This window comes from Sporocytophaga myxococcoides DSM 11118 (genome assembly GCF_000426725.1).
In the GTDB taxonomy this organism is placed as follows: Bacteria; Bacteroidota; Bacteroidia; order Cytophagales; family Cytophagaceae; genus Sporocytophaga; species Sporocytophaga myxococcoides.
Map to the genome: position 1 here is coordinate 173,015 of NZ_AUFX01000010.1, position 115,343 is coordinate 288,357.

The window sequence follows — 115,343 nt, forward strand, 5'->3', positions numbered from 1 at the left end:
CCTGCAAACCTGTATGTTTGGAAATAATATGTTTATATTTTTCTTCATTATGAGTGAGAAAATGTTCAATCTTCTTTCTCAGAATACTGTCATTAATTGTTTTTACATATGAATTGGCATCTCTGTAATATTCCTGAGACTTACTATCATATTCATCAAAACGATTTATATAAATCTGATGCCCTTCATTGAACTCATTCCTGCTATCCTCTAGTTTTCTTAATTCAGGATTCTTTTCCATCAATTCCTGATATAACTCACTAACAAGATTTGTTCCCTTTCTTGATTTAAAACTACTAACATCCAATTCATCTGAATTCTGTAGTGCTTTAGGCGTATCTTTCTTTGCCTCAAACTTATCTTCTCTGTTTTCTTCACATGAGAAAAATAGTACTACTAAAAAAATAAAACAATACTTCGATTTTAACATAAAAGACTTTTAAAATTTCAACAAAAATGATATTCTAAAAATTATATATATAATTCTTACCAGCTAATCAAAGGCCAGATAATACCTTTAAGAAACCAGACATGAAATAATACAGGGAATGGTAATATTAGTCCTGCAAACACCCAACTTCTGGCTACAATCTTATTCTTTAATATGCCACTATACTCCAGCTTCCTTTCAATTATGATAAGGATCCCTTGAATAAAAAAATATAACAAGGGCAGCCCATATCCTGCCTTTACAGGAACGCTTATTGCAACCTCATGCAACAGACCGGAAAAAACAAAAGCTGTTACTGTGGCTGCTTTCTCACCTATTTTTGGCTTAAGCGGACGATACAATGCTATCGCTGTCATTTCTGAGAAAGCGAGATTCCAACGCTTTCCCCAAAACTCAGCAAGGCTTACAGACCGCATGGGCTCTTTGAATAGAGCCCTTGTAGCAGCACCTTTTGACCTCCAAAATCCTGCGCTTATATTCAATATTCCGAAATGAAGAATAAGACTTAATCCAATAAGTGCAAGAGCCGTAGAAAATATCTGAAAGAATGTTTCTGTTAAATTTGTATATATATAACCAGATAAAATAATTAAGCAAGATCCGGCGGTTATTCTCTTTACACCAAATTTAACCAGTTCATCCACTCCTTGCAGAGGCTTCGCACCAAGGGTCTCAAAAAGGTTTGGTCTCATACCAAACCAACCTGCAACAAAAGATATCCATTGAATAAAAGTAAGTTTGCTTTCTCTTCCTTTATAATATTCAACTGAAACAACAGTCTTCATTCCAAATAAAGTAACAAGAATGATACATAACATCCTTAATACTGGAGGAAATGATTCAGTTAACCTCTCAGTCAAAAACATTCCTACTGCAAGTAGAAACCATGCTACACAAACAGATAGTTTATAATTGGAGGATTTAGAAACAACATACCCTAACAAGACTGTAATGACAAGTATTGCCGCAACTGATAGTAAGTCATTAAGATAGACTGAGGGGATCATATTAATGACTAAGAAATATTTGAATAAAAAACCCAAAGATAACTGATTGCAAAGAAGACAAACATTGCTACGAGCCCAACTTCTCCCCAAAAGTAAATCCAGCCTTTAGGAGCTGAAGTTCTGTCAAAATAAAAGAACTGAATCATTATTCTTGCAGCCCAGTAGAGTCCGATAAACAAGCTAACAACGGCAGCCAAAAGAGATTGATCTGTAAGAGCTTCAGGAGCAAGAAGAGACAATAACCCGAAAGATAGATTAGTCATCATAATATAACCTGCATAGGTCCAGAACATTTGCCTGATGAGCGGAGCAACCTGAGAGAGTTCTTTTTTCCAGTTAAGCAACTTCGGTATTAAAAGGCTTCCAGCAACAAGAATGATCTGTAATAAGCCTGCAAGTTTAATCAGATATTGTAGTGTATTCATCTCGTTCCGTAAAGGTATGCAACTCATCAATCAGGACCAGTATACAATCTGCATCATAATTGTAAAAATGCTTACTACTGCCATCAAACTGATGATAAGAAAAGCTATAGCTTTACCTTTCTTATCTTCATGAGAAGTTGCAATCATTTCCATCAGCGTAAATAAAGTCTTTGTGCTTCTCCATGAAAAAACTATAAACAGTGCGGTAACGACCAGCAAACCGGCATATTTTGCAACGGTAATCTGATTGCATATCAATACGGAAATTAAAATAGAGATTACTCCTGAAGTACCTCCAGAAATAAGGGCTGTTTTGGCTTTGAGACCAATAAAAATAACTGAAATGATGCCACATAGAATAAGGAATACTCCATATGCGGCTAATAAATTCACAACTACCGGATTACACATATATCATTATCTTTTATACAAACTTAGGGGAAATTCAGGTCATCAACTTTATTACCACTTAAAAATTTTAACCGAAATTCATCAAACCTAAACCCGTGAAGGATAAACACTCTGATCCTTACCTACTATGGTCATTTCTCCTGATCAGCAATACGACAGAGCTACTCTCAAAAGGCTGTAAACAAATGCCAATGCATGTTACCTGTTACTTGAAATTATTCTACAACAAAAAATAAGATGACAATTTCAAAAATTTAATTCAATTAATCTAGCTCTATATCCATTATAACTTTTACAATATTATATTGAACAAATTCAATTGTCGGTTATATGATTTATTTCTTTTTAACAAAAACATACCATCATATTTATTTTTAAAAGCATTATAGCCTAATTTCGTACCTAGTTGGAAGCAATAGAATAAAGCTTAAAATACATATGAGAATTAAAGTACTTTTATCACTTTTCATTCAGTTGGTTATCTTGAAAAGTGTTTTTTCCTCCGATTTGCCACCCGGATTTATTGAACAGGAAATTGCCACAGGTCTTAATCCTGTTTCTATTACCAAAGGGCTTAACAACATTATTTACATCACTGAAAAGAATGGTAAAGTAAGAGTGGTACAAAATGATTTATTATTGGAAAGTCCTCTATTAGACATACAAGTAAACGATTTTAATGAAAGAGGTCTCATAAGCATTGCCCTTCATCCTAACTTTTTCAACAATGGATATTACTATGCTTATTACTGTCCGAAAAACAGGAACAAAAACAGAGTTGTGCGTTTTACCTCCACTAATAATGGTAGATCAACCCTTCCCGGAAGTGAAGTACTTTTGATAGAATTGGATACTCTTGTAGGTGGTATCCATAATGGAGGTTGCCTTAAATTCGGATCAGATGGAAAGCTATACATAGGCACCGGAGAAGGTGGTGTTTCTACTAACTCCAAATTGCTAACCAACACATTAGGTAAAATCCTAAGGATTAATGATGACGGCTCCATTCCAACAGACAATCCATTCTATAATGACGCATCCGTAACAGGTATAAATAAATCTATTTATGCTTATGGTTTAAGAAATCCTTTTGCATTCGAATTTGATGCTCTAGGTCAGCTTTACACTACGGATGTAGGAGGCAGCACTGCGGAAGAAATCAATAAGATATTACCTGGTAAATTTTACGGATGGCCTGACAGAGAAGGTAATTCAGGTAGTACAAGTATTGCTAATTATCAGGGACCAGAATATTTCTATACGCACGAAGCTGGTGCCTGTGCAATTATCGGATGTTCCTTTTACAATCCTCTCAACAAAACATTTCCAGCAGAATATACAGGTCAGATATTCTTTGGAGATTACTGTACTGAAAAAATATACTCATGGAATCCTGTTACCAAAATAAGAACAGACTTTGCAACAGGTGCGAATCGTCCTCTATGGTATCTTTTCGCTGATAATGGCGATATGTATTATGTTGAAAGAAACGGTTCAGACGGCGGATCTGCGGGCTCTAACACAGTTAGTTATGATGGAAAATTATGGAAGATAAAATATACTAATTCAGATGAAGTATTTATTAACCAAAATCCTCAAAACAGCAGTCTTGTAGTTGGAGAAAATACTTTATTTTCCATCACTGCTTATAGCAATCTTCAACCACTTTCTTATCAATGGTATAAAAATGGAGTACTCATTGAAGGAGCTACAAACGATACTTTACTTGTACAATCCGTAATAATTTCTGACAATAATGCAAAATTTAAATGTGTCGTTTCTAATAGCGTTTCAAGCATCACTTCCACCGAGGCTATTCTTGCAGTGATCCAGAACACACGACCTGTTCCGGTGATATCGTCTCCTCTAGCCACTTTCAAATACAAAGCAAATGATGTATTAAAAATTTCAGGCACAGCTACTGATGCTGAAGATGGGGCATTATCCGGTACTTCGCTTTCCTTCTGGGTAGATCTTCATCATGATGTTCATACTCACCCTGCCCTGGCACCAACAGCCGGAACCAGCCTGCCAATCAGCTTCACAGTTCCAAACAATGGAGAAACCTCTCCTCATGTATTCTTCCGGGTATATTTAAAGGCTACAGATTCAAAAGGATTTTCATCAACTACTTATGTAGATATCTATCCTCAGTTGGTGGGCATTAAAGTGAACTCTAATGTTCCGGAAGCTAAAATCAATTATGATGGAACATATCACCTGGTAGGAGAAACAGTATATTCTGTAAAAGGTATTATAAGAAGCCTGGAAGCGCCTTTGGTAATATCGACAAACAACAAGATGTGTGTCTTCACAGGATGGTCAGATGGAGAAACTTCCAAGCTCATTACATTTGCCACTCCCAATACAGATGTAAACTTATACGCTTCTTATGATTGCGATGAAGTGAGCTATACCGGAGATGGACTAACGGCAACTTACTCCGATGTGGCTTCCGTTACTACCCAAACAAATGGTATCAGACTTAAAAGACTTGATCCTGAAATCAACTTCAACTGGCAATATGATTCCCCTGATATGGGAACAATTGATGATAACAACTTTAAAGCTGCATGGGATGGATATATTGATATACCAGTTGCAGGTACGTATACATTTTACCTAAAATCTTTCTATAATGATAATTGTAATTTATCTATAGATAACCAGGCTGTAATCAATAAAACTTCAGGTGCTTATACTGGGGTTGAATATTTTATTGAGAAGTCAGGCAATATCACTTTCAACACCGCGGGTAAGAAAAAGATTAAAGTCACATTTGAAGAGACTGATTGGGTGGCAGCTATTGAATTAAGGTGGGAAGGTCCTTCAATTAGCAAGCAAATCGTCCCGCAAAAAAACCTCTTTACAAACATCAATCTATCCTCAGGAGATGGGCTTACAGGTTCATATCTTGGTGACTTAGCTGTACTTGCTGGTGTAACTCCAAAATACATCCACACAGATACTCAAATTGATTTCAATTGGGCAGAAGGCTCCCCCAATGCAAGCTTATTGGGTAATGACCTTTATACGATTAGCTGGAAAGGCTATTTAAGACCTCCTTTAGATGACAATTATACATTTACTGCAACTGGTGATGATGGATTTATGTTGTTAATAGATAATGATACTATCATTAATCAGTGGCATGATGGAATAATTGAAAACAAAGAAAAAACTGTTCATTTAAATGGGAGAACTTTTTATCCTTTCGAATTCAGATATTATGAAAACGGTGGCGATGCTAATATTAAACTACAATGGGCATCTTCATTGATAAATCAAACAGGGTTAGAAAAAAAATATCTATATACAAGCATTCCGGCGGTTACTTCAAATACTGAAACAGTATCTGAAAATACTTTAAATTATAAGCTTGCCAGAGATGGATCCGGAATAAGGCTATTAACTCAATCTAATTCAATTGAAAAGTTTGACATCTATAATATAAGCGGTAAAAGAATAGTTTCAGGAACAAATGAAATTCAAAATCAATGGATCGATATAAATAACTATTCAGATGGGTTATACATTATTCAGATTCTTGATAAAGGAAAACCGGTAATAATCAAGTTCATAAAATAAATTTCATTTCTTTCACAAAGCCTAATACATAAAAAAGACTGTCAGAAAATTCTGACAGTCTTTTTTTATAGTAGGCAAAAGAAAATCTTTTACCTCTGTACAACAATCTTTTTCTTTATCACTTTCTGGTTTGTGACCCCATAGACAATATATGCTCCGTCTTCTAGATATTCGCTGATTTTATTAAAATCCAGAGTTAATTCACCATTATAGGCAATTTCTTTACCTTGAAAATCATAGAGCTTTAAAGATAACAAAATTTCCTCCTGCACACTTGCTAGGCTTTCCTCAGATTTAGCCGATAATGCACTGAAGGCAGCTTCTTCTATTGCAGCAGAAGGGCAACCTCCTACCTTCAAAATTTTATCATATTGCTTGTACCAAGGACTTACAGAATAGTTAACTCCTGCACTGATACTGACAGATGATATGTTTGCTGAATAGGTTATATACACTTTACTTTTATCTAAAGGATCTACCTCTATAGTTGCCTGAGCATTGGTCCACCAACTTATATTGGTAAATGTGGCTTCCGGAGATAGCACAAACAAATATCTTTGCCCTGCAACCAGGCAAGAAGGGCCGTTAATTCCAGTAGTTAATATATTTTCAACCTTCACCGAAACTATAGAAGAAGTTGTTTTTCCTCCAAGATTATCGGTCGCCACAGCTGTCAGACTGTATGTACCTGCTGCAGCTCCAGTAATTGTAAAAGTATAAGGTGCTGTATTATCAGACCCCAATAACAATGATCCATTGTAAAATGCCACTCCTGAAATAGTACCATCTGCATCTGAAGCATTTGCTGTAATAGTGACATTTGCGGGAGCATTAAACGAAGCATTATTAAGCGGACTGGTAATTGAAACAGAAGGGTTCTGATTAACTGCTGGAACAACTGTTACTGTTACCGTATCAGTCCCTACTCCTCCATTATTATCTTTGACATTCGCAACAATTTTGTAAATGCCTGCTGCTACATTGGCCCAGCTGGCACTATATGGACTGGTAACATCCAATACAGATGCTCCTGCGCCAACAAATGAAACTTCACTTATCGTGCCGTCTGCATCAGTTGCTGTAGCTGCGACACTGATATTGGCAGGTGCTGTAAATACTGCATTGTTTGCAGGAGAAGTAATCTTTACTACAGGTTTTTGATTAACTGCAGGGACAACTGTTACCGTTACCGTATCAGTTCCCACTCCTCCGTTATTATCTTTAACATTCGCAACAACTTTGTAAGTACCGGCTGCTACATTGGTCCAGCTAGCACTATATGGACTGGTAACGTCTGACACCGATGACCCAACACCAACAAATGAAACTTCACTTATAGTTCCGTCTGCATCAGTTGCTGTAGCTGTGACACTAATAGTAGCAGGTGCTGTAAATACTGCATTGTTTACAGGAGAGGTGATCTTTACAACCGGACGTTGATTAATTGCAGGAACCACTGTTACAGTTACAGTATCAGTCCCTACTCCTCCATTATTATCTTTAGCATTCGCAACAATTTTGTAAGTACCGGCTGCTACATTGGTCCAGCTAGCACTATATGGACTGGTAACGTCTGACACCGATGATCCGACGCCAACAAATGAAACTTCGCTTATAGCTCCGTCTGCATCAGTTGCAGTAGCTGTGACGCTGATATTGGCAGGTGCAGTAAATACTGCATTGTTTGTAGGAGAAGTAATCTTTACCACAGGGTTTTGATTAACTGCAGGAACAACCGTTACCGTTACTGTATCAGTTCCCACTCCTCCGTTATTATCTTTAACATTCGCTACAATTTTATAAGTACCTGCTGCTATGTTATTCCAGCTAGCGCTATATGGACTGGTAACATCTGACACCGATGATCCAATGCCTACAAATGAAACTTCACTTATCGTCCCATCGGCATCCGTTGCGACAGCTGTGGCATTTATACTGGCAGGTGCTATAAATACAGCATTGTTAAGAGGAGACGTGATTTTAACAACAGGCTTCTGATTAACCTGACTCATAGGTATAGTACCTGATATGAAATATTCACCTAGAGAGGAATAATCAGAATATCCAGTAGTTAAAGGATCTCCTTGCCCTGTTCCATCAATATTCAAATAATAAGTTCCTGCAGAGAGGTTTATGTTAAATGAAGCATACAAACCATTTATTGCAGTGGGCCCTGTCTGACTACTTGGAGCAGAGGCTGTGGGATTGGAAGTAGCCAATGTTGTTCCCGAAGCATTTTTAAGAGTAGCAACTATATCAAGATTAGGATAAGACGGAGCTGGATTAATCGTTAAAGTAACAGTACCACCTGAGGTCGTAAATGAATAGATGTCGACATCTGTTCTCTGTGAAATAATGCCATAATTTTGAGCTTCCGCCACCACTCCAGACTGAGACACAAACAGTGCTTTAGCAGTAGCATTGGTATTGCCCGCCTCATCAGTTCTGAAACCGAATCCATTTCCTGTGCCAGAGATAATGGTTATATCATCCTGAGTTTGATTAGCATTTGCATATTCTCCACGACTCCACTGAACTAGCCCCTTAGAGTAACCAACCCCCATGATTGGGGCCCAGATTCCCTGTCCGGAATAGTAATCTTCTTTGGGTGAGGTTCTACCATCATGAGATAGGCCTAAAGTATGTCCGATTTCATGAGAACCGGCCTCACCACCACCTTTAGTGCCGCTATTGAAAACCCAGCAAGGTGTATCATCTGTCCATCTGAAAGAATTAACATATGCAACGCCACCAGCACCAGGAGAAGCAGTGTTTGTAGGAGTAAAAATACATCTGATCCTTCTACCTTTAGGGGCAGCGTTAAACACAGCTTCATTCGTAGTAATATTTATATTAAAAGCTCTGTAATCTTCACTGATCATTTTCCAGATATTAGTCACTTCAGTTTCTGAAAAATTGCCAGGCAAGGCATTGATAGTATTCCCACCGTTCCATCTTGTTCCCGTTACAACTTGTCCGTCAAAGTCCAGATAGGCAACGGCAACAGCTCCAGCCAAACTTTGAAGATTATACACTGCTGATCCGGAAGGCGGAGCTTGGACAGGTAAAGCCCTTTTTTCAGCATTTAAAGATTTATTAAAATCGATGCATATAACTTTATTAATATCTTCCTCTTCAACAAATACATTTCCTTTTTGAGAGAAATACCTGAATGCCTTTCTATCAGAAGGAATTACTACATAGCCATTCAATTTCCCATCAGCAATAGAAAAGGTTACTGATGAAGCCTCTTTATCCTGAACTTCTCCAATGATGACTTCTTCACCATCAACAGTTTTTTTAATATTAATCTGAGCCGAAACCGAATCTTTTGTAACAGGGATGGTACACTTCTTTATCTTGCGGGTTTTAATCTGGTTCTCGGAAAGATGTACGGCGTTATAAAAATCATCCACACTTCCGATATTAACTGGAGGAGCCGTAATATCCTGGGCATGAATACTTGTGAAAACAAAAAAAGATAAAAGAACACTCATAAGTAATTTATTCTTTATATCCCTATAATAACTCCTAATAATTTGTTGACTAGATTTTGCGTGTTTCTGTTTCATCATATTTTTTAGGTTAGCTTAAAACTGGTTTATAGAAATTGAAAATAAGTCTATACTACCTTCCCCGGTCTTTAATATCATTAGGGATGCATTAATAATTCTTTATCAGGCTATCCAGTTTTAACTGAATACGCTGACTTTAATCCGATAAATACTTTAGTAACCTAGACGTATTCAGAGCTTATAAAATTTAAGCTCATAACTTTCTTAAATATGGCGCAAGTAAAAATTGCTCCTGCACCTGAAGCATACTCTTAATTGATTTGTCAGAAGAACTACGATCAAAATCTGACACAAGTATTAATGATGGACTACCTGCAAATGTGGTATTTATAAAATTATATCAAAATTTAAAAGATACCCTCGCAATTCATCTACGTCGAAAATGATTAATCAAAAGGCTGTACAATAAATTCTCAGCAAAATCAATCTTAATATCCGGAACCTTATGGGGCAATAAAATAAAGAATTTAGATTAAATATTACAAAAAAAAATATAAATAATTATAAACATGACTATTGGGATTATAGCCAATATTTAGATTCAAAAGAATCTCTAAAACTAGCCAGGATTAAAAAAACGGAGAAAACCAATAAGACATAAATAAAATGCCCCAAGGGGTTATACAATTGTCTTTATAACCTCCAATATTTATAGCGGTCTTTATATTCAAATGATTAAAAAAGATTTCACAATAAACATTCTTTTAAAGGGCAAGTCATAAAATGTAGAGACGCTATGGATAGCGTCTCTGCATTAATCCTCCAAATAAGAGCATTTGATGTTCTTTACATTTTTAATTCTCAATTCCAGAGATCATTAGAATAAATGCAAACTCCTGAGCTATTTCCTCATACACTTTAAATCTTCCGGTAGTGCCTCCATGTCCGGTTTCCATATTGGTCCTAAGGCACAACAAATTATTATCTGTCTTTAAATCTCTTAGTTTAGCGATCCATTTAGCCGGTTCCCAATATTGAACCTGTGAATCATGCAGACCTGTAGTAATAAGTATATTCGGATATGCTTTAGATTGAATATTATCATATGGCGAATAGGATAACATATATTTATACGATTCTTCATTTTTAGGATTGCCCCATTCATCAAACTCACCAGTAGTTAAAGGTATGGATTCATCAAGCATCGTACTGACCACATCCACAAAAGGTACCTGTGCCAATATACCTTTAAACAGATCAGGTCTTAGATTCATTACTGCTCCCATCAATAAACCTCCTGCGCTGCCTCCTTGTGCAAACAGTTTATCGGAACTTGTGTATCCTTGTCCGATAAGATGTTGAGCACAATTGATAAAATCAGTGAATGTATTTATCTTCTTAAACATTTTACCATCTTCGTACCAATTCCTTCCCATCTCCTGCCCTCCTCTGATATGAGCTATTGCAAAAACAAATCCACGATCAAGAAGGCTTAGTCTTTTTGAAGAAAACTCAGGATCAATGCTTATTCCATATGAACCATAACCATAAAGCAATGCAGGATTATTGCCATTCAAAGACAATCCTTTTTTATACACAACAGACATTGGAATTTTAGTTCCGTCATCAGCAACAGCCCACATTCTCTCTGTTTTATAATCTGAAGGATTATACCCTCCTACGACAGTCTCGCGTTTTTTGAGTACCTGTTCACCTGTTCGCATATTGAAGTCATATACAGTATTGGGAGTAGTTAATGAGGTATATCTAAACCTTAGCCATTCTGTATTTATTTCATAATTATCCCTTGTGAACATGGTATAAGCTGTTTCCTCCAAAGGAAGATATTTTTGCTTATTTGTTGCATGTTCTATGATACTGATATTCGTACTTGCATTGGATCTTTCACTTAGCACAAGAAAATTTTCAAACACATCAATATCTTCAAGCAATACATCCTTTCTGTGAGGAATTACTTCTTTCCAGAACTCTTTGGAAGTTTGCGTATCAGCAGTTTCCATAAGTCTGAAATTGGGAGCATTGAGGTTTGTAACAATATAGAATTTATCATGAAAATGTTCTATCTGATATTCCAATTCATCCTCTTTTACATTAAATTCTTTGAATTCGCCATTAGGAGTATTCGCATCCAAAATCTTGTAATAAGATGCAAGAGTGCTGGTTGAGCCAATGATCAGAAACTTTTTAGATTTGGCTTTCTCTATAGCAGTATAAAATGTTTCATCCTCTTCATGATAAATCAGCAAATCAGATGAAGGATCATTTCCCATAGTATGACGATAAATACGATCAGGCCTTAATGTCTCTTCATCTTTTTTAGAATAAAAAACTGTTTTATTATCATTGGCCCAGGCCACATATCCTTCAGTATTTGGAATCTCATGGCCCACATGCTTGCCAGTCGAAAGATCTAAAAAATAAATAGTATAGATCCTTCTGCTTACAGTATCTAATCCATAAGCAAGGATAGAATTATCTTCACTTACAGACAAACCAACTACATTATAATAATCATGACCCTTCGCCATAACATTAACATCCAACATCACTTCTTCCTGAGCATCGAGTGATCCTTTTTTTCTGCAATAAACAGGGTATTCTGCACCTTCTGTATATCTTACATAATACCAGAAACCATTTTTGAGAAAAGGAACACTTTCATCCTCCTGCTTGATCCTTCCTGTCATCTCCGCATAGAGCTTGCGCTGCAAATGCTCTGTAGGCTTCATAACATTATGAAAATAATCATTCTCAGCATTGAGATAATCAAAAACCTTTTTCGTTTGCTCATCTTGTTCTTCCGAATTTTTCTGCTCGTCGCTTAATCTCATCCAAAAGTAAGGATCATTTCTTGTACCAGCATCTGCAACAACTTGATAATCGATCTTCTCTGCTATAGGAGGTGTATTGCTATTCAACTTATTCATTGACATTTATAATCTCATTTAATTTTTAAACGGATAAATATCAACATTTAAGAAGTTAATTCATAATAAATTATATTGGCATTTAATCCAAAACCTTTTAGAACTCTGCGACCTGCCTCTCAGTCATTATAATATTCACCTACCTCTGCAAACCTGACTACTATTATTCCCAATTTTCCTGAAAAAGACGTAGATTATACACTAAACTTGCCTTTTAAAACTATAAGGCTTGTAGCGCTATCCTACAAACCTTTTTATGCCTATTTCAGATGCTCATAAACTATTCTTATCAAAATCTTTAGGTTTTCTTACATAGCTCTAATTTTCAGTATTAAAGGGCACAAAAACATAAAACACTCATTCACAATTACCAACATTTTTAGTCCTCCGCACGAGGACAAAATTTACATAGCGAAAAACACTGAGGTGTTCCCTTACGCTTATTTTATTGCTATATACCATCTAAACCCAAAACCCATGATGTCGTAAATAAAAAAACTATAATTGAGTTTTAGTAATTCTTCGAAATATTAAAAATATTAAATGTCCTCCGAAAATAGTTTCAAATCTAAGTACAACAAGCTTTTAATCTCCTCTATTTCTGCGACTATTATTTTAGCGTGTTTACTTATATTCACAATCTTTTCCATTAGAAAAAGTAGGGAGAATGCAGCATCATTATCAAAGGCTTCATTTAACCTTTCCCTATGTCAGGCATCATTCCGCGGTTTTATTATGAATGCCTGGACTGATACATCATTTGTACTGACAGGTACAAACAAAGATTTATCTGACTTCAGAGATAATGCAAAGTTATTTAATGAAGACATTTCAATACTAAAGGAAAACCTTAGCGGTAAAGATCTGGACACTTTAAAAAGTATAAAAGTTTCGTTTGATACCCTTACCTCAACCTTTTATAAAATCTCCGAATTGATTAAGGAACGTGGTTTTAAAAATCATGGGCTTGAAGGTAAAATGAGAGAAGCAGCTCATTTCCTTGAAAAAAATCCACACTCCGATAAAAGTCTTGTACTGGGTCTCAGAAAACATGAGAAAGACTTCTTTCTCAGAAAAGATAAGACCTATCTGACAAAATTTGATCAGACTGCTGCAAATCTTGAAAGCCAGCTATTCCTTGTTTCTGATTCTGCAGAAAAAGCATCTCTGATCAACAATTTAAATTCATACAAAAATATATTCGGTGATATTGTATCTATAGAAACCAAAATAGGATTGGATAGAAACCAGGGATACATAAGCAAAATCAATACATTAACAAGCGAGTCCATTCTTAAGCTTGACATTTTAAGAAATTCATTTGATAAGAAAAGCATCAGTCTTTCAGAAACAACAGTATTTGCAATACTAATCCTTACTTTAGGTTTGATTGCAGTAATATATTTGGCACTTAACAAATTCGTAAAACCTGCATTCGAACCGATTCAGGAAATACAATTCAGAGCTACTGAAATCAGCGAAGGTAACCTGTCTGTAAGGTTTGACGAATTCAGAAACAACAATGTGCTTAAAGATCTCATAGCAGGTCTTGAAAAGATCGTAACCCGGTTTAAAACCACGATGGACCAGGTAGAAGCTATAAGTTCCCGTAAAATATTATCAGAACTACCATTATCTTCAGATAAAGATGAAGTTGGCAAGACTGTCAATCTTATCATTAAGCAACTTAAAAATATTGATGATGATGAGCAGCAAAGAGCATGGCATAATGAAGGGCTAGCTATGTTTGCCAATCTTCTTAGAATTCATGTAAATGATGCTGATACTCTATTTGATCATTTCCTAAGGGAATTAGTTAAATATATAGATGCCAATCAAGGAGGTTTATTCATTATAGAAGAAGATGATGACACTACCAACTATATGCTAATGAAAGCCTGCTATGCATATGACAGAAAAAAATTCTTTAACAAAAGAATCAATCCTGGCGAAGGGCTTGCAGGTGTATGTTGGCAGGAAGGTGAAACAATATACATGTCTGAAATTCCGAGAGATTATATGTATATAACATCTGGAGTTGGAGGAGCATCTCCATCTAACGTAGTTATCGTGCCTGTAAAATTCAATGATAAAATATTCGGAGTAATTGAATTGGCTTCATTTAAAATAGTTCCAATCCACAAAATAAAATTTATTGAAGCCATAGCTGAAAGTTTCGGATCTACTGTTCACAATATGAAGACTGGCAACAGAACCCGTTCATTACTTGAACAGTCTCAAATTATGACTGAAGAACTAAGAGCTCAGGAAGAAGAAATGCGTCAGAATATGGAAGAGCTTCAGGCAACACAGGAAGAAATGGAAAGAACTGTTACCTCTCTGAAATCCATGACAAAAGAACTTGAAGTAAGAGAGAAGATATTCGGATTGACTACTATTCTGTCTGAGTCAGATAAGTATGGGACCATACTTGATATCAACACAAAATTCACTGAAGTATCTGGTTATTCAAAGGAAGAACTCATCGGAAAGCCGCACAACATTCTGAGAGATCCTGATATGCCAAAAGAACTCTTTAAACTTTTCTGGGATACTATTAAGGCTGGTAATACCTTTAAAGGGATACTGAAAAACAGAGGCAAAGGTGGGATTATTTATTGGGTGAATGCTACAATAGTTCCGTTAAAAGATGAAAATGGAAATATTGTAAAATACATAGGAGCTCGTTATCACATTGAAGATGAAAACTTTGCAATCCATATGTATAATAAACAGGCAAGCGCACTGGGGCATCCATTATTTAAAAAACAATCTGAATGATTAAATAAAATTTAATACTCCGGAGTTATTGCAATGTCGCGGTAATTTCGGAGTAGAAATTTTTATCAAGAAATATTACACAACATAAATCTCCTCTAGTCTCATTATATCTTCACTGCATTTTATCGAAATTTGTTCTTATTTAAGATGTTCCGATTGGGCCTGTGCTAAAGTGTTTGTATATTTAATAGCCAGGAAATGAAAAACAGGATAATCTTTACATTTATTATAATTTACTTTAGCAGTATAGCCTGTACTGCTGCTAAGACCCCTTCTTTAAGATTAAATTATATTACAGACGATTCTCTAAAATTTACTTTTTCCTCAGCTTCCAGCCTTTTTATAAAATCACCAGAAAAATTCAAGCCCGCTGATAATGCAGTAAATATCAGGCTAAAAGCAAATAAAGTATGGATTATCTTTCCAGCAGAAGATTTACCAGAGAATGGAATTTTACTTGTAAAAAATTCATTCTTAGACCACATCAAAGCCTATTTTATAAAAGATAATAATCTTATTGAATCAAAGGAATCAGGCAACCTTATGCCTTTCAGCTATAGAGATCAACCTGTAAACTTTCCCAACTTTTTTATTCCGAAAAACACAGAACTTATCTGCCTTGAAATACAAACTGCGGGGCCGATGAAAGTTCCTGTTCAGGTGTACTCATCAAAAGAATTTGTTACAAACGTTCAGCAAAACATATCTCTACACTTTCTTTACCTGGGCCTAATCATACTTACAATCACTTTGGCACTTGCCTCTTATGCCTTTCTGAAAGAAAGCTTATTCCTTCACTATGCACTTTCAATCAGTGCAACAGGGTTTATAACTTTGCTTAATTTTGGTTATGCATTTCAATACTTCTGGCCTGAAACGCCTTCTATAAACCAATATGGTTTTATATTCTATCTACTTACAATTTTCAATTTTCTATTCATTGAGAAACTATTGTTCTTAAAGAAGAATTCTCTCTGGCTCTTCTTCACTTTCAGGATATTTTATGTAGTAAATATAGTTGCATTTGCGCTTAATGCTTTTTTCAACACAGCGTTGATAAATGAAATAGTTTTCGCGGTATTCTGCCTCGGTGCTTTGTTGCCGCTATTTGCGGGAGTTTACTTACTGAAAAAATTAAGAAAAATTGAAAAGCATACAATAGGATTCTTTTTAACAGGCAGCATATCCTTCTTCATGGGAATACTGGTTTATGTCATTACGATGAATGGATTCATCCCTTTGAATGTTATTACAGACAACTCCATACAGATCGGATCTGCTATTGAAATCATCTTTTTTAACCTTGCGATATTAAGCAGACTTAAATTATTTAAACTTGAAAAAGATAGTATCGTAATTGAACAAAAGCATTTTCTTGAAACAGAAGTAATGTCAAGAACGCTTGAACTGAGAGAAAAGAATATTCTGATAGAGCTTAAAAACAAGGAACTGGAAGAACAACAGGAACAGCTCGAAAAAATAGTAGAGAAAAGAACCAGTCAGCTTATAAAACTTAACAAGGACCTTAACGATAGAAACTTCAGGCTTGAACAATTTGCCAATATTACAGCACACAATCTCCGCGGCCCGATTGCCACTTTGTTAGGGCTATGTGAGTTGTTCAATGAAAGCATCCCGGCAGATCCTCTGAATGCAAAAGTTATTCATAACATCAAAGAGTCATCAGTAAAGGTTGACGGTATTCTCAAAGATCTCGCATCATTGCTGGATCATCATAGAAATACCGATGCGATGATGGAAAAAGTCAAGTTTGAAAAAGTTTGTCTTGAAGTTATTGACCTTCTTGAAAATGAAATCAAAACAAGCGGAGCTGTTGTGAATTATGACTTTACCCAAACCGTTTTCACCCCTGCAATCCCGTCTTACCTGAAGAACATATTCTTTAACCTTATTCTCAATAGTATCAAATATTGCAGAAGGCATTGTATTCCGACTGTCAATATTAAATCATATACAGAAGGAGATTATCATTTCATTGAGTTTAGAGATAACGGAATAGGCGTGGATCTGGCGCTATATAAGGAAAAGATTTTTCAACCTTATCAACGATTTCATCTTGAAATTCCAGGTAAAGGACTAGGCTTGTTTATCACCAAAACTCAGATAGAAAGTATGGGTGGAAAAATATCTATTGAAAGCGAAATTGGAAAAGGAACTTCCTTTACTGTCGCCCTGCCTGCTTCAATAGATGCAGAATATCAGGAGGAGCTGTCTCTAAAAGAGACCAATTAAAGACAGACTCCGGTAAAATTCTATTTGTAGCTAATTTTATAAATCGTCCCTTTCACGTCATCAGATATATATAGCGCTCCGTCCGGTCCTTGAGCCACTCCACATGGTCTGTGCTTAGCGTCCCCAGGTGAATTGACCTCCTCAGTACCAGCAAAATTATCTGCGAATATTTCCCATGTTCCTGCAAGCTTGCCATCTTTAAATGGAACAAATGCTACAAAGTAACCTTTTTGTTTTAATGGTGCCCTGTTCCATGAACCATGAAATGCTATAAATGCACCGTTTTTATACTTGGCAGGGAACTGATCTCCTGTATAAAATAAAAGTCCATTAGGAGCCAAGTGTCCTGGAAATACTATAGCAGGATCAATTGCATCTTCTCCACTTGTTTTCTTTCCATCTCCTCCATACTCAGGTGCAAGTAATTTCTTTTTCTGAAACTGATCATAATAAATATATGGCCAGCCAGCGTTATCGCCTTGATTAATTGCATACATGGTTTCTGCAGGCAACTCAGCACTTTGTTTTTCATTAAATAGGTTAGGGAAAAGTTGAAACAACTGATCTCTGCCATGCTGCATAACAAACAATTGATTGTTCTGATTATTCCAATCAAGGCCGACAACATTCCTTAACCCAGTTGCATAACGAACACCTTCCGCATAACTCTGATTAGCCTTATCTGCTTTAAACTGCCATATACCACCAGCAGAATCAAGGATCGGACAAGGATTCATCCCTGGAGAGCCATTGACTCTATCCTTCTCTTGACAAGCATTAGAAGGTGCTCCTATGTTAACATAAATATTGCCGTTATTATCAAGCGTTATAGATTTGGACTCGTGCTGTCTTCTGGCAACCAGACCTTTTACAATTATCTCAGGGCTTTTCTGGTTGCTAACCTCTCCTTTTTCATTAAGCTTATACCTGTAAACTTCACTATTGGAAGAAGCATACAGGTAATCACCTTTGATTGCAATACCTGTACCTTTATAATCGCCAAAACCTGAAATTTTATCTGCTTTTCCGTCATTGTTTTTATCTTCAAGATATAACACTGCACCTTTGTCTGAAGGCCTGTCAAGTTTCACATAAACATTCCCTTGTTTGGACACGGCAATATGTCTGGATTTCCCGAGATTGTCAGCGACGATTGTTCCTTTGAAACCCTGTGGCAGGTTCAATCCTGTTTTGCCAGGGTCATCGATAAGTTTGGTCACAACAAACCCATTGGCAGAGTCAGGATTAAAAGACTGAGCATTACATTCCACCTTAAAATATAGGAAAACTAGTACTATCAAAATAACCTTTTGCATGGTCTTTAATTTATATAATGTTATTAATTAATAATTCTTATTTAACAAGATAGCCATAACACTCAATCACAGATTAGCTTGAATAAAACTTTTATATTGCCACTATTTTTTGCACCCTCCCTATTTGTCCATTTTCAAGACGAACCTTTATACACCGATGATGCTTAGGTGCACTTGTCAGTATATTTTTCACTACTCCCCTGGTTAAAATACCCGTCTTTTGATCTTTCTTCAAAACTATATCTACCAAAATTCCAGGTTTAATATTGGTCCTGATTTGATTTACCATTATATGAAAATTTTCTTTCTAAAATAAAAGATCTGAAAATGTTATGAAAATTAAATATGATCATAAATCATATTATAATTTTCAAAATAGATTAAATATATTGTGGGACAGTTCCATACAAGGATTAAATTCTTTTCAAAACCAAGTACAAAATGAGTTCTAAGACAATTACCGGCAACATCATTGACATTGAAGGCGGACGTGTTTATAAAGGCTTTATTAAGATATCAGAAGGGCGCATTGAGAATATAGGAGAATCGACTGAAGTTGTTGATAGCGTTTATATTCTTCCAGGTTTTGTTGATGCCCATGTTCATATAGAAAGCTCAATGCTGGTTCCATCTGAATTTGCAAGGCTTGCAGTGTTGCATGGTACAGTAGCTACAGTGTCCGATCCACACGAAATCGCCAATGTGTGCGGTATGGAAGGAGTTGAATTTATGGTGAATAATGGAAAACAAGTTCCCTTTAAATTTAATTTCGGTGCCCCTTCCTGTGTTCCTGCAACTACCTTTGAAACCGCAGGAGATGAAATCTCTGCAAAAGATATTGAAACACTTTTAAAAAAGCCTGAAATAAAATATCTGGCAGAGATGATGAACTGGCCTGGTGTACTATTTAATGATCCTGTTGTATATGAGAAAATCAATATTGCTAAAAAACTAGGAAAAGTTATAGACGGTCATGCTCCCGGACTTAAAGGAGAACAGGCAAAACAATACATAGCAGCAGGCATTTCTACAGACCACGAATGCTTTACAGCGGAAGAAGCTTTGGAAAAACTTAAGTATGGAATGAAAATACTTATAAGAGAAGGAAGTGCTGCCAAAAACTTTGAAGCTCTAATTGATCTTTTAAATGAGCATGAAGATTCTATAATGTTTTGTTCTGATGATAAACATCCGGACAACCTTGTAATTGGCCATATTGATGAGCTTGTAAAAAGAGCGCTCAGCAAAGGAATTGATCTCTATAAAGTTTTGAAAGCTGCCTGCATCAATCCGGTGAAGCACTATAAACTTGAAGTTGGCCTTTTGAAAACCGGAGATCCGGCAGACTTTATCATTATTGATAATCTTAAAGATTTTAATATTCTTAAAACCTTTATAAATGGTGAACTTGTAGCTGAAAATAAAAAGAGCTTCATAAAACAAATTCCTGTAACACCTATCAATAGGTTTAATACATCATTGAAGAAGGTTTCTGATTTTAAATTAGCATCTTCCACAGGAAAAACGAGAGTTATAGAAGCACTGGATGGCCAATTGATCACCCGATCCATTGAAATTGATCTGCCACTTGAAAATGGTTATGTGCAATCCACGCCAGAGAAAGACATATTAAAAATCACTGTTGTAAACAGATACAAAGAAGCAATTCCGGCAAAGGCATTCATCAAAGGATTCGGTTTAAAACAGGGAGCACTTGCTTCATCCATTGCTCACGATTCTCATAATATAGTGGCAGTTGGAGTGAATGACGAAGAAATTACAAAAGCGGTAAACGAAGTTATCAAGAACCAGGGTGGCATCTCTGCTGTATATGATGGAAAATTATACTCACTACCTCTCCCTGTCGGTGGTTTAATGTCTGCTGAAGATGGTTATGTCGTAGCAGACAAATACACAGAGCTAGACAAAATTTCCAAAGAAATGGGGAGTACACTTACTTCACCGTATATGACATTGTCCTTTATGGCTTTATTGGTGATACCATCTCTTAAACTCAGCGATCTTGGGCTATTTGATGGTGATAAGTTTGAGTTTGTTTAATAAGTTGAAAGTTAAAAGTTAAGCATTTGATTAGGCTTTATAAATTATTCTGTGTGCCTCTGTGTAATAGATTAAATTATACAGAGATTATTGGGATTAAGTATCCCTATTCTGCAAAATTTTTAATTTCAAATATCTACAATCCTGTCTTTAATTCCATATTCTCTGCTTAGCTCATTCATCTTCTCATAAAATGCTTTTCTATAATAATAAGGAAGCTCACTGGAGTTTTTAAAAAGCTTCTCATACTTTTCCTGCAACTCCGGAAATTGTTTTTTAATAGCGTTTAAAACAAGAGTTTTACTATCTCCTCTATCATCTCCCCAAAGAGTAATCGTCGCCGGCATGACATAGTCTGCACTTAAGTCTCTAAATGTTTTGAAAAAAAGATGGAGATTTTCTGATGTATCAGAAATATAGGGTATCAAAGGCATTAAGCTGATACCCGATAAAAAACCATTGTCCTTAATCGTCTTAAATGCTTCCAGTCTTTGGGATGGCAATGTGGCTCCAGGTTCAAAAATCTTTGCAATCTGATCATTCAATGTTGAAAAGGAAAACGAGATGATCGTCCCTCTATCTAATTTTGTACTAAGATCTGAAGGTAGAATGGCTGTTTTGTCTATTTCATGTAAGATATCTAAATCACGAACTACTAAATCTGATTTGGTAATGATGTGTACAGGAAATTTATAATATGCAATAAGCTCCAGCGCCTGAAGAGTAAGGCGATACTGCTCTTCAAGCTTTAAATACGGATCGGTTGCTGAAGAGACCACAATGATACCATATTGATTTTTTTTCGCTTTTAGATGAAGTTGTTTTTCAAGAAGCTCAATGCCATTTATCTTGGCTGAAATGCTGTCTTCCAGATTTTCACCATACTTGCTTCCTCTGATATAGCAGTACAAACAATTGAAGGAACAACTACTGTAGAGATTTAGAGTATAGTCATCAAGAAACCAGGGATCACGTCTCTTGGTTTTATTTAATATAGTCTTAACTTCTATTTCCTTTGGCATATAAGTTTCTATCAAGACCAATCTTTAGTTTCGTTCTGAACCAGGCCCCCGTCTTTTCAGGGTCATCAATAAGATCTCTATACTTCTTTATTATCTCCGGATAAAACTTAGCTGTCGTTTTTGCAGCCCATCCGATACCTCTTTTTATCTCACCATCCTTTGCATTAGCGAGACTTAGAAGAAGTTTAAATAGTCCTTCTGTCTCTTTTAAAGGAAGACCCTTTTTAATAGCAAAGTGTGCTCCAGGACCAATGGATCTTACAACAAAGGGACTTGCATTATTTGATAATTGATAAAGAAAATTTAGTGCTTCAGTATTATAGCGAAGCAATGCAACGCCAAATACACGTTCTCCGATGATATCTGTCACATACCATTCCTCACCTTGCTCTATATAATCTGCTGCTTTCTCCATTGATTGAGTAAAATATACAGAAAGCCTCCTTTGCAGAATAATACCAATCAATACATTTCCTCCTATCGTTTTGAGTTTTGCAATGCCAGAGCAAAACTCAATATGATCTTTTTCATCAAGTCTTTTGAATATTTCCGTAGCACAATATTCAAGCAATGGAAATTTAATTTTAGCAAGTAATAATCGATGATGAACTTCTGATAAAAACTCATTAAAACCTTTAGCATCCAGTGCTTCAAAGCAATGTTGAAGTTCATTATTAAGGTCGCCTTTTTGGGTTATTGATTTCATTGGATGAACAATTAAGAAGGGATATATTGAAAGGCCTAAGCTTCTTGAATTCTGTCCTTTTTTATTAATAATAATTCTTTGGAGAATTTAGTTTGTTATTCTATTTCAACTAGATAGTCATTCATCATCTGATCTTTCAACTTCGTTATCAAAATCAAGTTTTCCTATATTGTTTTTGATAATGGGTACTACATCAAAGGTTACTGGGATATTAAATGGTTTACCTAGCAAGTTAGTCCCTTTATGAAATTTATTATCTAAAATTGTCACATCGCTTTCATACCAACAATCAAAGAAGTTAACAAAGTCATTAAATTCATTATTAGTAATTATTACCACATTGCGAGGCTTATTGTGTCCACCCGCCTGAAAATCCAAGTAGCCATCAAACGTGCAATTTTCAATTGTCAGTCCACGTAAAAAATAAGAGGAAATAAACTGGCAATTTTTAAAATGACAATTCATCAATCGCACTGGTTTGTCAAACTGGATCATGCTTCCTGAAAAAGAATCAATAATGCAATTTTCTAATACTACTTCTTTATCCCAGGTTTCAAATGTGTGAATTTTTAGTTCTCCGTCAACATAAAAATCTTTTAATGGTTTTCCATCGTTGATTAAATCAATTGCTCTTTCTATTGAAATATTATGTTTGGGTGATGCTGACATATTACCACTAACGAATTTATATATACCCACGAGGTGCATATATTTTTAATTTATCCCTCCTAAAATATTTACGGAATAATATTAAAAGAAGTCAAATCTCCGACATTCGAGGTATAATCCGAAAATTATCCTCCAAAAGCTCCTCCATCCGAGCTATGACCTCGAAAATGTGACCTAAAAGCTCCGACATTCGACCTTTCACCTCTAAATTATCACCCAAAAGCTTCGGAATTCGAGCTTTAACCTCAAAATTATGACCTAAAAGCTCCGGCATTCGAGCTTTAACCTCAAAATTATGACCTAAAAGCTCCGGTATTTGAGCTTTGACCTCAAAATTATGACCCAAAAGCTCCGGCATCCGAGCTTTTGACCTTCACATTACGACCTAAAAGGTCCGACGTCCGAGCCTTTAACTCGAAAATAAACTAAGGTCTGATGACAGGAAATTTAATGAAGCCTTATAAAGAGCCATCAATAAAAAAGCCCTCCGAAAATCGGAAGGCTTTTTAGGGAATCATTACAAACTTTATGAAAATTCTTTAATATCTGAAGATTATAAACCGTTTGGATGTTTATAAGATCTGGAACTTCTAATTTGAGGCATATAAGTATATGAAGATGCTTTTTTGGAAGTTTTACCTGAACTAAAGCTATTCTTATAGTTCTCCTTTACAGTTACCTCACTTGTCTCAATTGAAACCGGATTACCAAGGTTATTTTCCTTTGCGTATTTAGCCTTGTTTGCTTGTTTATAATTGTTGATGGAATAAGTAGGATCGTTATTTACTCCATTTTGAGCAGAAGATACCTGAGCTGCAAGTATCATTAAGCCAGCAATTATCATGTGTTTCATAACAGTTATTCGGTTTGTTTCTGCTAATAAAACATATAATAATGGCTATGTAAATCACAAAAAATACTAGCAATATAATAGTATTAACACTATCAACATGATCAGTATTTACCCCTAGCAAACTAATCTATCAAATTAAGTTTTATGGCCTTTTTAATCAATTCTGCTGAATTGCTTACGCGTAACTTTTTCAACATATTGATACGATGTGATTCAACTGTTCTGATACTGATCCCTAGTTCGTCTGCAATCTGTTTGGTACTAAAACCTTTTGCAACGAATTGTAATACTTCTTTTTCCCTTGGAGTTACCTCAGATGTCTCAAGTGCTTCAGGCTTTCCATAGTTCTCAGCAAGCAGATTCACTACGAAAGGACTAAAATATTTGCCGCCATCGTACACGGTTTTGATAGCCTTTGCCAGCTCTGCATTTTCTATGTTTTTTAGCAAATAGCCCTGAGCACCTATCTTTATTGCCCTTAGTACATATTCCCTTTCTTCATGCATTGTTAGAACGATGAATTTAAAATAGGGATTTTCCTTCTTCAATTGTTCCATGGCATCCAAGCCTCCCTGGCCAGGCATAGTAATATCTGTAAGGATTACATCGTGTTCTATATTATGAGCCATCTTCACCAAATCCTGCCCGTCGGTTGCTTCTCCTACTATTTCAAAGGCTTCATTCTTTCCTAGTAATGTTCTGAATCCTGCTCTGATCAGGGAATGATCGTCTGCCAGTATTAATTTTATCTTACTCATATCTATTCTCTGTTTAAGGGGATTTCAAGTTCAGTAACTGTTCCTTCCCCGTGAATTGATTCTATATGCAATTCACCATTCAGCAATTTAGCTCTTTCATTCATACTAGTTAAGCCAAATCCGCCCCTTTTTATTACATCAGCTTTATTGAAGCCGATTCCATTGTCTTTAAGTTTCAGGTACAAATACTCTTCCTGCTCCATTACATCCAAATACACATCTGTTGCTTTCGCATGTTTTATGATATTATTCAAACCCTCCTGAACAATTCTGAAAACAGGAACACTCACTTCAAAACTCAAAGGTTTGTCGGTTTCTTTTATATATGTAAACTCAATATTCAATCGAGAATATTTTTTTACATTATCGCACAATCCTCTCAGACCTGCTTCCAGACCAAAATCCACAAGAACGCTAGGCATCACGTTATAGGAAATTCTTCTCACTTCCCCTATTGTATTATTAACAAGATCAAGAACTTCCTGTTTCTCTTCTTGTTTTTCCTTATCTTTTGCATCCATTGCATCAAGACGAAGTTTCACCACTGTAAGCAATTGCCCTATTCCATCATGAAGTTCCCTTACAAAACGTTTGCGTTCATTCTCCTGACCTTCCAATAATGCTGATGCTTTTTCCCTTACCAGCCTAACTTCTCTTTCCTGAAGCATTTTAATTTTATCTCTCATACTTAAAAGAGCAAGTCCCAATGTATCTTCATCACTTAGGGTTGTGAAAGTTGCGTCAAAGTTTCCTGCTCCTGTTTGGTGCGCAAATTCTGTAGTCCTTTTTGTTCCTTCTACCAGCTGCCTTGTCGCCTCAGTTATCTGAGCTATTTCATCATTCCCCTTGGATTTGATAGGTGATTCAGGAACAACTCCTTTGGACAAACTCATGATTATATCTTTGAGATATAAAATTGGATTTGAAATCGCGTTAGAGATAAAATATGTAACAATCAATATCACTAGGATCAGAACGACAGTAATCACTATGATATAATTTTTGAGTTGATTAATCGGCTTGACAGCTTCGTGATAATCAATTTCGGATATGATTGCCCAGGGAAGGTCAAAGTTTAATTTCCTATATGCACTTAAAACTTTAACATTTCTGTAATCCTGTAAAACATGTCCACCTTCTTTTTCTTTAAAGACATTACTTACAGCTTCCGAATTTACATTAATTTTTAAAGGGGGGCTATCAGGGAAAAACCTAGATACAGATCTCATTCTTTTATCAGATGCTACCAGATAGGACTCTCCCGTTGTTCCCATTCCAGTACGTTCATATAATATTTTCTGAAACTTTGAGAAATGCTCTTTGATAACAATAAACCCTCCTGGATGCAAAGGATCTTTTTTGGAATGTAATGGAATTATATATAACAAAACCGGTTGACCATAATGATCATATATCGATGCATCAAAGTATACAAAATCCTTGTTCAAAGCTTTTAAGCTATCGGCTCTGGCCAGGGTAAATTCTTTCAGAAATGCTGTATCTGTATTTAAAGAATAAATACTGTTCAGGTGATTATCTGCTATAATAATATTATCAAAATCATACAGACTACCGATATTATTCAACTCACTTTTCTGATGATCATCCAGGTATACCTTATGCTTTTCTATATCTGCGATTGCATCAGTCTTTTCAAGAAAATCGGTTCTGCCGAATAAAAAAATCAAATTCTTCTGCGTTCGGTAAAAATAATTTTCCATCTGATTTTTTTTAAGAATATTGACCGAAGACAATTGGTCAAGAGTCCTTTGTATCAGTGAATTTTTTAGAATATTATAAAACAAAAATGAGAGTATAAGAACCGAGAATAGCCCTATAGCCACGTGAGAAATAAATATTTTAGAGAAAATCCGCATTCTTATTATATTTTATAAAGTCACAACCCAAATATTAACATTTTGGATATAAAAAAACATTTTTTGATTCATAAATTCTTACCGGATTTTAAAAAGATTATAAAAAGAAAAAGCCTGCCTTTCGGCAAGCTCTTCCTAACTATACTAAATAAACATTATTCTATTGAATTATCCCTAATCCTTTATAATCATTAAATTTTGGAAAGACCATCTGAGGATCTTTAACAAGATTCCTTTTGACCATAATTTCACTTAATACAGTCCGATAATCGGTAGTTACTGCGAGATCTACACCATTGTCCAATTGTTCATTAGCAAGTCCCGGCCAAGATCCATAAAGATTTCCTCCATTAACATTACCTCCCAGCACCATCATCACACTTCCATGCCCGTGATCTGTACCTCCACTTTTATTGGCTTTCAATCTTCTTCCAAATTCAGTCATCAGAACGATCGTTACTCTCTTATGATAAGCATGGATATCATTGTAAAACGCATTTAGATTCCAGGATAGAGCCTGAATCCATCTCGGAAATTTCCATTCCTGATTATCGTGCATGTCCCAACCATCATAATCAATGGTTGCTATTTTTAGTCCTGCTTCCATTTTAATAAGCTGGGCAACAGTCTTAAAGGAATTTGCAAGCTCCTCTCCGGGCCATGAGCTATAATATTCCGCTGACTTATCAGGAGTGTAGGAATCAAAATTCAAACCTTTTGATGATTTGGCAATATGTGCAATATTCTGGAGTGCTCCTTTGCCAGATCGATGCACAAGGGAATTACCAGCTCCATACATTTCTGTAAGCATGTTAATCAAATCAGGCCCTAAATCCAGGCTTAAATTCTTCATTTCTGTTATATTCATTTGCTCCATACTTCCAAGCAAAGATGCTGGTGGTATTGAACCAATTGCATAAGCAGGCACAATATTGCCTGTATGAAATGACTGAAGATATCTGGTAAGCCAGCCTTGAGAAAGGTTTTTATCACTGTTGCTTCCAAGCTCCATCAGATCCTGCGCTTCAAAGTGGCTTCTGGTTCCATTGGTAAGACCAGCGGCGTGAATTAAGGCTAAAGACTTATTTTCATATAACTCTTTTAAAGCATAAGCTTCAGGATGTATTCTGAAGTCAGCCTGAATGAGATTCTGATTTATCTTTAAAGCATCTTCCTGCAAGGCCATCTTACCTCCTCGTGCAGCCCTGTAATTGCTGTCATCAATTGGTGCCAGAAAATTCAAGCCGTCCATGCCTCCCCTGAGAAATACAACAACTATTGTTTCTCTTGAATCATCTTCATTCAAAAAGTAATCAGAGCCAAATCTTGAAGTCATCAGGTATTCGGCACAACCTTTTATAAGTGATCTTCTATCCATAGTTATCGAGTTTGAAATTCAGGAGTTGACAATAAGAATTGAGCAAGCCAGATTAGCTTTTGCTCCATTTGTGTTTCATTAATAGCTGGTATCGAATCAGGTGCTGCATTGTCAGCAAGCATGGTAGCAATTTTTGAGCGATACTTCTCCTGAAGCCTGATTCCCGTAAGCTTTTCGGACCAATAATCTGCAATACCCTGATATGAAAGGCCACCAGGAGTTTGTTCAGCAAATCTGAATTTGAATACTCCCATATCTTTCCAGTATAATATAGAGCTAATGGTTCTCCATCGTGTTAGCATTGCTCCGGGTCCCATCCAGTAACTATCTTTATCAGGATGCCCTGTAGGAGCCGGCCACATAAAGGGCTTGTACCCCATTCCCATGATCTGCCATTGCAACATCATAGTGGGTGTAAATTCTGCTTCTGTCGCTCGTGCTACGGATACTACAAATTCATAAGGACGCTTTACTTTTTGTCCTTTATAATTCAGAAATTCCGGGGATTCAAAGATGGTCTGCAAAGTAATCTTTATCTGATCAGGAGCATTGATATTCTGCAGCCAAACGGTTTGAGCCTTACTCAACAATGATGCAGGGTAATCATCTCCCATGAAGCGGAGTAAGAATTTTCTGCAGATGTTTTTAGCTGTTCCAGGATGAAAAGCCACCAAATCCAAAACTTTCCTGCCATCATGCATTGCTGGCATATTCGACTTTATTTCGTATCCAAGTATTCTTTTTTGATAATTATCATGCCAGGCGTCATAGTAAAAAAACTCACCTGTATCAGGAAATTCCTCACGACCTCCACCCCTCCAGATGAAACTTCCATCAGCCACGGTCCATCCTGTAAAAGCCCTGGAAGCTTCATAAACATCTTCATCTATATACCCTGCAGGTTTCCCTTCCAAAGCTCCCGGAACATCTCTCCATCTGTCATACAGACTGTTCATATAGTGCTCAGAACCAAGTGTATGAAGCTCGAAAAGTTCTCGTGCATAGTTTTCATTGGCAGGGCTTGCCTGGCTGGATTTATTGTTGAGGTAATAAAGCATAGCCGGACTTTTAGCCACATCTTCCAGAAACTGACGAAAGTTTCCAAACGCATGTTTCCTGATAACATCTCTGTCATAGGTGGGCATACAACTTCCCATTGCCATATCGCCATTAACCGTAACATTAAAATGGTTGTGCCAGAATTCAACCATCATTTCCTTTAACTGCCAGGGGCTATATACAGAACGAATCCAGTTGGCACTCACCACTTCCATTCCTGGTCTTATCCATTCGTGCCAGCCTTTTTCCTTGACCTTCTCAAATTCTTTTCTGCAAAATTTAAGATCTTTATCAAGGTAAGTAATTGGCCTCCACTCGTCCACGTTGTAGCCATTATAGTCATATTTAATGTCCAGCTGTGTATCCTGAATACGTTTTAGTATTTCCGGGCTGTCTTCCTGAGGTGCATTTAGCTGTTCCTTTATATAGGTCTGAAAACCATTCTTCTTTACCTTAAGAATATCTTTTTTTGAGGGACCGTAAGTTACCTTCCCTAGCAAATTCCAGGTCTGATCCTTTTGGATCTGATTGGTTTCAAAATTAATCTCCAGGGGTTTCGCAGTGAGCAATTTCTCAGGAAGGAGAAAAGGGATTGCCATGAGTGATCCGGCCTGAATAAATGTCCTTCTTTTTATCATGAAGTTTTCTTTTAATGATTATCAGAATTAGAAAAAGACAATTTCTGTTAAGAATTTTATAATTTCCTTAACGCTAAAAGTAGGTTTTCATCCCTGAAAAAGGTTTACTAAAAAATTAAAAGACTTTGCAAAAAGCTAAAAAAGGCTAAATGGGAAGTATTTCTCAACTAATTGTAGATTTTTGGTCCTGCTTTCTAAAATCGTTGGGGGAGCATTTTTCGGATTCTTTAAAAACCCTATTGAAATGAGAAACATTTCCATATCCAACTTTATAGGCAATTTCCGAAATCTGGAGGTCAGAGGTTTTAAGCAGGCGTTTGGCTTCCGAAATTCTAAGGCTATTGAGAAACTGCTTGAAATTCATCTCGGTTTTCCTTTTTATCATTGAAGAAACCTTTTGTTCATAAATTCCTGTAGCATTCACAACATCCAAAATTGACAATTCAGAATTAGAGTAGTTAAAAGTAATATACTGGAAAACAGCTTCCTCTTCTTTTTCGAAATGGTTTAAAACCTCCGTTTTTTCATAGGTAAACTGAACAGGAACAACTGCTTTTTCTTTTTTTCTAAAAATGAAAAAGAGGAAAATGTAGTAAACAAGACTACCAACAACAGAATATACTATAAAAGGAATGAGACTTTTATTAAAGGTAAGCTCTTCTATCTCTATCTGGTCTACTTTCCCCAAAGGAAGAGATACACAATTGGATATATTTATATAATGTACTTGAGAATAGTCCGATTTACCAATACTGTTTTCTGTTTTCCCATTGACAGTGAACCACCATTCCGGAGTTTCTAAATCAGAAAAATCAGCCTTGATTTCATTAAAGTCTTTACCAGAATTGATTATAATCTGATTGTTTTTGAATGAATTATGGTCTTCATTCCTTGAATAGTTTTGAATATTTGTCCCAATCGTAAGTTTAAGCCGTCTCCCTTCCTTAGCTTTTAATTTCAATTTGATTCCATCAAATCCGGAAAGATCAATAAACTCCGGATTTATAGGATAAAAAGTAAGGCCTGTAAATGGATATTCTAAACCATTCTTAAGAGTATAACTGAAAGCAATTTTGTCTGATTTTTTTATCTCCTCTGAAACCGAATTTCCTCCATTGTTTCTATCATCAAATATTCCATAATGCAATTGTTTCTCTTTGTTATCGTCCAAACAATATTGAATCAGATTAAAAGGGGATTTATAGTAAAGAGGAAAAGCCAGAAGAATAATTGCAGCAGGAAGAAGTATTAATAAAAACTTAGAGTTCTTATTGAAAAATGTCAAAACAAGTTGGAACCAGGCAGATTTCATCAAATTTCAGTCTGTGCAATATTAATAATACCAAAGGATAAAAATACGAAACATTATCATCCTTTGGTATTATATATATAAACTTTAACGCTGAGCTATTTCAGAATATATACTTTTGAAATATTACATCAGGATTCGATCAATTGGCAACAAACTTCAAACCAGCAACAGATAGTATAAGTGTGGCTATGAAAAAAAGCCTCCAGAAATCCGCAGGTTCTTTGAAAAATATCATGCCAACGATTACAGTGCCTGCAGCACCTATCCCTGTCCAGACAGCATATGCAGTTCCCATCGGAATGCCCTGAGATGCTTTATTCAAAAGAAAAAAGCTCAGAGCAATACAAACGAAAAAACCTGCTGCCCATATCAGGTTTGTAAAGTTTTTTGATAACAAAAGGCAGGTTGTGAAACCAACTTCAAACAAACCCGCGATAATTAAAATGATCCAATACATGATTTTACAAATTTTAAAAATTTAGCCATTCCTTTTAAAAACTTAAATGGTTAGGCTAAAATTCCTTTCTGCAAAGATCAGAAGACCTTGTATCATAATTTTTAGCTTATGTTAAAAAACATCACTTATCAGTATTTTCAACTATACTGGATTATTGCTGTACCTGAGGTATAAACCTTGTTTTTACCTTTGCTTTTAAATCACTTAGAATAGAGTATAACCCAAAATAGGTTCTGTTTATATAAAGCGAATGTCTTGATCCTCTGGCTACTTTTGAATTGCGGACTTCTTTCAGATTTGAAACATAATCTGTATAAGCATATATTTCCTTAAAATATGTTTCATCACCGAAGTCAAACTGATCCTGAGTGAATGGTAATGTCAGCAAGTCAACCATCTTATGGAATAGACCTGAGAAAAACTGAAATTCTTCTTCGGTGTCATTTGGATGAATTAACTCCAGATTCGTATAGATCTGTCTCCATTTCGATTCATCTTTATAGATGTCTCTATTGGTCAGACTAAAATAGTTTTTATAAAAGAACTCTGGAATTTCCTTCACACAACCAAAATCAAATATGCCGACTGTTCCGTCATCACGCATAAGGAAATTACCCGGATGCGGATCTGCATGGACTTTCTTCAGATGGTGAACCTGATAGTGATAAAAGTCCCAAAGTGCCTGCCCTATTTTATTCCTGACTTCCTCAGAAGGATTAGCCTCAATAAACTCCTTCAAATGCTTGCCTTCAAGCCAATCCATGGTGATGATTCTTTCAGAAGAAAGTTCAGGATAATATTTCGGGAAAACCAGATTTTCAATATGACTGCAAGACTCTGACAATTCAATGGAACGACTTACCTCCAATTTATAATCTGTTTCTTCAAGCAACTTAGACTCTATTTCTTCAAAATACTTATCCATTTCCACCTCTTTCATTCCGACAAGTCTTATTGCAAATGGCTTTACAATCTTAAGATCTGAACTTACACTGCCCGCCACACCTGGATATTGAATCTTTACTGCCAGATTCTTTCCGTCTTTCAAAGCTTTGTGCACCTGACCTATAGAAGCTGCATTGCAGGCATGCATATCAAACTGATCATACAATTGCTGCGGACTTTTCCCTAAAGTTTTATTAAAAGTATTTACGACAAGTGGACCAGATAGCGGAGGAGCGCTGTATTGAGAAAGAGAAAACTTGTCAACATAAGCAGTTGGCAGCATTCCTCTATCCATACTCAACATTTGTGCAACTTTGAGGGCACTGCCTTTCAGGTTACTTAATGCATTATAAATGTCCTTCGCATTATCTTCATGTAACTCTTCTTTCGTTACAGAAGGATCCAACAGTTTTTTCGTGTAATGTTTAACATAATTGCCACCGACCTTGATACCAGCGCCGACAAAACGAGTAGCCCTTTCTACCTTTCCTGTGGGAATGTTTTCCTGCTCTTTCATCTTCTTACTTTTTAGTCAGTAGAAATTTCCCAAAGTCGATAAGACTGTCCATTGTATGCTCTCCAATAAGCCTGAAACTGAGATCCACAGCTTTTTCAATAGCAGCATCGGTCATTTCAAAATTATTGCTGGTATCTTCAACCCAATAATTCAATACAAAAAGCGCCTGAAGCCAGAATCCATGCTTATATTTATCAGAAATATATTTGCGTTCTTTTACCTCCCTTGTTTCAACGCCCTGTTTTATAAGAATATCAACGTATTTGTAAAAGGCATTTTTGAAATCGTCGAGAACATTGTTTTTAGCGATTTCATAAAGCTTCAGATTGTCCTTTTTCAGAAGCACATAGCTTCTATTCTCCCTCATTTTCTGAATCCACACAAAGTAGAAAGCAAGGAGCTTTTCGCGAGCTGTGTAGTTTTGATAGATAGGATCTTGTTCTAACTGGATAAGAGAAGCCTCAAATACCACCAGCCAGAAATCTCTCTCAATTGCTTCAAGGGAATTATAAAACCCATAAAACTCTGACTCTGAAATATTTAACAATTTACAAAAAGAATATACAGAAGTAGGCACTTTACCGTTTTCGAGAAGATAGACTTTATAAGTCTCTATAATTTGCTGTTTGTCCATAAAAAATGAGTTTAGATTGTTCAGTATAATTGGATAACGCAGAATCCCTGCATTCTATTCAAATTAGGGAACAGTGAAATGAAATAAAAGATTTTGTCTTGATAAATTAATTCAACTAACACCAACCTCCCAAAATATCCGCTTAATAGCTCCAAAAAACTATCAACAAAAATCCTCCAATTTTTATTTAGATTTTATCAAAATTCCTATTTGTAATTAATCTAAATATGCTTAAAATTGCACCTGTATTTAAAATTAGTCTAAATAACTAGAGCATTTTTTAATAAAAACAAATGAAAACAAAATTACCACTTGCATTTTTGGCATTAAGCCTTGCATTTACAGCTTGTAAAAAGGATAAAGATGATCCAACGCCTGCAGAACCAGGGTATCGTACTGCAAAGGTTGATTACAATGCTTTAACCGCAACTACCTCATACAATTCACCTCTATTTTATGATAGCAAAGGTGATAGCACAGTGGACCGTACGGAAGGAAGATTGAGACTTAGAATGTTAAAAGCATTGGATGCTTATGCTAAATCAGCAGCAAGTGGAAATAAAACCATTTCAGCAACGGCATTGGCTGGCATGTTTGCAAATACCAACAACTCGTTTATAGACCCTTACACTGACTTAAACTCAAGTACTTTACAGTTAAAAAATGTAACTGCAAGTTCGTTCTCTCAGGCTGATCAGGAATCCGTTCACATGGATATCAACTGGTTCTTTACCGAAATTGCAGAGGCTAGCAAAAGTGTAGCTGAAACTGCTGAAGATGGAAAAGCTGGAAAGCTTGGAAATTATCTTGTTGATGAGAACGGAATCGAGTGGGCTCAAGTAATATCTAAGGCATTTATCGGTGGCCTTGAACTTGATTATATCGGAAACGTGCTTTTAGACAAAGGTTTAGACGCAAACAACACTGAATTGGTATCAGGAAAAAATTATACTCAACTAGAGCATAACTGGGATGAGGCTTACGGTCTTTTAACTGTAAACGATATCTACGCTGCTACTGCAACTGCTACTGATAAGGATACAAAAGAATCATTTTTAGGATCTTATGTTTGGGAATACAATAGAGAGGGTTTCAAAAAAATTCATTTCGCATTCCTAAAAGGTCGTGCAGCAATTATCAACAACGATAAAGCAGAACTTAGAGCACAAGCTGCTATCATCAGAGCAGAGTTTGAAAAAGCAATAGCTTCAGCTGCTTTAGGTTATCTTGAAAAATGGAAAAAAGGTGAAACTACTGCTGCTAAAGCGCATGCAATTGGCGAAGGAACTGGTTTCATATACTCATTGAGATTCTGCAAAGTGAATGGAGCCGACAGCAAATTCTCTGACGATATACTTGACGGTATTCTGGAAGAAGGTTTCTGGAAACTGGATAATGATAAAATTAATGCTGCATCAGACGCAATAAAAGCGAAATTTAAGTTACAGTAATAAATTAGAAAAAAGCTCATTATCTTTGTAGGTTTTGAGCTCTAAAATATAATAACTAAAAATAGAAGTGACTGGTCTAAGAAGCCAATCACTTCTATTTTTCATTTAAATGACATGAAAAACACAAACCTGCTGACTGCCAAAATTTTAATTCTTTCTGTACTAATTTTTTTTTCATGTTCAAAAGATAAAGATGATACCGGTGGAAATACTGAAGGCGTTGACAGAAGTGCGATGCTCACTTTTATAGCAGATGATATTATCATTCCTTCATATGCAGGTTTTAAAATAAAGCTGGATGCCATGGTAGAAAAGTCAAACGACTTTACCGCTAATCCAAATTCAAGCACGCTTAACAGCTTCCGCCAGGCCTGGGTTGAAGCCTATACCGAATGGCAAAAAGTAGAATTATTTGATGTAGGACCTGCAGAAAAACATACACTTAGAAATTTTTTCAATATTTATCCAACCTCCGTTCACACTACTGTTACCATCAATGGAACTAATAATGGTATCATTGAAAATATAGCTAATGGAAATGAGAATTTAAATTTACCCTCAAACTACTCTGCTCAAGGCTTTCCTGCATTAGATTACCTTTTAAATGGTATTGGAGACAGTGATGATGCTGTCCTGGCTGAATATACGACAGCTACTGATGCCCAAGCTAAACTTGCCTATGTAAAAAAGATAGTAGATCAGATGAATTTCAGATTTAATCAGACCTACACAGAATGGACTGCGGGATACAGAGATCAATTTGTATCTAAGACTTCTCTGGATATTTATTCTTCGACTTCCCTTCTGGTCAATGGATTTGTATTAAACTACGAAAGATTTATCAGATCCGGAAAGTTCGCAAATCCTTCAGGAGCAATGTCAAGCTCTCCCAATGCCTATCCGGAAGATGTAGAAGCATTTTATAAAAAAGATTTATCACGTACACTTGCAATTACCGCGCATCAGGCTTCCGTTGATTTCTTCAATGGTAAAAGTGTAAAAACCGGCAATGAGGGAAATTCTCTTAAGACTTACCTGAATGCAATTGAAGCAAAAGACCTCAAATCAGGCAAACCTCTTGTAGATACGCTGAACGGACAATTTAAAGCAATAGCTTCTGCTATGAACTCTTTAAACCCAAGCCTTGAAACAGAGGTAAGAACAAATAATCAGGCTATGATTGATGTCTACAATAAATTGCAAACAGCTACCCGAATGCTGAAAGTAGACATGACATCTGCAATGAGCATTACCATCACTTATACAGACAACGACGGAGACTAGCAATAGTTTTATCTACAGCTATGAAAACTTATTTCGAAAGAACCATTTCTGCCGCACCTCTGGCAGTCTTCAGGATCGGACTGGGTTTTATGTTATTGTTTGGAGTTATCCGTTTCTGGAGCAAAGGATGGATTGAAGATCTTTATATCAATCCCAAATTTTATTTTCCATTTTACGGTTTTGAATTTGTCGTTCCACTAGGGAACTATACATATGTTCTATTTGCTGTTTGCGGATTATCTGCTTTTCTCTTTGCACTAGGATTATATTACAGATTTGCCAGCATCAGTCTTTTTCTGAGCTTTACTTATATCGAACTGATAGATAAAAGTACTTATCTTAATCATTATTACTTCATCAGTATGATATGTCTGCTGATGATCTTTTTGCCCGCTCATGCTTTTTTCTCAATTGATGCTAGACTCAATAAGAACATTCTTTCAGGTTATATCCCTGCCTGGACAATCGATAGCATCAAGGTATTTGTAAGCATGTTGTATATTTTTGCCGCCATTGCCAAAATTAATAGTGACTGGCTTTTGCATGCCCAACCATTAAAAATATGGCTGATTGCCAGAAACGATATGCCTCTTATCGGTTTCTTATTTAACTATAAATGGACTCCTTACCTGTTTAGTTGGTTCGGTTTTCTTTATGATCTTACCATTCCTTTCTTATTATGGAATAAAAAGACGAGGATCACAGCTTATGCTGCTGTTATAGTTTTTCATTTGATGACATCTCTCCTATTTCCAATCGGAATGTTTCCGTACATCATGATTGTCACTGCTTTGATATTCTTTTCAGAAGACTTTCATTTAAAACTGCTTTCGAAATTCAACAAATTATTCAAGGGATCTGAAGGATTTATTTCTAGTTCCAATAGCCATACATTCAAACAATTAAATCAGAAGGTCATTATTGGTCTGTTCACCCTGTTCTTCTTTATTCAGATTCTATTGCCGTTCAGATATCTTTTATATCCTGGCCAATTGTTCTGGACTGAAGAAGGTTTTAGATTTTCCTGGCGAGTAATGCTTATTGAAAAAGCTGGTTATGCAGAGTTTAAGGTAAGAGATGCCGTCTCCGGAAAATGGGTAATAGTAAACAACAATGAATTTCTCACTAAGCTACAGGAAAAAATGATGGCCACTCAGCCAGATATGATCTTGCAATATGCACATCTTCTACGGGACCACTATGCCAAGATTGGATTCGAAAAACCTCAGGTTTTTGTCGATTCATATGTAACGCTGAATGGAAGGCTTGGAAGAGTATTGGTTGATCCTAACACAGATCTTGCAGCTCAGGAGGAATCCTTTAATCACAAGTCCTGGATATTATCATATAATGATTAAGTATAAAATATTAAGTTTCATTCTGGTTTGCCTTGTTTCTTCAAACCTCTGTGCCCAATACAATTTGTCAGGAACAGTGCTGTCCCTTCCCGACAGTTCTTATATGAAAAACTGTAATGTTTACCTGAATGAAAAGAGCATTTCAGTTTCAACAGATTCGTTAGGCAAATTTGAATTCCGGGACTTGCCAGCAGGCCAATATACATTGGTAACTTCCTTCCTTGAGTATCATACTACTTATCAAAAGGTTTCTATTAATAAGAGTGATACTTATGTTAAAGTTTTCATGAAATCTGTTTACAGTGTATTAGACGAGGTAATAGTAACTCACGCACCTGCAGATGAAGGACACTTGAGGGCTGTAGAAAATATGGGAATTTATGAGGGTAAAAAGTCTGAAGTAATAGTTCCCGATAAACTTACTGTAAACCTCGCAACCAATAATGCCAGACAAGTATATTCACGTGTTGCAGGATTGAACATTTATGAAAATGACGGAGCAGGTCTTCAGCTTAGTATTGGTGGAAGAGGCCTGGACCCAAACAGAACGTCTAACTTTAATGTCAGGCAAAATGGATATGACATCAGCGCTGACGCTTTAGGTTATCCGGAAAGTTATTATACCCCTCCTGTAGAAGCTATTGAGAAAATTCAGATCGTTCGCGGCGCTGCCTCTCTTCAGTATGGTACTCAGTTTGGAGGTTTAGTGAATTTTGTTTTAAGAAAACCTGTAGAAGATAAAAAAATTCAGCTTGTTGCCAGACAAAGTGTAGGCTCTTACGGCTTCTACAATGCTTTTACAAGCCTCAGCGGCACAGTTGGAAAAGTTAGTTATTATTCCTTTTTCCAATATAAAAGAGCGGATGGCTGGAGACCAAACTCTGGTTTTGATGCCTATAATTTTTACACTAATCTGAATTATAAGTTATCTCCAAAATCAACTCTTGGGTTTGATATCACAATCATGGATTACCTTGCACAACAGGCAGGTGGTCTTAATGACAAAATGTTTAAGGAGAATCCTAGACAAAGCAACAGAGACAGAAACTGGTTTAAGGTAAACTGGAACCTTGCTGCAATCCATTTCACACATAAATTTAGTGCATCCAGTGAATTTAATATCCGCATGTTCGGACTTTCCGCATTAAGGTATTCTTTAGGATTCAGACCTGTCAGGGTTGAATCACCGGACGACAATAGCAAGCGCGATCTGATCAAAGGAGAATTTAACAACTGGGGGGCAGAAGCCAGATATTTAAAGAGATATATGATTGGATCCAAAAACATGGTAGTATTGGTTGGAGGACGTTTTTACCATGGATTAAATCATAGCACTCAGGGATTAGGCACTGCAGGCACTAATCCTGATTTCAATTATATACAAGACTACAAATATAAATCTCTGAATTCATCAGATTATCGTTTCCCTAATAACAATGTAGCATTGTTTGCGGAAAATATCATTTACCTTTCTGACAAATTTTCCATCACGCCTGGAATAAGGTATGAGTATATCAATACAACTTCAGATGGTTCATCAATAACACTGGTAACCAATAATGCCGGAGTTGTCAGAGACACGATTTCTGTTATAGAGAATAGAGTTAAAAACCGCCAGTTTATTCTGGGAGGAATCGGTTTTGGCTACAGACCTACTTCCCGGATTAATATTTATGCCAATGTATCCCAGAACTACAGATCTATTACCTTCAGCGATATGCAGATTATAAATCCGTCGTCTGTTATTGATCCTAACCTGAAAGATGAAAGAGGGTACTCTGCTGATATAGGGATCAGAAGTGAGCAGACAAACGCCATCATATATGATCTGAGCTTGTTTTATGTGAACTATGCTAATAGAATTGGTGAAGCACCAGCATCTGACAAAAACGATAATACGCTCAGAAAAAGAGGTAATATCGGAGAGGCAGTCATGATGGGAGTTGAGTGTTATCTTGAAGGTGAATTCTTTAAACTTGCCAAGATCAAAACAGAAAACTGGAATGCATCAGCCTTCGTTAACCTTGCATTGATTCACTCAAAATATTTAAAAAGTGAATTGAAAAGAGTAAAGGGAAGTCAAGTTGAGTTTGTTCCAAAAGTAAACTTAAAAACGGGCTTAAGAGCCGGATACAAAAATCTTAAAGCATCATTTCAGTTGACATATCTTTCCGATCAGTATACCGATGCTACCAACGAGCGGGAAGGCGGGAGTTCCGGTGTTATCGGTGTTATTCCAGCCTATACCATTATGGATTTCAGTTTATCTTATGAATATAAAATATTTAAGCTGGAAGGCAGTATCAATAACCTGGCCAATCAGATGTATTTTACGCGAAGAGCTACTGGGTATCCAGGACCAGGAATCTTACCTTCAGATGGAAGGGGGTTTTACTTGACTTTACAGGTAAAAATATAATTGAGATGATGTAGAGGCGCTATATTGGCGTCTCTCATCTCTTCTAATGATCTGGATTTTTTTTATTTTTTTTACCTTTTTAACTACTTCAATCCCCTCTCTTTCATACCATTTAAGACATCAACATAACATCTTTAAATAATAAGCCAATGATCATACTCAAACAAATCAATTTTCAACATGTTTCCTGTTGCAAATTGATTTAAGACCTCATGAATTCAAAAGTGGTTACAGTATGTCTCATTTCGATATTTCTTTATAATTGCAATCAAATTCAGAAAGAAGCGAAGGATAAAGTAAATATATCCAACGACAGCTTATTAAAGAGAGGAGAATATCTGGTAACGATTATGGCTTGTGCTGATTGTCATTCACCAAAAATGAAAACTGATCAAGGTTTTGTTCCTGATCCGGATTTGACTCTTTCTGGCCACCCTTCCCATAAACAATTGAAAGATATAGATACATCATTAACCAGAACCTGGGCAATTTTTTCTGAGGAAGGTACTGCATCTGCAGGTCCTTGGGGCGTTTCCTATGCAGCCAATATAACTTCAGATCCTACAGGCATTGGAGAATGGACTCAGGAGCAATTTAACAGAGCTATGAAACAGGGTAAATACAAAGGAATAGAAAAGGCCAGAACATTGCAACCGCCTATGCCCTGGCCTTCTTTTGCTGTGTTGAGGGATGAAGACTTAAAAGCAATCTTCACATTCCTGAAATCAACAAAACCTATAAGGAATGTCCCTCCTGATTCAAAACCCAGGAAAGATATGAATCATTAATACTATTTAAAACTTTGAAACCCTTGCATTGGAATTTATCAATACTCTGCTAATATCACCTGTAGTTAAAAGATTCCCCTTATCCTTATTCCAATAATCTTTTACTAACAAACCGTCTCTATTTTTAATCTCTATTTCTTCAGATTGTAATTGTCCCCAGTCTGTTGTCTGTAAAGCACTCAGATTAGTGATTCTTGAAAGTAAAACGGTTCCGTTTTTAGTTTTAGAAACCCAACCATCACCAACTTTTGATATAGATTCATCTATATAAACAACATCTGCCTGTAACACATTCTCACCATCTTCATAAACCATTAATCTTCCATGATCTTCATACCAATACTCAAAAGTAAATATATCAGGCTGCGATTCACGGGTCACTTTAACCTTATAGATATTAGATTTTCCCACTTTATTATCGATGGATCTGGTAACATTATCCTTTCCGGAAGCAGTAGACTCTTCAAATGTCCACTCATTCCCTATTTTAGTAAATGGAAAATTTCCAAAAGTAATCGGATATGCTACTCCTGTAGGTGAAACAGATGATATCGTATAATCTGTTAATTGTATTGGAGCTGAGGTGCCAACAGAGCCTTGACCGATATAGCCAGTAGTAGGTGAATAATAATCAAAGCTTGTATAGTTACCTGTAACTTTCCGAACTTTTATGGCATCAGTAATCAATCCTTTACCGGTATTCACTTTTGCATTAACTGAGTCAATAGTTAAAACAGAGGCTCTTCCATATTCATCAGTCACATTCCAGGTTGTTCCCACTGGTTGATTAAATTTACAAACCAATACATAGGAAGAAGGATCCCTCAATCTGATTGACCTGGAGAAATTTCCATCCTTTAAACTATAGTATACTGATGGAAATATTGTATCTATTGTCTGAGAATAGTTCCTTATCAGAAAGGTGTCTTTGCCAGCCTCTTGTTCCACAGCGGAGGTGACAGTTGCCCCTGAATAGTTGTACGTATAAGCAGTTCCTACTTTAAGAAAGGTAATCCCATTATTCCCATCAACCGCTGTATCTTTATCTTTCTTACAAGACATTGATATGAAAATGATTATTAAATAAACAACCGACGTAAAACTTTTAAACTTGTACATATTGAACTATTTGAGATTAATAAAAATACTGATCAAAAATATGATATTCAAAAATATTAAAAAGTAGTTTCCTCAAATGTACAATTCCCTAGCAAAAAAATTATATGTTTTTCCCAATCATTTGGGCTGGTTTAAATATTAAGTAACCCTTTTATACGACGTCATAGAAAGCTACTCGTTATTAATAAATTACCTTCTTAGATTTTTTTTAAAAAATTATTAAAGTTTTTTTACCAAATAGACCTTTTTATGTAGTGGAGTTGTTTTTAATATAGGCAGACGCCTTGAAAAAAAATTACCAATCATTAAAATTCTAATATTATGGATAACCTGAAAATTAAAGGTAGTTGGAATGAAATGAAAGGCAAATTGAAGCAAGAATTTGCCGAATTAACTGATAATGATCTTCTTTATGAAGAAGGAAAAGAAGATGAATTAATCGGCCGGCTACAAAAGAAAACAGGTAAAACAAAAGATGAAGTTCGTTCGCTTGTTTTTGAATCTGAGTACCATGAATAAGAAGTAATTATTCATGTTTAATAGTTAATATATAAAATCAATATAAAGAAAGCCCCTCAGGTGGGGCTTTTTATTTTTCTTTTCTATTTTTCAATTAATATCACGTCAGAAAAAATGTCTCATTTTAATATTGTAATTTCAAGCTTTCATTCGAATAATAAATGAATTTGATCATACTTTTACTTGTATTTCTTGCCGGAGCTGCGACATCTATTCAGGCTGGAGTTAATGGTACTCTTGGGAAAAAGGTAGGCGCTTTGGAGGCAGCATTTATATCATTCTTGGTAGGCACCATTTTTCTTTCCATTTTAATGACTTTTATGAGAAAAGGAAACATTATGTCGGCACTTGAAACACCAAGATGGCAGCTGACAGGTGGCTTGCTCGGAGCTGTTTACATTCTTATTATGGTTACTGCAGTTCCCAGAATAGGCATTGCTGCTGCACTTGTAACACTTATCGCAGGGCAGCTGATAACTGGCACGTTGATAGATCATTTTGGATTTATAGGTGATAAGCAGATTCCCATTGACTGGAAAAGGCTAAGTGCTATCATTCTGTTAGGATGCTCTATTTATCTTTTTAATAAAAAGTAATTATCTACCTTTTCTTTATAAGGATAATTATAATCGAAAATATTATTCAATAGTACTCCAAGCTTTTACAAAACTAAGAATTACATTGCTTCTTCCAGTTCTTCTTTTGATACTTTAAAGATACAAATTCGAGGAAACCTTCCTGCAATCCAAGTTGTACCAACAACGACAATACTCTTATCATTTGCCACAGTATAACCTGCCAATGAATAAGGATTCATAGACCCAAGATATTTATTCCCTAAAAGCATTCCATTGTTTACATCATAGAAATACAAAGCGATTTGTCCTGATTTGGTATCAGAGCCATAAACAAGAGTATTGCCATTACCCAAAGTACAATTTTTCAGAACCACATTAGCATCCGGTTGTAGTTCAAACATTCTATTACCCGGAATATCAGAACTGGAAGAAACTGCATTAGGAGCATAGTTCAATGTGACATTAGGAATAAAAAAGTTTTCACCATAAGCAAATCTTGAAATAGCAAACCCATTTCCCTTAAATACAAGACTACTGATTACTCTTTCATCCTGATAGCCTTGCACTAAGCCTACCTTGGGGTTTTTATCTGTTGAAAGCATATCAAAGAATACAAGTGAAAGTGTATACCTGTAAAATGCATTGAAATAATACGTATTTCCATTTAACTGTCCACAGAAGAAAGGAAGGTGTTTGCCTTGTCCGCTCAGATGTTCAATGATAGCCTGTTCAGCATCAAAATCTCCAAAGCCGATGTCAAATGATTTCATGTTGAGTATGGTTCCTTCTGTACTTATTCTAGAAACCACTGTCTGCTTGTCATCTCTGTTATAACTAAGCAATGTAAGACTATTGTTATCTCCGTTTAATGAAGCATAAAGCGGGTAAAGCAGCCCTAATCCTGCTACTTCTGTTGCTATACCAGCATCATCCACTTTCATGAGTTTTGCTTCCAGGCTCAGCCGGTCCATACAGAAGAAGAATATCTGGTTTCCAACTTTTATCAATTGGTTAACCGGATTAACATAATCTGAAGAAACATTTTGTTCAGATACAAAATTCCCTTCCTTATCAGTTTTCATAACATAAACACCTTTAAAAGGAGACTCTGAAACCTTTCTTCCTCCAAGGATAAGAAAGCCTTCATCTCCTGTTTGCTGTATATCATATGGACTATATTCTGATGTAATATCAGAATGGTCATAGATCTTTAAAAAAGTTTCGGGCTTTACATCCTTATTCTTTTTAACATCACAAGAAGTAAAAAAAAGAATAATTAAAGCTCCAAATAATATTATAATCCTATTCATTCCGACACTATTATCTTGATCTGAAATTATTTGCATTGACATACCTCATTGGAAGAAGACATCCCAGATTAATACTTATATTCCTAAGCTTCAAATCATCCAGCGCATCACCAGCCCCGCTAAGGGTATTATTAGTATATCTATTCTTTCTATTGGTAATATTATTGGTACCTAATCTGTAGTTAACGTCCAGTAAAACCTTTATATTTCCTACATCATAACTTACGCCTACACCTGCCATAAACCCTATCGAAGATTTAATAAACAAATCCTTTGCTCCAACCAGAATATCTGGTTGGTTAAAATTTGTTCCACCGGAAGCCTTATCTGTACCGCTAATTTCAACCTTTTTGTTGGCTGTGCTCAATATACCATAGTAAAAACCTGCCTGTACATAAGGCTTTATTTCATTCTTAAGTATGTCGTATTTGATTAAAAGCGGTAGTTCAATATAATCCAGCTGATGATCCTGTTTATAATTCAAATCAAAAGTTACAACGCCGGAAGTATCTTTCCATTCATATCTGTTGCTGTAACTAAATCTCTGTCTTCTATAGTTTGGCTGAAAGCTCAGGGAAATGGTTTTATAGGTAAAGGTAACTTCAAGACCGGCAAAGGCGCCGGCCCCTTTAAAGCCACTATACTTTTTATCCAGACTATTAGTTTGTCCTTCTGTGGAGCTGAAAACAGAATATCTGTCACCAGGTTTTACCTTTGAATAACTGAGCCCTCCTCTTACTCCAATCCACCATTGTTTCTCAAGGAATTCAGCATTTCTTCTGGAAGTCGGAGTTCTTCTTCGGTTTCCCTGAGCATTTACTTTTGTACTCATCAGAAGAGACAAAATAAAAACAGAAAAAAGAGGATACAGTAAAATACGCTTCATGCACTGATGCTACTTTAGAATTACAAGTTTCTTAACATCTTTTAACGAACCGGCCTTTATCTCATAATAGTAAATACCGGAAGGAATGTCGCGAAGGTCCACCATTTCTCTGTGTTCACCATACCCACGTTTTTCATTAAGTAAATTTTTAACAACACTACCGTTAGCATTCAGAATATTGATTTCAACATTCGTTTCATTATTTATGCTAAATGAGATAGTCGTAGCAAAACTCGCGGGGTTCGGATAACAGCTATTCATCCTGATCCTCTTATCCAGAAAATCTTTAACTGCCGTAACGTCCGGATTAACAATAGGAAGTACCGTGCCTTTCCCAGGATAATCTCCCCATATAGTTCCAAATTCCGCATCTACTTTAGCTGGATCCACACACAACCATTCCTTTAGAATAGATGCATAGATTTGCCTGTAATCAACCTGCATTTCCACATTATCCTTAGAAAGGTCAGGGTTATTACCAACAACGCCTGGTATAACGCCTTTTCCAAATAGCATAACCGGAGCTCCTGAGCCGTGATCTGTTCCATAGCTTCCGTTTGAATATACCCTTCTTCCAAATTCAGAAGTAGTTACAGTCAATACGCGATGATCAACACTTCTCAATTTCAGATCTTCCTGAAACGCTCTCATGGTAGCAGATATGTGGTACATCAAAGCAGCATGATTACCAATTGTATGGTCATTGGCCTCCACCTGTTGTGCATGTGTATCAAAACCTCCGATTTTCACAAGGAATACTTTGGTTTTGCAACCACCACTGATAAGATTTGCAATAATTTTAAAATATCCAGCAAGAGGATTTTTAATCCTGCCTCCTGGCGCACTCAGAGGATATGTCGTAGGATATGTGACATTCGGATCAAACTTTTTACCTTCGTTATATACAGCAAGAAGTCTGTCGTCATACTGATCTGTTTTCTGCTCCAGATCAAGGAGCCATTTCATTTCCTTTCCATAAGGAGAGTTATTGAGACTTGCAGGCGGAATTCCTCTTGGATCTACCCCCTCCACATCATCAAAGCCCGGTAGCTGTTCCACAAGGTTGAAGAACTGTTGAGGATTATCTATTGCTATTCCTGTAGAAATATTATCTCCCTGATGAAATATAAGTGATACTTCGCTACCAAATTCCAGTGCGAGTGGGTCTTTCATATTGTCATTGGGAAAATCATTAGGATAAACACTTGGTGCGTAATGATCTTTCAGATAACGCCCTACCCATCCGGAACTGATGTAATCATTTGGCCCGCCCCCCATAAACATGATATCTCTGCTTCTGAAGTGAGAGCCATTATGATGTTCATAGGATACACCCTGCACAAAACTCACCATTCCCTGATCGTATAGGTCTTTCACCCCTACCATATCCGGATGCAAGCCAACAGACCTTTCTGTGGTAAGCGAACTATCTAACAATATAAATTTACGATTTCCATTTTCGGGAATAGCAATATTAGGACGTGCATTCTGATAATTATCATAATCCCCTGCAGGTATAAGCATATTTAAGCCATCGTTACCTCCATGCATCTGAAGAATGATTAAAACTCTGTCATTAGGGCATTCCGCTGCAAGTTTTTGCAATGGAGACGCCATAGACATAGATTTAAAAAATATGCCATCAAGCGCAAAGGGTATTGCGCCAAGAGCCGGTAGTTTATTTATAAAGTCTCTTCTTTTCATAAGACTGTTTTTCCTGATTAAAATAACTGATATTCGGGTGACTGCAACATTGCATTTAAAAGGTATTGTAGCATACCTCTTGCATCCTCCTTGCTCTCGGGTATTGTATTAGCATTGTTCCAGCTAAATTCCCAGAATACTTCTGGCCCTTGCGGCAAGCCTTTTCCAATTACAAAAAACTGGGATTTGAAATAATTAAGACGTTCTACTGTAATCTCTGTTCCAGACAGAGACATAGGTAAAAGGTAAGATGCCAGTTCTTTGATAAGTTCATCAGGATTCAACGCAACACTGGCGAATCTTTGCTGGATAAAAAGAAGAATATCTATTTCAATTTCTCCCTCTTCCATTTTATCAACCCTTATGTTATCGAAAATAAACTTATACCGTTGAGTGAGTGTGTTTGCAGATATCCAGTTTCTATTGTACAAGGGATATTGGAAATAAGCATCGTAACCGGCAACATCATAAGGATTCAGGAAAATCATTCCCTGATATTTCATTGAATCAAGGAGTTTACCAGTCGTCTCATAGAACTTTTCTGCTTCTGTCTGTGGATCTGGTAAATTATATTCAAAGAATCTTAGTGTATTTAAAACCAGGTCTAGAGGAGATTTTATTAAAGCTCCGAAATTATTATCATCTACAGTTGCTGTTGCCGAGTCATAAAAATGCTGACTTTGCAAGAGCTCCATGATCACCGGCTGCAGTTTGAAATTATTAGAAACAAAAGTATTTGCCATATCAGCAATGATACTGCTATCTATGGTCTGAGTGATTTCATGATATACATAGAATCTGTATATTCTTCTGCAAATATTTTTCACTGTCTCCTGCTGAGCATAGATCATTTCTACAAGCTGATCCAGCTCATCAAGCATACTTGCTTCTGTTGCTTTATCTCCAAAAAGTAAAGTAGTATCCGGTGTGATGACAGTATTTCCAAATCGATCGCTGAATTCCTTAGGATCATTATCGTGCTGATTTGCAACAGTACCTGTCCCTTTTACTTTCACCCTTGGTAATTGAGTATCTTCATCAATCGTGAGAAAAGTAAAGTCTGTATCGTACCCTGAAAATACACGGGCAGCGGCTTGAACATCCTGTTCTGTAAAGTAAATATAATCACCGGGAATAGTAGAAGGAGGTACATATCCTGGAAGACCTTTTCCTATTGTAAATAATTCAAGAAATTCTCTGGCATAGTTCTCATTCGGTCTCCCTTTCACATTAAGTCTTCCATCCAGTAATACCATCATGGCATTATCCAGAGAGACTTTTTTCGTAAGCATTTTAAAGTTCCACAAAGGATCAGGCTGATTGTCGAAAGCGAACTTTCTGAACAAGGCATTCTGAAAATATAGAGCTCTGCTATTATTTACGGTTTCCTGTATTGTGGTAAAATGAGTGTGAAGCAGAAAAACTATTTTTTCTCTGGTCAGAAAAGCAAGTTTCTGAGAAGGTTCTACTCCTGTTCCTGCAAGCATACCGAGCCACCATTTTATAAAAAAACCTTGCAAATCTCCGTCTTCACTATCACCGGAAACAGGCAATGTATTTACCCAGGTTATTCCAGAGGCCGGGTCTATAGGAGGTAAAGGATCTGTAGTTGTAACAAACAATTGTTGAATTGCCTGAGATGCGGTAAGACCAGACATTGAATCTATATCTGCTTTGGTACCACCAAATGTCGCCCGCCTTAACAAATGGGCAGCATTTTTCTTTCCTAATACTCCAGTAAAAGGTGCTAACGGCATAATTATTTAAGGTGTTAAAAGTTTGAGAATCTTCCCCTCGGAAACCAATTAGTTTACGCTTTTTAAGGGTGAAAGATTCTATCAGTCAATAATTTCTAAAAAAAATATAATTTTAAAAAACAGATTCGAAATTAAATTTCCCCACAAATCAGGTAACAAGCAGCTTTAATACACTTAACAATATTGATTTTCAGGAATTAATACAATTTTTCAAAAATCAAACTTTGTTGATTCTATTATTCTATCTTCCTGATAGTAAAAGTTTTTCCATTCAGTTGAACTACATCTCCGGACTTTTTGGTCATTAGTAAGGCTCCTAATGGGGAAACAGGAGATATGGCAAAATATGTTATTCCTTCAAAATCCAGTTTTCCAGCACTGATAGAAATATAAAAATTCCCTTGATCGGTAAATACAAGGCTTCCAGACTGTATAGAATCAGATGTCTTTTCCGGATTTATTTGCGAAAGCACTTGTTTTAATTTCATAGCCTCTCCAAGCTGCACAGACTGCTTTTCAATTTCCAACTGCATCATAGCCCTTCCTGTCTCGTACTTGTCTCCTGCGCTGCTTTTGGTTTCTTCATTGGCCGCAAGTTGGGCATGTTCAATTGCCTTTTGAGAAGAAGCTATTCGCTGTTCTACAAAAGCAGTACATAATTCGTACAATTTTATTTTAACAGACATCAGTTAATTTTAAAATGAGGTTATTCTTTATTAAAATGTCAAATTTGGAATGGCATAAAAATGAAGAAGTCTTCCGGTTGGGGAAGACTTCAACAATTAAACTTTTAAAGCTACTATTTTTTCTTCTCTTTCTTCTCAGCTCTCTTCTCTTTTAGCGTCTTAGCAGGCTTTTTCTTTGTTTCTTTTTTGGCGTCTTGTGATTTTGACATATAGGTAAACAGTTAAGATAAAACAATATTATGTTTAACGAATCAAGCTTAATTTATTTTTTAATATTTTCCAATTTAAACGAATTATTTTTTTATTAGTTCCCTTCATCCGACAAAAGTTAAAATCTTTATAAATATGAATTCCATTCACTAAGTTTAGTTTATAGTAAATGGATTATCAGATCGGCATGCTGGAACTACAATCACTTCATCACTCTATTGACAGGCAGATTCAGGCAAATAAAGGAAAGAATCTTTACTACTTTGACAGAGATGCTTTATTCAATTTCTGTGAAGAGAATAACATGCTCTCAAACAGACATAAATTTGCAGAAATATTCTCTGAAGATGCTATTCAGGAAGATCTTATAGATTATACTTTATCAAAGGTACTCCATGAGTTGTTTCATACAAATCAATACATTACTGTAAACGAGCGGGATAAATCAATCCTGCGAAAAGTTTATAAAAAATTATTATCAGAGCTCTGCGACCAACAATTAAGCTTGTCCGATATTTCTTCCAGACATTTTACAAGACTGACGACCTGGCTTTCTTACTCTAATCCACACATAGAAAAATCCAATCCATCCGACAAAAAATCTGCTTCCGAAGTAGTATGTGCTGAATATTCAGCTGACTTGCAATTGGAGCTTTTGGATATAAATCCGGAGAACCTAATGGAACCTATCCTGGATGTAGGCTGCGGCGAACATGCACAATTGTCAACCTTTTTAAAAGGAAAAGAACTTAAGGTTTTTGGAATAGATCGACTACTTTACCAAAAAAAGTCATGGCTATCTGAAATCAGCTGGTTTGAATTTGAATTTAAACCGGGTAACTGGGGTACTATTATTTCCAATCTTTCCTTCTCCAGTCATTTTCTAAACAACCATTTAAGAGAAGATGGAAAATTTATGGAATATGCTCAAAAGTACATGGAAATTTTACATTCCCTGAAACAAGGGGGGACATATCACTATGCTCCCTCATTACCTTTCATTGAAGAGCATCTGGATAAAAAAACTTATAAAGTTGATAGAAAAATTATCAATAAAGATTACCAGCGAACCATTATTACGAAGCTATAAAGCTTTAAGGATTCAATAAATTATAATCATCTGACTTATCTTTCAGAAATACTCCTGAAATCTTTCTTGCCATTGATTCATTTATGAGACACCTTAACTTCTCAGCTGCCTGTGAATAGGATAATCCATTCTTATGGATATTTGAAATACAGTTACGAGACTCATCTGTCAGACCTGGTGTAGGATTATAGGTGAAATAAATTCCCATGCTGTCTGGAGAACTTAAACCTGGCCTTTCTCCAATCAGCACAACTACCAATTTTACTTTCAAAAGAAATCCGATTTCATCTCCAATAGCAACTCGCCCATACCTGACAATAGATAATGGTGAATAGGAATAGGTTTTATCCCTAGACGTAAATTCTCTTAAAAATTTAAATGCATGGTGATGAATTGCTGTAGAAGATAAACCATCACAGATTACAAGAGCTATATCAGAAGGCGGTTGATTTAGATTGCTTAGTAAGGATGCTGAAGAGATATTTAATTTCCTTCCAAGATCAGGTCTGTTTAGATACTGGGCTTTATTGTTGATTTGAGATTGGAGATGGTACAGTGGCATTTCTTGTTCAGCAAACTGCTCGCATATTAATGACTCATCCAACTCTTTATGTACTGCATCTTTGGCTTCTGCAAAACTAAGCTGAAACTTCAGCTGATCAGCAGTTGAGATGCTTGTACCTGAATTCTTCAGGCCTATGCGGGCATTGGTAAACCTTTTCAGATTATTCCAGAATTCTTCTTCTATCATAATAGGTCTATAAGTTTTGTAAGATCACGGCTTCCGGAAAGTGTAAAATCAGGATTCATAATTTTCATGCCAGAGAGCCATTTCTCAAACTCGGGAGCAGGTTTTAATCCCAATAACCTTCTCACATAAAGAGCATCGTGAAAGGAAGTACTCTGATAATTAAGCATAATATCATCCGCGCCTGGCACTCCCATAATATAATTGCAACCAGAAGTAGCAAGCAGTGTAAGTAAATTATCCATATCGTCCTGATCAGCTTCTGCGTGATTGGTATAGCAAACATCGCATCCCATCGGTAATCCCAAAAGTTTCCCACAAAAATGGTCTTCGATACCAGCTCGTATAATTTGTTTTCCGTTAAATAAATATTCCGGACCAATAAAGCCAACTACAGTGTTTACCAACAAAGGATGATACTTTCTCGCCACTGCATAAGCCCTTGCCTCTATAGTCTGCTGATCTACACCATGATGCGCATCTGCAGATAGAGCACTACCCTGACCTGTTTCAAAATACATCACATTATTACCCAACACTCCTCTCTTTAAGGCCACAGTTGCCTCATATGCTTCCTGAAGCATAGACAAATTAATACCAAAACTTGAATTTGCTTTTTCAGAGCCGGCAATAGATTGAAATGAAAGATCTACAGGATAGCCTTTTTCAACCAATTCCATTGTAGTTGTAAGGTGTGCCAGAACACATGACTGAGTGGGAATATTAAGCTTATCAATCAGAGCATCCAGCATTTTCAGAAGTTCACCAGTAACCTTAAAACTGTCAGTAGCAGGATTTATCCCAATTACTGCATCACCACTGCCTTTAAGCAGTCCATCTATCACAGATGCTGCAATTCCTTTCAAATCATCAAACGGATGATTTGGCTGCAGCCTCGTTGAAAAATGGCCTTTAAGTCCAAGAGTATTGCGGAAACAGGTGATGACTTCACATTTTGAAGCAACCAGAATCATATCCTGAATACTCATAATTTTGGAAACAGCTGCAGCCATTTCCGGAGTAATACCAGAAGCTGTGGCTTTAAGTAATTCAGAAGTAACTGCCTCACTGAGCAACCAATCTCTAAAAGCTCCGACAGTCAAATGGCTTATTGGCTGAAAAGCTTCAGCATCATGTTCATCTATGATTAGTCTTGTAACCTCGTCTTTTTCAAATGCTATAAGATGCTCTTCCAGAAACTTTTTGAGAGGAACTTCGGCAAGTAGAATTTTTGCTATTATCCTTTCTTTCTCCGTTGCTGCTGCAATGCCTGCCAGCTGATCTCCGGAACGTAGCATAGTAGCCTTGGCCATAAGGTCTTTGAGATCTCTGTAAACATATGTCTGACTTCCCGATAAATATTTATAGGCCATAGATTAATAAGTCGGCTATTAAAAATTGAAAAATTCCGGAAAAACTTTTACCTGAAAATACTGATGTATAAACAATTGTTTAAATTAATCAGAAAAAGATTCAAAAAAATATGGAGAAATAAAAACGAAGACTTCTTTTTCAGGTTAGATTAAAAAGTTTTACTATGAAGGGAAACCTCGTGTTAATACTGATTGGATTCTTAATGGCGTGCCACGTAGAAAAGAAACCAAATTCTAATGGACTGGCGGAAGAAGATGTCATTTTCGAGGCAAAGGAAATAATACCCGAACCTGAGCGGGAAATCTATATAGGTATGCTCCCCTGCGCCGATTGCCCCGGGATCCGTAAGGAACTGAAATTAACACATGACCCGGCAAAACAAGAAGGAGATTTTGAGTTAAAACAAAATTATATTGAGCGAGATACCAACACCTATCTCACTCAGGGCTATTGGAAAAGCACCATCGGGAATGAAGATTCACACAGTGCATTACTCATACAGACTTACCCAGAAGGCCAAAAGAAAGCCGATAACTACCTAAAAATCACAACAGAACAGATAGTAGATTGTGGTAAAAAAACAACCCCACCTCAGGATCAATATCCATATGTACTTTATAAAGTAAAGAAACCTTCTGTCAAGATAAGTGGATATTTCAGATATTTCGCTGATGCTGCAACATTCAGAAAATGTAAGGCAAAAATACCAATGATTGTTGAACCTGTAATTTTATACAAGTATGCGGAACAGGTGTATATGCATCAGAAAAAAAATCCCGGAGACGAAATATATTTTACCATTGAAGGCTATATTGAAAAGAAACCTACAGAATCCGGACAAACCAGGGAATTCCTGACTATTACGAAGGTACTGGATATCAAGCCAGACTTTAAATGTCAGTAAAAACAACATATCCCTTGTAATTGCATTATCAATATTTGTGGCTATCTTTCGTTAAAAAAATATGAAAGATCTATATAAAAGCACCTTAGGCAGACTAAGAATAGTGGGCTTTGTGGAAGGCCTCTCCTATTTAATACTGTTATTCATTGCAATGCCTATTAAATATATCGGAGGAATCCAGGAGCCGGTTCGTATGACGGGAATGGCCCATGGACTTCTCTTTGTACTTTATGTTTTATTAGTCATTCAGTCTACCATCCAATATAACTGGACGATCAAAAAAGCCTTCATCGCATTTCTGGCTTCCATTATTCCATTTGGGACATTCTATGCAGATATGAAGCTATTCAGAGATAACGAAGAGGCAAAAGCCTAAGCTCGGAATTCTTAATTGAGAAACTTTACCTGGGTCTTTGTCGTCATCTGAAGATAAAGATCCAGCAAAAAATCCACATAGTGATTCTCCTTGAGGCACACAGTCTCGCTATTTACTTTATAACAAAATCCGGCAGGAGACACTCTGAACGAAATCACTTCCACTTTATCAGCAAGATTCAGATGAACAAGTATTTCGGTAACACTGCTATTGGTATCCCCTTTAATTATCTTATAATACTGAGGTTTGTATTCCGAGATTACTGATTGCTTATTCAACCAGTCCAGCATACTTAAAAAAGCTTTTTTGTCTTTCATTTGAGAAGAATTTCAGGTTGAAAACCGAAAATGAATTTCTTTCGTTCCACTTTACTCAAATGAAATCAATTTTATCCAGTATGCTTCAGGATCTACCTGATAACTGTGCCTTTACAGCGTGATATGTAAGGATTCTATTTTTTTATCCAGAAACACAGAAGCAGCAGCATCAAAACTGGTAGTAGAGTCTGTAGTATAAAAAGTGCAAGTCCCGCCTTTCGAACACTTGGTCTCCATATCAGGATGGCTTACGAAATAATCTTTAAGACTTTTGGCTACAATTTCTCCCTGAGACACGAGCTTTACTTCAGAGGGAAGGTAATTCTGGATTTTCTCTGCAAGCAAAGGATAGTGTGTACAGCCCAATACCAGTGTATCTATTTCTGATGATTTTGATAAAATGTTAATGATATGCTTTTCAATAAAATAGTCAGCTCCAGGGCCGTCATATTCGTTATTTTCTACCAGCGGAACCCACATTGGGCATGCTTCCTGAAAGACTTTTATTTCAGGATAAAACTTATGAATCTCAATAGGATAAGAATTTGATTCTATAGTACCCTTGGTTCCCAGAATACCCACATGACGTGTTTGCGAAACAGAGCCTATTATTTCAGTAGTTGGTCTTATAACGCCTAAAACCCTTTTCTCCGAGTCTATAGCATTTAAATCCTGCTGTTGAATACTTCTCAAAGCTTTAGCAGAGGCTGTATTGCAAGCTAAAATGACCAGGTGACATCCTTTATCAAAAAGATACTTTACACACTCAAGAGTATATTGATAAACGGTATCAAATGACCTGGTTCCATATGGAGCTCGTGCATTGTCTCCCAGGTAAAGGTAATCGTAATCAGGGAGTAATTTTTCAAACTCTTTCAGAACTGTTAATCCTCCAAAACCTGAGTCAAATACCCCAATCGGCCCTTTTTCCATGAATTATTATTTATAGTAATGCGGCAGCGAAATAAGTACAAATTCCATAAAGATTAAAATAATTTGTGGATTCACTGATGCTTAGAAAAACAATTTATCAGGAAAATAATTGCATAGTGGTATTCAAAAAAATAAAAATCTATGTTTACAAAAAGGCTCAACATAGTCTACTAACTTTATAGAGAATAAAATTCCATTTTAGAAATGTCGCAAAACAAACTACACTTTGAAACCCTTCAACTGCATGCAGGACAGGAGGTTGATCCAACAACTCAATCAAGAGCTGTACCTATCTATCAGACTACCTCATATCAGTTTAAAAGCTCAGAGCATGGAGCTAATCTGTTCGCTCTTAAAGAGTTCGGGAATATTTATACAAGAATAATGAACCCAACCACAGATGTCTTTGAAAAGAGGATAGCTGCATTGGAAGGTGGAGTTGCGGCCTTAGCCGTAGCCTCCGGTCAGGCTGCTCAGTTCATAGCATTGAACAACATACTTCAGGCAGGCGACAACATAGTATCTACTTCATATCTCTATGGTGGTACCTATAATCAATTCAAAGTGTCGTTTAAGAGGCTTGGTATAACAGTAAAATTTGCGGAAGGAGATAAAGCTGAATCTTTCGAAAAGCTGATTGATCAGAACACAAAAGCCATATACCTTGAAACCATTGGTAATCCAGGGTTTAACATTCCGGACTTTGAAGATATTGCAAAGCTGGCTAAAAAGCATGATTTACCTCTCATTGTAGATAATACTTTTGGAGCAGGTGGTTATCTATTCAGGCCATTAGAGCATGGAGCCAATATTGTGGTAGAATCAGCTACCAAATGGATTGGTGGGCATGGTACAAGTATAGGAGGCGTTATTATTGATGGTGGTAACTATAACTGGGGCAATGGAAAATTCCCTCAGTTTACTGAGCCTTCAGAAGGTTATCATGGATTAAAGTTTTGGGACGTATTTGGAACAAACGGTCCATTCGGAAATATAGCATTTATTATTAGAGCACGTGTAGAAGGACTAAGAGACTGGGGACCGGCTTTAAGTCCATTTAACTCATTTCTTTTACTTCAAGGACTGGAAACGTTGTCATTGCGAGTACAAAGACATGTTGACAATGCACTGGAATTAGCTAAATGGCTGGAAAAACATCCGCAGGTAACTTCCGTAAATTATCCTGGACTTGAATCTAGTCCTTATAACAAGCTAGCTAAAAAGTATCTAAAAAATGGATTTGGAGGAGTATTATCTTTTCAGATTAAAGGAGGAAAGGATGCAGCTGATAGATTTGTAAACTCACTTAAATTGGTTAGTCATCTTGCTAATGTCGGAGATGCTAAGACATTGATCATTCATCCGGCTTCGACTACACATCAGCAGTTAAATGATGTGGAACAAAAATCAGCAGGTGTGATACCAGGCCAGTTAAGAGTTAGTACAGGTATAGAACATATTGAAGATATAAAATCAGATTTTCAGCAAGCATTTGATGCTGTAAAATAATCTCCAAAGCCCGGAATAAAAGCCGGGCTTTATTTTAATCTATTGTCTGATTAAAAGATTTTCTGCCGGCAGATATATTCTGAATATTGTCCCCTCTCCTGCTTTACTTTCTATATCGATGGTCCCTCCAGCATTTTCAACAATCCTTTTAACTATATACAAGCCCATTCCTGAACCTTCCACATGCGCATGCAATCTTCTGAACATTTCGAATACTCTTTTTTTATTTTCCTGCTTTATACCTAACCCGTTATCTCTAGCAAAAATCACTATCTTATCCTTTTCAAGGAAAGTTCTGACATCAACAATAGGGGCAGTATCGCTTTTCTTGTATTTGATAGCATTTGAAATCAAATTATAAAAAATACTTCTGAGATTCTTTTTGCTGAATTTTATAGCTGATACATTAAAGTCTAAATTAATCTTAGCTTCAGACTCATCAATAAATCTTTGCATATCCTCCATTACCTCTTCTACTATTTCAGAAAATTCAACTACTTCATTAGTCCAATCCTTTTGTTTCTGAATTTTTGCAATTTCTGTAAGATCATTGATTGTTCTTCCTAGTCTCAATAATGATTTATTCATTAATTCAATCAGCTCATCTCTTTCATCTTTATTATCACCTGCAATTTTCAAAGCATCGACTAATCCTTCCATATTAGATATTGGAGCTTTAAGATCATGAGAAGCGGTATAAATAAAGTTATCAAGGTCTAAGTTGATCATTTTTAATTCTTCAAGCTGTAGCTTTTGTTCATGAATGTCAGTGCTGGTACCGACCCACATCTCGACATCACCATTTTTGCTGGTTTGAGGAAAACCTCTTGTAAGGTGCCATCTATACTCTCCATCATCTTTTTTAAACCTGTGTTCAATCTGAAAAGGCTTATGTTCTTGAAGTAATTGGGTAATGGTTTTATCATTCTGCACTTTGTCTTCGAAATAAGTAATCAGGTCTATACCTTTTTTCAGGAATTCATCAATTGCATAACCGGAATACACTTCCCAATTGTGACCAAAAAAATTAAAAACTCCATTTCCATCGGCAGTCCACACCTTATCTGGCATGGCTTCCAGAAGAAAATTCTTTGTTTCCAGATTTTTTGCTATAGTTTCTTTAGCTTTTTTTTCACCTGTAATATCTTTAACCTCCACCAGTGTTCCGAGAGGAATTCCATTCTCTAAAATAGGACTAGCAGAACAAAGTGCGGGAAATAAACTTCCATCTTTCCTTATCAGAATATCCTCCTGATCATGCACATGAACTCCTTGCAGAATGGTTTGATAGATATTTCGGGCTGGATCAAGATTTTTATATGGTCCTTTGCTTCTATGATGCATAACATCATAAAAAGTCTTTTCGCTGAAGTCTTCAGGTCTATATCCGGTAATCTTGGTTACTGCCGGATTAATAAAAGTAACAAATCCTTTTCTGTTGATGACAAATATTGCCGCAGTCACCGTTTCGGTGATTGTTTGCTTGAGTCTGTTAATCCTTTTGGCTTCCGATCTTATAAGTAAAATAAAGAATATCAAAAAGCTTATCACAGATCCTCCAATAAGAATCAATAGGGCATCATTAGATTCTCTTCCTCCAAAAAGAGGTTTTGATGAAATGTAGATAATCCAGTTAGTTCCACCAATGCTTATGTTTTCATACTTCTTAAATTCCTCTCCTTTATTTCCTAAAGTTCCATTTTTCCTGGTAGAAAAAAGTAAAGCGTCTTCCGTCAGTTCCTCTCCATTATAAATTTCAATATTTAAATCATTGAACCTTGCCGGAAGTAATGCATTAAATAAATCACCTGACCTGAAAGGACTGTATACAAATCCTTTGATGGACTGTCTTCTTTGCTCTCTGGAAAGCAAAGCACTTGAAGAACCATTTGAATAATAAACAGGAACATAAATTAAAAAGCCAGGTTGATTGCCGTCACCAGTTTCCTGAACCAATGTTAATTTATCTGTAAGGGCAGGTTTACCTGTTTCCATTGCTCTTTCCATAGCCCTCCTTCGAACCGGTTCACTATACATATCATAACCAAATGCCCTAAGATTTCTATCTGTAAATGGTTCCAGATAGATTATGGATGTGTATATTTCTCTTTTACCAGAAGGAGTTACAGAATATGAAGGAAAGCCACTGGACCGGATTTCTTTAATATGATTTTCCAATTCCTCAGGCTTTATGAAGATAGAATAACCTATTCCCTGAATTCCGGGATAATTCTGATCTACATCGAGACTTGATATATACCGTTTCCATTCTTTCCTTGTTATCGAATCCGAAGATTCTATAAAAGCCTTTCCTCCTTTCAGGATCTGGATATAATCTAAAATTCTGTTATTAATGGATGTTTTAACAAGATATGATCTTGATTCAAAATATTCTGTTCTTTGCTGGTTAGTCTTTTCTTTAACCTGGATATAAGAATATATAACCAAAAAATATATGATCAGGAAAGAAATGACCGGAATAAAATACTGCCTTAAGAATACACGTATTTTATTATATAATTTCATCAGCAATATATAGAGTTCTAATTTTTAAAAACTAATAAATTTTTTTTGTACGAAAATAAGTAACTTGCGGTTGTCCGGATCCATCCAATTGGGCTTTTTAAATCAATCATCAAACCAGCTATTCACTTTTCATTTTTAATAAATGGATGAAAGATATCTTTTATTATTGCCTTTTCAACTCCTCCACTTACAGCATTCCAAACAAAAGATATAAATCCGTCTGTTTTGTGTCTTTTGTATGATAAGGGTTCAATTTTTCTACCATTATTTTTTATAGCCAAGTTTGCAATACGTGATTTAAGCCTTCTTTTCTTTCCTGAATCTCTAATGAGATTAATTCTCAGATCTTGAAACTCTAAAGCAAATGTCCCTTTAGCGCTGCCACTGAGAACCTCCATGTTTAGCGATGGCAATGCAAAGGTTCCTGATCTGAGCTCCAATCCTGAAAATTGCATTATGCCGTTAAATTTAGTACCATCAATAGGAGACAGTGTTCCTTTAAGTGTGTAATCAAAAGACTTTCTATACAACGGATACCTGATTACAACATCCAACTTTCCCTGATCCATGATTTTAGACTGAATCATAAATACAGAGCTGGAAGTATCTCCATTTTCACCAGTCAGATTGGAAAGGTTTTTTATTTTTAAATGAGTGTCATTGAAAGTAAGCTTTCCCCGCCTGTTTTGTATGTCATCAAATTGTTCATAAATAATATCACAATTTATCAAATCAAACTCTTTTATATTAAGGTAAAAGCCTAGCTCCTTGAGTAGTTCATTAGGCATTCTTCCCTTCCCTTCATAGGAATTTTTAAAATTTTCATTGTCGTAAATTTTAAGCAGCATACCTGAAACGCTAAGTAGTTGCATTTCCAGCCCTGTCCCTGATATCAGTCTGTGAAAATTCACTGACTCCCCCTCTATCTTTTCTATTGTATTGTTAAACATGATAAATGTTTCTTCTGTTTCATGCATCTGAGCAAGAGAAAAGCCACTAAGATAAATCTTTCCTTCTCCGGTAAAAGCTTCCAGATTTCTCACCTTCAGCTCAATGTTTTGCGGGAGCACTTTTGACATATAATTTTTAATACCCAAACTTATTTCTCCCCAATAATTACTTGCTTTAATTGAACCGGAACTTACAGCTATGTCTTTTGCCAGCAATAGTATATCTTCTGCGGCTTGTTCTACAAGACCTTTAGGACTAAACACCTTTAAGCTTACCTTTCCTTCTTTCAAGGCAAATGTTTTTATAATTAAACTATTACTTATATATGGTAAAAACTTTGCCAGCATGTCTCCAACACTGACTGAACTATCATTTGCAGTAATTGTGGTTACAAAATCAACATCAGGAGTCTGAAAAAACAATTGTCCGATTGCGATTTTATTTTCTTTGAAAAAGAGAGAAAAATCTACTTCGTAAGCCCTTATGAATTTTATCTTTGCATTATATTTTTCTTTATCCGATCTTTTTAATGGAGTAACTTTAACATCATGCATTCCCAATAAGGAATCTTCATAACTGCCAAGAAATTGCTTCACCGATATTTCAAACAAGCTATCACTGCTTACAAGTTTGTAGTTACCTATATTGAATTTTACCTGAGTTGTAAACAGAACATTTCTGGAGGCACCGGTATCTATGCGGATATTGCGCATCTCAAGAAAAATACTGTCTGCATTTTGTTTGGTAGTTCCGCTTTTTCCTTTTAAATCAACAGCCAGAACTCCTCTGTTAATTTTAAGCTCATTAATATTAAGAGACCCGGCAAAGCTCGCTACAAGGCCCGGAACCACATCCAGAAAGCTTTGATGAGCTATCTCAATGGTATCTACCGGAATATTTCCTTTAAATGAGAACCTGGGATCCTGTATTTCTATTCCGTCAACTTTCAGAGCCCTATCAAAGATATACGTAACCCACTTTACATTTTTAACAGTAATATTTTCAGCTCTGACTTCAACATCTGAATAGTTTCCCCGTGGATTTTCAAGTCTGATTTTCCTCAGAACCGCTGTATCCTGAAATATATGTACATTCCCTATATTTGCATTCCCTTCCAACAGCATAACATTAAACTTGTCAAACTCAAGCAAATAAAGCCCTCCAGAGGATTGATATACTGATTCTATAATTTTTTTCTTTACAATAGGAGTGATAAAAATATTGACAATTACATATAACAATAATGAGAAAATGACCAGTCCCGAAACTATTATTATTAAAGCTTTAAAAAGCTTTTTAATAAATGACACTACTTTTTTCTCTTTATTTGGCTGATCACTCATGGTAATGGGTATTCCAGGTCTAACCTTTACCCAAAGAAACTGTTTATTGCTTGTTGAGTTTTAATAATTTCAATATGAAATCTCTACTCATCTCCCCCAAAAAAACATCTTATAAAAACTCTGTAAAGGAACTTACAGCAAGGAATGGAACCAGAATGAACGGCACTCATGGTATCCGGAATAAAAGCTTCATTAATTGTTTTAAATACATGCAGTATTTTAGTAATACTGGATTTAAAACCAGAAATAAATTGGTAAGCAAAAGGGACAAGTTTTCTCTTTGGCAAAAATAAAATTCAATGATTAAGAGGAGGAAAAAAAATAAAGCCCATCCGGGGAGGGTGGGCTTCAAAGTAAGAAAGGATAAGCTTTGCTATTATGGCTAAACTAAGGAAACATTTACAGCGTTGGGCCCTTTCTTACCTTGCTTTACCTCAAATCGAACCTTATCATTTTCTCTGACCTGGTCGATCAGTCCACTTGCGTGAACAAAAATTTCTTCTCCGGATTTTTCATTTTTAATAAATCCATATCCTTTGGAATTATTGAAGAACTTTACAGTTCCTTGTAACATAGAAAGTTGTAGCATTGACATTAGATTTTAATAATGCTACATCAACCCAAACTAATCCAGAATGTTTAATAGAATTTAACTATTTTTTTAATCACATTTTTCCGCAACGCCTTTGTCTTTCACTAGAGACATAAAACCTTCAAAATCATAAAGATCTTTATCCAACAAATGGGATGGTGATATATTCTTCAAGGCATTAAAAATAACCTCCGTTCTGTCAGAATATTCTTTTTCCCAATTTTCTAGCATTTTTTTAATTACCTGTCTCTGCATATTTTGCTGGGAACCACAAAGATTGCATGGAATAATCGGATAAGCCTTCGCAACAGAATATTTTTCAATTTCTTTTTCCTTACAGAACGCCAGAGGTCTTATCACTATATGCTCTTGGTTATCAGTTTTGTATTTGGCTGGCATTGCTTCCATTTTTCCACTGAAGAAAAGATTCAGGAAGAATGTCTCAATAATGTCTTCCCTGTGGTGTCCCAATGCAATTTTTGTTGCGCCAAGTTCTTTTGCTGCAGTGTATAAAGTACCTCTTCTTAATCTTGAACAAAGAGTGCAAAGCGTTTTTCCTTCCGGAGTTTTTTCTTTAACAATCGTGTAAGTATCACGCTCTATAATTTTAAAAGGTACACCGAGGCGGGTTAGGTATTCAGGAAGGATGTGCTCTGGGAAATCAGGCTGTTTCTGATCCAAGTTGACAGCTATAATTTCAAAAGAATATTTTCCATTTTGCTGAATATGCATAAGGATATCCAACATAGTATAACTATCTTTTCCACCGGAGAGGCATACCATAATCTTATCTCCGTCTTCAATCATCTTATAATCCTCTATCGCATTCCAAACAGCTTTTCTAAGCTTTCTTTCGAGTTTTTCGAATTCAAAATCCTGATTTTCCATATTTCAAAGCAAAACTAAATGCAAAGTTTCTAAATTAGTCTTGCTTAACCAACTTTTTAATCAGATTAATCAGTAATATTAAGACTACTCCCTCAAAATCAAGACTATCAGCTCAACTTAAAATCAAAGGGAGGTGTATTAAAAATTAAATTAAAAATGGTACCATATCCTGATTCGCTATCCACTTCAATCTTTCCATTATTTCTCTCCATTATACTTTTTACAAGATATAGTCCGCCCCCTAAACCATCTTCAACATCATGAGCTTTTCTGAATGCCTGAAAAATCCGTTTATGATCTTTAGGACTTATGCCTATTCCATTATCGCAGAAGCTTAATAAAAGCCTTCCCTTTTGCATCTGCGTTTTAATGACAACCCTGACGTTGTTTCCAGGAGTTTTGAATTTAATAGAGTTTAAAAGTAAATTTAACAATACGGATTTCAATTGCTTTTTTGAAAAATGTATAGTTAGTACCTGAAACTCTCTTACCACGGTAAGCTTGCCATCGAATAGAACAGGATTAATATCTTCTAAGACTTCATCCAGAATATCTGAAAAGTTTATAGAATACTTTTGGTCTAATAGATCGGTATTATAAATCTCAGAGATTTCGATCAACAGTTCAATTGTCTTTTTTATTCGCTCCAATGATGTATTAAGCATCTGCCTTAGCAACTCTGCTTCCCCGCTGTCATTATTGACCTCCAACATCATCTCTTTAACCAGTCCTTCTATATTAGAAACCGGAGCTTTCAATTCAATATATACCTTATTAATAAAATCATCCAATTCGGAATAAGCCTTCTTCAGATTACTATCTCTTTCTTTCAACTCTATGAAAGACCTTTCAACACTTGCATTCATAAGGCTTTTATTATCAGAATATAAAGGAGCAGCAGACTTCTGATCCAGAGCTTCTTTCGCAGCTTCAATTTCCTGCTGACGAAGTGAAAAAAAATCTTTTAAAATCAATCCTTCTTGCACAGCATAGAAATGATTCATTTCTTTTATCACTTCTGATATTTTATTTATATCAGTTGTATAAAACATTAGATATTCAATAATAGAACTCCTTATATCATTTACTCTTAATGTAAATTTTTCAACCTGAGCCTCCTTGAATTCATAATATTTATTTATAGGAATATATTCACCCGTATAGACTGATTTGAGGTACTGTTCCATTGCAGCCCGAAGACAATAGAAGTCATTTTCAGGAATGTTATTATAATAAAGCCTTAGGAAATGAGCCTTGTCAGAAACTATTTTTTTTGAATATTCTACTGTTATATGATCCAGGTAATTTTTATAAAGATAGAATACAAAGTTTCTGAAATGAGTATAAACCATTGATCACTTATTTATTAATAAGAAAAAAGTACCCCCATTGTAAATCACCAATAACAAAACTTTTCACAAATTGTTTTTTAACATATCTCTTTTGATTTTATACATCAAAAGTTTGTTAAAAATATTCTATTCACACCTGATTAGCCGAATCTATCAATGAAAAATTATCCGAATAGAGTTTCTTCCGGAAGATAGAAGCCATACTTTTCGACTTCCTTTCTTGTTATTTTATAATTGCTATGCAATATAGATTTGATGCCGAGCTTCCCTGCTATAGTTGTCATTAGTTCCCGTTCTTCGATATATAAAACTTCACTCGCATCGGAGCCTGAAATATCAAGTGCTATTTTGTAAAATTCAGGATCTGGCTTACAGAGCTTCAGGTAAGAGGAAGAAATAAACGTGTCCACAAATTCCTGAAGCTTAAATTTTTTAATTCTAAATTCATTCAGTTCTCTGCCTTCATTATTAAGGGCTACTATTTTCAATCGAAAATGTCCTCTTAAAAATTTTATATATTTGATCATCTCATCATTAGGCTTTGATTGCTCAAAGACGAAATTTTTATACTCACCACATCCGAAATTTCTATCCGTATAAAAAACAACATACTTAATATATTCATCAAGACTTATTTTGCCGCAATAGTACAGAGAAGCAACCTCTGTATGTCTGAACATAACCTCTTCTGCTTCTATTCCAAAAAAGTTTATCGAATCTTTCACACATTTGCCATCCCAACTATTGGATAATAAAACTCCTCCAATATCAACAAAAACAGTTTTTATAACTGGCTGTGATTGTTGCATCAATTTTAGAAAATCTGAATCATTCATTTGGCTTGCTTTAGGTCTGTAGAAAGATTTGATTTAAGTACTAACACCAATTTCAAAACCTGATTTATGCTGTAAATGTTACTCATCGAAATATGTAAATGTGAAATTCTTTTAACCAGTTATGCTTTTACAGTGAAATAAAAAACTGATCCCTTTCCAAGTTCTGATTCCATTCCTATTTTCCCTCCGTTTTCTTCTACTATCTTTTTCACAATGGATAAACCCAGCCCTGAACTACTAATGCCCGGATCATCGTGTGCTACAGTAAATTCTTCAAACAGTTTGCTTTGATATTCAGAACCAATCCCCCTTCCATTGTCAGAGACAGAAAAACGATAATATTCCCCCTCTCGAGTGCAATCTACAACAATGTGTCCTTCAGCTTTATCCATATATTTAATAGCATTACTGATAAGATTCAGAAATACCTGAATAAGCGAGACCTGGTGATATTGTACAGTATTAGGAAGATTTTTGGTTATCTGTACTTTAATGCTTTCCGGTGGATTGAGGTTTGCTACAATGTTATGAACAAGGTCGTAAACTTTGACAGGTTCCTTCATTTTATATTCTTCCCTTGCAGATTTAAGAACACCGTCAATAAGTTTTTTCATATCAATAGATTTTTCCTTGATCATATTTAGCATTTCATTTCCATCTGCATCTAATGTTTTTTTTTTATAATCTTCTTTCAAAAAATCAGCCAGAGGCATAATGGAACTTAAGGGTGCTTTCAGATCATGAGAGATAACATAGGCATATCTGTCCAGTTCGTGAATCTTACGTTCCAGCTTATCAGTCATTTCATTGAATGTTTTTCCCAGCATACCGATTTCGTCCCTGGATTTTATCTCCGCTCTTTTGGAAAGTTCTCCTTCATTAATCAATCGGGCAGTTATAGTCAGTTTTTCTATTGGCTTTGCAATATATCGGCCTATGATGTAAGCTGGTATCGTAAGAAAAATCACAAGGAATAAATTCAATAGTATGAGAATATCCGAAAGTTCTTTCACTGGTTTTAATGCCTCATTCTTGTTTATCTGCGTTACCAGTCCCCATCCTAGGTCTTTTATAAATCTTGTTGCAGCATAAACTTTTTGCCCATTATAGTTGACTACATCGTGAACTATACCAGCTTTTCCCATGAGTGCTTCATTTAGGGCAGTTCCTTCAATATTGTTACTGTACTTCATCGTAGTAGTTCTGTCATGTCGAAGTGGCACCAGATATACAGCTCCACTATCCTGCTTTTCTCCAAGTAATGTTTCTCCTGTCTTACCTAAACCAGTAGAATCATCCATTATTTCCATCAAGTCATTACCATCCATGTTAGCCAGAACGACTCCCACCATTGTGCTATCTTTATTAAATAGTGGTGATGAAATATAGAAGGTCAGTTTATCTTCTTCATTATAAGAAAACTCACCTAAATAAATCTGATTTTTTTGAGCAAGCATAAAGGCTTCCTTTTGCAATTCTGCAATGGCGGGCAGTGAGTCATGCCTGGTTGAAGCAAGCAAGTGACCTGTAGTGTCTATAATACTGATTTCATGTACTGTTGGAAATTTATCATCCAACAAATCAATAGATCTTAAAAAATCCTTATCGAACTTGTTTCTCTCGAAAGCTGTCTTGAACATGTCCAGGCTACATATAAAACGAATCAGATATGTCCGCCTTTCGATGAACTGGTTAATATCAATATATTTGGCTTCAGCTACAGATTCTAGTTGATTTTCTATCTGTTTAACAAAAGCTTTTTTTACATTAAATATATAAACAAAATATAATAAGGTAATCAGTATAACCGCGGCTAACAGGATAATGAGGGATAACTTGAACTTAATTTTCATACCATAAAAAAGAATCTCTCTTTGTTGAAAGGATATTGACTTTTTCCTTTGACCTACAATATGTCAATAAATAACTTCTATATCTTTTTTTTCGGTAAAAAGCTTCCAGTATTCCTCACCTATTTTGTCCGGATTGTATTTATCATCATCTGCTCGGACAATGCCACTGATCGTAATTGTTCCAACATAAATCCTTTTTGCTAGCAAAGCATGATTGAGAGAAACAGCTAGGTTTCTTATTCCTGCTTTCCCGACTGCCAAAGAACCATATTGAGGGATTGGATGGATTGATAATCCACCACCAGTAAGGAGAATACTTCCTGCGCCAGGTTCCATGTCAGGAATAACATATTTAACAGCAGTAATAACGTTTGCTACATTTATTTTAAAATCCTCTGTAAGGGATTCAGAGGTTTCATTAAGGATATTACCGGCTTTTAATCTTGCGGCATTGTATACGAGCACCTGAGTTGCACCAATGAGTTCTTTTATCTTCTTTAAAGCAGATTCAATTTCTTCTGGCAAAGAAGCATCTGCAACAGCATAACCAGCATCAATTCCTTCATATTTCAACTCCTGAACCAGCTTCTTAAGCTTATCTTCGGTTCGAGAGATAAGTGCGACAGTATAGCCTTCTTTCCCAAACTTTCTTGCTACACCCAGACTCACACCTTTTCCTGCACCGATAATTGTAACTACTTTTTTCATTATGCTGAGGAAGATTTATTCCTTCAGATAATAAAAAATCAATGTTTTTGTTCAAGCAAATACCGACTAATTCATTCAGTTTATTATGAACTACAGGATAGCATGGAGCAGCCAGCTTTTTGCGTTGCCCATTCAGGCCGTTTCATAAAGAACTCGTCAAAATTGCGTGAATAAGGATTTTTCATAGCCAGTTGGAGTCTCAGGAATAATTGATTTTCTCCCCTCTCCAATTCTTCTATGGCTTTATGAAGAAGATAGTTTCTTAAAATATAGCGGGGATTGGTTTCAGACATTTTCTTCAATGATTCCTCTTTGGATATTCTGTTTGAATTTATTCTCTCCCTCCAGGCTTTCATTGATTGTAAGAAAATTGCTCTTGCATCTAAAGATAAGTCTTTATAAAAAGCTTCTTTAAAATGTATAACAATATCTTCATCTGTTATTTTATCTGAAGTCAACTCTGAAAGTAGCTGATAAAAAATAGTCATATCAGGCTCTACAGTTGAAAGCATTTGTTCAAACTGGTTGATAAAATTCAGATCAGAATCTCTCACTTCATCTAATCCCAGCTTGTTCCCCATCATGACATAATATTTCTGCCAGAACATATTTTGATACGACTCAACAGCTTCCACCAATGGAGCTGTGGTCTCAAAGAGAGGAACCAGTGCATTGGCAAGGCATCCTAAATTCCAGTAGGCAACGGATGATTGATTTCCGAAAGCATATCTCCGCCCGGGAAGATCTGTAGTATTGGGAGTAAATTCAGGATCATAGTTATCAAGAAAAGAATAAGGTCCATAGTCAATAGTGAGGCCAAGGACTGACATATTATCCGTATTCATTACCCCATGAACAAATCCAACTCTAAGCCATTCAACTATCAATTGAGCAGTCTTTTCAACCACTTCCTTAAACCATCTAATAACTCTGTCTTCTCCTGTAATATGCGGATAATAGCGGTCAATAGTCCAATTTACAAGCTTGGTTAAATTGGCAATGTCTTTTCTTGCAGCAAGCATTTCGAAATTTCCGAAACGCAGAAAGCTTGGAGACACTCTCATTACAATAGCTCCTGGCTCATATTGAGGATTTCCGTTATAAAACATATCCCGCATCACCATATCTCCGGTTGTAACAAGTCCTAGTGCTCTTGTAGTAGGTACCCTCAGATAATGCATTGCTTCACTCATCAGGAATTCTCTGACAGAAGATCTCAGAACCGCTCTGCCATCAGCTCTCCTGGAATAAGGTGTTTGGCCTGCTCCTTTTAATTGAAATTCCCAAATTTCTCCTTTTGGTGTCAGCCATTCACCTAAAGTGATCGCACGACCGTCTCCAAGTTGTCCAGCCCAGTTGCCGAATTGATGACCTGCATAACAGGCAGCATAAGGATACATGGTAGGAGTTACAAAATTTCCACCTAAAACCTTCACATCATCTTCCGAAGGTACTTCAACACCCAATTGATCGGCAAGGTCATCTGACCATCCGATCAATTGAGGATTTTTAACAGCTGTAGGAAGAGCTTTACTGTATAGCACTCCGGGAGTCTGCCTGGAAGTAAGATCTCCACTGTGATCTCCGTTAAAGGAGTCTACAAAATCTTTATTATACTTTTTTGAACTTAAACTATCCATTGGTCTCCCTGCTTTACAATCTCTTTCCCTAAAAACAAAAATTACTCACTTTTCATTAATTTATTTCGCTTTCTTTTCCTGCGGTTTAACAGGAAACCCTCTTTTCTTCATCAACGCATCAATCTTAGGATCTCTACCTCTGAAGCCACGGTATCCAATTTCCGGATCAATAGTATTACCTACAGAAAATACATATTTGGAAAGCTTTGCAGCAACATTTTTATCATAAGGACCATTTGCCTCTGTAAAAGCCTGAAATGCATCTGCCGTAAGTACATCAGACCAGAGATAACTATAATACCCAGCTGAGTAACTATCCCCACTGAAAATATGTGCAAACTGAGGCGTACGGTGACGCATCACCAATTCACGAGGCATTCCTAAGTCCTTTAATGTAGCTGCTTCGAAAGAGTCAGGGTTTATTTTCGGAAGTTCCGATAAGTGAAGCTTCATATCTATCAAAGCACTTGCAAGATACTCTGTCGTAGCAAAGCCCTGATTGAAAGTGGAAGCTTTCTTTATCTTTTCAGCGAGAGTGGCAGGAATTGGCTTTCCTGTTTGATAGTGAAGTGCATAACGCTGTAATACTTCAGGAGTAGACAACCAGTGCTCTAACAGTTGAGACGGAAACTCCACATAATCACGAACAACGTTTGTTCCTGAAAGTGAAGGATAAGTAACATTAGAAGACAGACCATGCAGTGCATGACCAAATTCATGGAATAAAGTAACAGCATCATCCCATGATATTAAAATAGGTTCTCCTTCTTTACCCTGAACAAAATTGGAATTATTGGAAACGATAGTAGTTACATTCCCTATTAGCTTCTGCTGGTCTCTATATGCATTCATCCATGCTCCTGAGCGCTTACCTTCGCGAGCAAAAGCATCGAAGTACCAGTATCCGACATGGGCACCAGTTTTTTTATTCTTTACCTCCCAGACACGTACTTCAGGATAATTTACAGGAATATTTGAGACAGGAGAAAATTCAAAGTCAAAGAGTTCACCGGCAACCCAGAACATACCTTCTCGCAATTTTTCAAGCTGTAAATATTGTTTCACTTCTGTCTGATCAAGATCATATCGGGCTTTTCTGACTTTTTCCGCATAATACCTGTAATCCCATGGTTCGATGTTGATATTGGCACCTTCTTTATCCGCAAGCGCCTGCATGTCTTTAACCTCTTCATGAACTCTCGCCACAGCAGGTGTCCATACGGCTTCCATAAGTTCAATGGTACGTTCGGGTGTTTTTGCCATGGTGTTTTCCAAACGCCAATGTGCATGGGTTTTAAAACCAAGCAAATGAGCTCTTCTGGCTCTCAATTGAAGAATTTCGGTAATAATGGCGTTATTGTCATTTTTATCTCCATTGTCTCCTCTGTTTACAAACATCTTCCAGACCTTTTCCCTTAAGGCTCTATTAGAAGCATAGGTAAGAAAAGGATCTACCGATGATCTTGTATTTGTGATAACCCATTTTCCTTTTTTCTTTTTAGCTGCCGCATTAGCTGCTGCATCTTTCAGGGATTGAGGAAGACCAGCAAGATCTTCTTCCTTTTCAATAACCACTACTTGTTCAGATTCATCTGCCAGAAGGTTTTGACTGAACTTGGTAAATAATCCTGCCAGCTTTTGATTGATCTCGGAAACTTCCGCCTTTGCTGCAGGAGACAGAGCGGCTCCTGCACGGACAAAGTTTGTATAATACAACCAGGTCAGCCTTTGCTGCTCAGGAGTTAGTTTTTTCTTTTCAGGAGAATTGTAAACAGCTTCTATCCTTTTGAATAACTGCTCATTCTGGGTGATTTTATCAGAAAAGGCAGCCATAACAGGCTCCATCTCTTGCTCTACTGCCTGGAAAGCCTCATCACTCATAGTTGAGCTCCAAATTCCGTAAATCGTCTGCACCCTCATCAATGTCTGACCAGATTTTTCCATTGCTGCAATCGTATTCTCAAAAGTAGGTTTTTCAGGGTTTGAAGTAATACGGTCTATTTCGGAAAGATTTTCAGCCATTGCTGCTTCAAGAGCGGGCTTGAAATTTTCTGTCTTAACCTTATCCAAAGGAGGAAGTCCGCCATTGGGTCCTTCCCATTTTTTTAGCAGAGGGTTATTACTTAAAACAGTATCTGCAGGATTGAAATTAGATGTTAAAGACATATCAGGACGGTTTAAAACTGTATCAGAAAGAGCAGGAATGCTACTCAAAGCCGTTGCGCAGAAAAATGACGCGTAAATTACCTTATGAATCATATTAAATACTTTAGAAGACGTTAGGTTATACAATCGATTAAAAATACAAAATTTAACCGGGATTAAGCATTAAAAAAGTGATCTGTATTAATCCAACTTTTAGACCTTACAACAAAGTAATGGATTATAATGATTAACAGGATTTTTTAATGACTAGTGATTACCTGGTTTAATTGAATCCCTAATTAAGGGAAATTTCAGGGGGATTGTTTATTAAAGCAAAGTATTTACTAAAAAAATAAACTCCATAACATAAACTATAAAGAAATTTATCTACAAGGAACATTCAAAGCTAAACCTCAATGAACAGCTTAGGATTAAATCCATTGTATGCATCATCGATATACCCATGAGGGTTACAAATGATTTGGGTATCACCAATTTTATAAAAAGAAGGTTCATGAATATGACCATGTATCCAATATTTAGGCTGATAAGTAAGTATTAAACTTTCGAGATCAGATGCATAGGCAGAGGAAACAATATCCTCTTTAAACCTCTCAGGTATCGATTTTACTGATGGAGCATGGTGGCTTATTACTATATTTTTCTTTGACGAGGAAGCTGCTAGACTTTGCTCCAGCCATTTTAAAGAAACTTTATGAATGTTATAGGTATCTATTGTTCTAAGTTTGGAATAGGAAGGATCTCTCCGAATCAACTTATAATCATTCATTTTGCTCTGAACTATGCCTCCTGTGTAGCAGGGATTCCCAAACAATTCAAAATCTGTCCAGAGTGTCGCTCCATGAAATGTAATTCCATCCAATTCAACAGAATTATTTTCCAATACATGTACATGGGTATGCTTTGCAAGGTCTTTAATTTTATTTAAAGTTTTGGGATAACTTCCTTTATAGTATTCATGATTTCCTAAAACATATATGACGGGAATATTCCTTATTTCAGAAAGAATCCATTGAATGCCTTTAATTCCCAGATTTACATCACCTGCAAAAATTACCAGATCCGCTTGGTCAAATTTAATTTCATTGCTTCCAAACTCATGATGCAGATCACTTACAATTTGTATTTTCATTTCGCCACTAAATTTCAAATATTAAACCCTTCCAGATCTACATACTTGTCAGCCAGAATTGCAAAAACGTCTCCCGTTGTAAGATCTTTGTTCTTCTCTGCCCCGACAACTAATATACCATTCACATCTGCATTAAGCTCGATCTGGACTTTATCGGCTTCACATATAGCGAGCTTTTCATTCTTTTTGATATTATCTCCAATCTTTTTCTTCCAGTTGTTTATTTTAACAATGATCGTAGCATCTTTTGACAATTCAGGTATTTCCAATAGTTTGAATTGAATATCTTTATATTGATTGCTTAGCCTTTCTTTGATATCCTTCAAATAAAGATCTCTTTCTTCAGGAGATTTGAATTTAACAAGCTTTTTTCCGGATCTAAAAAAATCAAACATATAGTTTAAATTTTGCTACGTTTTATAAATACTAATTCCTATTTGCTTCAGATGAAATATGAGGCACACAGAGAGCGCTCTGCAGACATCTTTATCCCTAACAATTTAAGTACTTCATTTCTCAGAAGTTACTTATCACTTTTGATTAATGAATAGCTTTCATTGAAAATATTCTTTATCCCTCTTCGAAATTCAAGAAAAATTCACCGCTTCTGGCAGAATTTAGTAAACAATTTCTTTATTTTTGACAGTGTCATGGTAAATAATTATAATTAAAACTTACTATATGGCTGTATAGGACATGATTTTCCTGACTGTTAATAGCTTCCGGAAACAGCCCTTACCATCAAGATCTTTAAACCCTTAGCATTAAAAATTTTATAAAATGAAAGTTTCAGGTTTTACAATCATAAGAAACGCTATAAAGTATGATTTTCCTATTGTAGAGGCAATCACCTCCATTCTTCCAATTTGTGATGAATTTATTGTAGCCGTTGGTAAATCAGAAGATGCAACACTAGAGCTGATCCAGTCTATCAATTCTCCCAAAATAAAGGTTATAGAAACCGTATGGGATGAATCTTTAAGAGATGGGGGAAAAGTACTTGCAGTGGAGACAGAAAAAGCATTTCACGCTATATCACCTGATTCTGACTGGGCTTTTTACATTCAGGGCGATGAGGTTCTTCATGAAAAGTATCTTCCTGAAGTTAAAGCATCAATGGAGAAATTTAAAGACGACAAAAGAGTTGAAGGACTAATCTTCGGATATATTAATTTTTACGGGTCTTACAGCTACATCGCTGATTCAAGGAAGTGGTCTAAAAATGATATCAGGATTGTAAGGCCAGACAGGTCTATCAGATCTTATAAAGATGCTGTGAGCTTCAGAAAGGATGATGGAGAAAAATTAAAAGTTAAAAAAGCAGGTAATGCCATCATGTATCACTATGGATGGGTGAAACCGCCGGATGCACAGCTGGAGAAGAGAAAGAACTTCGAAAAGCTATGGCATGGAGACGAAACGGTCAACAAAATGTTTGACAATAAAACTGAGTTTGATTATTCTCATATAGATTCACTTGCTCATTTTAACGGAACACATCCGGAAGTTATGAAAGAAAGGATCAATAGAGTAAACTGGAAGTTTTCCTTTGATCCGACAAAAGGCATCAAACTGAGTCCGCGATTACGAGTACTTAATTTTATATATAAAAGTACAGGCTGGAATATAGGTGAGTTTAAAAATTATACATTGTTGAAATAATCATTCAGCTAAACAAAATAAAAAATCCCCTCCAAGACATATTTTCGGAGGGGATTTTCTTTAGTCCACTTTCTGATAATTAAACATCCAGTTGATACCATATTTATCTTTGAGTTGGCCGTAATAAGCACCCCAGAACATATCCGCTAGTGGCATAATCACTTCTCCGCCTTGAGACAACTCCTTAAAAATTCTCTCTGTTTCCTCTCTGGTCTCTGGCTCTACATTGATGTGCATATTATTCCCTTCCACAAGCTTGAATCCCATACTTTCAGGAGCATCTGTAGCCATTAGCACATGGCCGCCCAAAATTGTCAGCTCAGCATGGATGATAAGTTTCTTATCAGCTGCGCTCATGGGAGGAGCCTCTGCAGGCATTTCAATGTCTCCGAATCTTCTTAAGCCGACTCCTGTAAATTTTCCATTAAATACCTTTTTGTAAAAATTAAAAGCTTCTTCTGTCTTTCCCGGGAAATTCAGATAAGTGGTAACTCTTGCTTTATTGCTTATTTTATTTTCTTTACGAAGACGGAATTGTGTGCTCAGATAATGATCAAGATTTTCAAGCCCTGCAGTAAAGCCTTCTTTAAAGCCCATCTTTATGGTTGTTTCCAAATCTTCCAGCTTATCATAACTAATCTCAATATTAACCGTGGTAGTATCATCCGTTTGCTTAAATACATTAGACCATGTGGATCTTGGAAAATCCTTATTTATTTTTCCATTCTCATCGCAAAAGGCATCTAAAAGAACAAACTGCTTCTGGGGTTTAATAGATTTATAGTCAGCCCTGGCCCAATGTCTTTCTCCTTCAGGCCCAATCATGCAATAAAGCCACATCCCTCCTTCTCTGAAGTCCATTGATTTAGTTTCGGCTCTGTAAGGCTGTGGTGCCCACCACTGATCAAGCAGTTCACTTTCGGTCCAGGCAGACCAAACCATTGCCACAGGAGCATCGAACTCCCTTTCAACTTTAATTTTGTTGTTGGCCTTATCAACAGTAAAATTCATTAATAAAGTGCTCTTCATTTTTTATCGGATTTAAGTTTGGCTAATACATTATCAAGTTGGCTAAAACGCTTCTCCAGCAATCCCTTAAACTGCTGAAGCCACTTATCTATTTCCTGCATCTTATCAGGGTTAATGTGATAATAAATTTCCCGGCCTTGCTGTTCTTGTTTTAACAATTCACATTCTACAAGGATCTTAATATGCTTTGACACAGCCTGCCTGCTGCTGTTAAAATGCTCCGCAACAGCATTAGGAGTTAAAGCCTGCACAGCAATCAAACATAAAATTGCCCTCCTGGTCGGATCTGCAATTGCCTGAAAAACATCTCTTCTCATATTCTCTTCTTTCTTTTGCAACTAATCGGTAGCAAATATATATGCAACTTTTCGGTTGCACAAATGTTTTGTCGTTTTTTTAAATAATTATAATTTGATTTGAATAAATTTTCAGTTATTTAAAATATAGGTGAGTTTTAAAGTTACTGTAGATTAATTATTTAGATTAAGTAAGAAAATAAAGAACAACCTTACATTTCAATCTCAGTATTAAAAATGAGAATTAATAAAAATATTTTTTTTCTATTACTGCTTTTTGCACCTACCATGTATTCCTGTGATGCTATGCTCTCGTTGAAATATATAGTGTGCAACCAGTCTGGCCATTCTTTCAAATTGAAAATTCATAACTACAAAACTGGTAGATTTGATTTTATAAAAGACACTACTATAGTCTTAGGTTCCGGAGATGAAATGATGGTTACAAGTAAAGAGAAAATAGGCTTTCCCTGGGAGACTAAAAAGATCTTCAACGAAAACCCAGGCGTTGATAACTTCGAATTGATATGCAATGACTCTGTCATTCCAATTGACAAAGGACCCAGCAAGTGGAAATACAAGCGTGGCAGAAGTTTTTTCTATATTTATTGATCGATGACTGTATCTGCTTTGCTCTGATTTTTATAGTGAACCCCTAATTCATCGATCTTATATCCTTGCGGATAGGAATCAACAGTCCTTCCGGTTCTTAATACAGGCTTTCTTCTTGCAGGAGTGAATCGAAGAAAAATCTTTCTTAAATTCATACCAGTATTAACCAAACCAACAATAACTGGTGATGGTTTCTTTAGCTTCAATGCATTCAGCAATGGTTCATCCATCAATGCATACATAAATGGCCTGCACATTCCCCACATAAACTTAGGAAAGAACCAACCCAACATAAGATTAACAGTTGCATCAGCAACCTTTCTTCCTCCCTCTGTATATCCGAAGTTTGTTTTTTCATATGCAATGTTCATTTCAAGCATCGCTTCAAAGCTTTCAGGAATATCCTTTATACCCATCCTTACTCCTATTTCGTACCAGATCTTATGTCCGGCAATATTTTCATGACTTGTAGCTTTCCTGTATCCAAACCTCTGATTCCATCTGTATGGCTCCATTACAAAAGTAGAGAGCACATAGCGCATATCATCATTTGATATTTTAAAACGGCCATGCATGCCATTTACACGGCTCAGAGCTGCTTTACCTCTTTCACTATCATATCCGTGTTCAATAATCTCACTTAACAGCAAATCTGTATCATCGTAACGCTTTTGAGTCCTGTGCTCAAACTCTCCGGTATAATTAAGCAAATTCCCTATAGCTGGCACAGCAAATGTTCTGAACAGGGCAAACTCCAATGCTCTGGTATTATCCCATGGAAAATCATAAAAAGAATTCAGGTGAACGATCTTCAAATGATCCTTAATCGGATCAAGAGCTAATATCTGTTTGAGTATTTTTTTGCGGTTCATTTATATATTATAAAAGCAAATGCAAATTCATTGTATTAATAAAATTTATCTCTCAATCTATTACATAGAGGTAAACTGAGGGACAAGGAGAATTAAACGATTTCTTACTCATAACTCTCAAGCTACACTCTTATTATATTTATTCCTGTAATCAGCCGGAGACAAGCCTGTAATCTTCTTAAATACTTCTCTGAAAGCTTTATCATCGGCATATCCAACATCAGTCATAATTTCATAAATCGATTTTCGCCCTCTTTCAAGTTCTTTTTTAGCTGCTTCTACTTTTACTCTTTGAAGATACTCAACCGGTGTATTCCCTGTTGCTTTAATAAACCTTCTGTCAAAACTTCTCCTACTGATCGCCAGCTCTGACGCAAGATTTTCAAAAGAAATTTTCGTATCTATATTCTCTTCTATATAAGTCTGAGCCTTACCAATCAGTTCATCTCCATGACTTTTTTGTATGTTAAAAATAGTAAAATGAGATTGGGCAGTCCGTTCCATATCTATCTGAAAAACCTTTGAACAATAGACAGCTACTGACCTGTCAAAGATCTTCTCTACAAGATAAAGTATGAGATTTAAAAAGGAATAGGCACCACCATTGGTATAGATGCCATTTTCCTCAGTAATGATTTTATCTTCTGCAATTTTTATTTCAGGAAACATTCTTCTGAACTCTTCTATTTTATTCCAATGAATAGAACAGTTTTTCCCATTCAGAAGTCCTGTCGCCGCAAGCAAAAAGGCACCGGAACAAATACTGGCAATTTCAGCGCCATTTTGATATTGCTTGTATATCCAGTCAATAAGCATTTTATTGTCACTAACTACCTTTTGAAAATCGTCTATGAGAGAAGGGATAATCACAAGGTCTGTACTTTTAACATTCCTGATATCAATGGGATGAATAGCTAAATAATTTCCATGAGCTTTCAGTTCTGTCATGAACCCTGCAATATGAATATCAAGTCTTGATTCGTTGCCGGCCTTTTGCCAGTAGTCATTCGCTCTTCGAAGGATCTCGAAAGCTCCTCCTATACTGTTCAGATTTACTCCGCAATCCGGAACAACTATCGTTATGTTTTTCATATTTCTTATATCCAATATAAGTAAAATAGTCCAAATTAACCATGTATGAAGTCCATTTTGACCTTACCAAAACAAATCGTCCTGTATTAGATTTGTCTTAAATGTCATTCAATTCCAAAACATAAAAATATGGATACTCCCGATTTTACAACAAGTATACTGGTAAATCAATCTCCGTCTGAGGTATATAATGCCGTTAATAATGTCCGCGGTTGGTGGTCAGAAGAAATTGAAGGAAGTACGAACAAGCTCAATGATGTATTTATGTATCATTACAAGGATGTACACATTAGCAAAATGAAATTAATTGAGGTTATTCCAAACCAGAAAATCGTATGGCTTGTATTAGAAAACCATTTCAATTTTACCAAAGATAACAGCGAATGGAAGGATACTAATATCAGTTTTGAGATCACCAAAAAAGGTAATCAGACTGAACTCAAATTTACTCATATTGGCTTAACCTCTCACTATGAATGCTACGAAATATGTCAGGAAGCCTGGGGCAATTATATTCAGAATAGCCTTCGGAAACTTATAGAAACAGGCAAAGGCGAACCCAATCCTAAAGAAGGAGGCTTCAATGGTGAAATAGTAAAAAAGTGGAAACTACAATCTAATTGAGTTTTATATAACTGCCAATAAGATTATCATGGAAAATCAAAGTTACACAACTGCCATCCTAGTAAATAAATCATTAAAGAAAGCATTTGAAGCGGTCAACAATGTACGTGGATGGTGGACCGAAAACATCGAAGGCAATACACAAAAATTAAATGATGAGTTTGTAGTTAGATTTGGAGAGGTACATTACTCAAAACAGAAATTAACAGAGTTTATTCCTGATACTAAAGTAGTCTGGCTTGTCACAGATAGTAAGCTGAGTTTTGTGCAGGACCAGCAGGAATGGACTAATACAAGGATTATTTTTGAACTCTCTGAATTGAACGGACAGACACTTGTTCGATTCACTCATCTTGGTTTGGTTCCGGAATATGAATGCCATGAAGCCTGCACAGGTGCATGGAGCGGATATATACATAATAGCCTGAAAGAGCTAATTGAAACGGGTGAAGGAAAGCCAGAGCCGGAGGCTGTGTAGACCTTTTCAAATGACTTTTAATCTAATAAAAGTTAACCGCATAAATGCAGTTAACTTTTATTCAATTTCATATTTAAAGATCGGATGAACTGCATCAATTGTACTTTCTGCATGAATCATCTCATGAATCAATCCTTCTTTCATACCATAAACCCAACCGTGGACTTTAAGCGTCTTTTGCTCCAATGCAATTTGCACAACTTTAGTTTTGCACAAGTTCTTTACCTGCTCCACAACATTGATTTCAACCAAACGATTAACCCTTTCTTCTTTAGTAGGTAATGCTTCAAGCTCGTCTATATTGTTAACATAAATTTCCTTGATATTCCGGAGCCAGTTGTCGACATATCCGTAAGCAATATTATCCATAGATGATTGTATACCTCCACAGCCATAATGCCCGCATAAAATAATATGTTTTACTTTCAGAAATTTAACTGCATATTCAAGAACACTAAGTAGGTTAAGATCCGTGTGAATAACCATATTGGCAATGTTCCTGTGCACAAATATTTCACCTGGAATAGCTCCGGTAATCACCTCACATGGAACCCTGCTATCAGAACATCCTATCCATAGGTATTCAGGTTTCTGAACTTTGCTTAACTTTTCAAAATAGTTTGCATCCTTTTCTAATTGTTCAGCTGCCCATTTTCTGTTTCCTTCAAGTAATTTATTATAACTTTTAATCATATGCAGATAGATTGAATAATATTGGTATTGGAGTTTCAATTTATGACTAATCAACGAATAAATTAAGACTTAAAACAAAATAAATAAACAATCCACTGAAAACCGGACAGATAAAGCATCCTTTATAAATAGTATATCAACTATGATCAGATGAAATTCACCAAAAAATCATTCACAAATACAAAATTTGATAGTAAAGAACTGAGTTGACAAAAATAATCATTTCTATTCTCCTGAAATCACTAAAAATCCTTTTGGATTTCCTCTTAATGTCTTTTTGTAAACTAGTTTTTGCTTTTTGCAAAATGCATACCTCTAAAAACTAAGACATTGCCTGCAAGAAATCAAAAACAACATTTATGAAAAATCATTTATTATTCATTACCTTTTTTCTGTTTGTGCATCTTTGCAATGCTCAACTTCCATTGTTAACAACTGAAAATACCTATTTTTTAAAATCCTCTAACAGAGAAAAGATTATCCTGAAAGGAATCGGCGTATCCAACAACTCCTGGGGCTTTTATGAATGGCCGGTCTCCGATTCTCTGGAAAAAGCCGGAGTAAGCCCATTAATCCGGCCAAAAGAAATGAAGCCATTTGTATTTTCTTCAGAAGACATTGATCGCATTAGCCAATTAGATGCAAATGTGATACGCTATTGTTTTAATCACGATCTTTTTCACCCGAGCAACTTAAAACGTTCATCTAATATGGCACTTATGAGAAGTCATATTTCTCAATTGGCACAAAAAGGTAAGTATACCATTGTTTGCATGCAATTTTGTCCAGGGATTGATGTCCATATAGAAACATACGAAAGAAATAAACCTCCGAGAGCGCGTATTCAATCTGTTTTTGAAAGTGATTCTGTTTTCAGACTTTGGAGAGATATCTGGCAATATGTGGCGAACGAACTTAGAGATCTTGATGCTGTTGCAGCATATGAACTCATCAGCGAACCCAAAAGACCGGCTTTGTCAGATGCCAGTGAACAAAAACTTGTCCAATCTTATGTTGAAGTCATTGACAGCATTAGAGCTAAAGATCCCCGACACATTGTGATGGTACCAGAATTTAACAGCAGGGAGGCTACCCCCGGAGAACAATACTGGAATGAAGTTTTGAGAAGTTATGTAGAGGATCAGGGAGAACAAGGCACAATTTGGGGAAGGAACTGGCTTGCATTGCCAGATAATATAACAAACCTAGCCTATGTTGCACATATATATTCCCCATACGAATTTACGACAGGAAAAACATTCAATACTTTCAATATTTCAGAACTGCAAACGATTATTGACGCATCCGCAAAATGGGCATACAATAAAGACAAGCCTCTTTATGTTTCTGAATATGGTGTAAATTATTTCCATACTATAGGTGGCTCTGATGATAAAAGAATTGAATATCTCAAAACCATACATGACAGCTTTGATAAAGATCATATATCTGCAACAATATGGCAGTATAAGGATCTCATTACTCCATGGGTAAAGATGGATGAAACCTTCGGCATATGGCAACATTATTATGACATGAGTACAATTAAAAAAATCACGAATAACAAGGTGGAATACTCAGATATGCAAGCGCAACAAGCTGCGATCAACTCACTTATAGATCCTACACTCAATCAATATTTTATTGAAAACGAAAAGTTCAAACAGGTATCCATTGTGGGTAATCAATCTTTATTTGATGAATTGAACAGATATTATAATACTATAACTCTTGGTGTCAAAGAAAACAATCAGCCTCAATCCCCTACTATCAGCTCAGATAAAGAAAACTTATATTTCAGAAATTTACCCGAGTATCTGCAGCAAATGTCAGTATCTGTATATGATCTGGATGGTAAATTGCTATTGAACAAAAATCTGATTAGCAATAATGGCTCTTTCTATACGCCGATCCATTCGTTCAGAAACAGCAAGTTTGTTATTGTTAAATATGGGCCAAATGAAGAATGGTCTGGAAAGGTAATTTTACATTAATAAAATTTTGTCAATACAAAAGGGCCTCGATATTCGAGGCTTTTTGTATTGACAAATTCTTTCTATTATAATTTAGGTTAATCACAATAGCATAATTTCCTTACTTCTTTCTTTGTATTCCTATAATATTAGGGATATTCCAATACTCCTTATTATTATCATTTTCATTAAATCCAGATTCATAGCTTCCGCATTTCTCTATACTTGATAATGGATGATTCAAATAAAATGATGCTTCTGGCCCACCTTCAAGATACATTAGCCTTTTCAATTGAATTGGCATTGCAAGAAGATGGTCAATAAAATCATGTACCCGATATGGTGATCTTACAAAAATAAAAAGCATATTTCCTGATCTATCCTCACCAATCAATACCATGCTCCATCTTTTTTCTTGCAATTGCCATGTATTTTTTGTTTCACAATTAACCATACGAATGCCTTGAGAAAAGCTATTATATTTTGTCTTAAGCTTATTCCAGTCCTGACAGGTCATGTCTATAATTTGTGCCTCAGGAACTGATGTATCTTTAGCATTAAAAGCTACAATATTTTTGTAGGCTTTATTTAGCAAGGGGTTATTCACATACTGAAAGTTTTTCATATAACCGGTACAGGTTTTAAAATCATCTTCCAGCTTAAACATACCTGCGTTAACAGCTGCTATAAGATCATTATCTTTTGCCAAATCACTTATCTTTTTGCTTTCATTTTTTTTCTCTCCCGCGCAAATTAATTTAAACTGAAAATAATCAGGATCGATCTTTAAGATATCAACTTTTGAATCTCCGGCTATCGATTTATCGGTCAAAATAACTGAAGCATAATAAAGACCATGTTCCAGTTGCTTCCATTCGATGTTGACTTTGTGAAATGAAGTTCCTACGATACAAATTATTGCAGATAGGATAAATATTCTAAATTTCATGACTGGTAATTTAAATTCATTGATATTAATTTGACCTGTTCATGTTAAAGGTCTTAATATTTTAAGCAAAAATAAAAAAGACTTGTCTTTCAACAAGTCTTATATATATATATATATATATATATATATATATATATATAATTGATTATTCAACAGAAACTGATTTTACCTCTTAACAACTTTCAATCCCGCAACTTCAGATCCATCAACAATCTTAACCATATATAATCCTGGTTTATCCAGGTCTTTAACAGTAATATCATCACCATTGCTTGTAGTTGAGTATACAGCAGTACCATTGACATCATAAATTACAACTTGCGTCAAACGTCCGGGAGATACCTGAATTTTTAATTCATCGTTAAATGGATTTGGATATAAGTTAAAAAAACTCAGCTCCATTATCAATGTATATAACAGCCATCGAAAGACTACTATGAATAGTGTCCTTGCTTATTTTTTAAATTTTGATTTAAAAATATCCTGCAGGATATTAATATTGCAGGATATTCAACCATCAGACTTTGGAAGGCACTTCAACTCCTATTTGCTTAAGAAAACCTGGTATTCCACCTCCTGGAACTTTTTCAACAGTTACGGTAAGAATCTTATCTCCCTTGAAAGTGAGTGTCAAATTCTCTTTAGGGTTAAATAACACTTTGTTTGTAGGTTGAATAGCAGGTTGCCCTTTTATAAAGCTAGGCATTTCTTTTGTAAAAGTACCTCCAACCTTAGCTGTACAATTCACCACATTTCCGCTTTCGATTATATCAGAAAGGTTAAATTTAAAATCAGGAAGTCCGGTTGAAAGTTGTTTATGAAAAGCCAACCAATCATCACTTCCCATAGGCTGCGGAGGAGCACCTACTATTTTAAAATCAGGTGCCAAAAAGCTTTTGGCTTTTGTATAATCACCTTTCTCAATCGTTGTAAATAAATTTTTCACAATTTCTATCTTTTCCATATTATGGATGTTTTTTTAAAAAAAACGACTTAGAAATATGAATTGTTGATGATTTGGAATACCTCAAGATCTTAAGGAATCATCAATACTTCCTTAAGGGAGAATCATTTGGGGTACAAACAAATATTTGTTTTGTAAAAAAATAAATATATAAAAATGAGAAAAAACATATACCGGAATATTGAGAAGAGATTACCACACTAGCTTCCTGCTTGTGAAACAGACCTGGATAAATCTTCCTGATTTACATACAATTCATTTCGAAGGTAAATGGTAATAGTTGTTCCTATATATTCTTTACTATCAAGTAATATCTCACCATTAAGGTGCTTGATGATATGACTCACTAGATATAACCCAAGTCCGCTTCCATTAGATTTTTCAGTTCCCCTGAAAAACATCTTGAATACATTTAGCTGAACTTCCTCTGGGATACCGATACCGTTATCCGAAATCACAATCTTAACCTTATCTTGAACCTCTGAAATCAATATTTTAATAAATGGCTTCTTAACACCTTCACTCCTATATTTGATAGCATTATCTAAAAGATTATGAAAGAGAGTGGTCAGTAAAGGTTTATTGCTTACAAATTTACTTTTAACAGAAATATCTTTTTCAAATGTTATATGCTCATATCCATTAATATTTTCAAGTGATTTAATTGCCTCGCTAACTAACTTTTCAAATGCTACAGGTGTATTGATCTTTTCTTCTTTGCGGATGCTTATTGTGTCTACCAGTGCCTTTAATATGTCATCCAGGCTTTCAGCCTGAAGACCTATACGGTCATAAAATTCTTTAACTGAAGCAGGATCTTCTATATTCGTAATGTTCATCAATCCAAGAATCCTTGCTATTGGCCCTCTAATATCATGAGACAACTTATAGATAAATGTCTCGAGCTCATTAAATGCATAAAAATTTTCAATTGATACTGAAGTAATATCGGCAAGAGCTTGTAACAGACGAACCTGTTCCGAAGAAGGTGAACATTGATTGGCCCAATAATTACCTATGGCTCCTATTGGATTAACCGTTCTGATGGGAACCATTACAAGACTCCGGACAAAAGTTGGTTTATAAAGTTCAAGGGGAATGCGATTGTCCGAATAAATATCTTCAATCACTATTGGTCTACGATGCATCATTACCATTCCACTTATACAGGATGACATAGGAAATCGCTGGCCTTTCCACAATGGACTTATAGCATCTTCATCTGCATAATAGCATAAGTCATGCTCTCTTAAAATGAAAGTAGCTCCGTCTGCTCCTGTTAGCTGTCTTGCTGTTTTTCGCACAACAGACATGATTGAATTAAGATCTCGTGCTAATGATAATTGTTGTACTGTATCTACCAATAATTGTAATTGTTCCCCAGTCATTTTACCAATCATTTTAGAAAAAAAACCAAAATCATTATCTGAAGAAAACAAAAATTACGAATAAATCAAAAGGCCAACACCCAAAAAACATCGACAGAACAATAAATCATACAAACGAACAAATATAATCTCCCTAATATTGTTATATTTTTATCATTCTTACTCCGTAAAAATCCTTAGGAAAATTTCCTCTTAATTACCTAATTGGCAGGTGTTTATTAAGGAAGATAAATTAAATTAAATATACTAACCTCTATGTCCATTTCATGGCCCATTCTCAATATCTGATACTTTACCAAACTTAATTTTACTTATAATTTAAAGCTACTACCCAGAATCGTTAGATACTGATCAAACTTCTGATTACATATACTTAGTTTGTCAATGTTCTTGTTCTTAAAGTCATTCTTTCAAATTATCAAACATAACAAAACGAGACTAGTTAAGTCCTGAGAACCATGTTTCTTGAGAATCAGTAAAAAATTGACCAAACTTAACTTCTGATTTAATAGAATTTATATATTTTTGAAAACTAACAATGAAGGGACGATTAGAGATTAAATAAATTATGTCAACTTTTAAGACTGCTTTAAGGCTGAATGTATTTGCATGCCAAGGAATTATTTTTTTATTGTTATTGCTATCTGCTTTCATTTCAGAGGCTCAAGACTCAACTCAAGTACAAAAGGATACTACAGCTAAGAAATCTTACTATGTAGAAGCGGGTTCATACGGAACTAAAAGGGACCCAACTCCTCCGGAATATACCCGGCAGTTTAATAAAACAGGAATCAAAGGAGTTGAAAAAATAAGTTGGCTTGATGTAGGTCTGGATAACAGAACTCGTTTTGAATATAGACAAGATGATATAAGAAGACCATTTCTTGCAACCGATTATCCTATTCTTTTCAGGACTCGCGCATATGTTGGCATAAAGGATGTATTGGATCCATTCAGGTTTGCTTTTGAGATGAGCGATGCATTCAGAGTGCACAGTAAATTCCCCCGGGATAACAGGGATTTTAACAGAGTTGAGCCTATTTCAATATATGCTGAATTACATTTTAAAAAAGCCTTAGGAAAAGATCCATACGGAAACAACAGACCCGCATTTATACGATTCGGAAGACAGAATTTTGAATTTTTGGATAGGAGATTGATTGGCTCAAACCAATGGCGCAATACCACCAATACATTTACTGGTTTTAGAGCTGCATTAGGACAAGATAAAAACGACTGGCAGATAGATTTGCTTGCATTAAAGCCATTAGTAAGGCTTATGACCGAACTAGATACTGCGGATCATCAAACTCAATTTGGAGCTGCAATATTTCACTGGAGAAAATGGTCGAAAATTATCACAATCGAACCATATTTACTGTATTTAAGACAAAAACCTAACTCTCAGGATACGATTCGCGATCGCCGCATTTATAACATTGGAACAAGGGTTTATGGATGGGTGACAAAGGAAATAAATTACGATGTATCTTACAACCAACAATTAGGTACAGATAACCATAAAAAGCAAAGAGCATACGCAATTACTGCTGAAATCGGATATAAATTTCAATATGGATGGAAACCCCGATTCAGTTTATTTTATGGCTATGCAAGCGGGGACAGATATCCGAATGACGATGTAAATAACAGGTTTGAACGCTTCTATGGATTTGCAAGACCTTGGTCTGCCGATGACTATGTTGTTATGGAAAATATAATCGCGCCAAAGGCAAGAGTTGAGTTTGAACCGGGAAAAAAATTAAAGTTTGATTTTTCTTACAGCTTCTATTGGCTTGCCAGCAGGACAGACAGATTCAATAACTTATTCAACGTTCCAACTAACCCAGATGCTCCTAACCGTGATAAAACAGGGCAGAGCGGAGTATACCTGGGGCACGGTCCGGATGGGCGTGTAAGGTTTGAGGTTCTAAAATTTATCAAAACTGCAATAGGATACTCTCATTATTATAACGGAACCTTCGTTAAAAACCGGCAAGTGGTTGCCTACAATAATTCAACATTGGGATCAAATTTCTTTTACATAGAAACCATGGTAAACTTCTTTGACATCTTCAAGAAGTGGTGATATTTCTATCTTTATTCGTCATCAAAGTACTACTATTGTTTTGATGACGAATTATTACTTTTAATGCATACACCTCATTTCTTTACAGAATGTCAATGTTAAGAACTGTAAGAACAAATTATATTGTAACCGCCCTCCCTCTCTTAACCGCTAATTACCAACCCACTCGCTCGAAACACTCTTAGTCTTAAAATTCAATTCATTTTATAAAATAAGTTATATTTGCACTCACCTAATTGGCGAAATTACGTATAACGTTTCACTACTTAGATTAAAAGAGTTTTTTGATCTGAATTAACACCAATCCCTAATACATATGATAAAAAAATTAAGTCTACTTTTCTTAATCGCTGGAAGCATCTTCATGACTTCTTGTGAAGACCTTGGCATAGATCCTTCTCTATCTCAGGACGAGGTCGTTGAAGGCTTAAAAGAGGCCTTGAGAGTAGGAACAGATACCTCTGTGACCATGCTAAACAAAACAGATGGATACTTCAAAGATCAGGCAGTTAAAATATTACTTCCTCCTGAAATTCTAATGATACAGAACAATCTTAATGCACTGGGTATATCTGCAGTCACTCAGCCTCTAATCGACCAATTAGTTTTAAAGATTAACAGATCAGCTGAAGATGCAGCTTCAGAAGCAAAACCTATTTTTGTCAATGCAATCACCAACATGACAATTACGGATGGTTTAAGCATATTGAATGGAAGTGATTCTTCTGCCACATCATATTTGAGAACAAATACTTATTCCGATTTAAAAGGTCTCTTTGCTCCAAAAATTGATAACTCTTTAAATAAACCTCTTGTAGGGAATGTTTCGGCGGCTTCTACTTACAAGCAAATTGTAGACAAATACAATGAAGCTGCTAATTTATATAATCAAATTCCGTTTGGAACTAAGTACAATATTGTTAATCCATCTTTAGGTGACTATGTTACAGGCAAGGCCCTATCAGGCTTATTTATTAAGGTTGCAGATGAAGAAAAAGCTATAAGAACAGATCCTGTAGCACGAGTGACAGACATTCTGAAGAAAGTATTCACCAAATAGATATTTCTTTTCTAAATAAAAAAACCTGAAGAGTTATCTTCAGTTTTTTTTATTATATTCAATATCAGAAGACCTCGCTATGCTTCGAAAACTGTCAGTTTGTTAATCTCCAATCTTAATTTACCTCTTTGCCTATCCGATTAAAGGTCTTTCCCCAGTATAGATACATAGCTTTTCCTTTCAATAGTTCTTCTGGAAGTAGCCCCCAATATCTTGAGTCAAGGGAGTTATGCCTGTTATCCCCCATCATGAAAAAGTAATTTTCTTTAAATTCATATGAATTTATCAGGGCTCCATTTACTATAAGTCCATCATCTAACCTTTCTACAGTTCCATTTTCATACTCAATACATTTTAAGTATAGATCAATAGTTTCCTTTGTTATCCAAATCTTATCACCTCTTTTCGGTATATATATTGGACCAAAAAAATCCACATTCCAATTAAAGTTTTCGGATTGTGGATATATTCTATTCTCGGCTTCTCCTTGCGGAGTGAGTGCTAGAGAAAATTCCTTGATAAATGTAGATTGTTTAAAACCATCAGCCTGCTTATCATCCAAAAGAAAGATATACTTATTCTGAGATACATGGTAATAATCGTCTTTATCAATATCGTATTTGTCCAGAAGGGCTGCATTGATTTCTGAGCCATCGGTGACAATATAGTACCTCAACTTAATTGAAACATCTTCCAATCTGCCTCCATTAATAAAAACATTACTGTTTTTTATTTGCAGATTTTCACCAGGCAAACCTATACATCTCTGAATATAATAAGTTTTTAAATCATCCGGAAATAAAAACACTGCCACATCTTTCCGGTTGATTGATTTTGTATTCCTGACAGCAACTCTATCACCAACCTGTAATGCTGGTTCCATCTGAGGAGTCGGTATAACCATTAGATTTATAGGCAACATATCCCTTTTCCCTATTATAATGGAATCAATAAAGACTATATGTAAAATAAATATAATAACATAGACATACCATTTATCATATTTTGTCTTCTCATACACTCTGTCCTTTCTAACATCAGTGTAGCCCGATAGAATTAGATAAAAATAGTAGCAAACTACTAAAGTCATTGAAAAAAGAAATAGAAAAAAATTATAAGCTATTGAGCGTCCAGTGATAGCTACAATAAGGCCTAAAATATAAAGCAATAATCCCTTCCTTAACTTTCTGCCATAACAATTTCCTAACCCGGGTACTAGAATATTCAATACCAAACCTAACCACTTATTTTTTTTCATATAATTAAATCTTCTATGCAATTACCCATCTTCATCGGGACTAACTATAAAAAATCATTCTCCAAAAGTTATTAAGCTTTAAGAATATTGATATTATAAAATTTACCGAGTGCGGTGTTTTATACAAAGATAAAAAAATATTTGTCACCCTTAACTCCCTCTCTTTTTAGTAGTTTAATTATAAAATATTATTCACATATATTATTACTCTTGATGAAGCTTTCTAGCAATTATTATTTAAAAAAAATAAAAAAATTTGAATTTATATTTTAAAAAAGCTTAAAAATAACCGGATTACACATGCAAAAACATGATAAAGGATTTTATGATATTAGTATTCTCTTCTCTTCAATTTGTTATAAACAACTTCCGATTATACTAAACTTACCGATAACTAGCTGTAGTTGCAAAACACAATTTAAAGTGAGAACAAATTACTATTAGCAATGTTCTTAAATTAGAGAAAGTAAACCAATGATAATAAAGCCATTAATGTAATAATTCAGCCTTTATTATTCTTCTCTATTAAATTTAACTATCTAAAACATGAATATAGATAAATCTTTGATATTAGATTTTCAGTCTGGATTAAGAGGTAAACTAATTTTACCAGGTGATGTTGATTATGAGAATGCTCGTAAAGTTTATAACGGAATGATCAGCAAAAAACCTGCAATGATTGTAATGTGTGCAGACGTAGCTGACGTTATTCACTGTGTAAATTTTGCAAGGGAAAACAATATACTTCTAGCAGTCAGAAGTGGTGGACATAATGCGGGAGGATTAGGGATATGCGATAATGGGTTAGTGATTGATCTGTCTCTTCTAAAATATACTAAGATTGATCCTGCAGCTAAAACGGTAATTGTCGGAGCAGGCTGCACATGGGGAGATGTCGACCATGCTACTCAAATTTTCGGACTTGCCTGCCCTTCAGGGATTATTTCTACAACAGGTGTAGGAGGACTCACACTTGGAGGTGGCATCGGACATCTAACCCGTCACTATGGACTTACTATTGATAATTTATTATCAATAGATCTTGTAAAGGCAGATGGAACTTTTATAACTGCTGATGAAAAGCAAAACCAGGATTTGTTCTGGGCAATAAGAGGTGGTGGTGGCAATTTTGGAGTAGTTACAGCATTCAAATTTAAATTAAATCCTGTCAATGTTGTTTTCGGAGGGCCAGTATTGTGGGACCTGAGTGATGCAGATGAAGTATTGAAATGGTACCGAAAATTTATTTTGCAGGCGCCTGATGAATTAAATGGATTTTTTAATTTCATTACTGTTCCTCCTGTAGCACCCTTTCCAGAAAGCCTTCATATGAAAAAAATGTGTGGGATAGTCTGGAATTATACGGGTCCATTGGCGAAAGCAGAAGAAATATTCAAGCCTATAAGGAATTTCAGAAAACCAGCTCTTGACCTAACCGGTCCTATGCCTTATGCAGCTTTACAAACCATGTTTGATGATCTATATCCAACGGGTTATCAATGGTACTGGAGGGCAGATTTCATAAAAGAGATACCTGATGAAGCTGTTGAAATTCATAAAAAATTTGCGGCAAAGCTTCCAACTTTGCATTCCACAATGCATTTATACCCGATAAATGGTGCAGCATCACGTGTAAGTAAAAAAGATACCGCTTGGACGTTCAGAGATGCAAACTGGTCTATGGTAATTGTTGGCGTGGACCCTGATCCTTCCAATAAGGAAAAAATCACCAAGTGGACCAAAGAATATTGGGATGCATTGCATCCATATTCTGCAGGTGCCGCTTATGTTAATTTTATGATGGATGAAGGAGATGACCGTGTTAAAGCTACCTATGGCGATAATTATAAAAAACTTGTGGAAGTAAAAAATAAGTATGATCCTGAAAATTTATTCAGGGTAAATCAAAATATAATACCTTCTGTACAGAAAGTAAAGGCCTAAGTTTAATAATTGTAAAATAAAATGACTGTATAGCAATTTTTTACAAAGGTTAAAGAAGGTCTCGATACACCGAGACCTTCTATTTTGATTTAGATGAATGTTGTAGCATCCAGAATAACTGATATGCAAGTCAGTTCTCTTCTTTTTGCTAAGCTCTAAGTAGTCATCAATAATCTATAAGGCATTACACAAATCAAATAAACATATCCAATTTTATATTTTTTAATTTCTAACTGATCTTTCAAAGTTTATCGTAGATAAGCCCTCACTTAAAAACAAATCGAAACACAATAAAAAAATCACGACTCTTCTTTTTTTACTAATTAAATATCTCGTACTTAATACTTTAATTTATTTTTAATTTTTAAACCGCTAAATCACAGTACATGCAAACGAAAAACTTTTACACAACCAACAAGCTCTATTTTTATTTAGTCAAAAACTTTAAATACTTTTTACTAAATACACTTGCTTTAATCCTTTCTTCACAATTGTCTGCCGCTACTTATTATGTAGCAAGCAACGGAAATGATTCGAACGATGGGCAGTCCACTTCTACTCCATGGAAAACAATTGCAGGATTAAACCAAAAAACATTTTCTCCAAATGATGTCGTCTTGTTCAGGACAGGTGACACATTCTATGGAAAAATAAATTTAAAATCAGGAGTTACATACTCGTCCTACGGAAGCGGACCCGTTCCCATAATTTCAGGTGCAGTCCCAATTACAGGCTGGACACCTTATGGATCGCAAGGTGTTTACAAAGTAAAATTAACCGACTCTTTAGCTGTAAGAAATCTTTTTGTAAACTCTCAGCAAATGACCATAGCTCGGTATCCAGATTCAGGTTTTCTTTATGCAAATCATGGGAATGGCAAGATCGGATTTTCAGATCCAGAACTACCTTCAGGAACTAACTGGGTTGGGGCTAATATTAGAATTGCAACACTTAATTATTTATATGAAACAAAAAAAGTTACCAGTTACAATTCTGGCAATATTGTTTTCAACACAATCTCTATAGAGAACATTGCAGATTCTACCGCTTACTTTGTTGATAACAAACTAAGCCTACTGGATAAAGCAGGAGAATGGTTTTATAACCCGCTAGACTCCACAGTATATTTATATCCTCCTGTTGGCATAGATATTAATAACTGCATTATTGAAGGTGCTGTATATGACTATGGTTTTTCATGTGAAGCATGTGCGAATGCTACTATTAAAAATTTAAAAATAGTAAAGCAAAGACTGGATGGTATTTCAATTAGAAATTCATCAAGCACAGTTTCGAACAATATCAAAATTGAGAATACCTTTTTTGCTAATCAGTTAAGAAATGGGATTTCCATTCAGGGAACCAATATGAATATAACCAAAGATACTCTGGAGAACATTAATGGCAAAGGAATAGAGATTACAAATTGTACTTCATCTTCTATTACATCAAATGCTCTTAAGAATATAGGATTGATTCCAGGATATGGCACCAGCGGATATAATGGGGCAACAGGAATTGCGACCCAGGACGTAAACTTAATTACCATCAGCAAAAACAACATCAGTTATACTGGCTACAATGGGATACGTTGCGATGGCACCAATATTACAGTTGAAAAAAACAATATATCTTATCCACTGATCACTTGTACTGATGGCGGAGGGATTTACACTTGGGGTACTTATTCTCATCAGATAATTATCAAAAACAACTTTATCAGTTATCCACAAGGGTTTGACAATGGCGCCCCCGGAGGGCTTGCAGTAGGAATTTATGTAGACAACTATGCGAGTTATGTAGATGTACTTAATAACACCATTATCGAATCAAACAAATCCGGAATATTCCTTAATGCCGGAGTATACAACTGTAATGTTAAAGGCAACATATCATATGGCAATAAGCTGAACCAGTTTCGAATATCAGATTATATAGATACTTTAGCAACCTATGGAAACAAAGTCTATAAAAATACTTTTTATTCCATTGATCAAAATGCGACAGGACTTTTGGAAAACCACTATTTTGAAGGGAGAGATTTAGCCGTGACAGATTCCAATTTCTATTGCAATCCTTATTCTGATTATGTTTTAAGCATTTTTAAAGAAGCGACTTCATCCACTTCCAACTACTCAATAAACCAATGGAAAACGCTCACTTCAGAAGATGTGACCAGCAAGACAAGTTTTGCACAACTTGATAATTGTGGGGTAGTTTCTATTACAGAATCTAATTTAATTACCAATGGAAATTTTAACTCCAATATTCTGGGGTGGCGAAAACATAATTCTGCAACTACTATTCAATATACAACAGGCCAATTGGATGGAGGATCATTAAAATTCACTTCAACAGATGTAAATCCTCAAAATAATGTTATGGCTATAAGCCCTCAGTTTGCAATAACAAAAGATCAGTATTACTTACTAACCTTTTCTGTCAAATCATCAGGACCATGCAATATAGAGGCAATCATAAGACAAGATAATGGAGTTACATACGATGAATATTTTGCAAAGAAATTTTACATTGACAATAACAGAAAAGACATAAGACAAATTGTAAAAATCTCTAGCTCAGATTCAAAAGTACGACTGGATTTCCAGATATATGCACCAGATCATGAATTCTGGATTGACAACGTTCAACTTGTACCTATAAATGCCTCTTGCATGGATCCAAAGGATCAATCCAAACTGTTTACCAATACAACAGACAATACTGTTAATGTCAGTCTTGGCGGAAATACATACAGAGACCTGAACGGAAACATTGTTAAAGGAACTGTTGCACTGGAGCCATGGTATTCTAAGGTGCTTGTATTAGAAAGAATACCCTCAGTATCTATTGTAACTCCGATTTTGAACGCTGAATACTCTGCTCCAGCATCCATTACAATTGAAGCGAATGCATCAGTGGTGGATGCCAGCATTTCAAGGGTGGAGATTTTCCTGGGAGCTGTCAAGATCGGAGATTTCACAACACCTCCTTACAGGGTAACATGGTCAAATGTCGTTTTAGGCAATTATTCAATAACCGCAAAGGCTACTGATTCAAGAGGGATGATGTCTGTATCAGCTCCTGTGTTGATCAGAGTTAACAGCGCTCCTTCTTTCACTGAAGCAGAAAACAATTATGCCATAGTAACCGACGCAGGAACAAACTCTGCAATCGGAATTACATCCTGCCCTACCGGATTAAGTAATAACGCGGCTGTTAAGCTTTACGATAAAAATGATAAAATACAATTCAATTTCACGACAAGTGAAGCTGGAATGTATAAAATATCCGTGCGTTTAAGAACTGGTGATTCAAGAGGAAGTACAGTTCTTGCAAACTCTTATGCTTATACAATTAACGGAATCTCGAAGACATTTACACTTGACGCGATTTCAGTATCTGCTTCATCGACCTGCTTGGGAACATCCTATTGGGGGAAAGTAATATCACCGGTTATGTACCTTCAACAGGGAGTAAATTATTTTACTGTTGAATCGCTTACCTCCTGGACTGGAGTTGATAATTTCGAAGTCGTGTTTACTCCTCATAAATATGAGGCCGAAAGCCATTTTCAGATTATTTCCGATCTAGGCACCAATTCAATTTTATCATATACTTGTCCTGGCACAACTCTTAGTAACCTTGCTGCAATAAGAACTTTTGATTTGAATGATAAATTCGGTATCAACTTTTATGTATCAGAAAATGCAACTTATAAAATAATTGCCAGATTAAGATCCGGAGATGCAACAGGCCCGTCTACATTCGGCAACGGATATGCATTTACACTTGATAATGCCGCTCAAACGTTCACTCTTAATTTCGCCAGTATTTCAGCTCTATCAACAACATGTCTGGGGCAATCTTACTGGGGAAATTTCCAGTCAGGTGACCTATCTTTAACATCAGGAAATCATTACTTATCTCTTGATGCAATCAAAACCTGGGGAAGCGGAGATTATATTGAAATTGTAAAAACAAACGCAGGAAGCACCAGAGCTGATATTGAAGTGAGTGATGCTACTGGGTTAACCTCCAGTCCAATCCTGAATATCTACCCAAATCCTGTTAAAAATGAATTTATGATAGATTTCAATTCATCTTATGAAAGTATTGCTACCATTGAGCTTCTCGATATTTTTGGGAGAATGGTTATGAAAGATGAGAAAGCTGTCATTTCAGGATTAAACAATTATGTTATGAGCGTTAAAGATATAAAAACTGGCTTTTATCTCGTTTCTATTTCTCAAAACGATCATCGGATTATTAAAAAGATATATGTAGAGGAATAAATATTCAGATATATCATATAAAAGCATAAAAGAGCCCACAGCAGAACATTGCGGTGGGCTCTTCATCTTAATCAATTTCAAAATTTGACAATCTGTGCTTCTGAAATATCTAATCTGATAACATTAATTAACTTGATGAATATCCGGGAATTTCAAAATGACAACCTTCATATGTTTAAAAATTTTCCGACCAAAAGAAACAATTCGGAAACCAGATTTATTTTAATGTATCAAGAACACAACCTTGCAAGGACAGAATATAACCTATTGCTTTTTTGGTGCTATCTGCCTGAGTGGAAGAAATTACACTTATATGTTCCAGTTTTCCCTTAACAGTTATTTTTGCTTCTTCCTTAACCCCTGCTAGTTCTCTCCTATACTCTTTTGGAAATGTAGCACTTAAGGAATAACCGGGCTTTTTATTTTTGATTTTATTTCCTACTTTAAAAAAGATATTACTTGTATTAATATCACTTTCAATCCGATTGACCAGCCAATTTACTATGTATGGAAGTGAATCTTTTCTATTAAATTTAATAGTATCTAATTGTTCAAATAGGCCCACTGTCCCATTAATAGAAAGAACCTTCCCAATATACGTTTCAGATGCAGCGGCACTATCTTTGGAAAAGTTATTAAGAAGGGAATCTGCACTTATTGAAATTACTTCTTCAGAAGCTATTACTTCTTTCTGTATTTCTGATTGTTCTTTTAAGTTGCATGCTGTTATTAAAAAAATTAAAGAAAAGATTAATATATTTTTTTTCATCTCAAAAGTAGTTTATAGTAAATATACTTACTATCCTTAAATCCAGCAAAAAAGAATGATGAATGGCTTGGAAAATATCTATTAATGATTCGGAAATTCGTTTTATCATCTTACAATTTTGCCAGCCAAATAAAAATTCAAACCATCTGTTGCATCAGATTTTGTTGAAGCATCATATCCTACTGAGAAATTGTCCGGATTGGCCCCGGCCAGATAAATCAGAGTTCTCTTATTGTTTTTGTTATAGCCGTAGTAATAGACGTTATGCTTATCCTTGGCATAATATCTATCAAGAAGATGGAATGTTTCTACATCTGCTTCTTCAACCTTTACAAGAGGCTCCTGATGACCATAGAAAGGAAGATATACATGATTTATATCTTTGCAAAATACATGGTCTCCATCCTGAACAACACTAAAACTCGATAAATCTAGAGGAATGTTAACAGCCTTATTAAAGATGAATAAACTTGTCTCATCCGTTGTTATTATATCATTAAGCAACCTGAATTTATCAGGCTTCGCCCCTGACAATATATTATTTCCAAAGTAAACGTGATTTATGTCCTTTCCATAGATTCCATGCAGATATTGAAAAGTTTCAGCATCACATCCCTCCATCTTTTTTGCATTGTAATAAACATTAGCTTTATCCTTCCAGAATACAGCTGTCAAGTTCCCTGACTGTTCCGCATTCGTGTCTATCATTGGTGCAAAAGTCAATGGATCTGCGTCCTTCACTATATTACCCATGTAAAAAACATGATTATAATCTTTTGCATAATGTGAACCGCCTGCTATAATTGTAAATGATCTCGGATCAGCTTTGGAAATTTTATGTCCATCAAAAAATACAACAGAATCATTCTTGAAATAACCGTTATTCTTTATCCCCTTTCCCAGATTAATGAGCATTCTTGGAATACCGTATAATAAAATAATTCCTCCGGAAATGATAAAGAAAGTGATAAGCCAGGCACTTACATTCATTCCCCAAAAGCTAAGATCCATTAGCTTAAGAATTGCAAAAATTATAACGGGATAACTCATTATGGCAGTTGCAAATAACAAGGATGATCTGCTATCTCTAAAACCAGTAGCCGCAATCATCATGGGAGACATCATAAGAATGACCGGCCACGGAATCAAAATGATAGTAATAAGGATATTTATAGTTGTATGCACAGTTATTTAGATTTGAAGTTTAACTAGTAATTAATATGATCAAATGAAATATGACTTTAAGGCCTCCCCGCATTGATTATGAAATTTTATATCTTCCCCGTTAAACAAGCTTCATAAACTTTCATTATCCTTTTACCAATTTCATCTTTGTCAGCATAAAAGGAAATGGATGATTTGATAGTCAGTTCACTGTCTTTATGAGGAATACCTTCAATGTCAATTATCATATTATACTCATTACAACCATTTATTGAGATGTTAATATATTCCTGATCAAATGCTCTCACTGATTTTGATTTACTGTGTTTAAATGCTGGCCAATCGGTCAATTTTGATTCCCGCAGATTTTGCTCTTTAAATGAAAATTTATTCAAACTATTAATTACTGCTTCCCCTAATGCGCTATCACTAATTCCTTTATCTATCACTTCACAGCTTTCTTGTTCATAGATAATGCCTGCCTTATTAATATGTCGAGGCGCAATAATTATTTGCTGATATTTATCCGATATATAAACTGAAATACGTTTAACTAATTTCTTCTTCCTTTTAAAAAACATACTTAAAAAGTAAGGTTTACCTCAAAAATTAAATTATTTTAATGTGATTTATCTAAGCTTGATCAGAAGTATACTTTCTATCTATATTCATTAAGAGAAATTTCCTTTAGCGGATTTCCACCGTCAATAAATAGTTTTCCTTCCCCGGTCAATGCCTTTGCAATCCTGAGCAATGACTGTTTTTCAATTTCGGGATGTCTTCCATCCAAAGCTCCAACTCTGACAGCAATAGCAATATCGTACAGTTTTTCTTCGGGTTCCAATTCAAAATTTTCTATAGCAACATGTCTGAATGAAAGTCTGCCTGTTTTAATTTCAGTATCAGAACCAACAATAGCTTGCTGAATGGCTTTGGCAGAACGGTCAATAGCCAGAATGTGCCCTTCTCCGATTAATCCCGATATTTCTCTTGCCATTGCTCCAGGACCACAACCAATTTCCAGTACTCGTATGCCTTTCTTTAATGGAAGAGCATTTACAATATCAAAAAGTCGTTTCGATAATTTACTTTGCATTTGACTTGTATAACCGTTTCTTTATATCTACATCCAATTTATCCATTTATAACTTATGTTCAAATTACCTAAAATACTTTTCATTTGGCTGTATCTAATTAATATAAAAAAAGCCAGCTATTTGCTGGCTGATTAATTAAATTTTTCCGTCGTTGATTTAGTTAATAGTATGTTATCTGCTTAGAATACACATTCTCACCGTCTGAAAGATGTAGTATGTATACACCATTGTTCAGACTTTTAATAGGAGTAGATTCATTCATTTGGGTACAACCGTTAAGTATTAACACTCCCGATGCAGAATAAAGAGAATAATTAAGTTTTGAATTATTTCCTGACCATTCCCTAACTGTAAAATTTCGATTTTCTACATCCCAGTTCAATGTTGCTTTAGCAAGAAGAGATGGTTTTGTAATCGCTGTTGATATTTGAATAAATTTTATAAAGTCATTATTGCATCACATTCATCATTCGAACTGAGGCTTAAATGAGCAATAAGATAAGGGTAAGTATTTTGCGGATTTTGCGGAAACGGATTGGCTTCATACGTTCCACTATATGTTTCTCCCGGTGAGAGAATTTCTGTACTTTGATAACTTATGAATGCTCCGCCGGCAGCAGCATCGCCACCTACCTGATCATCGGTGGATACATAATTTTGAATCACAACCTGTCCAAGAACAATGCCTGTTGTACCTATATTTTTGATCTCATAAGAATAATAATAAGTGTCATCAATGATTGAAGTAATCGTGATATTGGTAAAAACAATATCTTTTCCAGTACAGGCATATGTGTTACTTACCGCAGAAATTAATAATAGCATTGCCAAAAATAGGTGACATGCATAATGTAGTAGACATCTCATAACAAACTGGTTTCTAGATAAATCAAAAATGATTATAAAACTATTTGAGAGTTTACGCGGATCTCGTAAGAATGTTCTTAAGGCCTCTCTTGACAATGGAATCTACTGTAACTTAAAAAAAACTTCTTCTTCTCGTATGAATCATCAGTAACATTCCCACTGAAAAACAGACACATACACAAACTTTTTCTTTTGTTGAAATATCATTTTTTTATACCTTTCCTTTAAATTATATTATTTAAAAACCAACACTATGTTAACAATTAAAACACGTTTCAGTCTATTAAGGCAGGTACTTTTTGTATTAATGACATTGTCGCTTTTTTCGTGCCATTTGGTTACTCCACAAGAAGAAGTCAATACTTCCCATAATACAAACAGGGAAGCGAATTCCAAATCTCAAACTTATCTTTTGGTCCATGGAGCCTGGCATCCGCAAGAATGCTGGCATCTTGTGAAGGAAAAATTAGAACAGCAAGGCCACAATGTGTTCACAGTGCAATTACAAGGTCTTGGAAAAGACCAGACACCTTTAGAGCAAATTACATTACAATCCCATGTTGATGCAGTAAAACTTGCTCTAAATCAAATAGAGGGGAAAGTAGTACTGGTGGGGCATTCGTATGGAGGAGTTGTTATTTCTCAGGTTGGAGAACAATTGCCTCAAAAAATTGAGAAGCTTGTTTACCTTTCTGCGTTCATGCTTCAGAATGGTGAAAGTCTTGCAGATATAGCGTTAAAGGATACTTTATCTGTAGTTACTCAAAATCTTGTATTTGCTCCTCCTGCAGCATTTATTCCTAAGGAGAAATATATAAGTGCTTTTTATAATGAAGTAGAGGAAAATAATAATCAGGTAGTAGAGCAAGAAGTAAACGAACTAATGGCATTATTAAGACCGCATCCAATTGCTGCTTTGGGAACACCTATTTCAATAGGAGCAAATTACAACAGTCTTGATAAAGTTTACATTTCATGTTTAAAAGACCATGCCATTACACCTTCAGCTCAGCAATTCATGTATTCAAGATTTAATGGAGTGAAGGTATTTACCTTGAAGGCAGATCATTCACCATTTATTACTCAGACAAGTCAATTAGTCAATATACTGGGTAAACTATAAAAAGATCAACAGACCTCTAATACTTATAAAAGGTCTGTTGATTACTGTTGATTACTGTTTATTTTCTTCATCCTCTTACCCAATATATTAAATAATTCTTCAAGTCATAATAAACTATGATTCACAGGATTGAGAACTTGCATGCTCTCAATATAGTCTGACAGTAAACTTTTCATTTTTAAAACGCGTATATTCGGATCCGCCTTAAATTGTTTCTTTCACATTTATCTTTTCAGTATGAAAAAATATTTACTAACTTTTATTTCAGTTATACTCCTTTCTGCCAGCCTTAGAGCCCAGACAACTGATACCTATGTTGTGGCAGATAAACCAGTAGGATTATCTTCCTGTGTTGACTCTGTTATTACATTAGCAGACATTTTTGAAATGGCCGGTATTCGCGATCTCAATGATCCGAATGACAATGTCAGCATGTATAAAATGTTCCGTCTGCATGGATCTGTAATTACTACTGATGAATTGACAAGTATTCATTATAGTGACTATCCAAGTGTATTTGTTAAAAAAATGAACGCAACAAATTCGCATCACGGCGGTGTTCAAGTTTTTCTTTATTTGATCACTCCACCAACTTCTATGTTCAGTGTGGATACTCTTAAATATACAGTTGAAAAAGGAGCTACAGTAAATTTCACTCCCGATTTCTTTGAAAAATTCACTTTCTTCAGCAGCGGTAAGGATTTGACAAGTCTTAATAAACGCATTCTGTTCACGGACCAATCTATAGGAACAGAAGCTCCAATTGATACTAATTACACGTGGTCAATTGTGGGTAAAGGAAAATATAAAATCAGAGTGCAGGTTGCAGTCTGTGATCCTACAGATCTTTATTATGATAGCATTTATGTAGTAGTAAATGAATCACCATGCCTTAAACTGGAAATTAAAAATATGCCTTCTCTATGCAGGGACGAAATAATAGACATTACACCGTATGTTTATCTGGATGGTCATTTAGCTACATCTGCAGATCTTTCACAAATGACTTTTCTCAATAAAAGTTTATTAGGAGGAACAGGTGAATCCTTTGATCCTACTGCTATGGATGTGACCCAAATGGTAGATAAAGTAAGTCGTTTTCCAATGTTTCATATTGCTTATCAGCCGAATGTTGCATTAGGCATGTGTACAAACTATAGCTACATGCCGACCTTAAAAGTTCCCACTAAATTAATTACTACAGATCTTATCCTTACCAAAAACAATTATGGTGCAACTGTAAACTATACCCTCGACGGTGATTATTATGCATTCAATGATATGTTCAGTAAAGATGTATTAAAAAAATTATACATTGACAATTTTACTTCTGTTCATGATGGCACGACCTTTGACTACTTTTCAGATGCAGCATTAACTGTCCTTGCTCCTGGAAACAACTTAGCTCCTGGCACTTACTACATTGCCGCTACAAATCCAGATTGCTCAGAGGACAGTACATTATTTAAGATAAATGTAAAAAATAAAGATTTCGATCTCATCTGGCAATCGGCTCCTGCCATCGGTAAGGGCTATTATACGTTTAATGCACCTGTGTATAGTGGAGCAACGTATGCATGGTTTGCATGGGGAGGTTCTATGATTTCAGGAAATAACACCAATCAGTTAACTGTATATTTTTCTGAAACTGCTGCACCGTCTGTCACAGTAAGCTGTACTATCACGCTTCCTGCAGTCCGTACAACTATAAATGGTAATGCATTAAGCTCTGCAGTGTATATTACTTCTGACGAAAACGGTAATAAAGAAGAGATAAAATCAGATATTACAACCCCGGTGGTTTCGAGTGTTTCAGGAAGTTCACTAAAGGCTTATCCGAATCCTTCGTCAGAAACATTCGCATTATCTGGTTCTGGCTCTTATGATGTAAAAATCTACAATTCAGTTGGTCAATTAGTATTCACTAATGCTTCTTATAAAGCTGACACTCCTATTACCGTTTTAAATAAAGGATTGCATGTTGTCCACGCAACACAAAATGGTATATCTCAGAAAGTGAAAGTTATTGTTGAATAACGGATAAATCATAACCTGATCAACTTTTACAATTGATCTACCAAAAAAAGATCTGAATATGAGTATTCAGATCTTTTTATTATTGAATATATAATTAACTTCTTGCTAACAGTTTGACTAGACTGAGCTTCTGCTCCAGATTTATAACAACTACGATCATCTAAATTGAATCATACTTAGGCGTCAAATAATTATAAAAAGCTTTATAAACTATTTTATCATCAGTTTGAATATATTTCTCCTACTCTCCTCTTCTACTTTTATAAAATACAATGCAGGCATTAAATCAGGTAAGTTTATAAATTGTTGATTCGAGCAAGGTCCTTCGTATATCTTTTGACCTTCGATGGTATATATAGTAATTGCAGCAATGCTATGTATACCAGAAACCTGAATATGATTTGTTGCAGGATTCGGATAAATTATAATTGGAGTTTCTGTTGCTTTATCATCTAAGATACTTAATACTGTTTGTGTGAATGAATATTCTTGTCCCTCACATCCATTGCCATCAATTGCTTTTATATGATAGTTTCCTGCAGGTAGATCGGTCAAAAAAATGGTATCATTTACAGCATACCGTATTTCCGTTCTATCTCCTGTGATCTCCGCATGGTAAGGCTTAGAACCACCGCTACACAATAGCCATGCTTGGTTTACTTTACTTGTATCTATATGATATTTAAAATCTGATGACCGAATACTAATTTGTGAAGTATCTGAATGACATGTACCCGAAGAAGATTGCGTGTAGGCCAATAAGGAATCTGCAGATGCAACCGGATTAAAGTGAATAGAAAAACTCGTATCGAGGATTTTTTTCTGATTCACAGAGTACCAAATTGTATTTGCATAATCAGAAACGAGATCAATATCCTGATCTGCAGAACAATAATTTATGATACTATCTGCTAAAGGTTTTACCGAAGAATTTCTTTTAAAAATAAGTTCTGTGATATCGCTTGCACATTGAGGATTTTGATTAACGAAAAAAACATTAACTATTGTATCAGCCACATCTGGCATTTTAACGACCAAAGAGTCGGCTAATATTGATTGGCGGTTGGTTCCATAATAAAAGTATCCTTTAATATTTGGATCTTCCAAGTAAGGTTTAATTACAAATGTATCTCCAACACATAAAAAAGGTGGGATATCAGCCTTTGGCAATGGCTGTGCTTTTATGTCAAATTCCAGTGTTGAATTAGCACACTTCAGTTTATCTTTTACTGTAACCGAGTAATGTCCGGCTTTTAGTTTGTCTCTATAAACCAGAAATGTATCCTGATCAATATCGTTCCAACGCATAGTGGTAAATGAATTTGTATTTTGGACATTAATATTCATTCGCCCTAATGCACCTATACTATCACACCCAAGATTAGAAATATAACCTAGCGTTGCAGAAGATCTGGACCAATATTCATTATAGCTTTGATTACAATTGTTTGTATCCCTGATAAAGATTGTATTATATTCATTATATGGTAGCTTAACACGTATTGCCTCCCCTGGCCATTCAGTATTTAATAATGTATCATTATCAATAAAAACTGTAACATAATTAGTTGGAGTAATTGTTGTCAGAATATTAATTTCAGCAACTACGCTATCACACAAAAGCGTTGGAGTATATGTTACATTTGTCTGCAGTATTTTTTTATGAATCGTATCGGAATAAACTTTACAGCCTAAACTATCTTTAACAGTAAAGTTGTAATCTGCCACTTTATTTAAAGGAAAGTTTTCATATCCTCCCCATATATAATCCATTTCTTTCGGTATGATCCTTTTGTATATGCTATCACCATCTGTCCACGTCACAGTATAAGGCGGCAGACCTTTCCATATCATAGCTCCAAATCCGGCAGAGTTGCATTGACCTGCAGACGGATAACTGAACAAAACATGTAACGAATCAAGATGCTGTCTGCTTGCCAATACGGATGTATTTAGTGTACAGTTCTTACTATCCCTGATTTTAACAGGGTATAAGCCAAGCGTATCGCTTATTACAATGCTATCATTTGTCTGATAAGTTTTATTATTAATTGTAATCTGGTATGGTGCATATCCTCCACTTACATGCACTTCTATATCGAAGATATTACAGGATTTTCCATTGGGGTATACCTTAGTTCTATGAATAAGATTCGGGCAATCACTCGACTTTGCTATTTTTAATTCGTAAATACCTGTGGTTGTTGTTCCAAAGACACGACCATTACTGGTTTCTACTACATCCGTAAGATATTCAGGCGCCAGCGCGTCAATCTTTTCCCAGCTATTACCTTTATCCGAAGACTTTAACAGTATATCACCTATAGCTTCATATTGAGGAGCTGGCGCTAGTGGTGCGATATAATATAAATTACCTGACCCCGAACTTCTAAATCCTCCCTCAAGTGCTCTTCTATTGTCGGGATATGCGTTAGTCATCTGCAACAGATTAAACATTCCATTTTGGAGTAGATAAAAACGAGTTTTAAGACCGCTCGAATCAATAGCATTTCGAGTCAGCTCAGCTATTCTAAGAATTACATTTCCGTCCCGATCTATGTTGAATCTACTTTTGGGATAATAGGTACTATCTCCAAAATAATACTCAGGTAAGATTACATTCTGCCAGGTGGCTGCTTCATCGTCTGATTTATAGACAACATCCTCATTATTTAAGCCATTAGTTGTTATATATAATGTATTTCCTTGCTGAAAAAGTCTATATAATGGAGTTACAGCAGCCAATTTTGTCCACCGGCATGTAGCAGGATCAAATATTAATAACACCGTAGTGTCAGGTTGAGATGGATCAGAGTTAGGTTCAGCTCCAGTCATATAATACCTGCCTTTATGAAAAGTAATATTGCCAGTTACATAAGCACGTAAATTATAAAAATTACCGTTTCCACACATAGCCACTAAACTATCCAATGCTTTATTATACTTAAGAATTTTACCTTCTAAGAATGTAATCCAGCCGCCATCACTCCCCGTCCAGTTGAGGCTTACATCCTGACCTTTACTTGTTATTTTTTTAAAATTAAAAAGAGTATCTGAGCTCGCATACCACTGATATCTCCGATATCCATCTATAGCGGTATAAACTAATATGCCATCCCGGGCATACACATTCAGTGAACTAGTCGCGAACCCAGAGTCTGACAGCTCTGGAAAAAGGTTGGATTTTTCCCAATAAAATTTCTGTGAAAAACATTGAGAAGAAAAAAAGAATAAACTTATGACAAAACATACATAGATTGATCTATATATTTTTGAAAATATTCCTTCTAAAAATCTGATTACCATTCTTTCCATCATTTAAAATAAAAAATAAGCGTTTCGGTTTAGGTGAGTTGACTCCTATTTATCTTCTGAAAATGAGCAAATAGTATCTTCATTTATGTTTTATACAAAAATATGGTGATAATGTAACCCCACAGATCATAAATAATAGTAGTATTTCTTCTTCCCGGCAAATACCTTATAAGGCAGGGATGCATATTCTTTTTAAATTAATGATCTACTTAAGCAAGTTTATGTAAATTGAATGTAACTCTTATTCTTTGCTATATTGTAAAACCATATATAAACCTAGTTAAATAATCATGATTAAATATATTTATCTTTCACTTTAGTTTTCGTCAGTTTATTTTTTACAGCACAGGATTCTCTTGTACTCAACTTGCCATTTTCAGGTAATGCAAACGACATAAGTTCTTATAAGAACCATGGACATGTATACGGTGGAATTTTATAGTTGCTACTTTCGATAGCCATACATTAAAGGTCTTTGCAGACGGAAAATTACTTAATGAAAGAAAGTTATCTTCACCTGCTCCGATTGTAAAGTGTGGGAGTAATATAAGGATTGGGACAGCCTGAAACGATTATCCTAATCGTTTTAAAGGTATAATAGATGACGTAAAAATTTATAACAGTATCTCATGTTGAAGACAAGCAGGAGAATTTAATTATTTACCCTAATCCGGTTACGCTTTATTTAAAGAATAATAGCCTGAAAAATTTTAATTTTGAAATCACCTCAATTGATGGAAAGCTAAAATTAAAAGGTAAAAATCAAGAGGCAATAAATATATCTTCATTAATCCCCTGGAACATATATTATTTCTGTAATAAATGAAAAGAACGAAATAGTTTCATCAAAACAGTTTATAAAAAAATAGAATTATAAATAAAAGAGTTTGATTCCTCAACCTCTTTTATTTAATTTACTTAGCCTCCTACTCTACTATTAGCTTTGTTTTTCAAATTTCGGTCTCTTTGAAACAGAAGTACAAACATCTTTTTATTTCTTAATAAACCTTACAACACTTTAAGCATTCCCTCAAATTAAATAGAGAACATACAACGACATGTTTTATTTCCTTTTAATTTTCAACATCTGGTTTCCACCTTTTTGAAATTCATAATCTACAGATTCAATATCAACTATAAAATTTGTTTTAAAATAGTCCACTATACCATCTAGTACTTCTGACTTTACAGCATTTAAGTTAAGTATTGGAAATATTCGTACCTCTTTACAAATACGCAACATCTCAGAGATAGATTCAATATGAAAATCCAATCCTAGTTGAGAATACAAAATCAAAAAGTGAGAACTTAACCCTAAATCAAATGAAATGTCTGCAAATCTGGTTGAGTTTGGCAGCTCATGATATATATATCGCTCCTGAGCTTTACCTAAGTCAAAATCTTTAATGAAATCATTCATCGCATCCATACGAATCTGTTCTAAATTCTGAATGTTTTTTATATGGTTCCACACAAATTTATCCTGATTTGATCGAGTTTGCCCAAGTACAGTCTCTTTGGTCTCTGCTATTCTTTGCAGCAACTCATCTTTAGTAAACTGATAAATTGGATCTAAAGAAATAACTTTGTGATTCAGTTTTGTCATCTCTCTGTTAAAACTTGCAGGTCCATCTCCAAAGCTTATGATCCTTTTACTCAAATCCGAATCAGTCAAGCTGAACATGCTGATATATTCGCTTAAATTTCGTCCCCAAGGAACAACGTTTTTTAATTCAAATGCCATAATAATTTTACCTCTCTTTATTTTTTTCAAACGCAGTAATCATCAAACTTAGAATCTTACTGTCATCTTCAATTCCATTTTTAATTTTGCCGGACTTTAATAATTTAGATAATATATTCTCTCGTCCATAAGGAAGATTTTTCTTTTTATCTCTTCCCAAAAAAATCCACCGTTTTACCTCCTGATTCGTGAAAGCAGGTGAAAGTATCTTGATGCTAAATTCTAAACCAACGGAGTTTTTAAATTGAGGTGAGGATTTAAAGGTATCCTATTGAATTCCATATAAGACATTATTATATGATCTAAGTGTGCTTGTGTAATCCCTTTAGGAGGGTATTCCTGGAAAGCTATAACGGCGAGATCAATTGTCTTAACAAGGTTTTGAGCTTATTCCGAATATCTATCTTTAGACATTTATTAAATGTAAATTAATCTCTGACATCCCCAATCCAAATATAAATATAACTGACATTTTTTAAATAATCAGTTTTTCAAAAAGGTATTCTCCTTTTCCTAGCCTGCATTAACATATTCTCCCATACGCTTACTAAAGTTAGATAAAGGAGGCTGGATTTATGTTTTTAAGAACAATAAAGCATGCCAACATGTCCAATTATATGGTTTACCAGAACAACAATAAGTTAACGGCTATATGCAAGAAAGGCTGAGGAACAGTTTTAATTATCTCAAGAATGTATTTTTCTTCCAATCATCTTTCAAACTTGCATAACCAAGCATTTTTAGGAGCTTCATTAAATGCCAGGGCTAGTCTTTTGTTAAAAGAGAGATCAAATAAACATTCACTCAAGCTTCTTGAAATTTATATCATAATACATAGAAATAATAAACCCTTTATTGTATTCATAAACATACTTTCCCGTCTCCTTTTCTTTATGCTCATGCTTAGATAGCTGAAAAAAATAACCTCCTTCAAATTTGAGATTTTTGACAACTTTATAGCCCAAACCAATAAATAATCTATTTTGATCAAAACAGTTTTTTCCTGTGTTACCTCCAAATCTGATAAAGATTTCATCATAAGCTGTCAGATATGGTTCCTTTGCATCTACTGTATTTCCCATTAGGGCAAAGTTAACTTTTAATTGATATCTGATTCTGTTCTTATAATCCCATCCCGCAATTTTATGGCCAGTACTATCGGTAAGTTTTGCAACAAATCGCTGTTCTAATCTTAATCGATTGTCAAATTCAAATTTCCAATATGGAATTTTTAATTTGAGATCTTCAAAAATTCTGTTTTCAGGATAGGGCTCTTTAGAGGTTGGGTAATCACCATATGGATACGTCTCTACAAAAACATATCCTAGCAAGACAGAGAGGCATTCTGTTATATTATAATTAACACCTACCCTGGCCAGGGATTGTTGCCATGTAGAGATAAAATGCGTTCTTCTCCATTGATATTCTGTATGCAATCCAAACTTCTTGCTCAATTTGTGGTCACCGAAGTAAGAATACCACCCTACATTATTATAGTCTTTAATTCTCTCCTGTGCCTTTGCTTTGAACAAGCAGAAACTTAATATTAAGAATACAAATTTGGCTTTCATTGAGGCTTATCTATAAAACATTTTATTGCAACACGATTGCAATAACATTGTTTATAGGGAGCCTACAGGATGGGGATTTTTTTTCCTTGTATATATCTCCTACATTTTTTTCAAATCTTGTTTATTTGAATTGCAGTTTTTGCACATTTTTGAGGTTAAACAAGACAAAGCCAGCGGAGCATTGATTTTTATTTACAATATTCCTTAATTCCCAAATCAGCGTCAGGTTCTCCATATTTTTTAGCATTATAAAAGTCTATACAGAAGTCCCGCATACCAAGTTTTTGCTTTACTTGAGCCAGAACAATATAACCATATCCGTATTTGGGATTTAATTCAATAGCTTTAGAAGCATCTTCATAAGATTTATTATACTGACCAAGTTCTAAATATAAAAATGAGCGGTATCCAAATGCTCTGAAAAAATCCGGCTTAATTGAAAGCGATCGGTTGAAATCTGCTTCTGCCTCTTTATATTTCTTTAATTTTCTATAGCAAAGACCTCTATCGATATAAGGTATATGATTTTGAGGATTTAGTTCAATTAATTTAGTAGAATACTCAATCGATTTAACAAATTCCTTTTGATCAAAATACAATAGACTTAGATTATCATAAAGAAGATCTTTTATAGGATTAGACAATTCCAATGCTTTTAAATAGTCTTTCTCAGCATTAGGGTAATCCTTTAATTTATAATAGCAATAACCCCGATTTAGATAATATTCGGACGTAGAGATACTCTTTTCGATTAATTTTGAATATGCTTTGATGCCTTGTTTATAAAGTTTGCTGACAGCACATAATTCAGCTACGAATTTTAATTGTTGAGTGAATGAGCCATTGCAAACTGAGTCAGGAATGTCAAAAACGTTTTTGTACCCCAGATTATAGGCTGTTGATCTATCTTTACATGCGGAATTGACATCAAAAAGATATAAGTTAATTTTGGAACGAGCAGAATATGCTTGCGCATATTTATTATCTAAAAGAATTGCTTTATCTATATGCTCCAAACTTTCAATGATTTTTTCATTGCCAAGTAAAATAATTGCAAAATTATTATGCAGCTCAGGAGTTTCATGCCCCTTTTTGAGAGCATACCTATAATCTTTTTCCGCTTCTCCATTATTGGCCAATTGCTGATTTACAATTCCTCTCCAATAATAATATTCTCCCTTTGGCTGCAACTGAGTGGCTTTCACTAATGCTGCTAAGGCACTATCCAGATCTTTGGCTTTATTTAGCAATAATCCTTTTTCAAAATAGTAATCAGACTTTTTAGGATTAATCATAATAGCTTTGTTTATTCCAAACTTAGCTTCTTCATATTTAAAAAAAATGTAATTCGCTTTAGAAAAGCGTAGCCAGTATTCAGCATCCGAAGTATCCTTTTGGTGATTGCTATTTAGTTTATCTAATGCAATCATAGCATCAATCATAGAATTTGTACTTATTAAATCGTCTACCTCCTTAAATCTATTTTCAATTTGGGCGTTTGAAATTACAATATTTGCCAGGAATAATATTGTTAGATAAATTTTTAGTTTCATGTCAGTCATTTTAATATTACTCTAAATTCTTATAAGGCAGATAGCTGTAATATTTAGGCTTAGTATCAATTCTTACATGTAACCAATGGACTCCTAATCCAGAAGTGCTAACCCACTTTATTTTTCTTTCTATTGAATTGAGGATATCTTCTCCAACCTTCTTCCAAAAGATTTCAACTTGGTCACAAGGTGCATATCTCACAAAATTAGCTATGTGACTATAATTATTTGAATTATCTATCTCAATTGGAACAATCAACTTAGCGTCTCTATTTAAGTTGAAAAACGATGTAACATATTTACCTTGATAAAAATACTGAATGAATGAAGAATTATCAGCTGTAATTTTTGAAAGTAAAGGTGAGTTTACAAGAACAAATTCAAATTTTTCATGATAGGTATCAATCGTAACTGGCCTGACTTCCCAAAAGTATGCATCATATGAACTAGATCTTAGTAACTCAATAAAAAAGGCTCTGAATTCTTTAGAATTGCAAAGTAAATTTATTGTTTCAGCATAAGTTATTATCTTTTCATTTTGGGTGACTATATATTTAGTTACTTCACTTCCTACTTTTTGTTCTGTATATTTCCACATATTATTTTTTCAATAGTTTGAATACAACGCAGCCCAGTTGAGCATGGCGATGAAATAAAATTATTAATGATGCTATTTCTTAATAGTTACGGTATCAATCCAAAAAGGTCTTATAGCAAGACATTACCATCAGCATTAATAGTATGTAAAGTTATTTTTTAAAACGGTCAAGATCTAAAAGGTCTTCCCACCCAGGAATAGGTGGAACTCTAGGTAAATCGTTTTCTATTTCTACTCCATTTTTATTAATTTTTATTGTAGAGCCTGGCCATGCACATATTATTAAATCTGTATCTGTATGATCAATTGAAAACCTTCCCCTCTTCGGACCTATGCCCATAATACTGTATTTATCTCTTGGAGAAACCGTAAACTCCAGACACCAGGGTTCAATAAATATAGTAAACGGTTTATCTCCATAATTATCTATATCAATACTCTGTCCTATGTCTACTAAATCATCTTTCATAATTTTCATTCATTCTTTGTTATAGAACCTAATTCCTATAATTTTAAATATTTAGTAATATACATCAAGTGCGTTCATTTACTTTTACTTAAAATCACAATTTTATAAATAGTCTCTTGTATTGCTGAGAGAGAATCACCGGTGCAGGACAATTTGATTATTGGATAAAACCTCTGTTAATAGCAAAGGATATAAGTTCAGCTGTGTTTTTTTTCTCAGATTTTTCCAGCATGTTTTTTCTGTGGTTGAAAACGGTATGTTCACTTATTGACAAAAGAGCTGCAACATCATAGCTTGATTTTCCCTTGCTTAACAACTGTAATATTTCAAGTTCACGTTTTGTAAAAGAAATAGTTTTGTTTGGAGAAGGAAAGGTAGCGGCATAAACATTCTGAAATAAATCCTGATCATTCCGCCGGGCAACCACAAAATCCACTGCATTATCTTTTTTCACACACGTAATATCGGACATGATAAGCATTGTAAGTAATGGTAATTCCTGATCGTCTGTTTCAATTACATTCAACTGCTGCATACACCAAATAACAGAGCCATCTTTCCTGATAAGTTGGAATGTACCAGTGAAACGAAAACGTTTAATATCCTTGCACGCAACCTGTGATTGAAAATATTGGAAGATCGTAGGAAAGATTTGTTGAGTATAGATTGCTGCATGTTCAGAGGGTAAAGTGGAAATTGCATATTCCATTCCTTTAGGCCCCATATAATGTTCAGGAGAATGGCCTGTGATAGTCTCAATATTATCGCTCATGAAAATGTAATTATTTTGGACATTATTATAAATGCCAATAATAGCAGGAGAGTGACGCAATAATCCCTGAAATTGTTCATTTTCCAAAAGTGCAAACTTTTTATCATTGGATGAATCTTTATGACAGTATTCAGGAATAATTTTCTCTACAGAATCAAGAAAAATAGTGTAAAAATTTGCTGAACCGTTTTTGAATTTTCTCATTATAATGAGATAGGTAGTTAAATAGATTGATTAAGTAAAGATAACTATAAGACTGTGAGTACCCAATTAAGTCCTCCTACAAAAATAAAGATATTGCGTATTGACCTCTAATAGGTTTCCTAAAAAACATTGCTGGAGTCCAATTCTAGTCATATTTGAATAACTTTTTTAAAAGTACTTTTAACTCGTGAATCTCTGTGGTTTTTAAAATCAATCCATTTAATTTGCTCTAACCTCATTTCAATTATTCTTCTTTATGGCTAAAGTCATCCAAAAACAAAATTAACATTTGAATAGACTAATTTGTAAAAGTCATGCTCCCAAACCTAGACTACATCTCTGACATGAATTGAAAAAATAGCCGCTATAAAAAAAGCCCTCGTCAAAACGAAGGCTTTTCAATGTATAAAATCATTTATATAGTTTTATCTTCAATCACAACTCTATCCAATTAAAGTTGATTGAATGTAGATTCTGCAAATTCAGCAAGTGAAGGATCTCTTGCTCCCATCATTAAAATGACATCTCCTTGTCTTGTTTCTTTAGAAAAGTAGTCTGACATCTTATTGCGATCCTCAAACAAAAGAGCATTTTTACCGGCTTTAACAACCTCATTAATAACTACATCTGACGATATATCCTTAGTAACCGTTCCTCCAGCATAATACACATCTGACATCAGATAGTAATCTTCCGGCCTTAAAGTTTCAATGACTCTTTCTGCCAGCTCTTTGTGCATGAATCTCAATGGTCCATATCCATGAGGTTGAAACCATGCAAATACCCTTTTGCCTATCTGCTGACAACTACGGATTGCAGCCTGTACTTCGGCAGGATTATGAGCAAAATCATCTATGAGAAAAACACCCTTTTTCTCTCCAACCAATTGTGTTCTCCGGAATATACCCACATACGATTCCAAAGCTTTGGCAGCCTGTTCTATCGATACTCCAGCCACATATGACGCAGCTACTGCAGCGGCGGCATTTTCCATGTTATGCTTTCCTATTACAGGAATTTTAAAAGGTATACCGTTCAGTGTAAATTGTATTTCAAAACCAGTTTGTTTAAAATTCTCCGCTACAAATCCAGCACCTGGATGAGTACTAAAATCGTTTTTAGTATCCTGAGAAAGATTTCTTGTAAGCTCATGATCAGAATTAACAATAAACTTCCCCTTAGTATTTCCCTTAAAAGTTTTGAACAACTCTATCAGCTCCTCGAATTCTTTATGGTCTCTGTCTATATTCAAAACAATTCCGATTTCAGGAATATAGTTAACTATAGAGCCGTCAGATTCATCTGACTCAATCACCAACCACTCACTATCCCCAACCCAGGCATTTCCCGGAAGATTTTTTTTCTGTAAAACTGTAAGACCTGCGCCAGTAATGAGAGAAGGAGATTTCCCATTTTCCTGAAGAATATGAAAGATCATTGCTGTCGTGGTAGACTTGCCGGAAGTACCTCCAATAGCAATTGTCTTCTTTTCAGATGAAATAGCTGCGAGCAATTCGGATCGTTTAATAATAGGAATACCTGCTTCTTTTGCCTTTTGATACTCTACGTTAGTTTCTTCTATGGCTGTAGAAACAATTACCGCTTGAGTTGTTTCATTTATCCCTGAGCCATCTTGATAAAAGCATTCGATGCCCATAGACTCAAACTGCTCCTGAATAAGCATTTTCTTATCCTTACTAAATAACCTGTCCGAACCAGCAACCTTTTTCCCCACGCCTCTAAGGTATTGAGCAATGGCACTCATACCGGTCCCGGCTATGCCCACAAAAAAGTAATTATCAATGGTTTGAGTATTAAATTTCATATAAGAATTAAGTAACTAAGCCAAATTTAAATAAAGAAACGATAATATTTTTAATATGTTGGAATATAA

At 35.4% G+C, this 115,343-nt stretch carries 94 protein-coding genes (1 of these 94 cut by a window edge); 27 read left to right on the plus strand and 67 right to left on the minus strand.

All coding sequences use genetic code 11. The features are described from left to right. The 4 genes in view from K350_RS0113350 to K350_RS0113365 are tightly spaced (at most 56 nt apart) and all read right to left on the minus strand, a layout consistent with a single transcriptional unit that may run on beyond the window. Positions 1 to 430 carry the 5' portion of a globin family protein gene (locus tag K350_RS0113350; protein WP_028980339.1) on the minus strand. Its footprint begins 185 nt before the window's first position, so only the first 430 of its 615 coding nucleotides appear in the window; its start codon is at positions 428 to 430; its stop codon lies beyond the left edge, outside the window. Positions 431 to 486: 56 nt separating this feature from the next. Next, positions 487 to 1,458, minus strand: a complete 972-nt coding sequence (locus K350_RS0113355) for an MBOAT family protein (protein WP_051313122.1) — start codon at positions 1,456 to 1,458, stop codon at positions 487 to 489. An 8-nt stretch (positions 1,459 to 1,466) separates the two neighbouring features. Then, positions 1,467 to 1,883, minus strand: a complete 417-nt coding sequence (locus K350_RS0113360; protein WP_028980341.1) for a hypothetical protein — start codon at positions 1,881 to 1,883, stop codon at positions 1,467 to 1,469. A 30-nt stretch (positions 1,884 to 1,913) separates the two neighbouring features. Further along, positions 1,914 to 2,294 carry a hypothetical protein gene (locus K350_RS0113365; protein ID WP_245598658.1) on the minus strand — a complete coding sequence of 127 codons (381 nt, stop codon included), beginning with the start codon at positions 2,292 to 2,294 and terminating at the stop codon, positions 1,914 to 1,916. Between the two features lie 438 nt (positions 2,295 to 2,732). Between K350_RS0113365 and K350_RS31185 the strand changes: the two genes are divergently transcribed. Further along, a complete protein-coding gene (locus K350_RS31185; protein WP_051313123.1) occupies positions 2,733 to 5,882 on the plus strand; it encodes a PQQ-dependent sugar dehydrogenase in 3,150 nt (1,049 codons plus the stop codon). An 89-nt stretch (positions 5,883 to 5,971) separates the two neighbouring features. Here K350_RS31185 and K350_RS31190 read toward each other — a convergent pair whose 3' ends face one another. Then, on the minus strand, positions 5,972 to 9,379 hold the full coding sequence (locus K350_RS31190; RefSeq protein ID WP_051313124.1) for an Ig-like domain-containing protein: 3,408 nt from the start codon (positions 9,377 to 9,379) through the stop codon (positions 5,972 to 5,974). Between the two features lie 872 nt (positions 9,380 to 10,251). Beyond that, entirely contained in the window at positions 10,252 to 12,345 is a 2,094-nt protein-coding gene (locus K350_RS28710; RefSeq protein WP_037575554.1) for a S9 family peptidase, read from the minus strand. A gap of 735 nt (positions 12,346 to 13,080) precedes the next feature. Here K350_RS28710 and K350_RS31195 point away from each other — a divergent pair. Together K350_RS31195 and K350_RS31200 are read left to right on the plus strand one after the other, a co-directional pair. Then, positions 13,081 to 15,126, plus strand: a complete 2,046-nt coding sequence (locus K350_RS31195; protein WP_051313125.1) for a PAS domain-containing protein — start codon at positions 13,081 to 13,083, stop codon at positions 15,124 to 15,126. A gap of 198 nt (positions 15,127 to 15,324) precedes the next feature. Next, positions 15,325 to 17,379, plus strand: coding sequence for a sensor histidine kinase (locus tag K350_RS31200; protein WP_028980343.1), 2,055 nt, complete (start codon positions 15,325 to 15,327; stop codon positions 17,377 to 17,379). A gap of 20 nt (positions 17,380 to 17,399) precedes the next feature. Here the strand turns inward: K350_RS31200 and K350_RS0113400 are convergent, their stop codons facing one another. Beyond that, positions 17,400 to 18,695, minus strand: a complete 1,296-nt coding sequence (locus K350_RS0113400; protein WP_028980344.1) for a PQQ-dependent sugar dehydrogenase — start codon at positions 18,693 to 18,695, stop codon at positions 17,400 to 17,402. Positions 18,696 to 18,786: 91 nt separating this feature from the next. Beyond that, entirely contained in the window at positions 18,787 to 18,984 is a 198-nt protein-coding gene (locus tag K350_RS0113405) for a YwbE family protein (RefSeq protein WP_028980345.1), read from the minus strand. Positions 18,985 to 19,136: 152 nt separating this feature from the next. Between K350_RS0113405 and ade the strand changes: the two genes are divergently transcribed. After that, positions 19,137 to 20,756: an adenine deaminase gene (ade, locus tag K350_RS0113410; protein ID WP_028980346.1), complete on the plus strand. Its 1,620-nt coding sequence runs from the start codon at positions 19,137 to 19,139 to the stop codon at positions 20,754 to 20,756. Between the two features lie 128 nt (positions 20,757 to 20,884). Here ade and K350_RS0113415 read toward each other — a convergent pair whose 3' ends face one another. The 12 genes from K350_RS0113415 to K350_RS0113475 form a co-directional block, all read right to left on the minus strand. Then, positions 20,885 to 21,778, minus strand: a complete 894-nt coding sequence (locus K350_RS0113415; protein ID WP_028980347.1) for an SPL family radical SAM protein — start codon at positions 21,776 to 21,778, stop codon at positions 20,885 to 20,887. Continuing rightward, on the minus strand, positions 21,756 to 22,484 hold the full coding sequence (locus tag K350_RS0113420) for a DNA alkylation repair protein (RefSeq protein ID WP_051313126.1): 729 nt from the start codon (positions 22,482 to 22,484) through the stop codon (positions 21,756 to 21,758). Before K350_RS0113420 ends, K350_RS0113415 begins: the two co-directional genes overlap by 23 nt. A gap of 117 nt (positions 22,485 to 22,601) precedes the next feature. Next, entirely contained in the window at positions 22,602 to 23,183 is a 582-nt protein-coding gene (locus tag K350_RS0113425; RefSeq protein WP_156027038.1) for a hypothetical protein, read from the minus strand. 523 nt (positions 23,184 to 23,706) lie between these two features. Then, positions 23,707 to 24,006, minus strand: coding sequence for a hypothetical protein (locus K350_RS0113435; RefSeq protein WP_028980351.1), 300 nt, complete (start codon positions 24,004 to 24,006; stop codon positions 23,707 to 23,709). Positions 24,007 to 24,128: 122 nt separating this feature from the next. Further along, a complete protein-coding gene (locus tag K350_RS0113440; protein ID WP_028980352.1) occupies positions 24,129 to 24,764 on the minus strand; it encodes a response regulator in 636 nt (211 codons plus the stop codon). Positions 24,765 to 24,766: 2 nt separating this feature from the next. Next, positions 24,767 to 26,485, minus strand: a complete 1,719-nt coding sequence (locus K350_RS31205; protein WP_028980353.1) for a sensor histidine kinase — start codon at positions 26,483 to 26,485, stop codon at positions 24,767 to 24,769. Between the two features lie 316 nt (positions 26,486 to 26,801). Further along, on the minus strand, positions 26,802 to 28,019 hold the full coding sequence (locus tag K350_RS28730) for a DUF1501 domain-containing protein (protein WP_051313127.1): 1,218 nt from the start codon (positions 28,017 to 28,019) through the stop codon (positions 26,802 to 26,804). A gap of 2 nt (positions 28,020 to 28,021) precedes the next feature. Beyond that, the gene (locus K350_RS0113455) at positions 28,022 to 29,716 is read right to left on the minus strand and encodes a DUF1800 domain-containing protein (RefSeq protein ID WP_028980354.1); all 1,695 of its coding nucleotides are present in this window, start codon (positions 29,714 to 29,716) and stop codon (positions 28,022 to 28,024) included. A gap of 163 nt (positions 29,717 to 29,879) precedes the next feature. Beyond that, positions 29,880 to 31,028 (minus strand): helix-turn-helix domain-containing protein, encoded by a 1,149-nt coding sequence (locus tag K350_RS0113460; protein ID WP_028980355.1) that lies wholly within the window; start codon positions 31,026 to 31,028, stop codon positions 29,880 to 29,882. Positions 31,029 to 31,167: 139 nt separating this feature from the next. Next, positions 31,168 to 31,485 (minus strand): DMT family transporter, encoded by a 318-nt coding sequence (locus tag K350_RS0113465; RefSeq protein WP_028980356.1) that lies wholly within the window; start codon positions 31,483 to 31,485, stop codon positions 31,168 to 31,170. Between the two features lie 151 nt (positions 31,486 to 31,636). Then, on the minus strand, positions 31,637 to 32,947 hold the full coding sequence (locus K350_RS0113470; protein WP_028980357.1) for an ABC1 kinase family protein: 1,311 nt from the start codon (positions 32,945 to 32,947) through the stop codon (positions 31,637 to 31,639). 4 nt (positions 32,948 to 32,951) lie between these two features. Then, on the minus strand, positions 32,952 to 33,581 hold the full coding sequence (locus K350_RS0113475) for a TetR family transcriptional regulator C-terminal domain-containing protein (RefSeq protein WP_028980358.1): 630 nt from the start codon (positions 33,579 to 33,581) through the stop codon (positions 32,952 to 32,954). Positions 33,582 to 33,874: 293 nt separating this feature from the next. Between K350_RS0113475 and K350_RS0113480 the strand changes: the two genes are divergently transcribed. The 5 genes from K350_RS0113480 to K350_RS0113500 all read left to right on the plus strand — a co-directional run bounded on the left by K350_RS0113480 (position 33,875) and on the right by K350_RS0113500 (position 40,881). Next, entirely contained in the window at positions 33,875 to 35,032 is a 1,158-nt protein-coding gene (locus tag K350_RS0113480; RefSeq protein WP_028980359.1) for a DUF4856 domain-containing protein, read from the plus strand. A 114-nt stretch (positions 35,033 to 35,146) separates the two neighbouring features. Continuing rightward, complete coding sequence (locus tag K350_RS0113485; protein ID WP_037575559.1) at positions 35,147 to 36,316, plus strand: imelysin family protein; 1,170 nt, start codon at positions 35,147 to 35,149, stop codon at positions 36,314 to 36,316. Positions 36,317 to 36,336: 20 nt separating this feature from the next. Further along, positions 36,337 to 37,674, plus strand: a complete 1,338-nt coding sequence (locus K350_RS0113490; RefSeq protein ID WP_028980361.1) for an HTTM domain-containing protein — start codon at positions 36,337 to 36,339, stop codon at positions 37,672 to 37,674. Continuing rightward, on the plus strand, positions 37,667 to 40,093 hold the full coding sequence (locus K350_RS0113495) for a TonB-dependent receptor (RefSeq protein WP_028980362.1): 2,427 nt from the start codon (positions 37,667 to 37,669) through the stop codon (positions 40,091 to 40,093). Before K350_RS0113490 ends, K350_RS0113495 begins: the two co-directional genes overlap by 8 nt. A 212-nt stretch (positions 40,094 to 40,305) precedes the next feature. After that, positions 40,306 to 40,881, plus strand: a complete 576-nt coding sequence (locus K350_RS0113500) for a c-type cytochrome (protein WP_028980363.1) — start codon at positions 40,306 to 40,308, stop codon at positions 40,879 to 40,881. Between the two features lie 6 nt (positions 40,882 to 40,887). On the opposite strand, the gene K350_RS0113505 is transcribed toward K350_RS0113500, so the two are convergent. Then, positions 40,888 to 41,943, minus strand: coding sequence for a hypothetical protein (locus K350_RS0113505; protein WP_028980364.1), 1,056 nt, complete (start codon positions 41,941 to 41,943; stop codon positions 40,888 to 40,890). 378 nt (positions 41,944 to 42,321) lie between these two features. Here K350_RS0113505 and K350_RS0113510 point away from each other — a divergent pair, with 378 nt between their 5' ends. Then, the gene (locus K350_RS0113510) at positions 42,322 to 42,519 is read left to right on the plus strand and encodes a CsbD family protein (RefSeq protein WP_028980365.1); all 198 of its coding nucleotides are present in this window, start codon (positions 42,322 to 42,324) and stop codon (positions 42,517 to 42,519) included. A gap of 161 nt (positions 42,520 to 42,680) precedes the next feature. Next, the gene (locus K350_RS0113515) at positions 42,681 to 43,115 is read left to right on the plus strand and encodes a DMT family transporter (RefSeq protein WP_028980366.1); all 435 of its coding nucleotides are present in this window, start codon (positions 42,681 to 42,683) and stop codon (positions 43,113 to 43,115) included. A gap of 80 nt (positions 43,116 to 43,195) precedes the next feature. Here K350_RS0113515 and K350_RS0113520 read toward each other — a convergent pair whose 3' ends face one another. From K350_RS0113520 to K350_RS0113540, 5 genes are all read right to left on the minus strand, one after another. Next, on the minus strand, positions 43,196 to 44,407 hold the full coding sequence (locus tag K350_RS0113520; protein WP_028980367.1) for a hypothetical protein: 1,212 nt from the start codon (positions 44,405 to 44,407) through the stop codon (positions 43,196 to 43,198). 10 nt (positions 44,408 to 44,417) lie between these two features. Next, positions 44,418 to 45,293 carry an outer membrane beta-barrel protein gene (locus K350_RS0113525; protein ID WP_037575563.1) on the minus strand — a complete coding sequence of 292 codons (876 nt, stop codon included), beginning with the start codon at positions 45,291 to 45,293 and terminating at the stop codon, positions 44,418 to 44,420. A 9-nt stretch (positions 45,294 to 45,302) separates the two neighbouring features. Then, positions 45,303 to 46,997: a DUF1501 domain-containing protein gene (locus K350_RS0113530; protein WP_028980369.1), complete on the minus strand. Its 1,695-nt coding sequence runs from the start codon at positions 46,995 to 46,997 to the stop codon at positions 45,303 to 45,305. A 17-nt stretch (positions 46,998 to 47,014) separates the two neighbouring features. Further along, positions 47,015 to 48,754 carry a DUF1800 domain-containing protein gene (locus tag K350_RS0113535; RefSeq protein WP_028980370.1) on the minus strand — a complete coding sequence of 580 codons (1,740 nt, stop codon included), beginning with the start codon at positions 48,752 to 48,754 and terminating at the stop codon, positions 47,015 to 47,017. Positions 48,755 to 48,990: 236 nt separating this feature from the next. Then, the gene (locus K350_RS0113540; RefSeq protein WP_028980371.1) at positions 48,991 to 49,440 is read right to left on the minus strand and encodes a 3-oxoacyl-ACP synthase; all 450 of its coding nucleotides are present in this window, start codon (positions 49,438 to 49,440) and stop codon (positions 48,991 to 48,993) included. 379 nt (positions 49,441 to 49,819) lie between these two features. Between K350_RS0113540 and K350_RS31210 the strand changes: the two genes are divergently transcribed. Then, positions 49,820 to 50,740 carry a hypothetical protein gene (locus K350_RS31210; protein ID WP_051313129.1) on the plus strand — a complete coding sequence of 307 codons (921 nt, stop codon included), beginning with the start codon at positions 49,820 to 49,822 and terminating at the stop codon, positions 50,738 to 50,740. A gap of 4 nt (positions 50,741 to 50,744) precedes the next feature. Here the strand turns inward: K350_RS31210 and eutC are convergent, their stop codons facing one another. After that, positions 50,745 to 51,491 (minus strand): ethanolamine ammonia-lyase subunit EutC, encoded by a 747-nt coding sequence (gene eutC, locus K350_RS0113555; RefSeq protein WP_028980372.1) that lies wholly within the window; start codon positions 51,489 to 51,491, stop codon positions 50,745 to 50,747. Continuing rightward, positions 51,488 to 52,861: an ethanolamine ammonia-lyase subunit EutB gene (locus K350_RS0113560; RefSeq protein ID WP_028980373.1), complete on the minus strand. Its 1,374-nt coding sequence runs from the start codon at positions 52,859 to 52,861 to the stop codon at positions 51,488 to 51,490. Before K350_RS0113560 ends, eutC begins: the two co-directional genes overlap by 4 nt. A 164-nt stretch (positions 52,862 to 53,025) precedes the next feature. Between K350_RS0113560 and K350_RS0113565 the strand changes: the two genes are divergently transcribed. Further along, complete coding sequence (locus K350_RS0113565; RefSeq protein WP_028980374.1) at positions 53,026 to 53,766, plus strand: copper resistance protein NlpE N-terminal domain-containing protein; 741 nt, start codon at positions 53,026 to 53,028, stop codon at positions 53,764 to 53,766. 61 nt (positions 53,767 to 53,827) lie between these two features. Continuing rightward, complete coding sequence (locus tag K350_RS0113570; protein ID WP_028980375.1) at positions 53,828 to 54,142, plus strand: DUF3817 domain-containing protein; 315 nt, start codon at positions 53,828 to 53,830, stop codon at positions 54,140 to 54,142. 11 nt (positions 54,143 to 54,153) lie between these two features. Here K350_RS0113570 and K350_RS0113575 read toward each other — a convergent pair whose 3' ends face one another. Together K350_RS0113575 and murI are read right to left on the minus strand one after the other, a co-directional pair. After that, positions 54,154 to 54,459, minus strand: a complete 306-nt coding sequence (locus K350_RS0113575; RefSeq protein ID WP_028980376.1) for a hypothetical protein — start codon at positions 54,457 to 54,459, stop codon at positions 54,154 to 54,156. 111 nt (positions 54,460 to 54,570) lie between these two features. After that, entirely contained in the window at positions 54,571 to 55,392 is an 822-nt protein-coding gene (gene murI, locus K350_RS0113580; RefSeq protein WP_028980377.1) for a glutamate racemase, read from the minus strand. 204 nt (positions 55,393 to 55,596) lie between these two features. Here murI and K350_RS0113585 point away from each other — a divergent pair, with 204 nt between their 5' ends. Further along, entirely contained in the window at positions 55,597 to 56,901 is a 1,305-nt protein-coding gene (locus tag K350_RS0113585) for an O-acetylhomoserine aminocarboxypropyltransferase/cysteine synthase family protein (RefSeq protein WP_037575567.1), read from the plus strand. Between the two features lie 39 nt (positions 56,902 to 56,940). On the opposite strand, the gene K350_RS0113590 is transcribed toward K350_RS0113585, so the two are convergent. Further along, positions 56,941 to 59,427 (minus strand): CHASE domain-containing protein, encoded by a 2,487-nt coding sequence (locus tag K350_RS0113590; protein ID WP_028980379.1) that lies wholly within the window; start codon positions 59,425 to 59,427, stop codon positions 56,941 to 56,943. A 122-nt stretch (positions 59,428 to 59,549) separates the two neighbouring features. Continuing rightward, on the minus strand, positions 59,550 to 61,721 hold the full coding sequence (locus tag K350_RS0113595; RefSeq protein WP_028980380.1) for an AsmA family protein: 2,172 nt from the start codon (positions 61,719 to 61,721) through the stop codon (positions 59,550 to 59,552). 74 nt (positions 61,722 to 61,795) lie between these two features. Here K350_RS0113595 and K350_RS0113600 point away from each other — a divergent pair, with 74 nt between their 5' ends. Next, the gene (locus K350_RS0113600) at positions 61,796 to 62,014 is read left to right on the plus strand and encodes a hypothetical protein (RefSeq protein WP_028980381.1); all 219 of its coding nucleotides are present in this window, start codon (positions 61,796 to 61,798) and stop codon (positions 62,012 to 62,014) included. Positions 62,015 to 62,103: 89 nt separating this feature from the next. On the opposite strand, the gene K350_RS0113605 is transcribed toward K350_RS0113600, so the two are convergent. The 10 genes from K350_RS0113605 to K350_RS0113650 all read right to left on the minus strand — a co-directional run bounded on the left by K350_RS0113605 (position 62,104) and on the right by K350_RS0113650 (position 73,283). Then, entirely contained in the window at positions 62,104 to 62,295 is a 192-nt protein-coding gene (locus K350_RS0113605; RefSeq protein WP_028980382.1) for a cold-shock protein, read from the minus strand. Between the two features lie 87 nt (positions 62,296 to 62,382). Beyond that, positions 62,383 to 63,201, minus strand: coding sequence for a tRNA 2-thiocytidine(32) synthetase TtcA (ttcA, locus tag K350_RS0113610; RefSeq protein ID WP_028980383.1), 819 nt, complete (start codon positions 63,199 to 63,201; stop codon positions 62,383 to 62,385). A gap of 107 nt (positions 63,202 to 63,308) precedes the next feature. Further along, entirely contained in the window at positions 63,309 to 64,553 is a 1,245-nt protein-coding gene (locus tag K350_RS0113615; RefSeq protein ID WP_028980384.1) for a sensor histidine kinase, read from the minus strand. A gap of 164 nt (positions 64,554 to 64,717) precedes the next feature. Further along, on the minus strand, positions 64,718 to 65,389 hold the full coding sequence (locus tag K350_RS0113620; protein WP_051313130.1) for an HAD family hydrolase: 672 nt from the start codon (positions 65,387 to 65,389) through the stop codon (positions 64,718 to 64,720). A gap of 119 nt (positions 65,390 to 65,508) precedes the next feature. Further along, positions 65,509 to 67,242, minus strand: coding sequence for a sensor histidine kinase (locus tag K350_RS31215; protein ID WP_051313131.1), 1,734 nt, complete (start codon positions 67,240 to 67,242; stop codon positions 65,509 to 65,511). Between the two features lie 63 nt (positions 67,243 to 67,305). Next, positions 67,306 to 67,950, minus strand: coding sequence for an SDR family NAD(P)-dependent oxidoreductase (locus K350_RS0113630; protein WP_028980386.1), 645 nt, complete (start codon positions 67,948 to 67,950; stop codon positions 67,306 to 67,308). Between the two features lie 83 nt (positions 67,951 to 68,033). Continuing rightward, complete coding sequence (locus tag K350_RS0113635; protein WP_028980387.1) at positions 68,034 to 69,590, minus strand: protein adenylyltransferase SelO; 1,557 nt, start codon at positions 69,588 to 69,590, stop codon at positions 68,034 to 68,036. Between the two features lie 60 nt (positions 69,591 to 69,650). Continuing rightward, complete coding sequence (locus tag K350_RS0113640) at positions 69,651 to 71,849, minus strand: M3 family metallopeptidase (protein ID WP_081670999.1); 2,199 nt, start codon at positions 71,847 to 71,849, stop codon at positions 69,651 to 69,653. A 292-nt stretch (positions 71,850 to 72,141) separates the two neighbouring features. After that, positions 72,142 to 72,888, minus strand: coding sequence for a metallophosphoesterase (locus tag K350_RS0113645; protein ID WP_028980389.1), 747 nt, complete (start codon positions 72,886 to 72,888; stop codon positions 72,142 to 72,144). Between the two features lie 14 nt (positions 72,889 to 72,902). Further along, positions 72,903 to 73,283: a biotin/lipoyl-containing protein gene (locus K350_RS0113650; protein WP_028980390.1), complete on the minus strand. Its 381-nt coding sequence runs from the start codon at positions 73,281 to 73,283 to the stop codon at positions 72,903 to 72,905. A gap of 385 nt (positions 73,284 to 73,668) precedes the next feature. On the opposite strand from K350_RS0113650, the gene K350_RS0113655 reads away from it, so the two are divergent. Further along, complete coding sequence (locus K350_RS0113655; RefSeq protein ID WP_028980391.1) at positions 73,669 to 74,550, plus strand: glycosyltransferase family protein; 882 nt, start codon at positions 73,669 to 73,671, stop codon at positions 74,548 to 74,550. 60 nt (positions 74,551 to 74,610) lie between these two features. On the opposite strand, the gene K350_RS0113660 is transcribed toward K350_RS0113655, so the two are convergent. Then, a complete protein-coding gene (locus K350_RS0113660; protein ID WP_028980392.1) occupies positions 74,611 to 75,579 on the minus strand; it encodes an SRPBCC domain-containing protein in 969 nt (322 codons plus the stop codon). Next, positions 75,576 to 75,896, minus strand: a complete 321-nt coding sequence (locus tag K350_RS0113665) for an ArsR/SmtB family transcription factor (protein WP_028980393.1) — start codon at positions 75,894 to 75,896, stop codon at positions 75,576 to 75,578. Before K350_RS0113665 ends, K350_RS0113660 begins: the two co-directional genes overlap by 4 nt. A 216-nt stretch (positions 75,897 to 76,112) precedes the next feature. On the opposite strand from K350_RS0113665, the gene K350_RS0113670 reads away from it, so the two are divergent. Continuing rightward, a complete protein-coding gene (locus tag K350_RS0113670; RefSeq protein WP_028980394.1) occupies positions 76,113 to 76,487 on the plus strand; it encodes a hypothetical protein in 375 nt (124 codons plus the stop codon). On the opposite strand, the gene K350_RS0113675 is transcribed toward K350_RS0113670, so the two are convergent. Both K350_RS0113675 and K350_RS0113680 read right to left on the minus strand, forming a co-directional pair. Further along, complete coding sequence (locus tag K350_RS0113675; protein WP_028980395.1) at positions 76,481 to 77,359, minus strand: oxygenase MpaB family protein; 879 nt, start codon at positions 77,357 to 77,359, stop codon at positions 76,481 to 76,483. The two genes, K350_RS0113670 and K350_RS0113675, sit on opposite strands and share 7 nt — an antisense overlap. Positions 77,360 to 77,476: 117 nt before the next feature. Further along, positions 77,477 to 78,451 (minus strand): GlxA family transcriptional regulator, encoded by a 975-nt coding sequence (locus K350_RS0113680; RefSeq protein WP_028980396.1) that lies wholly within the window; start codon positions 78,449 to 78,451, stop codon positions 77,477 to 77,479. Positions 78,452 to 78,580: 129 nt separating this feature from the next. Between K350_RS0113680 and K350_RS0113685 the strand changes: the two genes are divergently transcribed. Next, positions 78,581 to 79,075: an SRPBCC family protein gene (locus K350_RS0113685; RefSeq protein ID WP_028980397.1), complete on the plus strand. Its 495-nt coding sequence runs from the start codon at positions 78,581 to 78,583 to the stop codon at positions 79,073 to 79,075. A gap of 28 nt (positions 79,076 to 79,103) precedes the next feature. Then, positions 79,104 to 79,553: an SRPBCC family protein gene (locus K350_RS0113690; protein ID WP_028980398.1), complete on the plus strand. Its 450-nt coding sequence runs from the start codon at positions 79,104 to 79,106 to the stop codon at positions 79,551 to 79,553. A gap of 57 nt (positions 79,554 to 79,610) precedes the next feature. Here K350_RS0113690 and K350_RS0113695 read toward each other — a convergent pair whose 3' ends face one another. Further along, positions 79,611 to 80,246 (minus strand): carbonic anhydrase, encoded by a 636-nt coding sequence (locus tag K350_RS0113695; RefSeq protein WP_037575572.1) that lies wholly within the window; start codon positions 80,244 to 80,246, stop codon positions 79,611 to 79,613. 359 nt (positions 80,247 to 80,605) lie between these two features. Here K350_RS0113695 and K350_RS0113700 point away from each other — a divergent pair, with 359 nt between their 5' ends. Then, on the plus strand, positions 80,606 to 82,240 hold the full coding sequence (locus K350_RS0113700; protein ID WP_028980400.1) for a glycoside hydrolase family 5 protein: 1,635 nt from the start codon (positions 80,606 to 80,608) through the stop codon (positions 82,238 to 82,240). A 100-nt stretch (positions 82,241 to 82,340) separates the two neighbouring features. Here K350_RS0113700 and K350_RS0113705 read toward each other — a convergent pair whose 3' ends face one another. The 4 genes from K350_RS0113705 to K350_RS31220 all read right to left on the minus strand — a co-directional run bounded on the left by K350_RS0113705 (position 82,341) and on the right by K350_RS31220 (position 85,520). Continuing rightward, positions 82,341 to 83,168 (minus strand): phosphodiester glycosidase family protein, encoded by an 828-nt coding sequence (locus K350_RS0113705; protein ID WP_028980401.1) that lies wholly within the window; start codon positions 83,166 to 83,168, stop codon positions 82,341 to 82,343. A gap of 165 nt (positions 83,169 to 83,333) precedes the next feature. Then, positions 83,334 to 83,570, minus strand: a complete 237-nt coding sequence (locus K350_RS0113710) for a T9SS type A sorting domain-containing protein (RefSeq protein WP_028980402.1) — start codon at positions 83,568 to 83,570, stop codon at positions 83,334 to 83,336. A gap of 115 nt (positions 83,571 to 83,685) precedes the next feature. Next, positions 83,686 to 84,132 carry an ester cyclase gene (locus K350_RS0113715; RefSeq protein ID WP_028980403.1) on the minus strand — a complete coding sequence of 149 codons (447 nt, stop codon included), beginning with the start codon at positions 84,130 to 84,132 and terminating at the stop codon, positions 83,686 to 83,688. A 200-nt stretch (positions 84,133 to 84,332) separates the two neighbouring features. Further along, positions 84,333 to 85,520, minus strand: a complete 1,188-nt coding sequence (locus tag K350_RS31220; protein ID WP_162144172.1) for a GAF domain-containing sensor histidine kinase — start codon at positions 85,518 to 85,520, stop codon at positions 84,333 to 84,335. A gap of 568 nt (positions 85,521 to 86,088) precedes the next feature. Between K350_RS31220 and K350_RS0113725 the strand changes: the two genes are divergently transcribed. Both K350_RS0113725 and K350_RS0113730 read left to right on the plus strand, forming a co-directional pair. Continuing rightward, positions 86,089 to 87,609, plus strand: a complete 1,521-nt coding sequence (locus tag K350_RS0113725) for an alginate export family protein (RefSeq protein WP_051313133.1) — start codon at positions 86,089 to 86,091, stop codon at positions 87,607 to 87,609. Positions 87,610 to 87,925: 316 nt separating this feature from the next. After that, positions 87,926 to 88,669, plus strand: a complete 744-nt coding sequence (locus K350_RS0113730) for a DUF4197 domain-containing protein (RefSeq protein WP_028980405.1) — start codon at positions 87,926 to 87,928, stop codon at positions 88,667 to 88,669. A gap of 115 nt (positions 88,670 to 88,784) precedes the next feature. On the opposite strand, the gene lepB is transcribed toward K350_RS0113730, so the two are convergent. Next, positions 88,785 to 89,927, minus strand: coding sequence for a signal peptidase I (lepB, locus tag K350_RS31225; RefSeq protein ID WP_051313135.1), 1,143 nt, complete (start codon positions 89,925 to 89,927; stop codon positions 88,785 to 88,787). 546 nt (positions 89,928 to 90,473) lie between these two features. Between lepB and K350_RS0113740 the strand changes: the two genes are divergently transcribed. Together K350_RS0113740 and K350_RS0113745 are read left to right on the plus strand one after the other, a co-directional pair. Next, on the plus strand, positions 90,474 to 91,871 hold the full coding sequence (locus K350_RS0113740; RefSeq protein WP_028980406.1) for an FAD-binding oxidoreductase: 1,398 nt from the start codon (positions 90,474 to 90,476) through the stop codon (positions 91,869 to 91,871). Between the two features lie 386 nt (positions 91,872 to 92,257). Next, positions 92,258 to 96,166, plus strand: coding sequence for a T9SS type A sorting domain-containing protein (locus K350_RS0113745; RefSeq protein ID WP_028980407.1), 3,909 nt, complete (start codon positions 92,258 to 92,260; stop codon positions 96,164 to 96,166). 217 nt (positions 96,167 to 96,383) lie between these two features. Here the strand turns inward: K350_RS0113745 and K350_RS0113750 are convergent, their stop codons facing one another. From K350_RS0113750 to K350_RS0113770, 6 genes are all read right to left on the minus strand, one after another. After that, positions 96,384 to 96,935: an OB-fold protein gene (locus K350_RS0113750; RefSeq protein WP_028980408.1), complete on the minus strand. Its 552-nt coding sequence runs from the start codon at positions 96,933 to 96,935 to the stop codon at positions 96,384 to 96,386. A gap of 105 nt (positions 96,936 to 97,040) precedes the next feature. Then, positions 97,041 to 98,120, minus strand: coding sequence for a DKNYY domain-containing protein (locus K350_RS0113755; protein ID WP_156027040.1), 1,080 nt, complete (start codon positions 98,118 to 98,120; stop codon positions 97,041 to 97,043). 86 nt (positions 98,121 to 98,206) lie between these two features. Then, positions 98,207 to 98,680, minus strand: coding sequence for a hypothetical protein (locus K350_RS0113760; RefSeq protein WP_028980410.1), 474 nt, complete (start codon positions 98,678 to 98,680; stop codon positions 98,207 to 98,209). A 77-nt stretch (positions 98,681 to 98,757) separates the two neighbouring features. Then, positions 98,758 to 99,195 (minus strand): class I SAM-dependent methyltransferase, encoded by a 438-nt coding sequence (locus tag K350_RS0113765; protein WP_028980411.1) that lies wholly within the window; start codon positions 99,193 to 99,195, stop codon positions 98,758 to 98,760. A 161-nt stretch (positions 99,196 to 99,356) separates the two neighbouring features. Then, entirely contained in the window at positions 99,357 to 99,578 is a 222-nt protein-coding gene (locus K350_RS32010; RefSeq protein ID WP_162144173.1) for a T9SS type A sorting domain-containing protein, read from the minus strand. 56 nt (positions 99,579 to 99,634) lie between these two features. Continuing rightward, on the minus strand, positions 99,635 to 100,063 hold the full coding sequence (locus tag K350_RS0113770; protein ID WP_156027041.1) for a hypothetical protein: 429 nt from the start codon (positions 100,061 to 100,063) through the stop codon (positions 99,635 to 99,637). A gap of 253 nt (positions 100,064 to 100,316) precedes the next feature. Here K350_RS0113770 and K350_RS0113775 point away from each other — a divergent pair, with 253 nt between their 5' ends. Both K350_RS0113775 and K350_RS0113780 read left to right on the plus strand, forming a co-directional pair. Continuing rightward, positions 100,317 to 101,186 carry an alpha/beta fold hydrolase gene (locus tag K350_RS0113775; RefSeq protein ID WP_081671002.1) on the plus strand — a complete coding sequence of 290 codons (870 nt, stop codon included), beginning with the start codon at positions 100,317 to 100,319 and terminating at the stop codon, positions 101,184 to 101,186. 237 nt (positions 101,187 to 101,423) lie between these two features. Beyond that, entirely contained in the window at positions 101,424 to 103,223 is a 1,800-nt protein-coding gene (locus K350_RS0113780) for a T9SS type A sorting domain-containing protein (RefSeq protein WP_028980414.1), read from the plus strand. A gap of 210 nt (positions 103,224 to 103,433) precedes the next feature. Here the strand turns inward: K350_RS0113780 and K350_RS0113785 are convergent, their stop codons facing one another. The 9 genes from K350_RS0113785 to K350_RS0113825 form a co-directional block, all read right to left on the minus strand. Then, a complete protein-coding gene (locus K350_RS0113785) occupies positions 103,434 to 106,529 on the minus strand; it encodes a T9SS type A sorting domain-containing protein (RefSeq protein ID WP_162144174.1) in 3,096 nt (1,031 codons plus the stop codon). Positions 106,530 to 107,601: 1,072 nt separating this feature from the next. Beyond that, a complete protein-coding gene (locus K350_RS0113790; protein ID WP_028980416.1) occupies positions 107,602 to 108,282 on the minus strand; it encodes a hypothetical protein in 681 nt (226 codons plus the stop codon). A 7-nt stretch (positions 108,283 to 108,289) separates the two neighbouring features. Next, positions 108,290 to 108,442 (minus strand): hypothetical protein, encoded by a 153-nt coding sequence (locus K350_RS32735; RefSeq protein WP_211236746.1) that lies wholly within the window; start codon positions 108,440 to 108,442, stop codon positions 108,290 to 108,292. Between the two features lie 640 nt (positions 108,443 to 109,082). After that, positions 109,083 to 109,853, minus strand: coding sequence for a DUF2490 domain-containing protein (locus K350_RS0113800; protein ID WP_028980417.1), 771 nt, complete (start codon positions 109,851 to 109,853; stop codon positions 109,083 to 109,085). A gap of 188 nt (positions 109,854 to 110,041) precedes the next feature. After that, a complete protein-coding gene (locus K350_RS0113805; protein ID WP_162144175.1) occupies positions 110,042 to 111,406 on the minus strand; it encodes a tetratricopeptide repeat protein in 1,365 nt (454 codons plus the stop codon). 16 nt (positions 111,407 to 111,422) lie between these two features. Continuing rightward, the gene (locus K350_RS0113810) at positions 111,423 to 112,004 is read right to left on the minus strand and encodes a DUF6940 family protein (protein WP_028980419.1); all 582 of its coding nucleotides are present in this window, start codon (positions 112,002 to 112,004) and stop codon (positions 111,423 to 111,425) included. A gap of 151 nt (positions 112,005 to 112,155) precedes the next feature. After that, positions 112,156 to 112,473 carry a hypothetical protein gene (locus tag K350_RS0113815; protein ID WP_156027042.1) on the minus strand — a complete coding sequence of 106 codons (318 nt, stop codon included), beginning with the start codon at positions 112,471 to 112,473 and terminating at the stop codon, positions 112,156 to 112,158. Positions 112,474 to 112,630: 157 nt separating this feature from the next. Then, on the minus strand, positions 112,631 to 113,449 hold the full coding sequence (locus K350_RS31230; RefSeq protein ID WP_028980421.1) for a LuxR C-terminal-related transcriptional regulator: 819 nt from the start codon (positions 113,447 to 113,449) through the stop codon (positions 112,631 to 112,633). Positions 113,450 to 113,900: 451 nt separating this feature from the next. Beyond that, positions 113,901 to 115,274, minus strand: coding sequence for a UDP-N-acetylmuramate--L-alanine ligase (locus K350_RS0113825; RefSeq protein ID WP_028980422.1), 1,374 nt, complete (start codon positions 115,272 to 115,274; stop codon positions 113,901 to 113,903). Positions 115,275 to 115,343 lie beyond the last annotated feature (69 nt).

What these genes read in the sequence shown, in the direction of transcription:
- K350_RS0113355 (WP_051313122.1), bottom strand. Translation starts at nt 1,458, where the DNA reads ATGATCCCCTCAGTCTATCTTAATGACTTACTATCAGTTGCGGCAATA.
- K350_RS0113360 (WP_028980341.1), bottom strand. Translation starts at nt 1,883, where the DNA reads ATGAATACACTACAATATCTGATTAAACTTGCAGGCTTATTACAGATC.
- K350_RS0113365 (WP_245598658.1), bottom strand. Translation starts at nt 2,294, where the DNA reads ATGTGTAATCCGGTAGTTGTGAATTTATTAGCCGCATATGGAGTATTC.
- K350_RS31185 (WP_051313123.1), top strand. Translation starts at nt 2,733, where the DNA reads ATGAGAATTAAAGTACTTTTATCACTTTTCATTCAGTTGGTTATCTTG.
- K350_RS31190 (WP_051313124.1), bottom strand. Translation starts at nt 9,379, where the DNA reads ATGAGTGTTCTTTTATCTTTTTTTGTTTTCACAAGTATTCATGCCCAG.
- K350_RS28710 (WP_037575554.1), bottom strand. Translation starts at nt 12,345, where the DNA reads ATGAATAAGTTGAATAGCAATACACCTCCTATAGCAGAGAAGATCGAT.
- K350_RS31195 (WP_051313125.1), top strand. Translation starts at nt 13,081, where the DNA reads ATGAATGCCTGGACTGATACATCATTTGTACTGACAGGTACAAACAAA.
- K350_RS31200 (WP_028980343.1), top strand. Translation starts at nt 15,325, where the DNA reads ATGAAAAACAGGATAATCTTTACATTTATTATAATTTACTTTAGCAGT.
- K350_RS0113400 (WP_028980344.1), bottom strand. Translation starts at nt 18,695, where the DNA reads ATGCAAAAGGTTATTTTGATAGTACTAGTTTTCCTATATTTTAAGGTG.
- K350_RS0113405 (WP_028980345.1), bottom strand. Translation starts at nt 18,984, where the DNA reads ATGGTAAATCAAATCAGGACCAATATTAAACCTGGAATTTTGGTAGAT.
- ade (WP_028980346.1), top strand. Translation starts at nt 19,137, where the DNA reads ATGAGTTCTAAGACAATTACCGGCAACATCATTGACATTGAAGGCGGA.
- K350_RS0113415 (WP_028980347.1), bottom strand. Translation starts at nt 21,778, where the DNA reads ATGCCAAAGGAAATAGAAGTTAAGACTATATTAAATAAAACCAAGAGA.
- K350_RS0113420 (WP_051313126.1), bottom strand. Translation starts at nt 22,484, where the DNA reads ATGAAATCAATAACCCAAAAAGGCGACCTTAATAATGAACTTCAACAT.
- K350_RS0113435 (WP_028980351.1), bottom strand. Translation starts at nt 24,006, where the DNA reads ATGAAACACATGATAATTGCTGGCTTAATGATACTTGCAGCTCAGGTA.
- K350_RS0113440 (WP_028980352.1), bottom strand. Translation starts at nt 24,764, where the DNA reads ATGAGTAAGATAAAATTAATACTGGCAGACGATCATTCCCTGATCAGA.
- K350_RS31205 (WP_028980353.1), bottom strand. Translation starts at nt 26,485, where the DNA reads ATGGAAAATTATTTTTACCGAACGCAGAAGAATTTGATTTTTTTATTC.
- K350_RS28730 (WP_051313127.1), bottom strand. Translation starts at nt 28,019, where the DNA reads ATGGATAGAAGATCACTTATAAAAGGTTGTGCCGAATACCTGATGACT.
- K350_RS0113455 (WP_028980354.1), bottom strand. Translation starts at nt 29,716, where the DNA reads ATGATAAAAAGAAGGACATTTATTCAGGCCGGATCACTCATGGCAATC.
- K350_RS0113460 (WP_028980355.1), bottom strand. Translation starts at nt 31,028, where the DNA reads ATGAAATCTGCCTGGTTCCAACTTGTTTTGACATTTTTCAATAAGAAC.
- K350_RS0113465 (WP_028980356.1), bottom strand. Translation starts at nt 31,485, where the DNA reads ATGTATTGGATCATTTTAATTATCGCGGGTTTGTTTGAAGTTGGTTTC.
- K350_RS0113470 (WP_028980357.1), bottom strand. Translation starts at nt 32,947, where the DNA reads ATGAAAGAGCAGGAAAACATTCCCACAGGAAAGGTAGAAAGGGCTACT.
- K350_RS0113475 (WP_028980358.1), bottom strand. Translation starts at nt 33,581, where the DNA reads ATGGACAAACAGCAAATTATAGAGACTTATAAAGTCTATCTTCTCGAA.
- K350_RS0113480 (WP_028980359.1), top strand. Translation starts at nt 33,875, where the DNA reads ATGAAAACAAAATTACCACTTGCATTTTTGGCATTAAGCCTTGCATTT.
- K350_RS0113485 (WP_037575559.1), top strand. Translation starts at nt 35,147, where the DNA reads ATGAAAAACACAAACCTGCTGACTGCCAAAATTTTAATTCTTTCTGTA.
- K350_RS0113490 (WP_028980361.1), top strand. Translation starts at nt 36,337, where the DNA reads ATGAAAACTTATTTCGAAAGAACCATTTCTGCCGCACCTCTGGCAGTC.
- K350_RS0113495 (WP_028980362.1), top strand. Translation starts at nt 37,667, where the DNA reads ATGATTAAGTATAAAATATTAAGTTTCATTCTGGTTTGCCTTGTTTCT.
- K350_RS0113500 (WP_028980363.1), top strand. Translation starts at nt 40,306, where the DNA reads ATGAATTCAAAAGTGGTTACAGTATGTCTCATTTCGATATTTCTTTAT.
- K350_RS0113505 (WP_028980364.1), bottom strand. Translation starts at nt 41,943, where the DNA reads ATGTCTTGTAAGAAAGATAAAGATACAGCGGTTGATGGGAATAATGGG.
- K350_RS0113510 (WP_028980365.1), top strand. Translation starts at nt 42,322, where the DNA reads ATGGATAACCTGAAAATTAAAGGTAGTTGGAATGAAATGAAAGGCAAA.
- K350_RS0113515 (WP_028980366.1), top strand. Translation starts at nt 42,681, where the DNA reads ATGAATTTGATCATACTTTTACTTGTATTTCTTGCCGGAGCTGCGACA.
- K350_RS0113520 (WP_028980367.1), bottom strand. Translation starts at nt 44,407, where the DNA reads ATGAATAGGATTATAATATTATTTGGAGCTTTAATTATTCTTTTTTTT.
- K350_RS0113525 (WP_037575563.1), bottom strand. Translation starts at nt 45,293, where the DNA reads ATGAAGCGTATTTTACTGTATCCTCTTTTTTCTGTTTTTATTTTGTCT.
- K350_RS0113530 (WP_028980369.1), bottom strand. Translation starts at nt 46,997, where the DNA reads ATGAAAAGAAGAGACTTTATAAATAAACTACCGGCTCTTGGCGCAATA.
- K350_RS0113535 (WP_028980370.1), bottom strand. Translation starts at nt 48,754, where the DNA reads ATGCCGTTAGCACCTTTTACTGGAGTATTAGGAAAGAAAAATGCTGCC.
- K350_RS0113540 (WP_028980371.1), bottom strand. Translation starts at nt 49,440, where the DNA reads ATGTCTGTTAAAATAAAATTGTACGAATTATGTACTGCTTTTGTAGAA.
- K350_RS31210 (WP_051313129.1), top strand. Translation starts at nt 49,820, where the DNA reads ATGGATTATCAGATCGGCATGCTGGAACTACAATCACTTCATCACTCT.
- eutC (WP_028980372.1), bottom strand. Translation starts at nt 51,491, where the DNA reads ATGATAGAAGAAGAATTCTGGAATAATCTGAAAAGGTTTACCAATGCC.
- K350_RS0113560 (WP_028980373.1), bottom strand. Translation starts at nt 52,861, where the DNA reads ATGGCCTATAAATATTTATCGGGAAGTCAGACATATGTTTACAGAGAT.
- K350_RS0113565 (WP_028980374.1), top strand. Translation starts at nt 53,026, where the DNA reads ATGAAGGGAAACCTCGTGTTAATACTGATTGGATTCTTAATGGCGTGC.
- K350_RS0113570 (WP_028980375.1), top strand. Translation starts at nt 53,828, where the DNA reads ATGAAAGATCTATATAAAAGCACCTTAGGCAGACTAAGAATAGTGGGC.
- K350_RS0113575 (WP_028980376.1), bottom strand. Translation starts at nt 54,459, where the DNA reads ATGAAAGACAAAAAAGCTTTTTTAAGTATGCTGGACTGGTTGAATAAG.
- murI (WP_028980377.1), bottom strand. Translation starts at nt 55,392, where the DNA reads ATGGAAAAAGGGCCGATTGGGGTATTTGACTCAGGTTTTGGAGGATTA.
- K350_RS0113585 (WP_037575567.1), top strand. Translation starts at nt 55,597, where the DNA reads ATGTCGCAAAACAAACTACACTTTGAAACCCTTCAACTGCATGCAGGA.
- K350_RS0113590 (WP_028980379.1), bottom strand. Translation starts at nt 59,427, where the DNA reads ATGAAATTATATAATAAAATACGTGTATTCTTAAGGCAGTATTTTATT.
- K350_RS0113595 (WP_028980380.1), bottom strand. Translation starts at nt 61,721, where the DNA reads ATGAGTGATCAGCCAAATAAAGAGAAAAAAGTAGTGTCATTTATTAAA.
- K350_RS0113600 (WP_028980381.1), top strand. Translation starts at nt 61,796, where the DNA reads ATGAAATCTCTACTCATCTCCCCCAAAAAAACATCTTATAAAAACTCT.
- K350_RS0113605 (WP_028980382.1), bottom strand. Translation starts at nt 62,295, where the DNA reads ATGTTACAAGGAACTGTAAAGTTCTTCAATAATTCCAAAGGATATGGA.
- ttcA (WP_028980383.1), bottom strand. Translation starts at nt 63,201, where the DNA reads ATGGAAAATCAGGATTTTGAATTCGAAAAACTCGAAAGAAAGCTTAGA.
- K350_RS0113615 (WP_028980384.1), bottom strand. Translation starts at nt 64,553, where the DNA reads ATGGTTTATACTCATTTCAGAAACTTTGTATTCTATCTTTATAAAAAT.
- K350_RS0113620 (WP_051313130.1), bottom strand. Translation starts at nt 65,389, where the DNA reads ATGAATGATTCAGATTTTCTAAAATTGATGCAACAATCACAGCCAGTT.
- K350_RS31215 (WP_051313131.1), bottom strand. Translation starts at nt 67,242, where the DNA reads ATGAAAATTAAGTTCAAGTTATCCCTCATTATCCTGTTAGCCGCGGTT.
- K350_RS0113630 (WP_028980386.1), bottom strand. Translation starts at nt 67,950, where the DNA reads ATGAAAAAAGTAGTTACAATTATCGGTGCAGGAAAAGGTGTGAGTCTG.
- K350_RS0113635 (WP_028980387.1), bottom strand. Translation starts at nt 69,590, where the DNA reads ATGGATAGTTTAAGTTCAAAAAAGTATAATAAAGATTTTGTAGACTCC.
- K350_RS0113640 (WP_081670999.1), bottom strand. Translation starts at nt 71,849, where the DNA reads ATGATTCATAAGGTAATTTACGCGTCATTTTTCTGCGCAACGGCTTTG.
- K350_RS0113645 (WP_028980389.1), bottom strand. Translation starts at nt 72,888, where the DNA reads ATGAAAATACAAATTGTAAGTGATCTGCATCATGAGTTTGGAAGCAAT.
- K350_RS0113650 (WP_028980390.1), bottom strand. Translation starts at nt 73,283, where the DNA reads ATGTTTGATTTTTTTAGATCCGGAAAAAAGCTTGTTAAATTCAAATCT.
- K350_RS0113655 (WP_028980391.1), top strand. Translation starts at nt 73,669, where the DNA reads ATGAAAGTTTCAGGTTTTACAATCATAAGAAACGCTATAAAGTATGAT.
- K350_RS0113660 (WP_028980392.1), bottom strand. Translation starts at nt 75,579, where the DNA reads ATGAAGAGCACTTTATTAATGAATTTTACTGTTGATAAGGCCAACAAC.
- K350_RS0113665 (WP_028980393.1), bottom strand. Translation starts at nt 75,896, where the DNA reads ATGAGAAGAGATGTTTTTCAGGCAATTGCAGATCCGACCAGGAGGGCA.
- K350_RS0113670 (WP_028980394.1), top strand. Translation starts at nt 76,113, where the DNA reads ATGAGAATTAATAAAAATATTTTTTTTCTATTACTGCTTTTTGCACCT.
- K350_RS0113675 (WP_028980395.1), bottom strand. Translation starts at nt 77,359, where the DNA reads ATGAACCGCAAAAAAATACTCAAACAGATATTAGCTCTTGATCCGATT.
- K350_RS0113680 (WP_028980396.1), bottom strand. Translation starts at nt 78,451, where the DNA reads ATGAAAAACATAACGATAGTTGTTCCGGATTGCGGAGTAAATCTGAAC.
- K350_RS0113685 (WP_028980397.1), top strand. Translation starts at nt 78,581, where the DNA reads ATGGATACTCCCGATTTTACAACAAGTATACTGGTAAATCAATCTCCG.
- K350_RS0113690 (WP_028980398.1), top strand. Translation starts at nt 79,104, where the DNA reads ATGGAAAATCAAAGTTACACAACTGCCATCCTAGTAAATAAATCATTA.
- K350_RS0113695 (WP_037575572.1), bottom strand. Translation starts at nt 80,246, where the DNA reads ATGATTAAAAGTTATAATAAATTACTTGAAGGAAACAGAAAATGGGCA.
- K350_RS0113700 (WP_028980400.1), top strand. Translation starts at nt 80,606, where the DNA reads ATGAAAAATCATTTATTATTCATTACCTTTTTTCTGTTTGTGCATCTT.
- K350_RS0113705 (WP_028980401.1), bottom strand. Translation starts at nt 83,168, where the DNA reads ATGAAATTTAGAATATTTATCCTATCTGCAATAATTTGTATCGTAGGA.
- K350_RS0113710 (WP_028980402.1), bottom strand. Translation starts at nt 83,570, where the DNA reads ATGGAGCTGAGTTTTTTTAACTTATATCCAAATCCATTTAACGATGAA.
- K350_RS0113715 (WP_028980403.1), bottom strand. Translation starts at nt 84,132, where the DNA reads ATGGAAAAGATAGAAATTGTGAAAAATTTATTTACAACGATTGAGAAA.
- K350_RS31220 (WP_162144172.1), bottom strand. Translation starts at nt 85,520, where the DNA reads ATGACTGGGGAACAATTACAATTATTGGTAGATACAGTACAACAATTA.
- K350_RS0113725 (WP_051313133.1), top strand. Translation starts at nt 86,089, where the DNA reads ATGTCAACTTTTAAGACTGCTTTAAGGCTGAATGTATTTGCATGCCAA.
- K350_RS0113730 (WP_028980405.1), top strand. Translation starts at nt 87,926, where the DNA reads ATGATAAAAAAATTAAGTCTACTTTTCTTAATCGCTGGAAGCATCTTC.
- lepB (WP_051313135.1), bottom strand. Translation starts at nt 89,927, where the DNA reads ATGAAAAAAAATAAGTGGTTAGGTTTGGTATTGAATATTCTAGTACCC.
- K350_RS0113740 (WP_028980406.1), top strand. Translation starts at nt 90,474, where the DNA reads ATGAATATAGATAAATCTTTGATATTAGATTTTCAGTCTGGATTAAGA.
- K350_RS0113745 (WP_028980407.1), top strand. Translation starts at nt 92,258, where the DNA reads ATGCAAACGAAAAACTTTTACACAACCAACAAGCTCTATTTTTATTTA.
- K350_RS0113750 (WP_028980408.1), bottom strand. Translation starts at nt 96,935, where the DNA reads ATGAAAAAAAATATATTAATCTTTTCTTTAATTTTTTTAATAACAGCA.
- K350_RS0113760 (WP_028980410.1), bottom strand. Translation starts at nt 98,680, where the DNA reads ATGTTTTTTAAAAGGAAGAAGAAATTAGTTAAACGTATTTCAGTTTAT.
- K350_RS0113765 (WP_028980411.1), bottom strand. Translation starts at nt 99,195, where the DNA reads ATGCAAAGTAAATTATCGAAACGACTTTTTGATATTGTAAATGCTCTT.
- K350_RS0113770 (WP_156027041.1), bottom strand. Translation starts at nt 100,063, where the DNA reads ATGAGATGTCTACTACATTATGCATGTCACCTATTTTTGGCAATGCTA.
- K350_RS0113775 (WP_081671002.1), top strand. Translation starts at nt 100,317, where the DNA reads ATGTTAACAATTAAAACACGTTTCAGTCTATTAAGGCAGGTACTTTTT.
- K350_RS0113780 (WP_028980414.1), top strand. Translation starts at nt 101,424, where the DNA reads ATGAAAAAATATTTACTAACTTTTATTTCAGTTATACTCCTTTCTGCC.
- K350_RS0113785 (WP_162144174.1), bottom strand. Translation starts at nt 106,529, where the DNA reads ATGGTAATCAGATTTTTAGAAGGAATATTTTCAAAAATATATAGATCA.
- K350_RS0113790 (WP_028980416.1), bottom strand. Translation starts at nt 108,282, where the DNA reads ATGGCATTTGAATTAAAAAACGTTGTTCCTTGGGGACGAAATTTAAGC.
- K350_RS0113800 (WP_028980417.1), bottom strand. Translation starts at nt 109,853, where the DNA reads ATGAAAGCCAAATTTGTATTCTTAATATTAAGTTTCTGCTTGTTCAAA.
- K350_RS0113805 (WP_162144175.1), bottom strand. Translation starts at nt 111,406, where the DNA reads ATGAAACTAAAAATTTATCTAACAATATTATTCCTGGCAAATATTGTA.
- K350_RS0113810 (WP_028980419.1), bottom strand. Translation starts at nt 112,004, where the DNA reads ATGTGGAAATATACAGAACAAAAAGTAGGAAGTGAAGTAACTAAATAT.
- K350_RS0113815 (WP_156027042.1), bottom strand. Translation starts at nt 112,473, where the DNA reads ATGAAAGATGATTTAGTAGACATAGGACAGAGTATTGATATAGATAAT.
- K350_RS31230 (WP_028980421.1), bottom strand. Translation starts at nt 113,449, where the DNA reads ATGAGAAAATTCAAAAACGGTTCAGCAAATTTTTACACTATTTTTCTT.
- K350_RS0113825 (WP_028980422.1), bottom strand. Translation starts at nt 115,274, where the DNA reads ATGAAATTTAATACTCAAACCATTGATAATTACTTTTTTGTGGGCATA.